Origin of the sequence: Flavobacterium sp. SH_e, assembly GCF_025717045.1 — a bacterium.
GTDB lineage: Bacteria > Bacteroidota > Bacteroidia > Flavobacteriales > Flavobacteriaceae > Flavobacterium.
This window is the reverse complement of the sequence record NZ_JAOVZN010000005.1, coordinates 115,344-230,686: the sequence shown is the minus strand read 5'-3', so window position 1 is coordinate 230,686 and position 115,343 is coordinate 115,344. Positions and strand designations below refer to the sequence as shown.

At 32.2% G+C, this 115,343-nt stretch carries 108 protein-coding genes (1 of these 108 only partly in view); 74 read left to right on the top strand and 34 right to left on the bottom strand.

Annotated elements, in window-relative coordinates:
- The 3 genes from OD917_RS08910 to OD917_RS08900 all read right to left on the bottom strand — a co-directional run.
- On the bottom strand, nt 1-198 hold the 5' portion of the coding sequence (locus tag OD917_RS08910; protein WP_263523190.1) for a TolC family protein. It extends 1,113 nt beyond the left edge of the window; only the first 198 of its 1,311 coding nucleotides appear in the window; it begins with the start codon at nt 196-198; its stop codon lies beyond the left edge, outside the window.
- Nucleotides 199-237: 39 nt separating this feature from the next.
- Nucleotides 238-3,336, bottom strand: a complete 3,099-nt coding sequence (locus tag OD917_RS08905) for an efflux RND transporter permease subunit (RefSeq protein WP_263523189.1) — start codon at nt 3,334-3,336, stop codon at nt 238-240.
- Nucleotides 3,337-3,410: 74 nt separating this feature from the next.
- Nucleotides 3,411-4,475 (bottom strand): efflux RND transporter periplasmic adaptor subunit, encoded by a 1,065-nt coding sequence (locus OD917_RS08900; protein WP_263523188.1) that lies wholly within the window; start codon nt 4,473-4,475, stop codon nt 3,411-3,413.
- Between the two features lie 489 nt (nt 4,476-4,964).
- On the opposite strand from OD917_RS08900, the gene OD917_RS08895 reads away from it, so the two are divergent.
- The 3 genes from OD917_RS08895 to OD917_RS08885 all read left to right on the top strand — a co-directional run bounded on the left by OD917_RS08895 (nt 4,965) and on the right by OD917_RS08885 (nt 7,160).
- The gene (locus OD917_RS08895) at nt 4,965-5,564 is read left to right on the top strand and encodes an AhpC/TSA family protein (RefSeq protein WP_263523187.1); all 600 of its coding nucleotides are present in this window, start codon (nt 4,965-4,967) and stop codon (nt 5,562-5,564) included.
- Nucleotides 5,565-5,594: 30 nt separating this feature from the next.
- Complete coding sequence (locus OD917_RS08890) at nt 5,595-6,449, top strand: hypothetical protein (RefSeq protein ID WP_263523186.1); 855 nt, start codon at nt 5,595-5,597, stop codon at nt 6,447-6,449.
- A 108-nt stretch (nt 6,450-6,557) separates the two neighbouring features.
- Nucleotides 6,558-7,160 carry a PAS domain-containing protein gene (locus tag OD917_RS08885; RefSeq protein ID WP_111290963.1) on the top strand — a complete coding sequence of 201 codons (603 nt, stop codon included), beginning with the start codon at nt 6,558-6,560 and terminating at the stop codon, nt 7,158-7,160.
- A gap of 107 nt (nt 7,161-7,267) precedes the next feature.
- Here the strand turns inward: OD917_RS08885 and OD917_RS08880 are convergent, their stop codons facing one another.
- From OD917_RS08880 to recG, 3 genes are all read right to left on the bottom strand, one after another.
- Nucleotides 7,268-8,194 carry a type IX secretion system membrane protein PorP/SprF gene (locus OD917_RS08880; RefSeq protein ID WP_263523185.1) on the bottom strand — a complete coding sequence of 309 codons (927 nt, stop codon included), beginning with the start codon at nt 8,192-8,194 and terminating at the stop codon, nt 7,268-7,270.
- On the bottom strand, nt 8,187-10,358 hold the full coding sequence (locus OD917_RS08875; RefSeq protein ID WP_263523184.1) for a gliding motility-associated C-terminal domain-containing protein: 2,172 nt from the start codon (nt 10,356-10,358) through the stop codon (nt 8,187-8,189). The genes OD917_RS08880 and OD917_RS08875 overlap by 8 nt, the downstream gene beginning before the upstream one ends.
- A 129-nt stretch (nt 10,359-10,487) precedes the next feature.
- The gene (gene recG / locus OD917_RS08870; RefSeq protein WP_263523183.1) at nt 10,488-12,596 is read right to left on the bottom strand and encodes an ATP-dependent DNA helicase RecG; all 2,109 of its coding nucleotides are present in this window, start codon (nt 12,594-12,596) and stop codon (nt 10,488-10,490) included.
- A gap of 243 nt (nt 12,597-12,839) precedes the next feature.
- Between recG and OD917_RS08865 the strand changes: the two genes are divergently transcribed.
- The 4 genes from OD917_RS08865 (at nt 12,840) to OD917_RS08850 (ending at nt 16,139) form a co-directional block, all read left to right on the top strand.
- Nucleotides 12,840-13,265: a hypothetical protein gene (locus OD917_RS08865; protein WP_263523182.1), complete on the top strand. Its 426-nt coding sequence runs from the start codon at nt 12,840-12,842 to the stop codon at nt 13,263-13,265.
- A gap of 136 nt (nt 13,266-13,401) precedes the next feature.
- Nucleotides 13,402-15,174 (top strand): hypothetical protein, encoded by a 1,773-nt coding sequence (locus OD917_RS08860; RefSeq protein ID WP_263523181.1) that lies wholly within the window; start codon nt 13,402-13,404, stop codon nt 15,172-15,174.
- Nucleotides 15,175-15,204: 30 nt separating this feature from the next.
- Nucleotides 15,205-15,744 (top strand): DUF1697 domain-containing protein, encoded by a 540-nt coding sequence (locus tag OD917_RS08855; RefSeq protein ID WP_263523180.1) that lies wholly within the window; start codon nt 15,205-15,207, stop codon nt 15,742-15,744.
- Nucleotides 15,744-16,139: a DUF4348 domain-containing protein gene (locus OD917_RS08850; RefSeq protein ID WP_263523179.1), complete on the top strand. Its 396-nt coding sequence runs from the start codon at nt 15,744-15,746 to the stop codon at nt 16,137-16,139. The genes OD917_RS08855 and OD917_RS08850 overlap by 1 nt, the downstream gene beginning before the upstream one ends.
- A 2-nt stretch (nt 16,140-16,141) precedes the next feature.
- Here the strand turns inward: OD917_RS08850 and OD917_RS08845 are convergent, their stop codons facing one another.
- Both OD917_RS08845 and OD917_RS08840 read right to left on the bottom strand, forming a co-directional pair.
- Complete coding sequence (locus tag OD917_RS08845) at nt 16,142-16,645, bottom strand: hypothetical protein (protein WP_263523178.1); 504 nt, start codon at nt 16,643-16,645, stop codon at nt 16,142-16,144.
- 50 nt (nt 16,646-16,695) lie between these two features.
- Nucleotides 16,696-17,439 carry a diphthine--ammonia ligase gene (locus OD917_RS08840; protein ID WP_263523177.1) on the bottom strand — a complete coding sequence of 248 codons (744 nt, stop codon included), beginning with the start codon at nt 17,437-17,439 and terminating at the stop codon, nt 16,696-16,698.
- A gap of 94 nt (nt 17,440-17,533) precedes the next feature.
- On the opposite strand from OD917_RS08840, the gene OD917_RS08835 reads away from it, so the two are divergent.
- The 3 genes from OD917_RS08835 to OD917_RS08825 all read left to right on the top strand — a co-directional run bounded on the left by OD917_RS08835 (nt 17,534) and on the right by OD917_RS08825 (nt 21,094).
- Nucleotides 17,534-19,594: a M1 family metallopeptidase gene (locus OD917_RS08835; RefSeq protein WP_263523176.1), complete on the top strand. Its 2,061-nt coding sequence runs from the start codon at nt 17,534-17,536 to the stop codon at nt 19,592-19,594.
- A gap of 141 nt (nt 19,595-19,735) precedes the next feature.
- Nucleotides 19,736-20,644, top strand: a complete 909-nt coding sequence (locus OD917_RS08830; RefSeq protein WP_263523175.1) for a patatin family protein — start codon at nt 19,736-19,738, stop codon at nt 20,642-20,644.
- A 6-nt stretch (nt 20,645-20,650) separates the two neighbouring features.
- The gene (locus tag OD917_RS08825) at nt 20,651-21,094 is read left to right on the top strand and encodes a hypothetical protein (RefSeq protein WP_263523174.1); all 444 of its coding nucleotides are present in this window, start codon (nt 20,651-20,653) and stop codon (nt 21,092-21,094) included.
- Here OD917_RS08825 and OD917_RS08820 read toward each other — a convergent pair.
- On the bottom strand, nt 21,091-21,615 hold the full coding sequence (locus OD917_RS08820) for a hypothetical protein (protein ID WP_263523173.1): 525 nt from the start codon (nt 21,613-21,615) through the stop codon (nt 21,091-21,093). The genes OD917_RS08825 and OD917_RS08820 overlap by 4 nt on opposite strands.
- 124 nt (nt 21,616-21,739) lie before the next feature.
- On the opposite strand from OD917_RS08820, the gene OD917_RS08815 reads away from it, so the two are divergent.
- The 4 genes from OD917_RS08815 (at nt 21,740) to OD917_RS08800 (ending at nt 26,952) form a co-directional block, all read left to right on the top strand.
- On the top strand, nt 21,740-22,507 hold the full coding sequence (locus tag OD917_RS08815; protein ID WP_263523172.1) for a sulfite exporter TauE/SafE family protein: 768 nt from the start codon (nt 21,740-21,742) through the stop codon (nt 22,505-22,507).
- Nucleotides 22,508-22,808: 301 nt separating this feature from the next.
- Nucleotides 22,809-25,145, top strand: a complete 2,337-nt coding sequence (locus OD917_RS08810) for an ATP-dependent helicase (protein ID WP_263523171.1) — start codon at nt 22,809-22,811, stop codon at nt 25,143-25,145.
- Nucleotides 25,146-25,235: 90 nt separating this feature from the next.
- Entirely contained in the window at nt 25,236-25,856 is a 621-nt protein-coding gene (locus OD917_RS08805; RefSeq protein ID WP_072970810.1) for an L-threonylcarbamoyladenylate synthase, read from the top strand.
- A 70-nt stretch (nt 25,857-25,926) separates the two neighbouring features.
- A complete protein-coding gene (locus OD917_RS08800; protein ID WP_263523170.1) occupies nt 25,927-26,952 on the top strand; it encodes a carboxypeptidase-like regulatory domain-containing protein in 1,026 nt (341 codons plus the stop codon).
- 276 nt (nt 26,953-27,228) lie between these two features.
- On the opposite strand, the gene OD917_RS08795 is transcribed toward OD917_RS08800, so the two are convergent.
- Genes OD917_RS08795 through OD917_RS08785 form a run of 3 tightly spaced genes read right to left on the bottom strand, consistent with a single transcriptional unit; the run spans nt 27,229 to nt 29,588 of the window.
- A complete protein-coding gene (locus OD917_RS08795) occupies nt 27,229-28,062 on the bottom strand; it encodes a flagellar motor protein MotB (protein ID WP_111290995.1) in 834 nt (277 codons plus the stop codon).
- A gap of 32 nt (nt 28,063-28,094) precedes the next feature.
- Nucleotides 28,095-29,114, bottom strand: a complete 1,020-nt coding sequence (locus OD917_RS08790; protein ID WP_263523169.1) for a glycosyltransferase family 2 protein — start codon at nt 29,112-29,114, stop codon at nt 28,095-28,097.
- Nucleotides 29,115-29,135: 21 nt separating this feature from the next.
- Entirely contained in the window at nt 29,136-29,588 is a 453-nt protein-coding gene (locus OD917_RS08785; RefSeq protein ID WP_263523168.1) for a type I restriction enzyme HsdR N-terminal domain-containing protein, read from the bottom strand.
- A 93-nt stretch (nt 29,589-29,681) separates the two neighbouring features.
- Here OD917_RS08785 and holA point away from each other — a divergent pair, with 93 nt between their 5' ends.
- The 3 genes from holA to ettA all read left to right on the top strand — a co-directional run bounded on the left by holA (nt 29,682) and on the right by ettA (nt 32,681).
- Nucleotides 29,682-30,686 carry a DNA polymerase III subunit delta gene (gene holA / locus OD917_RS08780; RefSeq protein ID WP_263523167.1) on the top strand — a complete coding sequence of 335 codons (1,005 nt, stop codon included), beginning with the start codon at nt 29,682-29,684 and terminating at the stop codon, nt 30,684-30,686.
- A gap of 63 nt (nt 30,687-30,749) precedes the next feature.
- The gene (locus tag OD917_RS08775) at nt 30,750-30,932 is read left to right on the top strand and encodes a CAL67264 family membrane protein (protein WP_111291003.1); all 183 of its coding nucleotides are present in this window, start codon (nt 30,750-30,752) and stop codon (nt 30,930-30,932) included.
- Nucleotides 30,933-30,989: 57 nt separating this feature from the next.
- The gene (gene ettA / locus OD917_RS08770) at nt 30,990-32,681 is read left to right on the top strand and encodes an energy-dependent translational throttle protein EttA (protein ID WP_132991059.1); all 1,692 of its coding nucleotides are present in this window, start codon (nt 30,990-30,992) and stop codon (nt 32,679-32,681) included.
- A 221-nt stretch (nt 32,682-32,902) separates the two neighbouring features.
- Here the strand turns inward: ettA and OD917_RS08765 are convergent, their stop codons facing one another.
- On the bottom strand, nt 32,903-33,316 hold the full coding sequence (locus OD917_RS08765) for a thiol-disulfide oxidoreductase DCC family protein (protein ID WP_263523166.1): 414 nt from the start codon (nt 33,314-33,316) through the stop codon (nt 32,903-32,905).
- 271 nt (nt 33,317-33,587) lie between these two features.
- A complete protein-coding gene (locus OD917_RS08760; protein WP_263523165.1) occupies nt 33,588-35,753 on the bottom strand; it encodes an endonuclease MutS2 in 2,166 nt (721 codons plus the stop codon).
- 174 nt (nt 35,754-35,927) lie between these two features.
- On the opposite strand from OD917_RS08760, the gene OD917_RS08755 reads away from it, so the two are divergent.
- The gene (locus OD917_RS08755) at nt 35,928-36,593 is read left to right on the top strand and encodes a uracil-DNA glycosylase (protein WP_263523164.1); all 666 of its coding nucleotides are present in this window, start codon (nt 35,928-35,930) and stop codon (nt 36,591-36,593) included.
- Between the two features lie 128 nt (nt 36,594-36,721).
- On the opposite strand, the gene OD917_RS08750 is transcribed toward OD917_RS08755, so the two are convergent.
- The 4 genes from OD917_RS08750 to OD917_RS08735 all read right to left on the bottom strand — a co-directional run bounded on the left by OD917_RS08750 (nt 36,722) and on the right by OD917_RS08735 (nt 40,546).
- Nucleotides 36,722-37,096 carry a DUF4258 domain-containing protein gene (locus OD917_RS08750; protein ID WP_263523163.1) on the bottom strand — a complete coding sequence of 125 codons (375 nt, stop codon included), beginning with the start codon at nt 37,094-37,096 and terminating at the stop codon, nt 36,722-36,724.
- Between the two features lie 36 nt (nt 37,097-37,132).
- Entirely contained in the window at nt 37,133-38,332 is a 1,200-nt protein-coding gene (locus OD917_RS08745; protein ID WP_263523162.1) for an alanine dehydrogenase, read from the bottom strand.
- A gap of 147 nt (nt 38,333-38,479) precedes the next feature.
- Nucleotides 38,480-38,887 (bottom strand): tRNA (adenosine(37)-N6)-threonylcarbamoyltransferase complex ATPase subunit type 1 TsaE, encoded by a 408-nt coding sequence (gene tsaE / locus OD917_RS08740; protein ID WP_263523161.1) that lies wholly within the window; start codon nt 38,885-38,887, stop codon nt 38,480-38,482.
- A 105-nt stretch (nt 38,888-38,992) separates the two neighbouring features.
- Nucleotides 38,993-40,546, bottom strand: a complete 1,554-nt coding sequence (locus OD917_RS08735) for a bifunctional response regulator/alkaline phosphatase family protein (protein WP_263523160.1) — start codon at nt 40,544-40,546, stop codon at nt 38,993-38,995.
- A 224-nt stretch (nt 40,547-40,770) separates the two neighbouring features.
- Here OD917_RS08735 and OD917_RS08730 point away from each other — a divergent pair, with 224 nt between their 5' ends.
- The 14 genes from OD917_RS08730 (at nt 40,771) to OD917_RS08665 (ending at nt 55,060) form a co-directional block, all read left to right on the top strand.
- Nucleotides 40,771-42,000 (top strand): HD domain-containing protein, encoded by a 1,230-nt coding sequence (locus OD917_RS08730; protein WP_111291020.1) that lies wholly within the window; start codon nt 40,771-40,773, stop codon nt 41,998-42,000.
- Nucleotides 42,001-42,039: 39 nt separating this feature from the next.
- Entirely contained in the window at nt 42,040-43,056 is a 1,017-nt protein-coding gene (lpxD, locus tag OD917_RS08725) for a UDP-3-O-(3-hydroxymyristoyl)glucosamine N-acyltransferase (protein ID WP_263523159.1), read from the top strand.
- A gap of 21 nt (nt 43,057-43,077) precedes the next feature.
- Entirely contained in the window at nt 43,078-44,466 is a 1,389-nt protein-coding gene (locus tag OD917_RS08720) for a bifunctional UDP-3-O-[3-hydroxymyristoyl] N-acetylglucosamine deacetylase/3-hydroxyacyl-ACP dehydratase (RefSeq protein WP_263523158.1), read from the top strand.
- Nucleotides 44,467-44,541: 75 nt separating this feature from the next.
- The gene (gene lpxA, locus OD917_RS08715; RefSeq protein ID WP_091497682.1) at nt 44,542-45,327 is read left to right on the top strand and encodes an acyl-ACP--UDP-N-acetylglucosamine O-acyltransferase; all 786 of its coding nucleotides are present in this window, start codon (nt 44,542-44,544) and stop codon (nt 45,325-45,327) included.
- 129 nt (nt 45,328-45,456) lie between these two features.
- Nucleotides 45,457-46,023 (top strand): elongation factor P, encoded by a 567-nt coding sequence (efp, locus tag OD917_RS08710; RefSeq protein ID WP_223705876.1) that lies wholly within the window; start codon nt 45,457-45,459, stop codon nt 46,021-46,023.
- Between the two features lie 121 nt (nt 46,024-46,144).
- The gene (locus tag OD917_RS08705; protein ID WP_263523157.1) at nt 46,145-47,074 is read left to right on the top strand and encodes a UDP-3-O-(3-hydroxymyristoyl)glucosamine N-acyltransferase; all 930 of its coding nucleotides are present in this window, start codon (nt 46,145-46,147) and stop codon (nt 47,072-47,074) included.
- A 1-nt stretch (nt 47,075) separates the two neighbouring features.
- Nucleotides 47,076-47,438 (top strand): nuclear transport factor 2 family protein, encoded by a 363-nt coding sequence (locus tag OD917_RS08700; protein ID WP_111291026.1) that lies wholly within the window; start codon nt 47,076-47,078, stop codon nt 47,436-47,438.
- Between the two features lie 86 nt (nt 47,439-47,524).
- Nucleotides 47,525-48,397 (top strand): succinate--CoA ligase subunit alpha, encoded by an 873-nt coding sequence (sucD, locus tag OD917_RS08695; protein WP_057118027.1) that lies wholly within the window; start codon nt 47,525-47,527, stop codon nt 48,395-48,397.
- A 139-nt stretch (nt 48,398-48,536) separates the two neighbouring features.
- Entirely contained in the window at nt 48,537-48,965 is a 429-nt protein-coding gene (locus tag OD917_RS08690) for a hypothetical protein (RefSeq protein WP_263523156.1), read from the top strand.
- Between the two features lie 219 nt (nt 48,966-49,184).
- Nucleotides 49,185-49,931 (top strand): 3-oxoacyl-[acyl-carrier-protein] reductase, encoded by a 747-nt coding sequence (gene fabG, locus OD917_RS08685; RefSeq protein WP_071637930.1) that lies wholly within the window; start codon nt 49,185-49,187, stop codon nt 49,929-49,931.
- A 79-nt stretch (nt 49,932-50,010) separates the two neighbouring features.
- The gene (locus tag OD917_RS08680) at nt 50,011-52,038 is read left to right on the top strand and encodes a hypothetical protein (RefSeq protein ID WP_263523155.1); all 2,028 of its coding nucleotides are present in this window, start codon (nt 50,011-50,013) and stop codon (nt 52,036-52,038) included.
- Nucleotides 52,039-52,063: 25 nt separating this feature from the next.
- Nucleotides 52,064-53,095 (top strand): hypothetical protein, encoded by a 1,032-nt coding sequence (locus OD917_RS08675; RefSeq protein ID WP_263523154.1) that lies wholly within the window; start codon nt 52,064-52,066, stop codon nt 53,093-53,095.
- A 15-nt stretch (nt 53,096-53,110) separates the two neighbouring features.
- A complete protein-coding gene (locus OD917_RS08670; protein WP_263523153.1) occupies nt 53,111-54,007 on the top strand; it encodes a LysR family transcriptional regulator in 897 nt (298 codons plus the stop codon).
- 75 nt (nt 54,008-54,082) lie between these two features.
- Nucleotides 54,083-55,060 carry a YeiH family protein gene (locus tag OD917_RS08665; RefSeq protein ID WP_263523152.1) on the top strand — a complete coding sequence of 326 codons (978 nt, stop codon included), beginning with the start codon at nt 54,083-54,085 and terminating at the stop codon, nt 55,058-55,060.
- A 2-nt stretch (nt 55,061-55,062) separates the two neighbouring features.
- Here OD917_RS08665 and OD917_RS08660 read toward each other — a convergent pair whose 3' ends face one another.
- Entirely contained in the window at nt 55,063-56,013 is a 951-nt protein-coding gene (locus OD917_RS08660; protein WP_263523151.1) for a hypothetical protein, read from the bottom strand.
- A 170-nt stretch (nt 56,014-56,183) separates the two neighbouring features.
- Between OD917_RS08660 and OD917_RS08655 the strand changes: the two genes are divergently transcribed.
- On the top strand, nt 56,184-57,182 hold the full coding sequence (locus OD917_RS08655) for a zinc dependent phospholipase C family protein (RefSeq protein WP_263523150.1): 999 nt from the start codon (nt 56,184-56,186) through the stop codon (nt 57,180-57,182).
- Nucleotides 57,183-57,290: 108 nt separating this feature from the next.
- Here OD917_RS08655 and OD917_RS08650 read toward each other — a convergent pair whose 3' ends face one another.
- On the bottom strand, nt 57,291-59,429 hold the full coding sequence (locus OD917_RS08650; protein ID WP_263523149.1) for an LTA synthase family protein: 2,139 nt from the start codon (nt 59,427-59,429) through the stop codon (nt 57,291-57,293).
- 199 nt (nt 59,430-59,628) lie between these two features.
- On the opposite strand from OD917_RS08650, the gene OD917_RS08645 reads away from it, so the two are divergent.
- The 11 genes from OD917_RS08645 to OD917_RS08595 all read left to right on the top strand — a co-directional run bounded on the left by OD917_RS08645 (nt 59,629) and on the right by OD917_RS08595 (nt 70,423).
- Complete coding sequence (locus OD917_RS08645; protein ID WP_263523148.1) at nt 59,629-60,291, top strand: response regulator transcription factor; 663 nt, start codon at nt 59,629-59,631, stop codon at nt 60,289-60,291.
- A gap of 4 nt (nt 60,292-60,295) precedes the next feature.
- Nucleotides 60,296-61,702, top strand: a complete 1,407-nt coding sequence (locus tag OD917_RS08640; protein ID WP_263523147.1) for a sensor histidine kinase — start codon at nt 60,296-60,298, stop codon at nt 61,700-61,702.
- 306 nt (nt 61,703-62,008) lie between these two features.
- Nucleotides 62,009-62,866: an ATP phosphoribosyltransferase gene (gene hisG, locus OD917_RS08635; protein WP_263523146.1), complete on the top strand. Its 858-nt coding sequence runs from the start codon at nt 62,009-62,011 to the stop codon at nt 62,864-62,866.
- 104 nt (nt 62,867-62,970) lie between these two features.
- The gene (gene hisD, locus OD917_RS08630; RefSeq protein WP_263523145.1) at nt 62,971-64,254 is read left to right on the top strand and encodes a histidinol dehydrogenase; all 1,284 of its coding nucleotides are present in this window, start codon (nt 62,971-62,973) and stop codon (nt 64,252-64,254) included.
- Nucleotides 64,255-64,358: 104 nt separating this feature from the next.
- Nucleotides 64,359-65,405: a histidinol-phosphate transaminase gene (gene hisC / locus OD917_RS08625; protein ID WP_263523144.1), complete on the top strand. Its 1,047-nt coding sequence runs from the start codon at nt 64,359-64,361 to the stop codon at nt 65,403-65,405.
- 54 nt (nt 65,406-65,459) lie between these two features.
- Complete coding sequence (hisB, locus tag OD917_RS08620) at nt 65,460-66,596, top strand: bifunctional histidinol-phosphatase/imidazoleglycerol-phosphate dehydratase HisB (RefSeq protein WP_263523143.1); 1,137 nt, start codon at nt 65,460-65,462, stop codon at nt 66,594-66,596.
- Nucleotides 66,597-66,683: 87 nt separating this feature from the next.
- Nucleotides 66,684-67,274, top strand: a complete 591-nt coding sequence (gene hisH / locus OD917_RS08615; protein WP_263523142.1) for an imidazole glycerol phosphate synthase subunit HisH — start codon at nt 66,684-66,686, stop codon at nt 67,272-67,274.
- Nucleotides 67,275-67,377: 103 nt separating this feature from the next.
- Nucleotides 67,378-68,103, top strand: coding sequence for a 1-(5-phosphoribosyl)-5-[(5-phosphoribosylamino)methylideneamino]imidazole-4-carboxamide isomerase (gene hisA / locus OD917_RS08610; RefSeq protein ID WP_263523141.1), 726 nt, complete (start codon nt 67,378-67,380; stop codon nt 68,101-68,103).
- Between the two features lie 82 nt (nt 68,104-68,185).
- Nucleotides 68,186-68,941 carry an imidazole glycerol phosphate synthase subunit HisF gene (gene hisF, locus OD917_RS08605; protein ID WP_263523140.1) on the top strand — a complete coding sequence of 252 codons (756 nt, stop codon included), beginning with the start codon at nt 68,186-68,188 and terminating at the stop codon, nt 68,939-68,941.
- 98 nt (nt 68,942-69,039) lie between these two features.
- Nucleotides 69,040-69,636 carry a bifunctional phosphoribosyl-AMP cyclohydrolase/phosphoribosyl-ATP diphosphatase HisIE gene (gene hisIE, locus OD917_RS08600; RefSeq protein WP_263523139.1) on the top strand — a complete coding sequence of 199 codons (597 nt, stop codon included), beginning with the start codon at nt 69,040-69,042 and terminating at the stop codon, nt 69,634-69,636.
- Nucleotides 69,637-69,781: 145 nt separating this feature from the next.
- Entirely contained in the window at nt 69,782-70,423 is a 642-nt protein-coding gene (locus OD917_RS08595) for a hypothetical protein (RefSeq protein WP_263523138.1), read from the top strand.
- Here OD917_RS08595 and OD917_RS08590 read toward each other — a convergent pair.
- Nucleotides 70,384-71,082, bottom strand: a complete 699-nt coding sequence (locus OD917_RS08590; protein ID WP_263523137.1) for a carbohydrate-binding family 9-like protein — start codon at nt 71,080-71,082, stop codon at nt 70,384-70,386. The two genes, OD917_RS08595 and OD917_RS08590, sit on opposite strands and share 40 nt — an antisense overlap.
- Nucleotides 71,083-71,249: 167 nt before the next feature.
- Here OD917_RS08590 and OD917_RS08585 point away from each other — a divergent pair, with 167 nt between their 5' ends.
- The gene (locus tag OD917_RS08585) at nt 71,250-72,905 is read left to right on the top strand and encodes a M1 family metallopeptidase (RefSeq protein WP_263523136.1); all 1,656 of its coding nucleotides are present in this window, start codon (nt 71,250-71,252) and stop codon (nt 72,903-72,905) included.
- Nucleotides 72,906-73,152: 247 nt separating this feature from the next.
- Here the strand turns inward: OD917_RS08585 and OD917_RS08580 are convergent, their stop codons facing one another.
- Nucleotides 73,153-74,697, bottom strand: a complete 1,545-nt coding sequence (locus tag OD917_RS08580; protein WP_263523135.1) for a hypothetical protein — start codon at nt 74,695-74,697, stop codon at nt 73,153-73,155.
- A 155-nt stretch (nt 74,698-74,852) separates the two neighbouring features.
- On the opposite strand from OD917_RS08580, the gene OD917_RS08575 reads away from it, so the two are divergent.
- The 7 genes from OD917_RS08575 to acs all read left to right on the top strand — a co-directional run bounded on the left by OD917_RS08575 (nt 74,853) and on the right by acs (nt 85,432).
- Nucleotides 74,853-76,019 (top strand): 2-isopropylmalate synthase, encoded by a 1,167-nt coding sequence (locus OD917_RS08575; protein WP_111378209.1) that lies wholly within the window; start codon nt 74,853-74,855, stop codon nt 76,017-76,019.
- Nucleotides 76,020-76,070: 51 nt separating this feature from the next.
- Nucleotides 76,071-77,189: a 3-isopropylmalate dehydrogenase gene (leuB, locus tag OD917_RS08570; protein ID WP_263523134.1), complete on the top strand. Its 1,119-nt coding sequence runs from the start codon at nt 76,071-76,073 to the stop codon at nt 77,187-77,189.
- A 271-nt stretch (nt 77,190-77,460) separates the two neighbouring features.
- A complete protein-coding gene (ilvD, locus tag OD917_RS08565; protein WP_263523133.1) occupies nt 77,461-79,134 on the top strand; it encodes a dihydroxy-acid dehydratase in 1,674 nt (557 codons plus the stop codon).
- A gap of 58 nt (nt 79,135-79,192) precedes the next feature.
- On the top strand, nt 79,193-80,881 hold the full coding sequence (gene ilvB / locus OD917_RS08560) for a biosynthetic-type acetolactate synthase large subunit (protein WP_263523132.1): 1,689 nt from the start codon (nt 79,193-79,195) through the stop codon (nt 80,879-80,881).
- A gap of 89 nt (nt 80,882-80,970) precedes the next feature.
- Nucleotides 80,971-81,492, top strand: coding sequence for an acetolactate synthase small subunit (ilvN, locus tag OD917_RS08555; protein WP_111291077.1), 522 nt, complete (start codon nt 80,971-80,973; stop codon nt 81,490-81,492).
- Between the two features lie 60 nt (nt 81,493-81,552).
- The gene (ilvC, locus tag OD917_RS08550; RefSeq protein ID WP_111369156.1) at nt 81,553-83,022 is read left to right on the top strand and encodes a ketol-acid reductoisomerase; all 1,470 of its coding nucleotides are present in this window, start codon (nt 81,553-81,555) and stop codon (nt 83,020-83,022) included.
- 499 nt (nt 83,023-83,521) lie between these two features.
- Nucleotides 83,522-85,432, top strand: a complete 1,911-nt coding sequence (gene acs / locus OD917_RS08545) for an acetate--CoA ligase (protein ID WP_263523131.1) — start codon at nt 83,522-83,524, stop codon at nt 85,430-85,432.
- 66 nt (nt 85,433-85,498) lie between these two features.
- Here acs and OD917_RS08540 read toward each other — a convergent pair whose 3' ends face one another.
- From OD917_RS08540 to OD917_RS08520, 5 genes are all read right to left on the bottom strand, one after another.
- Nucleotides 85,499-85,891, bottom strand: coding sequence for a hypothetical protein (locus OD917_RS08540; RefSeq protein WP_263523130.1), 393 nt, complete (start codon nt 85,889-85,891; stop codon nt 85,499-85,501).
- Nucleotides 85,892-86,047: 156 nt separating this feature from the next.
- Nucleotides 86,048-86,644 carry a 3'-5' exonuclease gene (locus OD917_RS08535; protein WP_111291085.1) on the bottom strand — a complete coding sequence of 199 codons (597 nt, stop codon included), beginning with the start codon at nt 86,642-86,644 and terminating at the stop codon, nt 86,048-86,050.
- 2 nt (nt 86,645-86,646) lie between these two features.
- Nucleotides 86,647-88,560 carry a DUF294 nucleotidyltransferase-like domain-containing protein gene (locus tag OD917_RS08530; protein WP_263523129.1) on the bottom strand — a complete coding sequence of 638 codons (1,914 nt, stop codon included), beginning with the start codon at nt 88,558-88,560 and terminating at the stop codon, nt 86,647-86,649.
- A gap of 654 nt (nt 88,561-89,214) precedes the next feature.
- Nucleotides 89,215-89,598 carry a hypothetical protein gene (locus OD917_RS08525; RefSeq protein WP_263523128.1) on the bottom strand — a complete coding sequence of 128 codons (384 nt, stop codon included), beginning with the start codon at nt 89,596-89,598 and terminating at the stop codon, nt 89,215-89,217.
- 85 nt (nt 89,599-89,683) lie between these two features.
- The gene (locus tag OD917_RS08520) at nt 89,684-90,100 is read right to left on the bottom strand and encodes a hypothetical protein (RefSeq protein WP_263523127.1); all 417 of its coding nucleotides are present in this window, start codon (nt 90,098-90,100) and stop codon (nt 89,684-89,686) included.
- A 145-nt stretch (nt 90,101-90,245) separates the two neighbouring features.
- Between OD917_RS08520 and OD917_RS08515 the strand changes: the two genes are divergently transcribed.
- Both OD917_RS08515 and OD917_RS08510 read left to right on the top strand, forming a co-directional pair.
- Nucleotides 90,246-91,475 carry a multidrug effflux MFS transporter gene (locus OD917_RS08515; RefSeq protein WP_263523126.1) on the top strand — a complete coding sequence of 410 codons (1,230 nt, stop codon included), beginning with the start codon at nt 90,246-90,248 and terminating at the stop codon, nt 91,473-91,475.
- A gap of 155 nt (nt 91,476-91,630) precedes the next feature.
- Complete coding sequence (locus OD917_RS08510; protein WP_129747121.1) at nt 91,631-91,903, top strand: DUF4242 domain-containing protein; 273 nt, start codon at nt 91,631-91,633, stop codon at nt 91,901-91,903.
- A gap of 121 nt (nt 91,904-92,024) precedes the next feature.
- On the opposite strand, the gene OD917_RS08505 is transcribed toward OD917_RS08510, so the two are convergent.
- The 4 genes from OD917_RS08505 to OD917_RS08490 form a co-directional block, all read right to left on the bottom strand.
- Nucleotides 92,025-93,290, bottom strand: coding sequence for an NAD(P)/FAD-dependent oxidoreductase (locus OD917_RS08505; RefSeq protein WP_263523125.1), 1,266 nt, complete (start codon nt 93,288-93,290; stop codon nt 92,025-92,027).
- An 80-nt stretch (nt 93,291-93,370) separates the two neighbouring features.
- The gene (locus OD917_RS08500) at nt 93,371-94,705 is read right to left on the bottom strand and encodes a DEAD/DEAH box helicase (RefSeq protein WP_263523124.1); all 1,335 of its coding nucleotides are present in this window, start codon (nt 94,703-94,705) and stop codon (nt 93,371-93,373) included.
- Nucleotides 94,706-94,912: 207 nt separating this feature from the next.
- A complete protein-coding gene (locus OD917_RS08495; protein ID WP_263523123.1) occupies nt 94,913-96,451 on the bottom strand; it encodes a DEAD/DEAH box helicase in 1,539 nt (512 codons plus the stop codon).
- Nucleotides 96,452-96,560: 109 nt separating this feature from the next.
- Nucleotides 96,561-97,094 (bottom strand): DUF6155 family protein, encoded by a 534-nt coding sequence (locus OD917_RS08490; protein WP_263523122.1) that lies wholly within the window; start codon nt 97,092-97,094, stop codon nt 96,561-96,563.
- 103 nt (nt 97,095-97,197) lie between these two features.
- Between OD917_RS08490 and OD917_RS08485 the strand changes: the two genes are divergently transcribed.
- Both OD917_RS08485 and OD917_RS08480 read left to right on the top strand, forming a co-directional pair.
- Entirely contained in the window at nt 97,198-97,491 is a 294-nt protein-coding gene (locus OD917_RS08485; protein ID WP_263523121.1) for a DUF3817 domain-containing protein, read from the top strand.
- Nucleotides 97,484-98,731 (top strand): mechanosensitive ion channel family protein, encoded by a 1,248-nt coding sequence (locus tag OD917_RS08480; RefSeq protein ID WP_263523120.1) that lies wholly within the window; start codon nt 97,484-97,486, stop codon nt 98,729-98,731. Before OD917_RS08485 ends, OD917_RS08480 begins: the two co-directional genes overlap by 8 nt.
- A gap of 219 nt (nt 98,732-98,950) precedes the next feature.
- Here OD917_RS08480 and OD917_RS08475 read toward each other — a convergent pair whose 3' ends face one another.
- Complete coding sequence (locus OD917_RS08475) at nt 98,951-99,373, bottom strand: hypothetical protein (RefSeq protein WP_263523119.1); 423 nt, start codon at nt 99,371-99,373, stop codon at nt 98,951-98,953.
- Between the two features lie 83 nt (nt 99,374-99,456).
- Between OD917_RS08475 and OD917_RS08470 the strand changes: the two genes are divergently transcribed.
- From OD917_RS08470 to OD917_RS08460, 3 genes are all read left to right on the top strand, one after another.
- Nucleotides 99,457-99,858, top strand: coding sequence for a glyoxalase (locus tag OD917_RS08470; protein WP_263523118.1), 402 nt, complete (start codon nt 99,457-99,459; stop codon nt 99,856-99,858).
- A 9-nt stretch (nt 99,859-99,867) separates the two neighbouring features.
- Nucleotides 99,868-100,461, top strand: a complete 594-nt coding sequence (locus OD917_RS08465; protein WP_263523117.1) for a Crp/Fnr family transcriptional regulator — start codon at nt 99,868-99,870, stop codon at nt 100,459-100,461.
- Between the two features lie 102 nt (nt 100,462-100,563).
- Nucleotides 100,564-101,535: a zinc-binding alcohol dehydrogenase family protein gene (locus OD917_RS08460; protein WP_263523116.1), complete on the top strand. Its 972-nt coding sequence runs from the start codon at nt 100,564-100,566 to the stop codon at nt 101,533-101,535.
- Nucleotides 101,536-101,700: 165 nt separating this feature from the next.
- Here OD917_RS08460 and OD917_RS08455 read toward each other — a convergent pair whose 3' ends face one another.
- Entirely contained in the window at nt 101,701-103,677 is a 1,977-nt protein-coding gene (locus OD917_RS08455) for a dehydrogenase E1 component subunit alpha/beta (RefSeq protein ID WP_263523115.1), read from the bottom strand.
- Nucleotides 103,678-103,867: 190 nt separating this feature from the next.
- Between OD917_RS08455 and OD917_RS08450 the strand changes: the two genes are divergently transcribed.
- From OD917_RS08450 to OD917_RS08380, 15 genes are all read left to right on the top strand, one after another.
- Nucleotides 103,868-104,818, top strand: a complete 951-nt coding sequence (locus OD917_RS08450; RefSeq protein ID WP_263523114.1) for an isopenicillin N synthase family dioxygenase — start codon at nt 103,868-103,870, stop codon at nt 104,816-104,818.
- A gap of 107 nt (nt 104,819-104,925) precedes the next feature.
- On the top strand, nt 104,926-105,258 hold the full coding sequence (locus OD917_RS08445) for a translation initiation factor (RefSeq protein ID WP_263523113.1): 333 nt from the start codon (nt 104,926-104,928) through the stop codon (nt 105,256-105,258).
- A 99-nt stretch (nt 105,259-105,357) separates the two neighbouring features.
- A complete protein-coding gene (locus OD917_RS08440) occupies nt 105,358-106,227 on the top strand; it encodes a nucleoside phosphorylase (RefSeq protein WP_263523112.1) in 870 nt (289 codons plus the stop codon).
- Between the two features lie 11 nt (nt 106,228-106,238).
- Nucleotides 106,239-106,679: a DinB family protein gene (locus OD917_RS08435; protein WP_263523111.1), complete on the top strand. Its 441-nt coding sequence runs from the start codon at nt 106,239-106,241 to the stop codon at nt 106,677-106,679.
- 3 nt (nt 106,680-106,682) lie between these two features.
- Nucleotides 106,683-107,075, top strand: coding sequence for a VOC family protein (locus tag OD917_RS08430; protein ID WP_263523110.1), 393 nt, complete (start codon nt 106,683-106,685; stop codon nt 107,073-107,075).
- Nucleotides 107,075-107,551, top strand: coding sequence for a DUF4265 domain-containing protein (locus OD917_RS08425; protein ID WP_111291127.1), 477 nt, complete (start codon nt 107,075-107,077; stop codon nt 107,549-107,551). Before OD917_RS08430 ends, OD917_RS08425 begins: the two co-directional genes overlap by 1 nt.
- A gap of 66 nt (nt 107,552-107,617) precedes the next feature.
- A complete protein-coding gene (locus OD917_RS08420) occupies nt 107,618-108,469 on the top strand; it encodes a substrate-binding domain-containing protein (RefSeq protein WP_111291129.1) in 852 nt (283 codons plus the stop codon).
- 19 nt (nt 108,470-108,488) lie between these two features.
- The gene (locus OD917_RS08415; protein ID WP_263523109.1) at nt 108,489-109,421 is read left to right on the top strand and encodes a transglutaminase; all 933 of its coding nucleotides are present in this window, start codon (nt 108,489-108,491) and stop codon (nt 109,419-109,421) included.
- A 216-nt stretch (nt 109,422-109,637) separates the two neighbouring features.
- Nucleotides 109,638-110,003 carry a hypothetical protein gene (locus OD917_RS08410; RefSeq protein WP_263523108.1) on the top strand — a complete coding sequence of 122 codons (366 nt, stop codon included), beginning with the start codon at nt 109,638-109,640 and terminating at the stop codon, nt 110,001-110,003.
- A gap of 207 nt (nt 110,004-110,210) precedes the next feature.
- Entirely contained in the window at nt 110,211-111,797 is a 1,587-nt protein-coding gene (gene abc-f / locus OD917_RS08405) for a ribosomal protection-like ABC-F family protein (protein ID WP_263523107.1), read from the top strand.
- A 175-nt stretch (nt 111,798-111,972) separates the two neighbouring features.
- Nucleotides 111,973-113,025, top strand: a complete 1,053-nt coding sequence (locus tag OD917_RS08400) for a linear amide C-N hydrolase (protein ID WP_263523106.1) — start codon at nt 111,973-111,975, stop codon at nt 113,023-113,025.
- Nucleotides 113,026-113,152: 127 nt separating this feature from the next.
- Entirely contained in the window at nt 113,153-113,470 is a 318-nt protein-coding gene (locus tag OD917_RS08395) for an ArsR/SmtB family transcription factor (RefSeq protein ID WP_263523105.1), read from the top strand.
- A gap of 3 nt (nt 113,471-113,473) precedes the next feature.
- Complete coding sequence (locus OD917_RS08390; RefSeq protein ID WP_263523104.1) at nt 113,474-113,941, top strand: SRPBCC domain-containing protein; 468 nt, start codon at nt 113,474-113,476, stop codon at nt 113,939-113,941.
- Nucleotides 113,942-113,947: 6 nt separating this feature from the next.
- On the top strand, nt 113,948-114,325 hold the full coding sequence (locus OD917_RS08385; RefSeq protein WP_263523103.1) for a DoxX family protein: 378 nt from the start codon (nt 113,948-113,950) through the stop codon (nt 114,323-114,325).
- A gap of 13 nt (nt 114,326-114,338) precedes the next feature.
- A complete protein-coding gene (locus tag OD917_RS08380; protein WP_263523102.1) occupies nt 114,339-114,896 on the top strand; it encodes a DUF4256 domain-containing protein in 558 nt (185 codons plus the stop codon).
- Between the two features lie 35 nt (nt 114,897-114,931).
- Here the strand turns inward: OD917_RS08380 and OD917_RS08375 are convergent, their stop codons facing one another.
- Complete coding sequence (locus OD917_RS08375; protein WP_263523101.1) at nt 114,932-115,282, bottom strand: DUF2200 domain-containing protein; 351 nt, start codon at nt 115,280-115,282, stop codon at nt 114,932-114,934.
- Between the last annotated feature and the right edge of the window lie 61 nt (nt 115,283-115,343).

Genomic DNA, 115,343 nt, shown 5'->3' with positions numbered 1-115,343 from the left:
TGTCGGTAACATTCCTGCATTTCCGATTGTAACATTTGTTTCGTTTATTTTGGAGTTGTTTTTTGCAATTTTAATTTCAAAATTATTCTCCAAAGCTATCGTCATAGCTTGCTCAATAGTAAGGACTTCCTGTGCTTTGGCCTGAAAAATGCAGCAAAGCAGAATTAGTACTGTACCATATATTTTTTTAATATTCATATTCTTTTTCTTTAACCAAAAAACATCATTTTTTGATTTCTATTTAATGCTTTCTTTTTCGTATTCGTCGATGTGGTCAAATTCTGGATAGTGTTTTCTAGCTCGAGACCACATTAAATAAATTGCAGGAATAACAAAAAGTGTCAAAGCCAATGAAAAAATAGTTCCTCCTACAATTACAACTCCCATACCAATTCTACTAGTTGATGCAGCTCCAAGCGACATTGCAATTGGAAGCGCTCCTAATGCAATAGCTAAACTCGTCATTAAAATTGGACGTAAACGTGCTTCTGAAGCTTCTAAAATAGCTTCTAATTTAGGTTTTCCCTGTTCCCGTAATTGATTGGCAAATTCGACTATCAAAATACCATTTTTGGTTACCAGACCAATCAACATTACGGTACCAATCTGGCTAAAGATATTCCAAGTTTGATTGAATAACCAAAGCGAGAATAAAGCTCCTGCAACCGCCATTGGAACTGTTAAGATGATAATAAACGGATCGATAAAACTTTCGAATTGAGCTGCAAGAATTAAGAAAATTAACAATAAAGCTAATCCAAAAGCGAAAGAAGTATTAGAACTGCTTTCTACGAAATCTCGAGACTCTCCAGCTAAATCAGTTGTAAAGCTTTCGTCTAAGACTTTTGCTTTAATTCTGTCCATTTCCTGAATTCCGTCGCCCATACTTTTTCCAGGAGCTAAACCTGCGGCAACAGTAGCTGACATATAACGGTTGTTGTGATACAACTGCGGTGGGTTACTTTGTTCGTATACATTTACAACGTTGTCCATTTGTATCAATTCTCCGTTTTTGTTTTTTACAAACATAGAAGTCAAATCCAAAGGTTTAGATCTGTCTTTTTGGTCAAATTGCCCAATTACTTGATATTGTTTTCCGTTTTTAATGAAATATCCAAAACGTTGCCCACTTAAAGAAAGTTGTAAAGTTTGTGCGATATCCAAAATAGAAATCCCTAAACTTTCTGCTTTTGCACGGTCAATAGTTACGTTGATTTCAGGCTTGTTAAATTTCAAATTTACATCAGTTGTAGAAAAAACATCGCTTTTTCCAACTTCAGCCATAAACAACGGAATCTTTTCTCTTAATTTATCAAAATTTGGAGCTTGAATAATGTATTGAATTGGTAAACCTCCACGTCTGTTTACAGCAATTGTTGGTTGCTGCGTAACTGAGGTTTTTGCATTTGGATATTGCTTCGTCCATTTCGTTAATTTGTCGGCAATGTCTTTTTGAGATTTCTCTCTTTCGTCAACATCTTTTAAAGTCAAACGAACCAATCCGCTGTTTACCGAATTTGAGCTAAATCCAGGAGATGTAATAACTAAAGCTACTTTTTTCTCTGGAATTGAGTCGTCAATCAGCTTAGAAATTTCTTGCATAAAACGATCTGTATATTCGTACGAAGAACCCTCAGGAGTTGTCATACGCATGGTTACAGAACTTCTATCGTCATAAGGAGCGGTTTCTTTTGGAAGAATCGTAAAAAACAGATAAATCAATCCGAAACAAACAATCAAAATTGGAAAACTAATCCATTTTCTGCCCATAAATTTCGTTAATGCTTCTGCATAACTGCTATTCATTTTTTCGAAAAATGGTTCTGTTTTAATATAGAATTTAGATTTTTTCTGTTCTCCGCCTTTCATTAAATAAGCATTCAACATTGGAGTCAAAGTCAGAGATACAAAAGCAGAAATTAATACGGCAGAACCAATTACAACACCAAATTCCCTAAATAATCTTCCAACGAATCCTTCTAAGAAAATTACAGGCAAAAACACTGCGGCCAAAGTAACTGAAATCGAAATTACGGCGTAGAAAATCTCATTTGAACCTTTAATTGCAGCCTCAATTGGCGACATTCCTTCTTCTACTTTTTTGAAGATATTTTCCGTAACTACAATTCCGTCGTCTACAACCAAACCTGTAGCCAAAACAATTGCCAATAAAGTTAACACGTTAATCGAAAAACCAAACATCCACATGATAAAGAATGTGGCAATCAAAGAAACTGGAATGTCTATTAAAGGTCTAAACGCAATTGCCCAATCTCTAAAGAATAGATAAATAATAATGATTACCAATATGATTGAAATTCCTAAAGTTTCAGCAACCTCAAGTACTGATTTCTTTACGAAAATGGTATTATCAAGTGCAATATTAAGTTTGATATCTTTCGGAAGATCTTTCTTTAAAGCTTCATATTTTTTATAAAACTCTTTCGAAATATCTAAATAATTTGCTCCAGGCATTGGTACAATTGCCAAACCAATTAAAGGAAGTCCAGATTGGCTCAATTTAGTTTCTAAATTTTCTGGTCCCAATTCAGCACCTCCAATATCGCTCAAACGAATAATTTTATCACCATCTGTGCGAATGATAATATTGTTGAATTCTTCTGGCTTAGAAAGGTTTCCGACTGTTTTTACTGTTAATTCAGTACTGTTTCCAGTTAATTTTCCTGATGGCAATTCAACGTTTTGTGCATTTAATGCTGTACGAACTTCTGCAACTGTACAGCCATAAGCGGCTAATTTTGCAGGATCAATCCATAAACGCATTGCGTAACGTTTTTGTCCCCAAATTTGAACAGCACTAACTCCTGGAATTGTTTCTAGTCTTTGCGAAATAACGTTCTCAGCATAATCGCTTAATTCTAAAGAACTTCTGGTATCACTTTGAACGGTCATCGAAATGATAGCTTCACTATCGGCATCTGCTTTAGATACAACTGGCGGAGCATCAATATCTTGTGGTAAACTTCTAATTGCTTGTGAAACTTTGTCACGAACATCATTAGCAGCTTCTTCTAAATCTTTATCAAGATTAAACTCAATGGTAATATTGCTGCTTCCTTGGTTACTAGAAGAAGTAATATTTCTAATTCCATCGATCGCATTTACTGCTTTTTCAAGAGGTTCTGTAATTTGTGACTCAATAATGTCAGAATTGGCACCCGTGTAATTGGTACGAATGGAAACCTGCGCAGGATCAATCGAAGGAAATTCTCGAACACCCAAAAAAGTATAACCAATAAAACCGAAAAGTATAATTAATAAATTCAGTACAATGGTTAAAACAGGCCTTTTTATACTTGTAGTTGATAAACTCATGTGAGATTTTAGATTTTAGAGTTCGGATTTTAGATTTAGCTTTTAACTCATAATCCAAAACTCATAACTCATAATTATTTTACTTTTACTTTTACTTTAATTGGCGATTCATTTTTTAATGACATAACACCGCTTGTAATTAAAGTGTCTCCCGCTTTTAATCCTGATAAAATCAAAATTGAAGAATCGGTTCTTGTTGTGGCATCAACCATTACTTCTTTTGCTTTTCCGTGATCGGCAACAAATACTTTTTTACCGTCTTGAATAGGAATGATAGCCTGAGAAGGTACAACGATAGCATCCTTAATAATATTTAAAGGCAATTTGATATCTGCAAAAGTTCCAGGGAAAAGCTTACCGTCTGTATTATCAGCAATCGCACGAATTTGAAGCGTACGAGTCGCAACAGCAACTTCTGGTTCTATTGCATAAATCTTAGCATTATAAGTCTTGTCTGAACCAGAAACGGTAAAATCTATAATAGATCCGTTTTTTACTTGAGAAGCGTATTTTTCTGGAATTGAGAATGTAATTTTCAATTTGCCAGTATTTACCAATTTAGCTACTAAAACTGTTGGCGTAATATAAGTTCCAGGAGAAATAGAACGTAATCCAATTTTTCCTGAAAAAGGAGCACGTACAGATGTTTTAGAAATTTGTGCTCTAATTAATTGGCTTTGTGCTTGAGCTGAAGCATGATCTGCTCTTGCAACGTCAGCTTCTTCTTGGCTAATAGCTTCTTTTTGAAGCAATAGTTTTGCTCTTCTTTCGTTTTCTGCTGCCAAACCTTCTTTAGTTACAGCTTGTCTTAATTGAGCTCTTAATTCAATATCGTTAACTTTAAAAAGCACTTGGCCTTTTGTCACATAACTTCCTTCATTAAAAAATATCCCCTCTACAATTCCAGAAACCTCACTATGTATTTCTACTTGTTCATTTGCTTCAATAGAACCAGTAAGTGACAAATTATTGTCAAAAGTGGCAGTTTTTATTACAGTTCCATTAACAGTTGTTGGAGAATCTTTGTCGTTAAATTTTTTAGAGTCTTCGTTTTTACCTTTATTAGATATAATTCTGTAGGTGATAAAACCTCCAATTGTTATAATTAAAAGAGTGTAAATGAGGTGTTTTACTTTCATAAAAATGAGGTGAATATAGATTTTAGTTTTGTGTTTTTAGTAACCTTACAAATTTAACTTTTTGTTGTGAAATCGGAGGCTGTTAGCTTTTATTTAACATTTGTATGTACAAAGGTTTGCAGTTAGACTAAAAAAAGATCAAAAGGTTTAATAAAAGATTAATTTTTTTTCAATGAAGAATAAAACTTAAACCCAATAAACAAAAAGGCTGGAAGATATTTTATAACTATCTGAAGTTAGACCAGTTCTTAATTTGAATTTTTTTAATGCATTTTGTCTGATTTTTTTTGCAGTTTATCGATTTTATTTGTAACATTGGTACGTTAAACAAAATGATTGATTTATGCGATAATGCAATCTTTATTCGAAAGTATTATTGTTAAAATGTGCGAATAGGAGTAGTTTTTTAGTTTTTTAAAGAATATAAGGAAATAATTATATTAACAAGTGTTTATTTTTTGTTGTTTAAAACTATTAAAAAAATGATCTATGAAGAAAAAATTACTTCTAAGCTTATGGTTTACATTTTTACTTCTTGCAATTGGTTATTTATTTTGGCAGAATGAGTTTAAATACAGTCTTCCAACACCAATTCCAAAAAATTATCACGCTATTGCGATGGGTTCCCAAATCGAATTAGGACCATGCTGTGCATTTGATAATAAACCAATTTTTATACATTTTTTTAATCCAGATTGTCCCTGTTCAAGATTCAATGTTCCGCATGTAAGTGGGTTGATAAAAAAATATGGCGACAGAATCAATTTTAAAATTGTGGTTTTAAACAAACAAAGGAATTTTACTATTGATGAAATTCAGCAAAAGTTCGACGCCAAAATCCCTGTTTATTTTGATGAATCTATAGCTGAAAAATGTGGTGTTTTCTCGACGCCTCAAGCTGTTTTGCTAGATCCATCACATAATTTATATTATCGAGGCAATTATAATAAAACAAGATATTGCACCGACGCAAAAAGTAATTATGCCCAAATGGCTATCGATTCTTTACTCAGCAGAAAAGATAATCCTTCTTTTACCGCTTTAGCCCTCAAGGCTTACGGATGTTCATTACCAAAATGTACTAAATAACTATTTCCAAAACCTAAATCTTAACAAACCATGAAAACAAAAGCTAGTTTAAACGAGCAAGACTACTTGCACAGTTTTATGTCTACAATGACACAAAAATCGGATACGATTATTAATTATGTTCTTGCAGTTTATTTCCTTCTCGGTATTGCTTTATCCTTTAAGTATGACACTTTCGAAATTGGCGTAGGTGTTGGAACGTTGAATCTTTTAGCTTACTACTCCGCTAAATTTTTTATGAAAAATTCTAAATTTTACCAATACGTTTTGTCAATTGTTCTAGCTATTTTTATGGCGCAGTATATTTATCAAATGCATGGAATGTTTGAAATGCATTTTACAGTATTTATTGCAAGTACAATCTTGATTATTTACCAAAATTGGAGACTTCAAATTCCACTGACTTTATTGGTAGTTCTTCATCACGCAGGATTAGCATATCTTCAAAACTATATTTATAATGATGCAAATGGACTTCAGGTTTATTTTTCTCAAGTAAATTTTGATCTAGAAACTTTAATTATTCATACCGTTCTGGCTGCTGTAGTATTCCTTATGAATGGTTATTGGGCTTATTATTTTAAAGAGCATAGCGAAAACCATATCTCTAAAATTTCTGATGAATATGAATTGGAAAACATGAAATTAGCTTCTGCTAAATATAGCTCAATGTCTGCTACAAAAGACTACAATGATTTTATTCATCGAACAACTTTAGACTTAAAACTTCCTGTAAATTCAGTTTTAAAACTAATTGATGTTTCAAAAGGGCATACCGATAATGATAAATTGCTTACTTATCTGGAAATGATGAGAGAAAGTGCCAAGAAAATCGACGATTTGGTTAATGATATTCATGTTAAATCAACAAATAGCAGAAATTAAAAGTATAATCCCGATGAAAATCGGGATTAGTATTCAAAAACAAGATGAATTTTAGACCTGTTGTATTTTTTCATAATTGAACTGTAGTTTAATTTAAATGTAAAATTTATGGATGCCAAACTAAACCGTCCAACACCTTCTGATAGAGAAGTAGATTGGAATAAAAATAAAGTATTGCTTAGTAAAACAGATAAAAAAGGAACCATTTTATATGCCAATGAAGACTTTATAGATGTTTCTGGTTATGACGAATTTGAACTTGTTGGACAGCCTCATAACATTGTGAGACATCCGGATATGCCAAAAGTCATTTTTAAATTTTTATGGGACAGTATTAAGTCAAGTGAAAATATTCATGTGATTATAAAAAACATGGCTAAAACAGGCCGTTATTACTGGGTTGTAACCGATTTTAAAATTGTAGCAGATACAGATGGTGAAATCGTGGGCTTTTTTGGAACGCGAAAATCTGTTCCAAATGACATTATTGTCAAATTTATTGAGCCTTTGTATAAAAAACTTCTTCAGATTGAAGAAACCAGCGGAATGCACGCTTCTGAAGAATATTTAGTTGGCTTTCTTGAAGAAAGAAAGAAAACATACATGGAATACATCGATCATCTGATTGCCACAGGAAAGGATGATAAAAACAAGGTAAGCAAAGGCTTATTCAACGGACTTTTTGAAAAGAAAAAAGACCTGAAAAAATAATTTCCATATACTTCATTGTGTCTATAAATTATTCAAACTTTAAATTTGACCCCCAACAAATCTAAATCACCAGAATCTATTAGAATGCAATGAAGTATATGTTTTTTTTAGTATAGATGACAAGTGCATTTTTCGCTATTCTCATTAAGAAGAGTATAACTTAAGAAGAAAGTATGTGAGCCATTATTGTAGTTGCTGAATTTAGTTGTAGAAATATCATAAGCATATCCCACTTTTAAATCATCAATAAGCTGAATTCCTAAAAAGACACCAGCGCTGGCGTTATAATCAAAATTGACAGAAGCTAAGTATTTGTTTAAATAATTATAATTTAGAGAAGTTAAAACACTTACAGGAGCTCCAGGAGTTATACGTGCTAAAAGGGCAGGAGTTAAAGTAATATCTCTTCTAATTTCAAATTGATATCCGAAATTGGTATAATAATAATTTTTTCTGCTGGAAAGTGTTGTACCATCAGGATTGCTATAACTAGCTTGCAGTAAATTTGGACTTGAAACTCCGATAAAAAATTTATCAGAATAAAAATTTGCACCAGCTCCAAAAATAGGTGACGTTCTGCTTTCTTGATTGAAATTGCTTATTTCTTCTCCAGGTTCCTGAATGTCTAAGTTGTTTTTGTTGACATTAAAAGAGTTAATCCCCGATTTAATACCAAGAACTAACTTGTATTTTCTATCCAATTTAATGTAATATGCAAAATTTCCTTCCAGATTATATTCTCGTGTAGGCCCTATTGCATCGTGATATAGGCTAATACCGTATCCAATTTTTTGTAATGATTTAGTATCTACAGACAAATATTGTGTTTTTGGTGCACCTTCAAAACCAACCCATTGGCTTGAGTACATTCCGACAATATTAAGTCCATCTGCTGAACCTGCAAAAGCTGGATTGTAAAACAAAGGATTATAATTAAAAATAGATAATTTAGCGTCGTTTTGAGCTTGAATATTATGTATTGAAAATATAATAATTGCAATAAAAAATATATTTTTTGTAAAAGTTCTACCCATTATTGTGTATATATAAAAAGCCTTTTTTTGTTGCATCGGTTAGATCTCTTTTTTTGTAATTCAGTATATAAAAATAAGATCCGGTAGGCAGTTTTTCATCTTTTCTAAAAACTTCTCCAGCATTGGCTCGGCCGTAAAAATAATTTTGATCAATTCCATACCCAGACATTTTATAAACCAGTTGCCCAAATCGGTTGAAAATTTGAATTGAGTTGTTTGGAAAATATTCAATGTCTTGAATTTCTAAATGATCGTTTGAAGTGTTATTGTCAATCGTAATCAAATTATATATAGTTACTTCGCAAGGAAGAATCTTTACATTTATTACGGTACGCGTGTCACTTTCACATTTAGTTTCCCCATCTCGAATGGCAGCATAATAGGTTGTTTCGTTTTCTAAAACTGTTGTGTGCGCCAATGGAGTTTTATCATTTATACTGCTATAATATCTTACTGCAGCATTGTAATAATTTAAATCACGAATAGTAAATTCTTGCTTAGAACAAAACTCTTGAGTAAAGTCTGGTGCAAGTACTGACGAATTCTGATTTAGTACAGCTTTAATTCCCCATCTAGGACTTCCGCAGTTAATATTTGGATCAAAATTGGAAGCGTAATAAGTGACATTATTTTTTAGCGGGGTAGAAGTGTTTAGCTGAGTTCCACCTTCTTCTGCATTATACCACATGATTTGAGTTCCTTGAACTTTAAGATCAGCAATTGTAGGTTCTTCGCTTAAACAAAATGATTGGACTTTATCACCTATAACTGGAGCTGCAGAATTAAGGACAATCGTAACTTTGGTTCTTGGACCAATACAGCCATCTTTCAAAATAGCACAATATATGTCTCTATTTTTTGGAATTTTAGTAGTTTCAGGAAGTTCTTCTGTAGATAAATCAGTATCAAACCATTTTAATTCTTGTCCATTTGTATCAAGTGTCGCAATTGTTATTACAGGATAAGTGCAATAGGTTTGAACTTCAGGTACGTCAGGTTTTAGAATTGGATTGTTTTCAATATGAATTGGTTTAGATATAAAAGCAGAACATCCTGTATCTGAATAAACGGTTAGTGAAACGATATAATCGCCAGAGTTTTCAAAAATATGGCTCGGATTTGCCAATCCAGATTTTTTTCCATCGCCAAAATCCCATTCCCATTTATTAATTATTCCGCTTACAATTTTAGTTTTATCTTGAAAAGCAATTGGCGATAAAGTATTGTAGTCAACTTTACAAGGTTTTGAAATTGCAAAATCGGGAGTTATAACAGTAGGGCTTGAAAGTGTCGCTTGAATTGTAGATTGACAGGTATTTCCGTTGTTGAAAGAAGTTAAAAGACATTCAAAAGTTGAACCTGCCGGATAATCTGCTAAAGGCAAATCAATAGTTTGAGAAGGAGTGCCTACAACTTGACCTTTATAGGTCCACAAATAAGAAACAAATCCTGTAGGAGCCGTTAAAGTGAAATTATTTCCATCAGAACAAACACCAACATTGATTTTTAATTTACTACACTTTGCAGATATATAAGCATAACCAAAGTGTACCTGAAAACCACAATCCTTGGTTGTAAACTCAATAGATACTTTTTTACCTACATAATTGGCAAGGTTAATTCCAACTGTGTTCCATTGTGTCCAATATATTTCACCGCAAACATTCGCATTCTGATTAGGCTCACCAGAACTTACACGATAAACCCCGCATAAAGGATCAATTTCAAAACCTTTTTCATCCACAATTTTTACTTCGAAATTGGGTTGTGCATCTTTTTCATGTCCACCATCTTCTAGTACAACGGCGTATTTGTAGATAAAAAGATTATTGTCTTCCGTTACATTTATGTCATATACAAGTCTTTCTGCTTCATTTCCACCTTTATCGTTACCTAATCTTGCAGAATAAGTTTCACCTGGCGGAACAGTAAAAAGTTCGCCCCCGCAAACAGCAACATGTTCATCTGTAACACCAACATCCATAATCATGTGGTGGTCAATATTTTGTCCTTTATTTGCACTAGGATTTTCTCTGGAACCATAAAAAGGTCTCCATCCATCAAAGTTGGCTTCTGAGAAATCAACATTGAAACATCCAGACTGCGCGTTAATTAAATTAACAATAAAGAATAAAAATAAAAAATAGTAATTTTTTATCATCATTGGAATTGATTAGGAAATTTGCTTTTGGGGTTTGGCAAATGTAAGATTTTGGAATAAAAAAACTATATTTTTAAGAAAAAAGTTAAAAAAATATAAAAAAATGTTCTTTTTTTATTTCAAAAAATCTAATTAACTAATATAATTCCAAATGTTTTTCTTTTTAGTCAATTCGATGAAAATCGCTCGTAATACTGCGTGTTCAGGCTTTTGAAGAGCAGAATCTTCTTTTAAAATTTTCATCGCATAATTTCTAGCCAAAGAAAGAATTTCTCTGTCTTTTACAATATCTGCAATTTGAAGATTTAGAACACCACTTTGCTGTGTTCCCATTAAATCACCAGGACCACGAAGTTTAAGGTCAACTTCGGCAATTTCAAAACCATCATTGGTTTGAACCATGGTTTCCATTCTGGTTTTACTATCAGAACTCAATTTATGCCCAGTCATTAAGATGCAATAGCTTTGTTCAGCACCACGTCCCACACGTCCGCGCAACTGATGCAATTGCGAAAGCCCAAATCTTTCTGCGCTTTCTATAATCATAACACTGGCATTTGGTACGTTTACACCAACTTCAATTACTGTTGTAGCAACCATTATATTAGTTTTTCCTTCAGAGAAACGCTTCATTTCAGCATCTTTATCAGCTGGTTTCATTTTTCCATGAAGAATGGAAATAGAGTATTGAGGAAGTGGAAAATCACGAGAAATACTTTCGTAGCCGTCCATCAAATCCTTATAATCCATTTTTTCCGATTCCTGAATTAACGGGTAAACAATATAAATCTGTCTTCCTTTTGCGATTTCATCACGAAGAAACTTCCATACTTTCAAACGATTAGTATCATAACGATGTACAGTTTGAATCGGTTTTCTTCCTGGTGGCAGTTCGTCAATAACAGAAATGTCTAAATCGCCATATAAACTCATTGCCAGCGTTCTCGGAATAGGAGTGGCAGTCATTACTAAAACGTGTGGCGGAATATCATTTTTCTTCCACAGTTTAGATCTTTGCTCTACGCCAAAACGGTGCTGTTCATCAATTACCGAAAGGCCTAAATTTTGGAATTTTACTTTATCTTCTAATAAAGCATGAGTTCCAATTAAAATTTTAAGTTCTCCGTTTTCTAATTCTTCATGAATAATTTTTCTTTCAGAAGTTTTAGTAGAACCAGTTAATATTCGAATATTGATATTTAAAGTCTTAGCGAATTCAGATAAACCAAGAAAATGCTGATTGGCCAAGATTTCAGTAGGCGCCATCAAACAAGCCTGAAAACCATTATCTATCGCCAAAAGCATACTCATAAAAGCAACAATCGTTTTTCCAGAACCCACATCACCTTGAAGCAAACGATTCATTTGGGCATTGCTTCCCATATCAGTTCTGATTTCTTTGATTACTCTTTTTTGAGCATTTGTTAAATCAAAAGGAAGATGATTTTTATAAAATTCATTAAAAAGTTCGCCCACTTTGTCAAATGGATGTCCTTTTATTTTATGTTTTCGAATGAGATTTTTTGTAATTAATTGCAGCTGAATAAAGAACAATTCTTCAAACTTTAGTCGGAATTGCGCTTTCGCTAAAATTTCAGCACTTTTTGGAAAATGGATATTGAATAATGCGGCACGTTTTGGAATTAGCTTTAATTCTTCAATTAAAAAAGGAGGGAAAGTTTCGGTAAACAATGCCTGTGTTTCCAGAAAAAGCTGTTCCATCAATTTATTAATAGTGCGATTTGAAATTCCTTTATTAGCCAAAGCTTCTGTCGAAGGATAAACAGGCTGCATAGCCGAACGTAAACTTCTTTCGTGTTCGCTTAACAATTCAATTTCGGGATGCGCCATACTAAATTGGCTTCCGTAAAGAGAACATTTTCCAAAAATCACTAAAGGCTCATTTAGTTTTAAACTTTCACGAATCCACTTGTGTCCTTGAAACCAGTTTAAATCAATTTGCCCTGTTTCATCAACAAAACTAGCAACAAGACGCTTTTTGTTTTTGGCAAATTCAACCGTTTTAATGTTGATGATTTTACCAATAATCTGAACTTCAGAACCTGTATTCTGTAATTCGTTAATCTTATAATAACGCGTTCTGTCAATATATCGATTCGGAAAAAGATTAACTAAATCTCCATATTTATGAATACCCAATTCCTTACGAAGAAGCTGACCACGGCTCGGACCAACACCTTTTAAGTATTCAATTGGAGTTTCTAGAAGATTATTAGACATTTCGAAGATTTAGATTTTTTTTAGAAACAAGAAGCAAGAAAAAAGACCAATTACAATCTCATTATCTTTCTTCTTGTTTCTTTTTTCTTTAGAAAAGCGAAGATAAATCTTAATTAGGAAATTTGAAAATGAATTATAGTTTTCAAGTCTTTGAATATTAATTTATCGTTAAATTGAAATTGCAGACGCAACTATTTTAAGAAAGGAAAGTCTTATAAATACATAACCTTAAAAAACTAAAAAATGAAAAAAATTGGACTTTTAATTGTATTGTTTCTTTCTCTCGCTTCTTGTTCTGATAACGACGACAAACCATCTGAAAGTTACGTTGGAAAATGGACATTAACAAAAATGGGCAGTGGTAATCCAGCAGTAAATTCGATTGATGTTTTAGAATGGGAGGAATCGTATACTTTTAATTCTAATAATACATTTTCTAAAACAAGAAAAAAAGACGGAAAAACTACAACTATTTCAGGAACTTATTCTGTAGTAAAAACGGCAGATCAAACACAGTTCGAATTGAATTATACGGCAGAGAGTGATATAATTGCATCTTGCACTTCTAATGTAAAAGAAAATTTATACATCATTCATAGTATTGGCAACTTGTATGGAACGTGGAGTATATGCGACGGTCCAACACTAGTGTATGAGAAAAAGAAATAATTTTTGAATGCTTACTAATTCAATTTTTTTAAGCTCCGTTTTTGACGGAGTTTTTTATTTTTATCGTCAGTATAATTTTAATAAAAAAAGATAATTGCTAGATTTGTTTAAGCATTAAAACTATAAGCCTCAAATTATGATTAAAGAAGAAAAAGTTCCTTTTGAAACCATTGTGTTTTCTGGCATTACATTCAAAGTAATCAACCGACACGAAGCTCACAACATTATTGGAGATCTTACCGATTTCAATAATCAAAAAATCTACAATGTTTTTGAAGATACCTGGCGTTTTCCTGATTACGAAGAAAATCCAATATTTTTATTAGCAGAGGAAGATGTAGAAATGGATTTATTTGAGATGGATTTCAGCACAGAAGAATATCCTGATATTTTCATTTTAGGATTTATTTTTAAAGGAAATCTAACGGTTGCAAAGCTTATTAGTTCTTACGATACCGATAATTCTCCGGCTTTAATTGTCTTAGGAAAAACAACGACAGTGAATATTAACTTGTTCGGAAGTGTCCATTATTTGGGCGGAGGATTGCAATGCGATATACTTGCTGGAGAATACAATCATGGAGAGCTTTTTGTAAAAGGAGACCTTACAGCTTGGCTAATTTATACTGATGATATGCTGTTTCATTTTGAACGTTTTACAGACGTTCAGGCAATTATAAGCGCTGGTAGACCTGATGTTTTAATTTGCAGTAATGTTCAAGATACTGACGGATCTGTTATAACTGTCGAAAATTATTTGCCTTCGACTCATAAACTGTCTGATATTGTAGATGATGCTTTTTTAGAACTTTCTAGCTACGGCAGTGAAATATTAGGCAATAACTATTTAGATATTTTTAAAGAAGGACTTTCAATTTTAGATTACGATAAAAAAGAGAAATACTCTTATGCTGATTTCCGTAGTCAGTTTATAAATATGGTTGAAGTTTTGTCTGAAAAGGAGGAATTGAAAGAAAACGGAAAAATAGTTAGACATATTTCTGGAACGACTTATTTATTTATTCCTTTTGATTATGAAGGAAAGAAATATAGCCAGATTTCTGAAGAAATTTCGAATGGTTTTAACATCAGAATGCGTGCTTTATGGTGTCATGAAGACGAAGAAATTATGCTTATTCTAGAGTATCTTGACGAAAACGGAGATCCAAAATACCAATGGATAAATGACGAAAATGCTCCGGGAATTGAGCTTTTCTGCGTAAAAAATGCGGCGATAGCAACTTTTGAAATGTTGACAGCCGAAGTTATTGAAGAAGAGGAAGAAGAAAGTGAAACAGAATATTCAGATTATGATAGCCGTTTTTCTTTAGAAGAATTTGCTGATCAATTTGGCAATTACAAACTGCCAGAAGATTTAGTAAAATTATACGAATTTGAGCAGGAATATGGAGTTGAAACTTATTCAGAATGTTTTGGACTTACGATTAACGACGATAAAACTGGAATAAAAACTTGGTCTGAAGAAGAAGAGTTTTACAATAGTTTTATCGAATTTGCAGGTGCAAATGGTTCAGGAAGTTCGTATGCATATTGGCTTATTGATAAGGATTTGAATAATTGCCCAATTGTTGTTTTTGGAGACGAAGGAGGAGTCCATGTTGTGGCAGAAAACACTCGAAAACTGATTCAGCTTCTGACTTTAGACACCGAAATTTCTGTTGATTTTGATTATGCTTATTTTTATAAAGATGAAGAATATTACGAAGAAAGCGAAAACAAAGAAGAATTTCAGGATTGGGCTAAAGAACAGTTTGGCTTTAATGCAATAGAATCAAATGAAGAAGCGGATGAAATTGTAGAACAAGCTAAAAGAAAATACAAGCAAAAATTTAATGATTTCTTAGTGAAATTTGATATTGAAATCAGTGAGGAAGATGATGCCGAATAGTTTTTTATCTTTGAATTTAAATTAGAAAAAATGAAAACACATTTAGCGCTTTTACGCGGAATCAATGTTTCTGGACATAATATGATGAAAATGGAAGCTTTGAAAGCAATGCTGGAGAATCTTGGTTTTCAGAATGTTCGAACATATCTGCAATCTGGAAATGTCTTTGTTGATAGCGAAGAAGAAGCCTCAAAAGTTGGTTTTATCATCAAACAGGAAATCTTTAAAGTTTTTGGACACGAAGTTCCAGTTGTTATGATTACCAAAGAAAACCTAGAATCTTGTTTTGCAAATAATCCCTTTTTAAAAGAAAAAGATATTGACATGAAAAAGTTATATGTGGCTTTCGTTTCAACAACTTTAAAAAAGGAAAGTATAAACGATCTGAAAATCAGTCAGTTTAAGCCAGATGAAGCAAGTATTGATGAAAATAGAATTTTTATAAAATATGCCGTTGGCGCTGGAAAAACCCGTTTTGATCAAAAATATATTGAAAAAAAATTAAATGTAACAGCAACGATTCGCAACTGGAATACAGTTACCAATTTGCTTAAAATGTATTCTGAATAATGAGAAAGTACTTTTTTATAGTTTTTATAATAAGCTTAAATGCAGCTATTTATGCTCAAAATACAAAAACAGCTCCTGAAGATTTTAATACTTTTTTTAAGAAATTTAATGCTGACAAGAAATTTCAAATTAGCAGAGTGGTTTTTCCTTTAAAATATAAAATGAACAATGACGATTTTGAATTAACGGATTATACTATGACAAAAGAAAAGTATAAAACCCTTAATCTGAATAACAAAGGGGATGAGAAATATTTAAAAAGAACAATTTCTGTAAAGAAAAATAAAGCAACTCTGCAACAGCGCGGACTTGATAATGGAATTTATATCGATTATATTTTCGAACTAAAAGATAATAAATGGTTTCTGAAAACTTGGGTTGACGAATCTACTTAAGATTAATCGCGTAGCCATTTTTGCATAGCCGGAAAAGGAGATTTATTTTCTTTTTCGGCTTTTTCATTTCCAAGGCACAATCCCATCCATTCCAAAAGAGGCAATCCCATATAATTTTTGGATTCGAAATTTGAAATAAACCACTCAGAACTATTTCTATATCCATTTGGATGAAAAACAAACTCAGCAGGAAATTCTAAATGATGCAATGCAGCGTATGACCATAAAATTGCAGCAATTTCGTCGCCTTGAGTAGGCCAATCTTTTGAAATTTCTGTTGTGCCAACCAGTTTTCTTTCTGCAGGAACTGTTACTGCAAGATGTCCTGCTTCATGTAAAATATCCCCTGGATAAAGTAATTTATTATAATCGATATAAATGCAATCAGGACCTAATTCTAAACCAGGTAAAAAGGTTTCACCAAGTTCTTTTTCAATAACTTCAATACCAATTTCTTTCAAAAAGAATACTACTTTTTTTACTTCATCTTTTTCTTTTAAAGTCATATCAGTTAGTTTTTAAAATATTAGTTTTTCAAATATAAATGGACTCCAAATTATTTTTTAATTAAATCACAATACCAAAATCCAAAATCAAAAGCAGTTTCATCATTAGTATCACACGCTGTGTTTGACGAATCTTCTTTTTCTGGTCTTTCATATTTTCGATAGACAATTTCACCAATTTCAAAATCAATTGGTTTTGAGAATATTGGCCCATCGAAAGTAAAAGTATGAAATTCACCATTTTCACCGCAAACATCCACGTTTTGAGGTAAATCATTTATAAAATTCTGATCGATAATTCTGCCAACAAAACTTTTGTCTAAATATTTTTCGTTTACACAAACCACAATTGTTTTGAATCCTAAGGAAATAAACTCCTGAATTAAATTTTGAGTTGGAATTTTCCAAATTGGAAAAACGCCTTTCAAACCAATTTTAGCTAATTGATTTTCACGGTATTGACGTAAATCTTCTAGAAATATATCTCCAAAAATAGAATGCGTTATTCCATTTTCTTTTAATTCTATTAAAACTTCCGTCATCACTTTTTCATAAACTTCCATAGTTGGCATTTCTGGAACTTCTAGAATCTTTAAAGGAATTCCGATTCTTTGCGCTTGCTCGCGTAATAATTCAACCCGAATTCCATGCATTGAAATCCGCTGATATTGCTGGTTTACGCTTGTCAGTAAACATTCTATTTGAAAATCAGTACTTTGAAGTGTTTTATATAAAGCAAGTGCAGAATCTTTTCCGCTGCTCCAGTTAAATAAGGCTTTTTGAGGTGTAGACACGATTTGGCGGTTTTATATTGTAAACTTACAAATTTCATTCTATTTGTAAAGGAAACCTTTGTAACTTTGGATTTTCGCCTTCAAATTTGTTTCAATGAAATACATTTTTTTATTATTCACCAGTTTTCTTTTTGCACAGCAAACTCAATACGTCGATTTTAAATCTGTTTCAGGAAAATTGTCTTTAAATTCAAAAGAAAAAACAGTTTCAGGTGCTGTCGATTTTCAATTTGAGGTTCTAAAGGATTGTGATACTATTTCGCTTGACGCTAAAAACATGGAATTTTCTAATGTGAAAATAAATGAAAAAGAAATCATTTTCATCAATACGACTAAACAGTTGAAATTGGTTTTTCCTTTTAAAAAAGGACAAAATCATTTGACATTTAATTATTCTACAAAACCAAAACAAGCGCTGTATTTTGTTGAAATGGAAAATGACGAAGTGCAGATTTGGACACAAGGGCAGGGAAGATACACGAGTAACTGGTTCCCGAGTTTTGACGATGTGAATGAAAAATTGATTTTTAATCTAGAGATTTCTTATGATAAAGATTATCAGGTAGTTTCAAATGGAGTTTTAAAGGAAAAAACAACAAACGGAAATCTAAATCGTTGGCAATATCAAATGGAAAAACCAATGAGTTCATATTTATTAATGCTGACAATTGGGAAATATGATAAAAAAGAATTTAAATCCAAAAGCAAAATTCCATTAGAATATTATTACGAACCCAAAGACGCAGATCGTTTTGAACCAACTTATCGTTATTCGAAACGCATTTTTGATTTTCTGGAAAAAGAAATTGGCGTAAAATATCCTTGGAAAATCAACAGACAGATTCCAGTAAGAGACTTTTTATATGCTGGAATGGAAAATACTACTTCAACTCTTTTCGCAACACGTTATGTAGTAGATTCAATAGGTTTTTGTGATCGAAATTATACTAATGTAGATGCGCATGAATTGGCACATCATTGGTTTGGAGATTTGATTACAGCTGAAAGTAGCACGCATCACTGGCTTCAAGAAGGATTTGCGACATATTTTGCCTTGCTTGCTGAAAAAGATATTTATGGCGAAGATTATTTCTATTCTAAGTTATACGATACGGCGCAGCAGATAAAATTTGCTTCTCGAACAGATACTATTCCAGTTTTGAACGCTAAAGCAAGTTCGCTAACTTTTTATGAAAAAGGTGCGTGGGCATTGTTTGTTTTGCATGAATCAATTGGAGATAAAGCTTTCAAAAAAGCGATTAAAAGTTATCTGAATAAATATGCTTATCAAACGGTAAACACTAAGAATTTCTTCGATGAAATTAAAAAAGTCTCTGATTTTGATTTGGATAAATTTCAAAAAACTTGGCTAGAATCAACTGCTTTTGATACGCCAACTGCAAATGCTTTATTAAGCAAAAGCAAAGCAATCCAAAAAAGATTGGAAATCGATAAATTGAAAAAAACGCCTTTAGCTGAAAAAGCAGATATTTTAAAAAGCACTTTAGAATCTGATGTTTACCAATCTGTAAAAGAAGCTGTTGTCGATCAATTAGAAAATGAGAAATACGAAGACAAAAAGTCGCTTTTGCTTTTAGCATTGCAAACTAATAATATAAATGTTCGTCAAAATTTAGCTGGATCATTAACCACAATTCCAGAAGATTTTAGAGCAAATTATGAAACGCTTTTAGATGACAAATCATATCAGACACAAGAAATTGCACTTTATTGGTTATGGAGAAATTTCCCGAACCAGAGAACCGTTTATTTGGATAAATCTAAAAACTGGATTGGTTTTAACGATTATAATCTTAGAACGTTATGGCTTTCTTTAGCTTTATCTACACCAAACTACAGCAATGACCAAGATTCTTTGGTTAATGAATTAATTGCATTTTCATCAACAAAATATGAAGCTACAACAAGACAAAATGCTTTAGAAAAACTAATTGCTTTTAAAATTATTAACGATCAGGTTTTGAGTAATTTAGTTGGCGCTACAACGCATCATATGTGGCAATTTTCAAAGTTCGGACGAGATACTATTCGACTTTTGTTAAAAAATCCCGAAATGCGTGCTTCATTTAATAGAATTTTACCTAATTTGACACCCGATGAGCAATTCCAATTGAATCGTTTGTTGAAAGAGTGAATTAGAGTGGAAAGATAAAAGAAGCAAGATAATAAAAACAAGATGCGAGTTTGCAGAGAAGAAGTTAAAAGATCTTTCTTCTTGCTTCTTTCCTCTAAGTCTAAAAAAAATATCCCAAAAACAAAACCTACATTACAATTTATGAGAGCATTGGTTATTTCAGGTGGTGGTAGTAAAGGCGCTTTTGCCGGCGGTGTTGCCCAGTATTTAATAGAAGAAAAAAAACATGAATACGATTTGTTTATAGGAACCTCTACCGGAAGTTTATTGATTCCGCATTTAGCTCTCGGTCATATTAAAAAAATCCATTCAGTTTATACCAATGTTACCATGTCGAGTATATTTAATATTTGTCCGTTTGTGGTAAAAAATAAAGATGGAGTCGATATTGTGACAATTAATCACTTTAATGTACTTCGTCAGTTTTTTAAGGGAAAACGTACCTTTGGAGAAAGCAAAGGTCTGAAAAAGTATATTCAGAATAATTTTTCTCTTTCAGATTTTAATAAACTCAAAAAACTAAAAACAGATGTTATTGTTACGGTAACCAATTTTACCAAAAACGAATCGGAGTATAAATCAGTAAAAGATTGTACTTATGAAGAGTTTTGCGAGTGGTCTTGGATATCTAGTAATTATGTTCCCTTTATGAGTTTGGTTGAAAAAAACAACTGTGAATACGGTGATGGAGGATTTTCAAGTTTGGTTCCAATACGCGAAGCAATCAATCGTGGTGCTACAGAAATTGATGTTATTATTTTAGAAACAGAGGTTAATACTTCTAAAATGGTTATTGGCAAAAATCCTTTTTCGTTAATGATCGATTTGTTCCGAATTGCTTTAGATCAGGTAGAAAAACATGATATTGCTATAGGAAAACTTATGGCAAACAATAAGAATGTGAAATTAAATTTATATTACACTCCCATAAAATTAACAGATAACGCTTTGATTTTTAATAAAGAGGTTATGAAAGAATGGTGGGAGCAAGGGTATGAATATGCTCAGAACAAGTCTGAGGTTATGAGTGACAATAAGATATTGATTTAAGATTTTATGATTATTTCCTTCGATCTTGACGACACTTTAATAGCAAATAACAAATTTGATTTAGAGAAAATGAATTTGTTTCAGAAGCTATTTAGAATTGAAAGAATAAGAAAAGGAACACTAGCGTTGTTTAAAGAATTAAAAAGAAGAAAGTATAAAATCTATATTTATACGACTTCTCATAGAAGTGCCTCAAGAATAAAATGGACATTTTATAGTTATGGTGTCTCAATTGATTATGTTATAAATCAACAAAAACACCATAAAAATATATTAAAGAGAAAGTTTGTTTGCTCAAAATTTCCTCCAATGTTCAATATCGATATTCACGTAGATGATTCAATTGGAGTTGAAATTGAAGGCAATAAATATGGTTTTAAAACTATTATAATTTCTGAAACAGATAAAGATTGGACACAAACAGTTCTAAAATCTATTAAGACTATTTAATACCAAAGTTCAGCAACTTCACTTTTTATGAATCCTAAAGCGGCATTACTTGGAGATTGTTTTTCTAATAAATCATTCAAGATAACTTCACGAAGTTTATCTGCATTTTCAACTTTATCGCTCATTGCAGCTTTACGAATCATTTGAATTGTTGCATTTTTTGCAGTTGTAATGATAGTCCAGCATTCTTCAGACATATAAATTTGTTGTGTTAAGTTGTGCTCAAATTCCTGTTCAATTTGATCAATTACGTAGTTTTCGTAATCGTGTTTATTTTGAGAAATAGGAGAAATTCTAATTAACAGTTTTGTCAAATTAATACGCTCCAAAAACAAAGTCATACGTTCGTAGGCTTGTAAACGTATAGGAAGAGATTCTTTATGTGCTTGTTTGTTTAACAAAAACGCACGTTTTTTATCGTTGTTTTTAATATGCAGTTCAAAAAAACTGTAAGCTACAAATCCAGTAACAATTGCAGGTAAAGTGTAACTGGCTAATTCAATAATTCTTGTAAAATCCATTGGGTTAATTTTTTAGCAAAAATATACTTTTTGATGAGAAATCCACTTTAAATTTATGGTAATAAACAAAAAGGAAGATGTACTTTTGCAACTTGTTTTTTACTGAGACTAAAATATATTTTTAATGGATGCATATATAATATTTTTTCTTTGTTTAGCGGCTTTTGCTGCAGGTTTTATTGATGCAATTGTAGGTGGTGGCGGATTAATTCAAACACCAATGGGATTGATTTTACTGCCAAATCTTCCTGTTTCGACGGTTGTTGGAACTTTGAAAATTCCAGCTTTTAGCGGAACAGCTTTTGCCGCTTTTCAGTATCTAAAGAAAGTTATTATTCAATGGAAACTGCTTATTATAATGATGTGTCTAGCAGTTCCTTCTGCTTTTTTGGGCTCAACTATTTTAACAATGGTGAGCAATGATTTTATGAAACCGCTTTTATTGGTGGTTTTGTCTTTATTGTTTGTTTATACTTATGCCAAGAAAAATTTCGGACAGCATGTTGCTAAAGATCATTCGGCTGTAACTCAATTAATCTATGCAGTTGTGATCAGTGTAATTGTTGGATTTTATGATGGTTTTATTGGTCCAGGAACAGGAAGTTTCTTTGTAGTGGCTTTTATCGCGCTTCTAGGTTTTGATTTTCTTCACGCTTCTGCGAATGCTAAAATGGTAAATCTCGCCACAAACTTTGGTTCTATTTGCTTGTTTATGATTAAAGGAAAAATCATTTGGGCAATTGCAATTCCGATGGCAATAAGCAATGGACTTGGTGGATGGCTTGGCGCAAAACTCGCAATTAATAAAGGAAACGGATTTATTAGAATTTTCTTTTTGATTGTGGTTGTCGGCACTTTGATCCGATTTGCTTATGATGTGTTTTTTAAATAAGATTCTAAGTTGTTAAGGCTCTAAGATTCTGAGTTTGCTCTCTTTTGTCTAAAGAAAAAGCTTAGAATTTTAGAGCCTTAGTAGCTTAGCATCTCAAAAAAAATGTTTGAATCATAGCCCCGATTGAGGCGATATCCTCGTAGCGCAGCGAAGAGATAAAGCCGAAAGCGGGAAACCATGTCTAATAAAATGCCTATTCTTTGGCTTCAAAAAAGAAAAAAACTTAGCAACTTAGAACCTCAGAATCTTAGTAGCTTTTTAAATCTTTAATTCTTATTTTTGCATAAAAGGAGAAAATTACATGCAGAAATATATTGACCAGCTCAACGAAGCGCAGAGGGCACCTGTTTTAAAGAAAGACGGGCCGATGATTATTATTGCTGGTGCAGGTTCGGGGAAGACCCGTGTTTTAACAATTAGAATTGCGTATTTGATGGCTCAAGGTGTTGATGCTTTCAATATTTTATCATTGACTTTTACCAATAAGGCAGCCCGCGAGATGAAACACAGGATTTCGGATATCGTAGGGGCGAGTGAAGCAAAAAATCTTTGGATGGGAACTTTTCACTCGATTTTTGCGCGTATTCTTCGTGCAGAATCAGATCATTTGGGTTATCCTTCTAATTTTACTATTTATGATTCTCAGGATTCAGCTAGATTAATTTCTTCTATTATTAAAGAAATGCAGCTTGATCGCGATATTTACAAACCAAAGCAAATTTTAGGACGTATATCTAGTTATAAGAACAGCTTGATTACAGTTAAAGCATATTTTAATAATCCAGAATTGGTTGAAGCTGATGCAATGGCTAAAAGACCAAGATTGGGAGAAATTTATCAGCAGTACGTTGATCGCTGTTTTAAGGCTGGCGCAATGGATTTTGATGATTTATTGCTTAAAACCAATGAATTGTTGACACGTTTTCCAGAAGTTTTAGCTAAATATCAAGATCGTTTCCGTTATATTTTGGTTGATGAGTACCAAGATACAAATCACTCTCAGTATTTGATTGTTAGGGCTTTGTCAGATAGATTTCAGAATATTTGTGTTGTTGGAGATGATGCGCAGAGTATTTATGCTTTCCGTGGTGCGAATATTAATAATATTTTGAATTTCCAGAAGGATTATGAAGGGGTTGTAATGTTTCGTTTAGAGCAGAATTATCGTTCGACACGAAATATTGTTGAAGCTGCAAATACCGTTATGGAGCATAACAAAACGAAACTAGATAAAGTGGTTTGGACAGCAAATGAATTTGGACCTAAGATTAAAGTCCACAGAAGTTTGACAGATGCAGAAGAAGGCCGTTTTGTAGCGAGTACGATTTTTGAGCAGAAAATGCAAAATCAGTTACATAATGGAGCTTTTGCTATTTTGTATCGTACCAATGCACAGTCGCGTGCGATGGAAGATGCACTGAGAAAACGCGATATTCCGTATAGAATTTATGGTGGTTTATCTTTCTACCAACGTAAGGAGATTAAAGATGTTTTGTGTTATTTACGTTTGGTTTTGAATCCAAAAGATGAAGAAGCTTTGATTCGTGTAATCAATTATCCGGCACGTGGAATTGGAGATACGACTGTAGAAAAACTTACTATTGCCGCAAACCATTACAAACGCTCGATTTGGGAAGTAATGGTGAATATTGATAAAATCGACTTGAAACTAAATGCTGGCACAAAAAACAAATTGAAGGATTTTGTAACAATGATTCAGAGTTTTCAAGTTATCGATCAGAATCAAGATGCATTTTATATAACAGATCACGTTGCGAAAAAAACTGGTTTGGTTCAGGAATTAAAGAAAGACGCTACTCCAGAAGGAATGGCCAAAATTCAGAATATCGAAGAACTTTTAAACGGTATTAAAGATTTTACCGAAGGGCAAAGAGAAATTGATGGAGCAAGAGGCGCACTTTCTGAATTTATGGAAGATGTGGCTTTAGCAACGGATCTAGATAAAGATACTAATGACGAAGACCGAGTAGCTTTGATGACGATTCACTTAGCAAAAGGACTTGAATTTCCACACGTTTTTGTAGTAGGAATGGAAGAAGATTTGTTTCCAAGTGCTATGAGTATGAGTACTAGAAGTGAATTGGAAGAAGAACGTCGTTTGTTTTATGTGGCATTGACACGTGCAGAACACCAAGCGTATTTGACTTATGCTCAATCTCGTTACCGTTGGGGGAAATTAACTGACAGTGAACCGTCTCGTTTTATCGAAGAAATTGACGGGCAGTTTCTAGAATATTTAACTCCTTCTGAAACTAGTTATCGTTATAAATCACCAATTGATGGTGATATTTTTGGCGATGTTGATAAATCGAAATTGAGATTAGCAAAACCAGTAGGAGGAACTCCGCCAAAACATGTTACAGATAATAATCCGAAACCAGATCTGAATATTAGAAAATTAAAACCTGTTTCGGGAAATGCTCCAAGCACTGGAAATTCGAATTTATTTGACAGTAAATTGACGGTTGGAAATGTTGTCATGCACGAACGTTTTGGAAAAGGAGAAGTGATTAATCTTGAAGGAGTTGGAGCAGATAGAAAAGCAGAAATTAAATTTGAAGTAGGCGGAATTAAGAAATTGTTGCTAAGATTTGCTAAATTAGATGTGGTAGGATAAATAAAGTTTCAAGTTTCATATTTTAAGATGTAAAATGGAAGCATAAAAACTTGAAACCTGAAACAATTTTAAACTTGAAACAAAAACAAAATGGCTGAATTTATAAAAATATATCCCGATAAACCTAGTGAAGCTGCAATTGCAAAAGTCGTTAAAGTGCTTCAGAATGGAGGTTTGGTAATTTATCCAACAGACACTGTTTATGGTTTAGGTTGTGATATTACCAATTCGCGTGCATTAGAGAAAATTGCTAAAATAAAAGGAGTGAAACTAGAGAAAGCTAATTTCTCATTTATCTGTCATGATTTGAGTAATTTATCAGATTACGTTCGTCAAATTGATACTTCAACATTTAAAATATTAAAGCGAGCACTTCCAGGACCTTATACTTTTATTTTACCAGGAAATAATAATTTGCCAAAAGAGTTCAAAAAGAAAACTACAGTCGGTATTCGTGTTCCTGATAATAATATCATTCTTGAAATTGTTCGTCAATTAGGAAATCCTGTTGTTTCAACTTCGATTCGTGATGAAGATGATGTGATTGAGTATACGACAGATCCAGAATTAATTTTCGAGAAATGGCAGAACCTTGTGGACATGGTTATCGATGGTGGCTACGGAGATAATGTTGGATCAACAATTATCGATCTTTCTGAACATGAACCTGTTATTGTAAGAGAAGGAAAAGGCGATATTGATATTTTGTAAAAAAAGACATCGATTTTTCTGTAAATTAATAATATATTGTTAATTAGTATTAAATATTAACAGTATAATTATGAAAAATTTATTCTTCTTTCTTGTTCTACTTTTTTCTATATCTTGTTTCAGCCAAAGGATTGCAGGTAAAGTATTTAGTAATGATAAAGTACCGTTATCCGGGGCAAATATTTTTTTAGATGGAACAACAATTTCTACTAGTACCGATGAAAATGGAAATTTTGTTATAGAATACGACCCTGATGCAAAGAATACCTTAGTGTTTAGTTATATAGGGTTTGATAATCAATATGTTACAGATATTGATCTAAAAAAAGATATTGTTATATATATGGAAATTGCCAAAAATACACTTAAAGAAATAGTTGTAGGAAATAAAAAAGATATATTTACTAGGGAGCAAAGACTAAAAATATTTAGGGAGTATTTTATTGGAGAAACCAGAAATAATGCTAAAATTATTATTGAAAATGAAGATGATATTCACTTTAAATATGATAGACAAAACCATGTTTTACAAGCTTATTCGGATAAACCGTTAGTGATTATTAATTCTTACTTAGGTTATAAAATAAGCTATGACTTGCAAAAATTTGAAGTTACATTCGGTAGTTTAAGCATATACTCCAGAGATGTAATTAAAAGTTATTATGCAGGTTTCAGTCATTTTGAAGAAATCAATAATTCAGACTTAATTTTAAAACGAAGGGAAGAAGCTTATAAAGGTTCACAAATTAATTTTTTTAGAAATTTAGCCAATGGTACTTGGGGACAAGATCAGTTTTTTATATCTAAAAATAACAGCGACGTTATTCCCGAGAATTGTTTTAAAGTTTCTAAACAAGGTAATTTTACAAAAGTTGAAGTGATAAGTCAAAGAAAAGAAAACGGCGACAAAAAGTTTGTTGCCTCATATGATCTTTTATTTGCTAATCGAGAAGAATCAAGGGTTATTTTTGATGTGAAAACTTTCTACATATATAAGTATGGAAACAATTCTAATATTGAAGATATTATTTTTACAGGAAAAATTGCAGAAGAAAAAATAGGAGAAATGGTATCTTTAAATTATGGTATAAATTGAAAAAGTATTTATAAATCGACAAACAGATTTGATTTCAAAATACTAGTATGTCTAGTCAGAAGATTGTGTAATATTGATATTTTGTAAAAAAATACTTTAATCACGTAATAATTTAAAATTTATGCCTAACTTTATTATAGTTAAATTTAGTTAGTTAATAAAGATAATGTTATTCTTGATTTTCTCCTTTAATTACTTATTAAATAGTAAATTAAGAATACATAAAAGCAGGTCGATTGACCTGCTTTTTCTGTTTTTATAGTATGTCAAACAAGATTATTTAGCTTGTTTTTTCATTTCTTTTTCAATCATATCATAGAATTGATCGATTTTTGGCATAACTACGATACGAGTTCTTCTGTTACGAGCTTTGTTCTCAGCAGAATCGTTTGCAACTAATGGTACATAAGAACTTCTACCTGCAGCGATTAATTTAGCTGGGTTAACACCAAGATCGTTTGTTAATACACGAACGATTGAAGTAGAACGTTTAACACTTAAATCCCAGTTGTCTAAGATAATTCCGTTGCTTTTGTAAGGAACGTCATCTGTGTGTCCTTCAACCATACATTCGAAATCAGGTTTGTCATTTACAACTTTAGCAACTTTAGCTAAAACAGATTTAGCTTTGTCACTTACGTCATAACTTCCGCTTTTAAATAATAATTTATCAGCGATAGAGATAAATACAACTCCTTTTTCAACATTAACTTCGATATCTGGATCGTTAATTCCAACTGCACCTTTCAAGCTTGTAACTAATGCTAAAGTAACACTGTCTTTTTTAGTTAAAGCGTCTTGAAGTCTAGAGATTTTCAAATCTTTTTCTTTTAAACTTTCAAGAGATTTTTCAAGGTTTTCAGCACCTTTAGTAGTTAAGATAGTTAAATCTTTAGAACTGTTGATTAAATCTTGATTATGTTGTTTGTAGCTTTCAGCTGTTGCTGCTAATCCAGCTTTCTCTTCTAAGCACGTATTTAATTTTACAGTACATGAGTTTAACAAATCTTGAGTCTCTTTGTTTTTAGCTTCTAACTCAGCATATTTCTTTTTAGAAACACATGAAGTTAGGGCCATTAATACTGATAGTGCGATAACTATTTTTCTCATAAATTTAATTTTAATTAGACTTGATTACAAATTTAGTTTTTAATATTTTGAATACTGTTAAAGATTTCTTTAAATAAGGTCAATTTCCTTATATAATAAAGGAAAACGATGCTTTTTACAGTATAGTATTGCTGTATTTGAAAATCTTTACGTTTTTTAAGATATTTTAAAGATAAGCAATAAAATGAAAAATGTGCCTTTAGAATGGCAAAAGTATGGCCAAATTTTCCCTGTGTAAGAAAACGAATGCCAGCAATTCCGTCTAAAACCATGCGGAAGAAAATCACAAAAAATAATCCTCTTTTCGGCAGATTTTTGACCATCATTAATAACGAATTTCTAAAATTCAAATAGGTCTTCTTAGGATTTCCTTGCTGTAATGTTGCGCCTCCAACGTGGTATACGACAGATTGAGAATTATACTTTATTATATGTCCTTCATTGGCAGCACGCCAACATAAATCTATTTCTTCTTGATGAGCAAAGAAGCTTTCATCAAAACCTTTTAATTCATCAAAAACTTTCTTTCTGATAAAAAAGCATGCGCCTGACGCCCAGAACAATTCAATGTTATCATTGTACTGCCCGTTGTCTTTTTCGACAGTTTCAAATATTCTTCCTCTACAAAAAGGAAATCCGTATTTATCAATAAAACCGCCTGCGGCACCAGCATATTCAAAATATTCCTTGTTTTTAAAGTCAAGAATTTTAGGTTGAATAATTGCGGTTTGCTTTTCGTTTTCAAAAGTATCAAGAATTGGTTTTAGCCAATTTTCAGTTACTTCAATATCTGAATTGACTAAAGCATAGATTTCTGCATCAATATGCTGTAAAGCATCATTATAGCCTTTTGCAAAACCATGATTTCCTGAATTTTTTACGATCTTAATGCTTGGGAAATTTTTTGTAACGAATTCAACAGAATTGTCTGTAGAATCATTGTCAGCAACATAAATCGTTGCGCCTTCGGAAAACTGAATAACAGATGGTAAAAACTGCTCGAGCAATTTTACTCCGTTCCAATTTAAAATGACAACAGCTATTTTATCCAAAAGTACTGAATTATTTATTTGTTAATGGTTTTCTTTATAATCAGGCAGGTTTCTCAAAAACTCGTATTTTTCGTTTTCAAAATCCATTTGACAATAAAAATGGTTTAGTCCGTTTGTGACATTCAAAAACCGTGCCTGCATTGTCATATTATAACGGGCAATTTGGTCAAAAGTTGCCTGAGAAATTTTTACTTCAGGTGCTTTACACTCTACTAATATATGTATAGAACCGTCAGGATTGAATACAACAACATCGTATCGTTTTCTTAATCCGTTGATAGTTAAAACTTTCTCTACGTTAATGAGTGATTTGGGGTATTTTTTTTCGTGCATTAAAAAATGAACAACGTGCTGACGAACCCATTCTTCTGGCGTAAGAATTATAAATTTTTTCCTGATTTCATCAAAAATAGACACTTTATTTTCGCTATTTTTGAATCGGAAAGTGTAAGCTGGGAAATTAAGTTTAAGCATAAAGCAAAAATATAAAATAGTTTTTTGTTTCAAGTTTAAAGTTTCAAGTTATTGAAATTTGAACTGAAACGCTAAACTTGAAACAAAGATTAAATGGACGAAGTAATAAAAATTGTTAACGATATTAAAGCCGGAGATATTAAGCCGATTTATTTTCTAATGGGAGAAGAACCTTATTATATAGATAAATTATCAGAATATATTGAGATGAATGTTTTAGCTGAAGAGGAAAAAGGTTTTAATCAGACAGTTTTGTATGGAAGAGATGTTTCTGTTGAGGATATTGTTTCAACGGCCAAGCGCTATCCAATGATGGCTGAACGTCAGGTAGTTATTGTAAAAGAAGCTCAAGATTTATCTCGAACAATTGATAAGATTGAATCTTATGTTGATAATCCAATGCAAACTACAGTTTTAGTTTTTTGTTATAAATATAAAACACTCGATAAACGTAAAAAAGTTACCAAGTTACTAGGTCAGAAAGGTGTTGTTTTCGAAAGTAAAAAATTATACGAAAATCAAGTAGGAGATTGGATTAAAAGAGTTTTGGCTGGTAAAAAATATACTATTGATCCAAAAGCAAATGCTATGTTAGTGGAATTTTTGGGTACAGATTTAAGCAAGATCAACAATGAGCTAGAAAAATTACAGATTATATTGCCTCAAGGAACTATGATCACGCCACAGCATATTGAAGAAAATATTGGTTTTAGTAAAGATTATAATGTTTTTGAGCTTAGAAAAGCAATTGGTGAACGTAATCAGTTGAAAGCTTATAAGATAGCAGATAATTTTGCTCATAATCCGAAAGAATATCCTTTGGTTATGACAACCGGATTAGTTTTTGGATTTTTTGTTCAGCTTTTAAAATACCACGGGTTAAAAGATAAAAGTGCTAAAAATGTAGCATCAGCACTTGGCGTGAATCCATTTTTCTTGAAAGAATATGATTTGGCTGTAAAAAATTATCCAATGCGAAAAGTAAGTCAAATTGTTGGGGCTTTACGTGATATCGATGTTAAAAGTAAAGGTGTGGGAGCCAATGCTTTACCTCAATCAGATTTGCTGAAAGAAATGCTGTATAAAATATTTAATTAAGCCATTAAAATTCACGATATTTGCCTTTCTGAAAATTTTACTACTTAAAATAATTGCACAATTATGGGAATGAATAAAAATACCATTTTAGGATGGGCAACTTTAATAATGGTACTTATGGGATTGTTGCTTATAGGTCTTGGAATCTTTAGATATAGCGATGTTTCAGGATGGGGATTTGGAGCTGTTGGAGTTGGTTTTTTAGCTAATGCTTGGGTTTTCAATGCTTTAAAAGGTAGAGTTTAGAAGGTTTTAATCTCAAAATTCATTAAAAAAAATAAATAATTATAATAAAAATAAAAAATGTCAGACGATAAGAAAGTAATTTTCTCAATGCAGAAATTGAGTAAAACCTATCAGGGAGCAGACAAACCTGTACTTAAAAATATTTACTTAAGTTTCTTTTATGGAGCTAAGATTGGTATTTTAGGACTTAACGGTTCTGGAAAATCTTCTCTTTTAAAGATTATTGCTGGAGTTGACAAAAACTACCAAGGTGATGTAGTTTTTCAACCTGGATATACGGTAGGATATTTAGAGCAAGAGCCAATTCTTGATGATTCTAAGACAGTTATCGAGATTGTTCGTGAAGGAGCTGCCGAAACTATGGCGGTTTTAGAAGAATACAATCAAATTAATGACTTATTTGGTCTTCCAGAATATTACGAAGATCAAGATAAAATGGATAAGTTGATGGACCGTCAAGCTGCATTACAAGACAAAATTGATGCGCTTGGTGCTTGGGAAATCGATACAAAACTAGAAATCGCAATGGATGCATTGCGTACTCCAGAAGGAGATACACCTATTAAAAACCTTTCAGGAGGTGAGCGTCGTCGTGTAGCTTTATGTCGTTTGTTATTGCAGCAACCAGATGTATTGTTATTAGATGAGCCAACCAACCACCTTGATGCCGAGTCAGTTCTATGGTTGGAGCAGCATTTGGCGCAATATTCAGGAACTGTAATTGCAGTAACGCACGACCGTTATTTCTTAGATAATGTTGCTGGATGGATTTTAGAGTTGGATAGAGGAGAAGGTATTCCTTGGAAAGGAAATTATTCTTCTTGGTTGGATCAAAAATCAAATCGTTTGGCTCAAGAAGAAAAAGTGGCTTCTAAACGTAGAAAAACTTTAGAGCGTGAGTTGGAGTGGGTTCGTCAAGGTGCAAAAGGTCGTCAGACAAAACAAAAAGCGCGTTTACAGAACTACGACAAATTATTAAACGAAGATCAAAAACAACTAGACGAAAAATTAGAGATCTACATTCCTAATGGTCCTCGTTTAGGAACAAATGTTATTGAAGCTAAAAATGTTGCAAAAGCGTTTGGAGATAAATTATTGTATGATAATTTGAATTTTACTTTGCCACAGGCGGGTATTGTTGGAATTATTGGGCCTAACGGTGCTGGTAAATCGACTATTTTCAAAATGATTATGGGTGAACAAGCTACAGATAGCGGAGAATTTTCAGTTGGAGATACTGTAAAAATTGCTTATGTAGATCAGTCTCACGCTAATATTGACCCAAATAAATCAATCTGGGAAAATTTTGCTGATGGTCAGGAATTAATTATGATGGGAGGAAAGCAAGTGAACTCAAGAGCTTACTTATCACGTTTCAACTTTGGTGGTGGAGAGCAAAACAAAAAAGTTTCAATGCTTTCTGGTGGAGAACGTAACCGTTTACACTTGGCAATGACTTTGAAAGAAGAAGGAAACGTACTTTTACTGGACGAGCCTACGAACGACCTTGACGTCAATACACTTCGTGCACTTGAAGAAGGTTTAGAGAATTTTGCTGGTTGTGCCGTAATTATTTCTCACGACAGATGGTTCTTAGATAGAATTTGTACACACATCTTAGCTTTCGAAGGAGATTCTGAAGTCTATTTCTTTGAAGGAAGTTTTACTGAATATGAAGAAAATAAAAAGAAACGTCTTGGAAATGATTTAACTCCAAAACGTATCAAATACAGAAAATTGATTAGATAATAAAATCTGAATTTTCAATAAAAAAAATCCCAAATTCCAAAATTATTGGAGTTTGGGATTTTTATTTTGTGAGGTTTTCCCGTTTTGTTTGTCATTTCGACGAAGGAGAAATCACACTAGAAATTCAGTAAAGTATGTAGCCAATCTTTGTAGAGTCACGAGTGTGATTTCTCGTTCCTCGAAATGACAATATTGTGTTAAATTGGAATTTGGAATTTCTCTTAAAGAAACTTAGATTTCAACTCCGGAGTAGGAATCATACAGCTTTCTTTTTTGCCATACCAATTGTATCTATTTTTAGCAATATAATCATAAATCCTGTCACTGATAAAAATGGGTACAATTCTAAAAATTGGCGTTAACTTCCAAAAACCTCCAAAATTTTTAGCTATTTCGATAACCGCTGAAGATTTATAAAAATATGCAGTTCCTGGATCATACATGATAATGCTATCCATTTTAGAAAAACTGATTCCTAAATGTTTACAAATAGAAATTCCTAAGTCCGATTGCAATGCTACAAATCTAAAAATATCCATTTTATCATGATTTATAATAAACTGCACAGCAGAACTGCAGAGATTGCAAACTCCGTCAAAAAGAACTATTTTTTTATTTTTTGGAAGGCTTTCCATTTTATAGTTTTAAAGTAAAAACTTTGTCAAAGTTTCGAACTTTGACAAAGCTCTATAGATTTAAAGAATTAATTTTATCTATTGATTTATTAATTTCTATAAAATTAATAAATCAAAAATAACTTTCATAAATTGATTGTAATCGAATTTTAGAAAAAGACAATCTTATTTTGCTTTAAATATAAAAACGTCCATTAAAACGCTTTATTTTAATTTAAGTGTTTTTTATGTCAATTTTTGAGATTGAAAACGGCGACTGCGACTGAAAACTTTACTTTTTTACAGCTTCTACCAATTCCAATTCATCCAAACTTACTTTCGAAGTAAAAATTCCATAATTTACAGTTGCCTTATTTTTTTCTATAGAATCGATACTTCCAACAGATCTTCCGTCAAGCATTCTTACTCGATCACCAATTTTTAAAATTGGTTTTGGCTTTTCAATAACAGGCTTTAATTTTTTCTCTTTTTTCTCTTTTCGAATTTCTTCAACTTTTACTTGAACTTCAGCAATAATTTCTTTTTGTTTTTCAACTTTTGCTTTTACCTCTTTCGGAGTTGCTTTTTTACGTTTTGAGTTTTCGATCTCAACAATTTTCAAAAATTCGCCAATAAGCTCCTTTTTATTTTTGTTGTTGAAATACTTCTCAGCAATATCATCAATTTTTTGTCCTATATATATAATCTTCTGATTGCTATCATATAATTCTTGATAGCTTTCTAATTTTTGTTGGATTTTAGTATTAATGTTTTCCATCTTTTTGCTTTCCTCACGCGCACGAGTTTCTTCCTCTTTTAAATTCAAAGAAGTTTTTTCTAGCTTCGATCTTTCTTTCTGAAGAGTAGCAATTGTTTTGTCAAAACGAACTTTTCCAACTTCAATTTTCTTTTTTGCACGATTGATCAATCCAAACGGAATTCCATTTTTCTGAGCAACTTCAAAAGTAAACGAACTTCCTGCCTGACCCAAAGCTAATTTGTACATTGGTTCTAAAGATTTTTCGTCGAACATCATATTCGCATTCGTTGCGTATGGCAATTCGTTTGCAAGAATTTTTAAATTAGAATAATGTGTGGTAATAATTCCGAAAGCTTCGCGATGGTAGAATTCTTCCAAGAAAATTTCAGCCAAAGCTCCTCCAAGTTCGGGATCAGAACCTGTACCGAATTCGTCAATTAAAAACATGGTTTTCTTGTTGCACTTCTTCAAGAAATAATTCATGTTTTTTAATCGGTAACTGTATGTGCTTAAGTGATTTTCAATAGATTGGTTGTCTCCGATGTCGGTTAAAATTCTATCGAACAAGAAAGTTTCACTTCTTTCATGAACTGGAATCAAAATTCCAGATTGCAACATCAATTGTAGCAATCCAACTGTTTTTAAGGAAATAGTTTTTCCTCCCGCATTTGGCCCAGAAATTACAATAATTCTGTTTTCTTGTTTTAACTCAATGGTTTGTGGATGCGTAACTTCTTTTTTCTGTTTGTTGTTCAAATACAAAATTGGATGATAAGCTTCTCTAAAGAATAGTCTTCTTTCTTCTGTAATTGTTGGCAAAATTCCATTAATACGATTTGCATATTTTGCTTTTCCAGAAACTACATCTATGTCACTTAAAAAATCTTGATATTCAATTAATAAAGGAAGATACGGGCGAATGACATTTGATAAATTCTTTAGGATCCTCGTAATTTCCTCTTTTTCTTCGTACTCTAAATTGGCTAATTCTCTAGAATATTTTAAAGTTGCTTCAGGCTCGATATATGCGATACTTCCAGTTTTAGAACTTCCTAAAATAGAACCTTTTACTTTACGGCGATACATGGCTAAAACCGCTAAAACTCTACGATTTTGCACAAAACTCTCTTTAATATCGTCCAAATAACCTAAACCGTTGTACTGCGTTAAGGCTGAACCAAAACTTTGATTCACTTTTCCACGAACCAAATTCATATTTTGGCGAATTCCAGAAAGAGCAGGAGAAGCATTGTCTTTTATTTCTCCATATTTATCTACAATTGCATCAATTGCAGATATAATATCTTTGGTCAATTCTACACGAGATGCCCTGGCATTTAAATTTGGGTAATAGTCGTCGAATTTTTTTAAGAAATTCAATAAGACATTTGTCGTTGTCGAAAGATTAGCGATTTTTCTAAAACTTCCTACTTCAAGAAAACTGTCTTCAATTGCTAAGAATCTAATTTCGTGCGAGATAGCGTCAAATCCGTGATTTGGAATGGCGTTATTATTTTGAAAAGAAGACACGTACTCTGATGTTTGCATCAAAGATTGAATTAATTCTTCTTTATCTCTAATGGGTTTTATTTGTAAAGCCTTTTCTTTTCCAATATCGGTGTTGCATCCATCTGAAATGGTTTCTAGAACGGTTGGAAATTGTAAGTCTTGTAACGTTTTTTCTGTAATACTGATCATTTAATTTCTTTATGAAAGCAATCACAAAAGTACGAAAACAATAATGAATTATGAGTTATGAATTATGAGTTTTTAGTTTGCTTAACTTTTGACTTTTGACTTTTGACTTTCAACTTTCGGCTTTCGGCTTTTTTGATTTTAAGTTTTAATTTCTGAAATTCGCATAAAAAAATTATGGACGTAAAAATGCATTCTTCTTGGAAACCAGTTTTGAATGAAGAATTCGAAAAACCATATTTCAACGATTTAATTGAATTTGTAAAAGCAGAATACGCAACAAAAGTTTGTTATCCAAAAGGTAGTCAAATTTTTTCAGCTTTTGATCATTGTCATTTCGACGAAGTAAAAGTGGTGATAATTGGACAAGATCCTTATCATGGTCCAAATCAGGCAAATGGTTTGTGTTTTTCTGTAAATGATGGAATTCCTTTTCCGCCATCACTTCAAAATATATTTAAAGAAATTCAAGACGATTTTAATATTCCTATGCCAAATACCGGTAATTTAGAACGTTGGGCAGATCAAGGTGTTTTTCTTTTAAATGCAACTTTAACAGTTAGACAATCTGAAGCTGGAAGCCATCAAGGAAAAGGTTGGGAAAAATTTACTGACGCTGTGATCAAACAAATTTCTGCTGAAAAAGAAAATGTTGTTTTCTTGCTTTGGGGCGGTTTTGCTCAAAAGAAAGCAGCTTTGATTGATGCTTCAAAACATCATATTCTAAAATCGGGTCACCCTTCGCCATTGAGCGCGAATAGAGGATTTTGGTTTGGAAATAAACATTTTAGCCAAACAAATGATTTCTTAAAATCTAAAGGATTGAAAGAAATTGAATGGTGATTTTTTTAAGTGACAAAGGTTCAGAGTTGCAAAGTTACAAAGGAAAAAACTTTGTGTCTTTGTGATTTTAGATTAAATATTCTTTACAAAAGAAAACCCAATAGCTTGTTATGTTATTGGGTTTCTTTTTATTTTTTTGCGATTTCTTCTAAAACAGCTTTGTTTTCGTAATTAACCACTTTTAGAATTATCTCTTGATTTTTTACTGTTTTTCCTTCAATGATATAAAGTTTTCCTTTTTTGAACGGAACATTACTTTGATCAAAATCTACATCTCCATAAGTTAATGTATTTTTGACGTCTGCAGTGTCAACCCATTTTTCGTTTAAAGTCTGAATGGCTTTTGGTGAATATTGAAATGGTTTTGTTCTAAGATTATTTAAAACTCTCGCATTTGGGAAATAATTACAACGAGTGTCTTTTCCAATAAAAAATCCTGATACAATAAAACATCCCATTACGAGACCAATCAGGTAATATGCAAAACGGTGTACGAACTTCATGAAATAAAATTTTTGCAAAGGTACATTAAAGTTCCCTTAAAATACAAGTAAATTAATATCGTTGTCTGGTAAATCGAACCAATCGCCAATTGCTTTATTTGTTAGAATTCCATGATAAAGATAAATTCCATTTTTGAGGCCTTTATTGCATCGAATAGCACTTTCAATACCACCATCTTCGGCTATCTGATGTAGATATGGTGTTAATATGTTGCTAATTGATAATGAAGCAGTTTTGGAATAACGTGAAGGAATATTTGGTACACAATAGTGTAAAACATTGTTTTTTATGAATGTTGGTTTTTCGTGAGTCGTTACTTCCGAAGTTTCAAAGCAACCTCCAGTGTCGATGCTGACATCTACAATTACAGCACCTTTTTTCATGTGCTCAACCATTGTTTCATTAACAACAATTGGGCAACGTTCTTTTCCACGCATGGCACCAATTGCTACATCACAACGCCTTAAGGCTTTTAGTAAACCTTTTTGTTGTATGGTTGAAGTAAAAATTCTTTGATTTAAATTGTTTTGCAGACGACGAAGTTTAGTAATCGAATTATCAAAAACTTTAACATTTGCGCCAAGTCCAATAGCCGTTTTTGCAGCAAATTCACCTACTGTTCCTGCTCCTAGAATCACTACTTCAGTAGGTGGAACTCCTGTAATATTTCCAAATAAAAGTCCTTTTCCAAATTCGTCGGTAATCATTAATTCAGCAGCAATAAGGATTGAAGCAGTTCCAGCAATTTCACTTAAAGATTTTACTGCAGGATAAGATCCGTCTTCGTCTTTAATATATTCAAAAGCTAAGGCAGTGATTTTCTTTTTTGCTAAAGCTTCGAAGTATTCTTTCTTTTTGGTTTTAAGCTGGATAGCCGAAATTATAACCGTTTCTGGATTAATCATTTCGATCTCTGATAGAGTTGGCGGTTCTACTTTTAATAGAAAGGGACATCCAAAAACTCTTTTTGTGTCTTTTGTGATTTCTGCACCAGCATCTGCATATTCTTTATCAGTATAACTCGAACTTTCTCCCGCTCCAGATTCGATCATAACGCGGTGGCCTTCATAAGTTAAGGAATTGACCGCATCAGGCGTAAGACAGATACGACGTTCCTGATAACTTGTTTCCTTAGGAATTCCTATAAAAAGTTCTCTTTTAAAACGACCAACCTCAAGTTTTTCTTCCTGTGGTATTAATTGTTGTTTTGTAAATGGAGTTAACGTGATTGACATGGGTAGTGCAAAAAATTAAGAGTACAAATTACGTAAAAAGTTTTAAAATTAATGCAAAAATTCTGCTAATACTACAAGCTGAATGTTAAGATATTTTTTATTGTAAATAAATGTTTTACTTGATTTACTTTAAAAATCTTAAAATTTCTAGATTAATTTCAATTGTCTTTTTCCGTCTGAAAGTAGTTCAATATTAATTGTAGAATGTTCTTCAGGAATCAAATTTTCAATTTTTTCAGACCACTCAATAAAACACCAATTCCCAGAATATAAATAATCATCAACTCCCATATCTAGAGCTTCAGTTTCTTTGTTTAAGCGATAAAAATCAAAATGATAAACGGTTTGATTGTTAGAACTTTGATATTCATTTACTAAAGAGAAAGTGGGACTGCTTGTTGCATCTTCAACTCCTAAAGTTTTGCATAATTGCTTAATTAAAGTTGTTTTTCCAACTCCCATTTCTCCATTAAAAAGAATGATTTTTTTAGGATTTGAAGCAATAATCTGCTCTGCAACTTCTTGAATTTGATCTAATGAAAAAATGATATTCATTGTTGTTTAAATTTTGCCACGAATTTCACCAATTTTCACGAATTAAATTTAATTTTTGTCTAAAATAATTAGTGGAAATTGGTGAAATTCGTGACGATATACTTTTTATTTTGGGTTAAAAACTAAAAATGGAATAATCATTTCTTCTAATGAAATTCCGCCATGCTGATAAGTGTTTTTGTAATAACTCACATAATGATTGTAGTTGTTTACATAAGCTAAAAAGAAATCATTTTTGGCAAAAATAAACGAACTACTCATGTTTATGGCAGGCAAACCAATTGTTTTTGGCTCTTTTACAACGTAAACGTCTTTTTGCTCGTAAGTTAAACTACGTCCAGTTTTATAACGCAAATTTAAACTTGTATTTTTATCTCCCACAACTTTCGACGGATTTTTTACATTAATTGTTCCGTGGTCTGTGGTTAAAATCAATTTGAAACCTAAAAGCTGTGCTTGTTGGATAATCTCTAATAAAGGAGAATTTTTAAACCAGCTTAAAGTTAGAGAACGATACGCTTTATCATCTGACGCTAATTCTTTTACAACTTCCATTTCAGTTTTAGCATGCGAGAGCATATCAACGAAATTATAAACTACAGTTACTAAATCATTCCCTTTTAAAGCTTTAAAGTTTTCTGCTAGCTTTTTACCTCCCGAGTAATTTGTAATTTTGAAATAATCTTCCTTAATATTTAAACCCAAACGCTTTAATTGAGCCGATAAAAATTCTGCTTCGTAAAGGTTTTTTCCTCCATCTTCAACATCATTTTTCCAATATTCAGGAAATTGTTTTTCCATTTCTACAGGCATCAAACCTGAAAAGATAGAGTTTCTGGCATATTGCGTAGCGGTTGGAAGAATAGAGTAGTACGGAACTTCTTTTTCTAATTTATAATAATTTGCAATTACACTTTCAAAAGATTTCCATTGATCGTAACGTAGATTATCAATTACTACAAAAAGAATTGGTTTGTCTTTCTTTTTAATTTCTGGAACAACTAATTCTTTGAATAATGTATTAGATTGGATCGGTTTATCTGCTTTTGGTGCAAACCAATCTTCATAGTTTCTTTCAATGAATTTTCCGAATTGTGAGTTCGCTTCAACTTTCTGAGATTCTAAGATTTCGATCATCGCAGTATCGTTAATATCTTCTAATTTTAATTCCCAGAAAAGTAATTTTTTATACAATTCAATCCAATCTTCGTAAGAATTAACCATTGCTAATTCCATTGAAATCTTTCTGAATTCTTTCTGATAGTCCAAAGTTGTTTTTTCGGTAATTAACCTCGAATCATCCAAATTTTTCTTCAAACTCAATAAAATCTGATTAGGATTTACCGGTTTTATAAGGTAATCAGCAATTTTAGAACCAATGGCTTCTTCCATAATATATTCTTCCTCGCTTTTGGTAATCATAATCATCGGAATAGCTGATTTTTTCTCTTTCATTTCTGAAAGCGTCTCTAATCCGCTCATTCCAGGCATGTTTTCATCCAAAAAAACAATATCAAAGTTATCTTCTTCAAATAAAGCAATCGCATCAAGGCCATTATTGCAAGTTGTAACTTCGTAATTCTTTTTTTCTAGAAATAATATATGGGGCTTTAAAAGATCGATTTCATCATCGACCCAAAGTATTTTTATCTTATCCATAAAACAATTTAATTTTTACTGCAATTTAGAGTTATAGAACTTAAAAAGTATTAAAAATAGTATAAATTTACCAAAGTTACTTCAAGATTTTATTTTGAATTTTAACATTTTTTAATGTATTTTATTGATTATCATATTGATTTCAACTGTGATTTTTAAATAAAAAACACCAGACTCTTTATACTTATTTACTTATATTTGTTGACCAAAAAAATAATTCAGTAGTGACTCAGATCAACAAATTAAAAATATTCAACGATCCTATCTATGGTTTCATTACGATACCAAACGAACTGGTTTACGACTTAATTCAGCACCCTTATTTTCAGCGTCTGCGTCGTATATCACAAATGGGATTGTCCTATTTGGTGTATCCAGGAGCTAATCATACCCGTTTTCATCACGCTTTAGGATGCATGCATTTGATGAAAAAAGCAATTGATACACTACGTTTTAAAGATGTTGTCATTTCTGAAGAAGAAGAAAATGCGTTATTAATAGCGATTTTGCTTCATGATATTGGACATGGGCCATTTTCTCATGCAATGGAAAGAAGTATTGTTGAAGATGTGCATCATGAAGCTATTTCATTATTGTTTATGAATCAGCTGAATGAAGAATTTGGCGGTAGACTAAGTTTAGCAATTCAGGTTTTTAAAGGAGAATATCATAGAAAATTCATGTTACAATTAATTTCAAGTCAATTGGATATGGATAGAATGGATTATTTGAAACGTGATAGTTTTTATACCGGTGTTGCAGAAGGAAATGTGAATTCTGAACGATTGATTCAGATGATGAATGTGGAAGACGATGTTTTGGTAATTGAAGAAAAAGGAATTTATTCTGTTGAAAAATTCCTGCTTTCGCGAAGATTAATGTATTGGCAGGCTTATTTACACAAAACCAGTTTAGTAGCTGAATTAATTTTGATGAAAGTTCTTAAAAGAGCAAAAGAGTTAGTGTTAAAAGGAGTGGATCTTCCTTGCAGTGAGCCACTTTCGTATTTTATGCATAATAAGATTACACTTGAGGATTTTGATGCCGAAAAATTGGATTTGTTTTCGCAATTAGACGATTTCGATATTATTAGTGCTTTGAAAGCTTGGCAAAGACAAGATGATTTTGTTTTAAGTACTTTGAGCAAAATGATTATCAATAGAGATTTGCTTAAAATAAAAATGAGTGCAGAGAAGGTTTCAATGGAAGAATCTCAGTCTCTAAAAGAGCAGTTTGCTAACAAACATCATATTAGCCAATTAGAGGCTGGATATTTTATTTTTAGAGGAAAAATCAAAAATCAAGCTTACAGCAAAGAAGCAGAACCTATCCGAATTTTGAAAAAAGATAGAACAATTGAAGATGTTGTTGAAGCTTCTGATCAGCTGAATTTGAAATCGTTATCTAAATTGGTGACAAAATATTATATCTGTTTTCCAAAACAACTTATCTAAAATTAACATTTAAAACCTATTTTTTATATTTTTGTCGCGATGAAATTTACAGCAGAACAAATAGCAGGAATTTTAGAAGGAGAAGTTGTTGGTAATCCCAATGCAGAAGTTTCTAAACTTTCAAAAATCGAAGAAGGAGACGAAGGATCGCTTACTTTTTTGGCTAATCCAAAGTATATTAACTATATATATACGACTAAAGCGACAGTAACAATTGTTAATGATAGCTTTATTCCTGAACAGGATATTACTACTACACTAATTAAAGTAGAAGATGCTTACGCAGCATTTTCTAAACTTTTGCATTTTTATAATCAAGTAAAATTAAACAAAACTGGTATCGAGCCTCAGTCTTTTATGTCTGAAGGAACTAAACATGGAGAAAATCTATATTTAGGAAGCTTTAGTTATATTGGGCAAAATGTAGTTTTAGGTAATAATGTAAAAATATACCCAAATAGTTTTATTGGAGATAATGTTGTGATCGGTGATAATGTTTTCATTTTCGCAGGAGCAAAAATTTACTCAGAAACTGTAATTGGAAATAATTGTACGATTCATTCAGGTGTAATTATAGGTGCTGATGGTTTTGGTTTCGCACCTAATGAAGATGGAGAATATAGTAAAGTGCCACAAATTGGTAACGTTATTATCGAAGATAACGTAGATATTGGTGCTAATACTACAATAGACAGAGCAACTTTAGGTTCTACTATAATAAGAAGAGGAGTTAAGCTAGACAATCAAATTATGATTGCTCACAATGTTGAAATTGGTAAAAATACTGTAATTGCTGCTCAAAGCGGTGTTGCTGGTTCTACTAAAATTGGTGAAAACTGTATGATTGGAGGACAAGTTGGAATTGCAGGCCACTTAATTATAGGGAATAATGTTAGACTTCAGGCGCAGTCAGGAGTTGCAAGAAACATTAAAGACGATGAAGTATTACAAGGCTCTCCAGCACTTGGATACAGCGATTACAATAAATCATATGTACACTTCAAAAATCTGCCTAAGATTGTTGCAGAAGTTGATGAATTAAAGAAACACAAATAATAAACCCAAAAAATGGAAATAATGGTTAAACAGAAGACCATCAAGAATGAAATTTCACTAACAGGAGTTGGATTACATACTGGAAAAGAAGTTACAATGACTTTTAAACCTGCTCCCGTTAATAATGGTTTCACTTTTGTAAGAGTAGATTTGCAAGGCCAACCAGTCATTGAGGCTGATGCTAATTATGTTGTTAATACTCAAAGAGGAACAAATCTTGAGAAATTAGGTGTAAAAATTCAAACACCAGAGCACGTTTTAGCTGCAGTAGTTGGCTGCGATTTGGATAACATTATTATTGAATTGAATGCCTCTGAACTTCCAATTATGGATGGTTCATCAAAATATTTTGTTGAAGCGATTGAAAAGGCAGGAATTGAAGAACAAGACGCGCAACGTAATGTTTACGTAGTAAAAGAAGTAATCTCTTTTACAGACGAAGCTACAGGAAGCGAAATTCTTGTTATGCCAAGCGATGAATATCAAGTAACAACTATGGTAGATTTTGGTACAAAAGTATTAGGTACTCAAAATGCTACGCTTAAAAGCTTATCTGATTTTAAACAAGAAATTGCAAGTTCTAGAACTTTTAGTTTCTTACATGAATTAGAGTCATTGTTAGAGCACGGACTTATTAAAGGAGGAGATTTAAATAATGCAATTGTTTATGTAGATAAAGAAATCTCTGAATCTACAATGGCTAATTTAAAGAAGGCATTTGGTAAAGAAGAAATTTCTGTAAAACCAAATGGAGTTTTAGATAACTTAACTTTACATTATCCAAACGAAGCTGCAAGACACAAATTGCTTGATGTTATTGGAGATTTATCTCTTATTGGAGTTCGCATTCAAGGAAAAATTATTGCTAATAAACCAGGGCACTTTGTAAATACTCAATTTGCAAAGAAATTGGCAAAAATTATCAAAATAGAGCAGAGAAATCATGTTCCTACTTATGATTTGCATCAAGAACCATTGATGGATATTCATAAAATTATGTCAATGCTTCCTCACAGACCTCCATTCTTGTTGATCGACAGAATTATCGAAATGTCTGATCGTCACGTAGTAGGATTGAAAAATGTTACTATGAATGAGAATTTCTTTGTAGGTCACTTTCCAGAAGCTCCAGTTATGCCAGGTGTATTAATTGTAGAAGCAATGGCACAAACAGGTGGGATTTTAGTGTTAAGCACTGTTCCAGATCCTGAAAATTATTTGACATATTTCATGAAAATTGATAATGTTAAATTTAAACACAAAGTATTGCCAGGTGATACTTTAATCTTTAAATGTGAGTTAATTTCTCCTATCAGAAGAGGAATTTGTCATATGCAAGCAAACGCCTACGCAAATGGTAAATTAGTTACTGAAGCAGAATTAATGGCACAAATAGCAAGAAAACAATAATAAATTATCAAATTTATTGTTTAGGTTTGTTGCTTCAAACTTAGAATATTTTAATTAAAAATATAAAACATACAGATGAATCAACCATTAGCATATGTTCATCCAGGCGCAAAAATCGCTAAAAATGTTGTAATAGAGCCATTTACAACAATTCACAATAATGTTGTTATTGGTGATGGTACTTGGATTGGTTCAAACGTGACCATTATGGAAGGTGCTCGAATTGGAAAAAATTGCAACATTTTTCCAGGAGCTGTAATTTCTGCGGTGCCACAAGATTTAAAATTCGGAGGTGAAGATTCTCTTGCCATTATCGGTGATAATTGTACAATTAGAGAATGTGTAACTATAAATAGAGGAACAATTGCTTCTGGTCAAACTGTAATTGGTAACAATTGCTTAGTAATGGCATACGCGCACATTGCACACGACTGTGAGATTGGAAATAATGCAATCATTGTAAATGGTGTTGCTTTAGCAGGTCACGTAGTTGTTGGTAATCACGCTGTAATTGGTGGTTTAGCGGCAATTCATCAATTTATCCATATTGGCGATCATGCAATGATTTCTGGAGGTTCGTTGGTTAGAAAAGACGTTCCGCCATTTACGAAAGCTGCAAAAGAGCCTTTATCTTATGTTGGAATTAACTCGGTTGGTTTAAGAAGAAGAGGATTTACTACTGAAAAAATTAGAGAAATTCAGGAAATATACCGAATTTTATATCAAAAGAATTACAATACAACTCAAGCCTTAAGCATTATTGAGGCTGAAATGGAAGCAACTCCTGAAAGAGATGAAATTCTAGATTTTATTAGGAATTCTTCTCGAGGAATTATGAAAGGTTACTCAGGAAACTATTAAGTATTTTAGTCCCGATAGCTATCGGGATAGATTTCCGAGTTTTGAACTAAATATATTAAATAAAATGAAGATTAATTCTTTTCTAAGAATCTAAAGTCTACATTCTAAAAATCTAAAATAAAAAAACAAATGGCATCTACATCAGATATTAGAAACGGATTGTGCATTAAATTTAATCACGACATCTATAAAATTATTGAATTTCTTCACGTAAAACCTGGAAAAGGTCCAGCTTTCGTAAGAACAAAACTAAAAAGTTTAACTTCAGGTAAAGTATTAGATAATACTTTTTCTGCAGGACACAAAATTGACGTTATTCGTGTTGAAACACATACATTCCAATTTTTATATCCAGAAGGTGATGAATTTCACTTTATGAATGCTGAAACTTTCGAGCAAATCTCATTGAATAAAAACATCTTAGATGCTCCAGATTTGTTAAAGGAAGGAACAAATGTAATGGTTCAAATCAATACAGAAACAGATTTGCCATTATCTGTAGATATGCCAGCATCTGTAATTCTTGAAGTTACTTACGCTGAGCCAGGAGTTAAAGGAAACACTGCTACAAACGCAACAAAAAATGCTACAGTAGAAACAGGTGCTAATATTAACGTGCCGTTGTTCATCAACGAAGGTGATAAAATTAAAATTGATACAGCTTCAGGTTCTTACATGGAGCGTGTTAAAGAATAGTTTTTTAATTAAGATAAATTTGACAATGAGTCAATTAGATAATTTGTGAATCGACATAATTTTGTATATTCACATTCTAATTGACTCATTTTCTAATTGACAAATTTTCTAATTATAATATATGAAATTTCCAAAGAGTCATTCTTTACAAGAAATTGCAAATTTGCTTAACTGCAAATTTATTGGAGACAAAGACTTTCAAGTTTTAGGTATGAACGAGATACATGTCGTTGAACCTGGTGATATAGTCTTTGTTGACCATCCAAAATACTACGACAAAGCTTTGCAATCGGCTGCTACTATAGTTTTGATAAACAAAGAAGTAGAATGCCCAGAAGGGAAAGCCCTTTTAATTTCTGATGATCCATTTAGAGATTTCAATATTCTTACCAAACATTTTAAACCTTTTCAATTTGCTAATGTTGCCATTGCGCCTTCAGCAGAGATAGGTGAAGGAACAGTAATTCAGCCAAATAGTTTCGTTGGTAACAATGTTAAAATTGGTAAAAACTGTTTAATCCATTCTAATGTTTCAATTTACGATCATACTGTAATCGGCGACAATGTAATTATACATGCAGGAACTATTTTAGGAGCAGATGCTTTTTATTATAAAAAACGCCCTGAAGGTTTTGATCAGTTGATTTCTGGTGGAAGAGTAGTTATTGAAGATAATGTTGGTATTGGTGCACTTTGTACAATAGACAAAGGAGTTACGGGAGATACAACTATTGGTGCAGGTACAAAATTAGATAACCAAGTGCATGTTGGACACGATACTGTTATTGGAAAAAAATGCTTAATTGCGTCTCAAACTGGTATTGCAGGTTGTGTGATTATTGAAGATGAAGTAACATTGTGGGGACAAGTTGGCACAACAAGCGGAATTACAATTGGAGCAAAAGCGGTAGTTATGGGACAAACGGGTGTGACGAAGTCAGTTGAAGGAGGGAAATCTTATTTTGGTACTCCAATCGAAGAGTCAAGAGAAAAATTAAAGCAATTAGCTAATATCAAGAAGATTCCTGAAATATTAAGTAAATTGAAGTAATATGTCTATTAAAGAATTTGTTCAGAAATTTTACAAGTCAGATGCCTTAATTGATAGCGAAATTTTAAAAACATATCTGCATCCTGATGTTACGCTTGAATGGAACAGCAGTAAAGGTTTTATTCAGATGGATTATGATTCTATTGTTGAAATGGCTAATGAACTTAGTCGAGCTTACGTTCGTTCTAAGGTGAGAATTAGTCACATTCTTGCGGAAGATGATTTAGTATCAGTACGTTACTCTCATTTCGTAAAAACAATAGAGAATCCAAGGGAAGAGATGTTGTTGGCACATTTTGCAACAATTTGGCAGATTAAAGATGATAAACTTTACAGAGGTTATCAGATGAGTCAATTTTCTTAATATTTTTTTGACAATAAAAGAGGCAAAATACATTACAAAACCTTATTTTTGCAACACAAATTTAAAAACTACATAAAATATATATCATGAGTGTTTTAGTTAATAAAGATTCCAAAATAATTGTTCAGGGATTTACAGGAAGCGAAGGAACTTTCCACGCTTCTCAAATGATTGAGTACGGTACTAATGTTGTTGGAGGTGTTACTCCAGGAAAAGGTGGTACTAGCCATTTAGATCGTCCAGTTTTTAATACAGTAAAAGATGCTGTAGATCAAGCTGGCGCTGATACTTCTATCATTTTTGTTCCGCCAGCTTTTGCAGCTGATGCAATTATGGAAGCTGCTGATGCTGGAATTAAAGTAATTATTGCTATTACAGAAGGAATTCCTGTAGCAGATATGATTAAAGCAAATAATTATGTTAAAGAAAGAAATTCTAGATTAATTGGACCAAACTGCCCAGGTGTAATTACTCCAGGTGAAGCTAAAGTTGGTATTATGCCAGGTTTCGTTTTCAAAAAAGGAACAGTTGGTATCGTTTCTAAATCTGGAACTTTAACTTACGAAGCTGCTGACCAAGTTGTAAAACAAGGTTTAGGTATCACTACTGCAATTGGTATTGGTGGAGATCCAATTATTGGAACTACAACTAAAGAAGCTGTTGAATTATTAATGAATGATCCAGAAACTGAAGCTATCATTATGATTGGTGAAATTGGTGGTCAATTAGAAGCTGATGCTGCAAGATGGGTAAAAGCTGATGGTAACCGTAAACCAGTTATTGGATTTATCGCTGGAGAAACTGCTCCTGCTGGTAGAACGATGGGGCACGCAGGTGCTATTGTTGGAGGTTCTGACGATACTGCTGCAGCTAAAAAACAAATCATGAGAGACAACGGAATTCACGTTGTTGATTCACCAGCTGAAATTGGTAAAAAAGTAAAAGAAGTACTTGGATAATCTTCAAGTCTCGAAATAATAAATTCCAAAAAAGTCTCAATTATTAGTTGAGACTTTTTTACATTTTAAAGGCTGAGGCGTAAATGAAAAAAACTTAGCATCTCAGAACCTCAGTATCTTAGAAGCTAAAAATAGAAAGATGAGTAAAGATTTAGAAAAATTTAAAGTAAGCAATAGTTTTACTTTTACAGTTGAAGATAGTTTAGAACAAGTTTGTAATGCGCCAGAAGGAAGCGCAGGTATCTTTGTTGTATATGCTGTTGAAGGTGACGTAAAAGAATTGATCATGGTAGGTTCTACTGGAACTGTTCAAAATGATGGAACGCTAAAAAGTAAAAATGGTGGACTTTATGATAAAATCGTAAACGGACATCAGTTTGCAAAAACAGGTAGAAAATATTCTTGGCCAGCACAAATGAAATTAGAAAATATTTCTGAGCTTGAAGTTGTTTGGTATGAAACTTTTACAGCAGATGTAAAAGCAATTCCAACAGCTGTTGAAGGACAAGTTTTACAGAGTTTCTTAGATGAAAATGCAAAATTGCCTAGATGGAATGTAGCATTCTAAAACTTAGAATAGCCAATAAAAGAAAGCCTTGCTAGAGATAGTAAGGCTTTTTTTGTTGAATTTTCTTCATGAAAATTTTCTATTGTCTAGAACTATAAAATTATAAGTCATTGCATATTTAAAATAAACAATTTTATAAGGTATTTTTTGATTACAAATTTTATTAAACGCCCAAATACTCTATATTTGTAACTCAAAAAATAAAACGAATACCTTAATATGAAATTACTAGAAGGAAAAGTTGCAATTATTACTGGTGCAAGCCGTGGAATTGGAAAAGGAATTGCTGAAGTTTTTGCTAAACATGGAGCAAACGTTGCTTTTACATACAGTTCATCTGCAGCTTCTGCAGAAGCTTTAGAAGCAGAATTGAATAGTTTAGGAGTAAAAGCTAAAGGATACCAATCTAACGCAGCAGATTTTAACGAAGCTCAAACTTTTGTTGATGCTGTTTTAGCTGATTTTGGAACTGTTGATATCTTAATCAATAATGCTGGAATTACAAAAGACAATTTGTTAATGCGTATGTCTGAGGCAGATTTTGACCAAGTAATTGATGTGAATTTGAAATCGGTTTTTAATATGACTAAAGCGATTCAGAAAACTTTCTTGAAACAAAGAGCAGGTTCAATTATTAATATTAGTTCAGTAGTTGGAGTTTCTGGAAACGCAGGTCAAACAAATTATGCAGCTTCTAAAGCTGGCGCAATCGGATTTACAAAATCTGTAGCTCTTGAATTAGGTTCTCGTAACATTCGTTGCAACGCGATCGCGCCAGGTTTTATTGAAACTGAAATGACTGCAAAATTAAGCGAAGATGTAGTAAAAGGATGGAGAGAAGGTATTCCGTTGAAACGCGGAGGAACTACAGAAGATGTAGCAAATGCTTGTTTATTCTTAGCTTCAGATATGAGTGCTTACATTACAGGACAAGTTCTTAATGTTTGCGGAGGAATGCTAACCTAAGGTACTGGGGTACTAAGTTGCAAAGGTTCAAAGGTTTTGAAATCTTTGAATTATTAATCTTCCAATTACTAAATAAATTATGACGACAAACACGATTCTTTTATTATTGCTTTCTTTAGTAATTGCTGGTGGTTTATCGTACTTTCAATATTTTTTCAAAGCCAAAAGTAAATCCAATGTGATTATACTTTTGGCTTTTTTACGTTTTATGGCCATTTTCGGATTATTGGTTTTATTGATTAATCCTATAATTTCTAAAAATTCTTTGGAAATTACCAAAACGCCTTTGGCAATTGTTGTTGATAATTCCAGCTCAATAACGGCTTTAAAATCAGACCAAAAAGCCGTTGAATTATATCAGAAACTGGTTTCGCATCCTGCTTTAAAAGAAAAATTTGATATTCAATCGTATCAATTTGACAATGATTTTAAAACTTCAGATAAATTTGATTTTAGCGGCAACCAGACCAATTTAGACGAAGTTGCTAAAAATCTAAAAAGCATCAATAAAAACCTAATTTTCCCGACGGTTATAATTACCGACGGAAATCAAACTACAGGAAACGATTATGTATATCGTTTTGATCCTGTCAATAAAGTTTATCCTTTGGTTGTGGGAGATACAACCACTTTTTTCGATTTAAAAATCAATCAGCTAAACGTAAATAAATACGCTTTTCATAAAAATAAATTCCCTGTTGAAGTTTTTCTGCAATATGCTGGTGATAAAACTACCAATGCAGAATTTACTATTTCGCAAGGAAATAAAATAGTGGCAAAAGAAAAACTTTCGTTTTCTCCATCTAAAAAAACAGCTTCTATAAACCTGCTTCTTCCAGCAGATAAAGTAGGATTGCAGATTTACAAAGCTAGTATTCAATCTTCAGCAAAAGAAAAGAACAGCTACAATAATATTAAAAATTTCGCAGTAGAAATTATCGATCAAAAGTCTACAATTGCCATTGTTTCGGCTATAAATCATCCAGATATTGCGGCTTTAAAACGTTCAATAGAGGTTAATGCGCAGCGTAAAGTAATCTTGGTTAAGCCAAACCAAATTAATGACTTACAAGATATCTCTGTTTTGGTTTTATATCAACCAACAACTGCTTTCAAGGCTATTTTTGACAACGGTAAATTAAAAGGAACAAATACCTTTATAATAACAGGAAATAATACCGATTTCAATTTTTTAAACCAGCAACAAAATAATCTGATTTTTAAAATGAGCAATCAGCGAGAAGATTTTCTTAGCGAATTCCATTCCGATTTTAATCTTTTTGCTATTGATGATATCGGTTTTGAAAATTTCCCGCCTTTACAAAATCCATTCGGAAATATCAGCACAAATGGGAATGTTTCTATTTTACTTTCGTCAAAAATCAGAAACGTTTCTACGAATGCGCCTTTATTGGCATTCGCCGAAAATCAAGGAAAAAGAACCGCTTTTCTTTTAGGAGAAAATAGTTGGAAATGGCGTCTGCAAAGCCACGTTGACAATCAGTCGTTTGAAAAGTATGATGTTTTTATTGATAAAATCATTCAATATTTAGCATCATCAGCTTCAAAGAAATCTTTAGTAGTAACTCACGAAAGTTTCTATAATTCTGGAGAAGAAATTATCATCAATGCACAATATTTCAATAAAAATTATGAGTTTGATGAAAAGGCTAGACTTACAATTAGTGTTGTAAATGCTGCGACCAAACAAACTAAAAATTACGATTTGCTAAAAGGAAGTAATTCTTTTTCGGCTAATTTGGAAGGACTTCCTGCTGGGAAATATAACTTTACAGTAAAAGAATTAAATTCAAATACCTCATACGCAAGTCATTTTGAAATTTTAGATTTTGATGTCGAAAAGCAATTTGTAAATCCAGATGTAGTTAAATTACAGCAATTGGCTCAGCAAACGGGAGGAAAAGCTTTCTTCGAAAATCAATCCGATCAATTGATTAATACACTTTTGGAGAACAAAGAATACAAATCAATCGAGAAAAATGTTTCAAGTAAAACTCCAATTATTGATTGGGTTTGGCTTTTAATTCTGATTGCAACCTTATTGACTGCCGAATGGTTTGTTAGAAAATACAACGGATTGTTGTAATTATAATTTTGATTTCTTACTGTTTATGAAAAAAATATTTATATTCCTATTTATTGGTTTTATACTGCAATCTTACTCACAAAATGCAATCGAATTAAAATTTGATGAAAAGTGCGAGTCTACAATTATAGGAGCCTATTTAAAAGAGAATAATTTATATGTGTTAAATTTTGAAAAGTTAAATCTGGATAATACTTTTTATGCTCTTTATAAAATTGATTTAGACAGTAAAAAAGTATTGAATAGAATAAAAATAGAAGAAGGAAAAATCTATAATAATCCTTATTTTAAAGAAGATAACGATTCAATTTATATATTAAACAAATCTACTTTTGATGATTTCGCAACTTATTATGCTTTTGATTTGGCTTTAAAAACACACAAAAAAATCATAAAGACAAAAGTTGCAGAATATGTTAAAGTTGAAAAACTTTTGTTTTTTAAAGACTTTAAAAATAATATCATTTATATAGATGGAGAACCTATAAAACAAGAAATGGATTTTTCTTATTTTTGTCCAGAAAATAAAAGCGTTTACTTTTTTGAGTCTTCATACAAAACAAAAAATATCTCTTTTTCTAAAGTAGATTCTCAAAATACTTTAAAAAATACTTATACATTTAAAGAACTGCCAGATTATGAAAACGATTTTGCGCAGTACAGTAAATTTAGAAACAATACCAATTTCTTTTCGTCAGCAAATTATATTTTTATTACACCTGAGGTGGGAAAAAATCCAATAAATATAGAGTCTTTTTATTATTTAAAGTTCAATAAAACAAATGCAAGTCTTGTAAAAAGTGGAATTCCTAAAATAGAAAATCTTATTGATTGTAATAAAATTAAAGTTTTATCTAAATCTCAATATATTATTTCGACTAAAGGAAAAACAACTACAGTACAATTTGGAGTTGATAAAGATCAAAATTTTTGTATTTGTAAATCTAATATAATTGAAGAAAACTTTTATTATCAAGATATTCAGCAATACAAACAAGAAAATCTTTATATTGGGAGTAATTACAAAACAAAAACGGCAAAAATATACTTTGAATAATTTTCAGTAATAAATATGGATTTCAGGCTAAAAGTTTTTTACACCGTTGCACTCCGCCTTAATTTTACTAAAGCGGCAACAGAATTGTATATTACTCAGCCTGCAGTTTCTAAACACATTCAAGAGTTAGAAGAAACCTATAAGAACAAGCTCTTTGAACGTAACGGTTCTAAAATTGCTTTAACCCCAGCAGGAAAAATTCTTCTTAAATATACTAAAAGTATTTTTGATATTTACCGAGAAATAGACTTTGAAATGAGTTCGTTTAATAATGAACGTCAAGGTTTGCTTAGGTTAGGAGCAAGTACAACTATTTCGCAATATATTATTTCTCCAGTTTTGGCTAGTTTTCATCAGAAGCAAAAAGACATAAAAGTCAATTTGCTGAATGGAAACACAGAACAAATCGAAAATGCGTTAATCAATAAAGAAATCGAAATCGGGATTGTTGAAGGACAATCTAAAAATCAATCTATAAAATACATTCCGTTTTTAAAAGATGAATTGGTTTTGGTTTGCAACAGTAACAATCCTTTCGTAAAACAAAATGAAATTTCATTAAATGATTTAAAATCAATGAAATTCATAACGCGTGAACGCGGATCTGGAACACTTGAAGTTATAGAATTTGCTTTGAAAAAAGCGGGTTTAAAATTTAACGATCTACAAATCGAAATGCAGTTAGGAAGTACTGAAAGTATAAAATCATATTTGCTGAACTCAGATTGCTTTGCTTTTATGTCTATTCATGCGGTAAATAAAGAATTGAAAAACAATGAATTGATTGTTTTAGATGTAGAGAAGTTATCTATAGAAAGATATTTTTACATTATAACCTTACAAGGAAAATCAGATTCTTTATCTGAGTTATTCATTCAAAATCTAGGTAATCATTATAACTTGAAGTTATAGTCGATTGCAATTTACGATTGGCAATTTAGATAGAAACAATAGAACTTTGCAAAGTAAATATCAATTGTCATAATTTTGAAAACAAAACAAGAAACAACAGCACAATTATTTGAAATCAATCAATCCTTACAGCAAGTACTTTTTCTTGCAGTGATTCTTTTGTGCTTATTTTCGATTATTTCTCCACCAATTGCGCTTTTATTAGGAGTTTTAATTGTGAATCTTTTCGGAAATCCATTTTTGGAATTCAATCATAAAGCCATTACATTTTTATTGCAGTTTTCGGTTGTTGGTTTAGGATTCGGAATGAACGCTACTAGTGCAGTTTCAGCAGGGAAAGAAGGTTTTTTGCTAACTGTTTTTTCAATATTCACTACTTTAATTTTCGGATTTTTGTTGGGGAAATGGCTTAAAACAGAAAGAAAAACGTCTCATCTAATTTCTTGTGGAACAGCTATTTGCGGAGGAAGTGCGATCGCAGCTATTTCGCCAGTTATCAAGTCAAATGAAAATCAGACTTCAATTGCTTTAGGGGTTATTTTTATATTAAATTCAATTGCCTTATTTGTTTTTCCGTTTATCGGACATCAATTGGATTTATCTCAAAAAGATTTTGGCCTTTGGTGTGCAATCGCGATTCATGACACAAGTTCAGTTGTTGGCGCAGCAAACAAATATGGTGCAGAAGCACTACAAGTTGCTACAACTGTAAAATTAGCAAGAGCTTTATGGATTATTCCTATTTCGATCTTGACTGCTTTTTTCTTTAAAAGACAATCCCGAAGCGTCGGGACAAAGATTAAAATTCCTTATTTTATTGGTTTGTTTATTGTTGCAATGCTTATAAATACTTATTTTTCATCAACAGCAATTTTTACAGCGCACATTGTTGGAATTGCAAAAATCGGTTTAACCATCACTTTGTTTTTAATTGGGGCAACGTTAAATTTTGCGACTTTAAAAACGGTAGGAGTAAAGCCTTTGTTTCAGGGAATTTTTCTTTGGATTTTTATCGCAGTTTTGGCTTTAGTATCAATCCTTTATTTAAGTTAAATCTATTTTACGTTTGAAAATTTCACCATTGGTTTATCAATCATTTTATACAATTTTCCTTTGAATGAATAGCGTCTTTCAATCTCAAAATTAAATGATTTTTTTGTTTTGGCCATTGTCGCAATTTCTTCCGGAACATTGGTTTCAAATTCATCTTGCGCCTTTAATGCTTTATTAAAAGATCCCGTTGTTTTAACGATAATATCTCTAAAATGCTTTTTAATGTTATCATTCACAACTGTATAAGAACCAGTCCATTTAATGCTTTGAACATTTGTAAGCTGATAATTGTCAACTTCAAGAATAGGTTGATATTTGCCACCAAAACCAGCTACTAAATAAAGCCAGCCTTCGAAAGGACCTCCCGCACCACCATTGACATGAAGCAGTGTAAAAGCAAACTGATCTTCTCCAATTTCGACCAATTTAGGAGTTGGGCATTGTGCAAAAGCTCCAAATGCAGCAACAGCAGGTTGAAATGATCGCATTTCCCAAACATTATTATTTTTTGCAAATTTTGCCAAACCTAATAAACCGCCAGAAAAACGTCCTGTCTGCAATCCGTCTTCATCATGAACAGAATGGTTGAAAGCCAGTATTTTAAATTGATTTCCTTTTGAATCTGAATAATCAATATTGGCAAGAAGTCTTGTTGCAACGCCTTCGGTGTAGGGAAATAATTGATCGCCTTCGACACCGTTTACATCGGTATATCCAGTTGGAGTACAGGTTTTACAAATCCAGCTTATAAAACCACTGCCATCACGTTTTCCATATTCTGTACCAGGAAATAGCTCCCACATCACTTTTTTTGCTTTAAAAGGATCAGTTATTTTTAAAGTTCTTTTTTGATTTAAAACTGTGTCGTTTACATTACTTGGTTTTAATTCGGTTTCTTGTGCAAAACAAATGCTTGATAAAAAAGTGGCTACAATAAGAAAACTCTGGCGCATATTTAAGATTTAATACCAAACAAACATACAAAGAAAATTATTGTTAATATGTAATTCTGTCGCTTTTAGGGCAATAAATCTAAAAAAGTTAAAATAGTATAATCTTACTCGAGTATTTTTTGCGTATTCTTTAATTAAAGCTAAATTTGCTCCCTCTAATAAAAAAACAAATGAAAAAAATCCAAATGAGACCAAAATTAATCGCTTTCGGTGCATTAATTATTGGCTTTATTATGCTATCATGGGGAAATGTAGGCCATGAACGTATTAACAAAGCTGCTGTGATGGCTTTACCAAAACAATTACAGGTATTTTTTTATAATCACATTGATTTTATTACCCAAGAAGCTTCGGTTCCAGATATCCGTAAGTATGCTTTAAATTATAAAGAAGAAGGCCCTAGACATTATTTTGATATGGAAAACTTTGGAGCAGCTGATACTTATCCCAAAACTTTAGAAGAGGCAAAACAAAAATACGATGCTAAATTCTTAAGTGATAATGGAATTTTGCCTTGGTACCTTGAAGAAATGATGGCAAAATTGACTAAAGCTTTTAAAGAAAAAAATAAAGCCGAAATCTTATTTCTTTCTGCAGATTTAGGACATTATGTTGGTGATGCACACATGCCATTGCACACTTCTGCAAATCATGATGGACAATTGACTGATCAAAAAGGAATTCACTCTCTTTGGGAAAGCAGATTACCTGAATTATTTGTTAAAAATTACAAATTAAACGTTCCTGAGGCGCAGTATTATCCGGACGTTCATAAAGCAATTTGGGACTTGATCAATGATACTCACAGTTTAGCGCAACCCTTATTGGATATTGATAAAAAATTGAGAACTGCAACTCCGCAAGACAAAGTATTTAAAATGGATGCAGAAGGGAATGTATTGAAAACTAGATACAACACAGCTGTTTTCTCTGAGGAATATGCTAAAAAACTGCACGAACAATTAAACGGAATGGTTGAAAGCCAAATGAGAAAGGCGATTGCAGCTACTGCAAGTTTTTGGTATACTGCCTGGATAAACGCTGGAAAGCCAGACTTGAGCGATTTAGATGCGCCGGCAGTAACTCAAAGAAACTATCAATTTTTACAAGACGATTTAAAATTGTTTCAAAGAGGAGATTTATTTGGAATGAAAAATCAAAACGACTAAAAATTCGTTTCAAGTTTGCATAAGTTTAATGTTTCAAATTAGTTTTTGAAATCTTAGAAAAAGCCTCAAATCGTAAAGATTTGAGGCTTTTTTAATGATTGTAATCAATTAATTATGAACATTGGCATATAGTTTTTTATTCTTAGCTGCTAAATCTTTAAACTGATATTCTTTTTCTTTCAATACATAAGAAGCTGACTGATAGTATGAAATGGTTTCATTGGCTAAATTTTTGTTTTCAGCTTTCAGCGGAATTTCATCATAATGTATTTGAAATTCAGGAGAAATTCCAGCTTTCTCATTAAGTTTTAATTGAAACTGCTTGATTTGCTGTTTTGGAGAAAGAATCGTTAAAACATTATCTTTTATTAAACCTAAATCCTGATAAGTTGCAATAAAAGCTCTAGGCTGGTAATCTGGTTTGAAAACATCACGGCCAAAGAATTTACTTTCGTAATCAAAATTAAGTAATCCAAATAATGTTGGCATAACGTCAATTTGAGACATCAATTTATTAAATTTTTCAGGCTTCGCATTTGGAATATAAATTAGAGCTGGAATTCTATATTTATCTACAGGAAGCTCAGTTTTTCCCGCGCTCGAAGCGCAATGATCCGCAATAATTACAAAAACTGTATTCTTGAACCAAGGCTGTTTTTTAGCTTGCTTAAAGAATTGGCTTAAAGCGTAATCGGTATATTTTACACCTCCGTCGCGAGATTTGATATTTCCAGGAATATCAATTTTATTATTCGGATATGTAAAAGGTCTGTGATTACTCACGGTCATAATATGGTTGAAGAAAGGCTTGTTTTGATTTGCCTCAAGATTCATGATTTTGATCGCTTTATTGTACATATCTTCGTCACACACTCCCCATACATTAGAAAAAGTCACTTCGTTTTCAGCAAAGCTTGATTTATCAATAATTTGATATCCATTTCCAGAATAAAAATCTTGCATGTTATCAAAAAAAGCATCACCCCCATACATGAATTTTACATTGTAACCTTTTTGAAGAAAAACAGATCCAGTCGAAAATTTATTTTTGTTATCTTCTCTTTTTACAACACTTTCTCCAGCAGTTGGGGGAAGGCACAAAGTAACTGCTTCTAGACCACGCACAGTTCTGTTTCCAGCCGCATATACATTTGTAAAGAGTAAGCTTTTTTGTGCAAGACTATCTAAAAAAGGTGTAATATTTTGTTCGTTTCCGTACATTTTCATGAAATCAGCACTTAAGCTTTCAATTGTAATTAAAACCACATTTTTGTGTTGTTCCAGCGAATCTTCTTTTATTTCACGCAAAGTGCTTTTTCCTGAAATAGTAGGTATTTCTTGTTTTAATATTGCAAAGGCTTTTTCGTTTGGAATGGTTTTGTAGAATTTAAAATAATCTAATTTGTTATTCTGAAAAGCCAAATAGAACTTGTAAATACCATTAGACTGTAATTCATTTACAAATACATTTTTAGAGTTTTCCGTTTTTGCTAAACTCGGAACAGCCAATAAAGAAAAAACAAATAAAACGGTGTAAATAGCTGTAATTTTTAATTTTTCATTGAAACTAGGAATCTCGTCAATATAGTTTCTTGATTTTTTTATAATGAGAAACGTAATAATTCCAGTTATAATAAACAAGGCAGAGAAAATAGGGACTACCGGATAAGACTGCATAATATTTCCAATTACTTCGTTAGTGTAAATCAAATAGTTGACAGCAATAAAATTGTATTTTACACCAAATTCATTCCAGAAGAAAAATTCACTTATTCCATTTTGAAGAATTAATAAAACGTATAAAAAAATCACAAAGGCAAAAAGCCAAAATCTGATTTTATCTCGATGCCTTGGCAAGAAAAGAAAAAGGGAAAATAAAAGTGTTTTTATAGCAACAAAAATCATAACAATTCTTGGTAAAGCGCCACCATATTCATCAAAAACACTTTTTCCAGAAGCTGTATAAATTAAAAGCGCGACGAAACCTCCCAAAATAATGTATCCGTAAGGTTTGTTGTATTTAGAATTTGAAATAAAAATAAGATAAAGCCACAAAAAAACTGAAGCTAAAACAAAGACAAAAAAGTCAGATGCTAAACCTAATGAAAAGATTTTCAAGCTTTCAGCAAATGTAAACGAACTTTGTGTAATTGGATGAAACAGTAAAACTATTCTAAGTATGAAACTCACAATAAAATAGAATATTGTAAGAGTGTAAAAAGGTGAAAGTTTTTTATAAAAATCCATAAGTTTTATTTTTATACAAAATTACTTTCGAATGATTAACGCCAGATTAAGTTCAACTTTTACCTTACTTAACGTTAACTTAAAGTTTGCTTAAGATGCTGGTTCTCTTCATTTCTTGATAATTAGGCTTATTTCTGAGAGTGAAATTCTCTATCTTTGAATTGTAAAATCGAATGCGAATCTTAATTAAATACGATAAATGCATATTTTAATAGTAGAAGACGAAATAGGAATTGTCCAATTTCTAAAACAAGGTTTACAGGAAGAAGGTTATCAAATAACAACTGCAGCTGATGGTTCTAAAGGCTTTGAGTTGGTTCAAGAGCAGAAATTCGACTTGATTCTTTTAGATTGGATGCTGCCAAAAATCAACGGACTTGATTTGTGTAAAGCCATTAGAATTAAAGATCAAGATACTCCCATCATTTTTTTGACAGCAAAAGATACCGTTCAAGAAACTATAGAAGGTCTGAAAGCTGGCGCAAACGATTATATCAAAAAGCCTTTCAGTTTTGAAGAATTGGTTGAGCGTATTAAGGTGCACTTTAGAAATAAGAAGCAAACAGAGAGTTTGACGCTTGGAAACATAACAATGGATTTGTCTAAGCATATTGTTTTAAAAGGTATGGAGGAAATTTCGTTAACGCAGCGAGAGTTTGAGTTATTAGCTTATTTGATTCAGAATAAAGGAAAAGTTTGTACTAGAAATCAGATTTTGAGAGATGTCTGGGAAATCAATTTTGAATATGATACAGGTGTTATAGATGTTTTTATGAATGCAATTCGTAAAAAACTAAACCTAAAAATTGAAGAAGATTACATAAAAACCATCCGCGGCATTGGATATATCGCCAATGATTAATAAAATGACATCATTATCTTTTAGAAATAGAATAGCATTAAATTATATTGTAGGAACTGGGCTGTTGGTTTTAGCAGTCTTTTCAGCTATTTATTTTATTGTAAAACTGACAGTTTACAATCATATCGATGAAAATCTAAACATCGAAGTTCAGGATCATTTTAAAGAATTAAGAATAGAAAAAGGCGCTATAGTTTTTATGGATGCTGAAGAGTGGGAGGAAAGAGAACACAATTCAGTCGATGTAAACCCTATTTTTGTTCAGTTTTTGGATTTGAACAAAAAAATTATTGAAAAATCGCCGAATTTAAAAAATGAAAAACTTGTTTTTCATGAAAGCAAAGTGCTTTTTCATCCTTTTGATAGTAAATTATTGGGTAGTAAAATTCGTCAGATTCAAGTTCCACTTCAAATAAAATCAAAAAAAGTGGGTTATTTGATTATTGCCATGTCATTGTCTGATTCTTCAAAGGTTTTGGATAATCTGATGGATACTTTACTGATTACTTTTCCAATCATTCTATTGATTCTTTTTTTTCTTGCGAGATTTTATGCGGGACGAAGTATTAAACCGATAAATAATATTATTCAAACCTCTAAGATCATTACAAAAGACAATCTTAAAGCAAGAATTCCTTTGCCAAAAACAAGAGACGAATTGTTCACACTTTCTAAAACAATCAACAATTTATTGAACCGAATTGAAGACGCAATTGAACGTGAAAAACAGTTTACTTCTGATGCTTCGCATGAGTTAAGGACGCCACTTACAGTTATTAAAGGAACACTTGAAGTACTTGTCCGTAAACCTAGAGATAGTAAGGAATACGAAGAAAAAATAAACTATTGTATTAATGAAGTAGACCACCTAAATTCTCTCGTAGATCAACTGCTTATGATGGCTAGATTTGAGAATCAGAAACAGAATATTCTTAAAGAAAATGTTTATCTAAATGCAGTAATTTTAGATGTTCTCAAATTAAATGCAGAGAAAATTAAAGCAGAAAAAATAAACGTAATTTTAAATTCTCCGGAAGAGTTTTATATTTATTCTGATAATTATTTGGCGGTAACGATTCTTCGAAATATAATTTCAAATGCCATAAAATATTCAAAGCCTGATAGTGAAGTTAAAATCTCATTATCGAGAGAAAATGATAAAATCATATGCAATATTTCAGATCAAGGAATTGGAATTGCAAAGAAAGATTTAGAGTCTATTTTGAATCCGTTTTTTAGATCAGATTCGTTAAATCATTCTGAAATTAAAGGAACTGGACTTGGTCTATTTATTGTAAAAAGAATGACAGATCTGCTTCAAATTAAATTTAAAATTGAAAGTGAAATCGGAAAAGGAACCAAAGTATTACTGGTTTTTGAAGAATATAATAATTCGTTAAAGCAATTTTAAAATCATTAACTAAAATGCTGTCTAAAACATTTTTTAACAATAAACTACCGTTAAGTTAAAATAAAAATTGCTTTTTAATTATTTTATCTAGTATATTTGCAACCGAATCAAAGAAGTAAAAAACAAAACAAATCATGATTTCAATTCAATTACATCATCATCATTTACATTATTGCTCTCAAGCGATGTGTTAATGGTATGCATGTAAATCATCATATTTTAAAACCCGTTTGAGTACATCAAACGGGTTTTTTAATTCTAACTCTCTTTGTACTCAAACTATTAATCCAAACAAACAACTAAAAAATGAGTACTTTAAAAATTGCAATTCAAAAATCTGGTCGTTTAAACGAAGACAGCATTCAAATTCTAAAAGACTGCGGTATTTCAATCAACAATGGAATCGACCAATTAAAAGCTGAAGCTTCAAATTTTCCTCTTGAAGTTTTATACTTGAGAAATTCTGATATTCCGCAATATCTAATTGATGGAGTTGTAGACTTAGCAATCGTTGGCGACAATCTTTTGGTAGAAAAAGGAAAAGGAATTGAAGTAGTTCAAAAATTGGGATTCTCAAAATGTAAAGTTTCTGTAGCTGTCCCTAAAACATTCGAATACAATTCAGTTCAAGATTTAGCCAATCTTCGTGTTGCAACTTCATATCCAAACACTGTTAACGAATATTTCAGTAAATTTGGTTTAACTGTCGACATTCACCAAATTTCTGGTTCTGTTGAAATTGCTCCAAATATTGGTCTTGCAGATGCGATTGTAGATATTGTTTCAAGCGGAAGCACCTTATTCAAAAACAACTTAAAAGAGGTTGAAGTTATTTTGAAAAGTGAAGCTGTTTTAGCAGTTTCTCCAAAAGTTTCTCCAGAAATCCAAAAACACATTGATACTTTAAAATTCAGAATTCAAGCAGTTTTAAGAGCTAGAAATTCAAAATATATTCTAATGAACGTTCCAAATGATAAAATCGAAGCTGTTGGAAAAATTCTTCCAGTTTTGAGAAGTTTAACGGTTCTTCCGTTGGCACAAGAAGGTTGGAGCAGTGTTCACTCTGTGATTGATAAAGATACTTTTTGGGACGTAATCGATCAATTGAAAGAAGTAGGAGCAGAGGGAATTCTTGTTTGCCCAATTGAAAAAATGGTTCTTTAGGACTTCGCCTGCTTTAGGCAGTAAGCCTTAAGCTTTATGCCTAAAAAAAATACAAAGTTAATTAGCTTATAGCCTAGAGCTTAAAGCTTAAAGCGAAAAAAATAATGAATAAAATAGACAATCCAAAACCAGAAACCTGGTCAGAAATATTAAAAAGACCGACTCAAACTGTTGACGATATTGAAGTTACGGTAAAAGAAATCTTCAAAGAAGTTCAAAGAAAAGGAGATGAAGCTGTAGCTAAATATACTTCTATTTTTGACGGAATTTCATTAGGTAATTATCAAGTTTCTCAAGAGGAGATCAATGAAGCGATTAGTTTGATTCCAAGTGAATTAAAAGAAGCTATTGAATTAGCAAAAAACAATATTTATAAGTTCCACAACGCTCAAAAAACAGACAGAGTTGAAGTTGAAACAATTGAAGGAGTGAATTGCTGGCAGGAAAAAAGACCAATTCAGAAAATTGGATTATACATTCCGGGAGGAACAGCTCCTTTATTTTCTACTGTTTTAATGTTGGCAGTTCCAGCTGAAATTGCGGGCAGTAAAGAAGTTGTATTATGTTCTCCTCCAGATAAAAAAGGAAAAATTAATCCCGCAATTTTATATGCAGCAAATTTATGTGGTGTAACTAAAATTCTAAAAGTAGGCGGAATTCAAGCGATTGCTGGAATGACTTTCGGAACGCAATCAATTCCTAAAGTATATAAAATTTTCGGACCTGGAAATCAGTTTGTAACAGTAGCAAAACAATTGGCAACACAATTTGGAGTTGCAATAGATATGCCTGCAGGACCTTCAGAATTATTAATTGTGGCTGATGATACAGCAGTTCCAGCTTTTGTTGCTTCAGATTTATTATCTCAAGCAGAACACGGAACAGATAGTCAGGTGATTTTGGTTTCGACTTCAAAAAAACTAATTGATGAAGTTGAAAAAGAAGTTCAGTCACAATTAGAAGTGCTTCCAAGAAAAGCAATCGCAGAGAAAGCAATCGAAAATTCAAAATTAATTTATGTTGAAAACGATCAGATTGCTTTGGATTTAATCAATGAATATGGGCCAGAGCACTTTATAATCTGTTCAGAATATGATGATTTCTACTGTAACGGAATCGTAAACGCGGGTTCTGTTTTTATTGGAAATTATACACCAGAAAGTGCTGGAGATTACGCTTCAGGAACCAATCATACATTACCAACAAATGGTTATGCTAAAAATTACAGTGGTGTAAATTTGGATAGTTTTATGAAATCTATGACATTTCAAAAAATCACAAAAACTGGAATTTTGAACATAGGATGCGCCATTGAAAAAATGGCTGAAGCTGAAGGTTTGCAGGCGCATAAAAATGCTGTGACTTTGAGATTGAAGAGTTTAGAATAAATTTAAGAGAAAAGAATATAGAACAAAGAATATAGAAATTTTATTTGTTAGAATGACAAATCTATTCTCTTTACTCTATTTTCTATATTGTAAAAAATAAGACAATGAATACTTTCGATATAAATACTATAACACGTGAAAACGTGAAATCTTTAAAGCCATATTCTTCTGCAAGAGATGAGTTTGAAGATTTTGATACAGCAGATATGATTTTTTTGGATGCCAATGAAAATCCGTTTCAAAATGGAGTGAATCGTTATCCAGATCCGCAACAGAATTCGGTTAAAGCTATTTTGGCTAAGAATAATTTAGTAAAACAAAATCAGATTTTGCTAGGAAACGGAAGTGATGAAGTTTTAGATTTACTTTTCAGAGCTTTCTGCGAACCTAATAAAGACAATATTATTTCGCTTCCACCAACATACGGAATGTACGGTGTTTTAGCGAATATTAATGCGGTACAAAATAGGGAAATCCTCCTATCGATAGATTTTCAGCCACAAGTTGAAAAGATTCTAGAAGCGGTTGACGAGAATACAAAAATCATCTTTTTATGTTCGCCAAATAATCCAACTGGAAATTCATTTTCAGATGAAAGCGTGGTAAAATTACTTCAGAATTTTAAAGGTTTAGTTGTAATTGATGAAGCTTATATTGATTTTTCAGATAAAGAAAGTTGGCTGGCAGAAATTGATGGGTATCCAAATTTAGTTATTACACAAACACTTTCTAAAGCTTATGGTTTGGCTGGAATTCGTTTAGGAGTTTGTTATGCATCTGAAGCTGTAATTTCAATTTTAAATAAAATCAAACCGCCTTATAACGTAAACGAATTAACACAGCAAAGAGCAATTGAGCGACTAAAAGATTCTGATAAAATAAAACAAGAAATAGCTTCTATTATTGAACAAAGAGAAGAATTACTTAAAGTATTGCTTGAAGTGAGTTTTGTCGAAAAAGTTTATCCAACAGAAGCCAATTTTATTTTAGCAAAAGTGGATGACGCGAATAAAAGATACGATCAGTTAATCGAAAAAGGAATCGTTATTCGTAATAGAACTACACAACCTTTATGCGAAAACTGTCTTCGTTTTACAATTGGAACAAAAGAAGAAAACGCGGTTGTAATTAGAGAATTGAAATTGTTATAAACTATGACAGACCTAACAGGTTTTTAAAACCTGTTAGGTCTCAAACTATAAAACATGAAAAAAGTACTTTTTATCGATCGTGACGGAACGATTGTTTTAGAACCAGAAAATTACCAATTAGACAGTTTGGAGAAGCTGGAATTTTATCCGAAAGCCTTTCAATATTTGGCTAAAATTGCCAACGAATTGGATTACGAATTAGCAATGGTAACTAATCAGGACGGACTGGGAACAGACAGTTTTCCTGAAAATACGTTTTGGCCAACGCAGAATTTTATTCTAAAAGCCTTTGAAAACGAAGGAGTTGTTTTTGACGAAATTTTTATAGATAGAACTTTTCCAGAAGAAAATGCGCCAACACGCAAACCAAGAACTGGAATGCTGACTAAATATTTGAATAATCCAGAATATGATTTAGAAAATTCTTTTGTTTTAGGCGATCGTTTAACAGATGTAGAATTGGCTAAAAACTTAGGAGCTAAAGCCATTTTTATGAACGATACAGACGGAGCAGGAAACAATGAAATTTCGGCAAAACGTGAAGAATTGAGCGAAACAATCGTTTTACAAACAATGGATTGGAAGAAAATCTATGAGTTTTTAAAACTAGAAGCGCGTTCAGCATCAATCACAAGAAAAACAAACGAAACAGATATTTACATCAATCTAAATCTTGACGGAACAGGAAAAAGCAAAATCGACACCGGAATTGCTTTTTTTGATCACATGTTAGACCAAATCTCACGTCACGGTCAGATGGACTTAGAAATACTTGTAAAAGGTGATTTAGAAGTTGATGAGCATCATACAATTGAAGATACGGCTATTGCTTTAGGAGAAGTTTTCGCGAAAGCGTTAGGAAATAAACTAGGAATCGAGCGCTACGGATTCTGCCTTCCCATGGATGATTGTTTAGCGCAAGCTGCAATTGATTTTGGTGGAAGAAACTGGCTGATTTGGGAAACTGAATTCAAACGTGAAATGGTTGGAAAAATGCCAACAGAAATGTTTTATCATTTCTTCAAATCATTTACGGACGGCGCAAAAGCCAACTTAAATATAAAAGCAGAAGGAATTAACGAGCATCACAAAATTGAAGCAATCTTCAAAGCTTTCGCGAAAGCAATAAAAGTAGCCGTAAAAAGAGATACTGAAAAAATGATTTTGCCTTCGACGAAAGGAATGCTTTAAAAATTTGTTTCAGTTTCAAGTTTCAGGTTTCACGTTTTGTTGAGTAACTTGAAACTTGAAACCTGAAACAAAACAAACAAAAAACAAATGAAAATAGTAATTATAAATTACGGAGCAGGAAATATTCAGAGCATTATGTTTGCTATTGAAAGATTGGGTTTTAAGGCTGTTTTGAGTAATAATCCAGAGGAAATTAAATCGGCTGATAAAGTTATTTTTCCTGGCGTGGGCGAGGCGAGTTCGGCTATGAGTAAACTTCGTGAAAGTGGTTTAGACAGCTTGATTCCTGAATTGAAGCAACCCGTTTTAGGAATTTGTCTAGGAATGCAATTGATGTGCAACAAAACAGAAGAAGGAAATACAAAAGGTTTAGGGATTTTTGATGTTGATGTTTTGAAATTTTCAAACAATGTAAAAGTGCCACAAATGGGATGGAATCAGATTTATGATTTAAAGACCGATTTGTTCAAGGGTATTTCTGAAAATGAATTCATGTATCTGGTTCATAGTTTTTACGCGCCAGATTGCGAATATGCTGTTGCTACAACAAATTATGATGTAGAATATGCATCGGCTTTACAAAAGGATAATTTTTACGGAACTCAGTTTCACCCAGAAAAAAGTGGGGATGTTGGAGAAAAAATACTTGGAAACTTTTTAAAGTTAAATTCCAATTAATAAAATCCCAAATTCCAATTTGAAATATCAAAAATCAATAACAATCAAAATATCAATTTCAATTTTTAGAATCTAAAATCGTTAATCTACAATCTAAAATCAAATGAGAATAATACCAGCCATAGATATCATTGAAGGAAAATGCGTTCGTTTATCCAAAGGTGATTATGATACCAAAATAATTTATAATGAGAACCCGCTTGAAGTGGCGAAATCATTTGAAGCACACGGAATTGAATATCTGCATTTAGTGGATCTTGATGGAGCAAAATCAAGTAAAATTGTCAATTATAAGATACTAGAACAAATTGCAACACAAACAAGCTTAAAAATTGATTTTGGAGGAGGATTAAAATCGGATGATGATTTGAGGATTGCTTTTGAAAGCGGTGCAAACCAAATTACAGGCGGAAGTATTGCGGTCAAAAACAGAGCCATTTTCGAAAAATGGATTTCAGAATATGGTTCAGAAAAAATCATTTTAGGCGCTGATGCAAAAGATGAAAAAATTGCGGTTTCTGGATGGTTAGAAGAATCAAATGAAGATTTAGTTCCGTTTATACAAGATTATCAATCAAAAGGAATTGATTATGTTATTTGCACGGATATTGCAAAAGACGGAATGCTTCAAGGCCCGAGTTTTGATTTGTATGCCAAAATTTTAGCGGAAGCAAAAGGAATCAAATTAATCGCTTCAGGAGGAATTTCAACTTTCGATGAATTACCAAAATTAGCTGAATTAGGTTGTGAAGGAACAATCATCGGAAAAGCGATTTACGAGGGAAGAATTACTTTGAAACAACTTGAGGATTTTATAATTAGAAAATGAGAAAATTTGATAATTAGATAATTTACAAAGTATGTGAAGTAATTATCTAATTGACTAATTCTCTAATTAATACATTAGATAAATGTTAGCAAAAAGAATAATACCTTGCTTAGATATAAAAAACGGAAGAACTGTAAAAGGTGTTAATTTCGTTGATTTGCGCGATGCGGGAGATCCTGTAGAATTGGCTGAGATTTACTCGGCTGAAGGCGCAGACGAATTGGTTTTTCTGGACATTTCTGCAACTGAAGAAAGACGTAAAACGCTTGTAAATATGGTACGTAGCGTGGCAGAAAAAATTAATATTCCGTTTACAGTTGGAGGTGGAATTTCATCTGTTGAAGATGTTGATATTCTGCTAAATAATGGAGCTGATAAAGTTTCGATTAATTCGTCGGCAGTAAAAAATCCGCAATTGATTAATGATTTGGCTCAGAAATTCGGAAGTCAATGTGTTGTTGTTGCAATCGATGCGAAACAAATTGACGGACAGTGGATTGTGCATTTAGTTGGTGGAAAAGTGCCAACTGAATTAAATCTATTCGATTGGGCTGTTGAAGTGGCAGAACGCGGGGCAGGCGAAATTTTATTCACTTCGATGGACAATGACGGAACCAAAAACGGTTTTGCAAACGAAGCTTTGGCTAAACTTTCAGAATTGGTAAATATTCCGATTATTGCTTCGGGAGGAGCTGGAAACATACAGCATTTTGTAGATTCGTTTAAAGAAGGAAAAGCAGACGCGGCTTTGGCAGCAAGTGTTTTTCACTTTAAAGAAATCGAAATCAAAGCTTTGAAACAAGAACTAAGAAATAATAATATAGAAGTTAGACTTTAGGAAATAGAGTCAAGAAGAAAGAAGCAAGATTTAATCTAAAAATAAAAGAATTCAGAATTAAACAATCTAATATCTAAATTCTAAAATCTAAAATAATTATGACGGTAGATATAAAAAGCGCACACGGATTAATTCCGGCTATAATTCAAGATTCAGAAACAAAAAATGTTCTGATGCTGGGTTATATGAACGAAGAATCGCTTCAAAAAACAATAGAAACGCAAAAGGTGACTTTCTTTAGTCGTTCCAAACAAAGACTTTGGACAAAAGGCGAGGAGAGTGGCAACTTTTTGAATCTGGTAAGCATTAAAAATGACTGTGATGGCGATACGCTTTTAATTCAGGCAAAACCTGTCGGGCCAACATGTCATACAGGAGCAGATACCTGTTGGCAAGAACCAAATGATGCGAATTATGGTTTTATTTCACAATTAGAAAATACAATTAAAACCCGTAGAGAAAATGCTGATTCTGAACAGAGTTATGTGGCTTCTTTATTCGAAAAAGGAATCAATAAAATAGCTCAAAAAGTAGGAGAAGAAGCTGTAGAAGTAGTTATAGAAGCAAAAGATGATAATGATGATTTATTTCTTAGCGAAAGCGCTGATTTACTTTTTCATTATTTGATTTTATTACAAGCTAAAGGTTTTCAATTGAATGATGTTATTGAAGTTTTGAAGAAACGCCAGAAATAACACAAACTTGTCATTTCGAGGAACGAGAAATCGCACTAGAAATTCACAAAGAATATCTTCAGTCTTTGTCGATTTACGAGTGCGATTTCTCCCTTCGGTCGAAATGACAAAAAGATATATTATTTTAGTACTAAATAATATTGCTATGCGATTAGTTGTATACATGCTTTTATTCTTAGTTCCGACTTTAAACTATGGCTTTAAGAAGAATGTCATGCCTTATTCTATTGTCATTTCTAAAGCTGTTTTGATAGTTGACGGAAAAATCTCTAAAGTGTCCGAAAATGAATATCAATTTACGATAAACGAATTCGTAAAGGGAAAATCAAGCTCAAAAATTAATGTAGCTATTTGGAAGGAGTGGATTTGTGATCCTAGAATAAAAGAGTTAAAAACAGGGCAGAGATTAATTTTGTTTTTAGAAAAACTGCCAAATGGCAATTATTATCCAATTAATGACAGTACAGGAGAACTTTATGTAGATAATAATTCTTTTATAGATATATTTCTTCCGAAAGATTTTTCAAACCCAACAGCTTTAAAGAAGGGGATTTGTATGTTTTTAGAGACGTACAAATGTTGTGGAGATTTTAATAACAGGTTTTATGCAAATATCTATTTTGTTAGAAATAAATCCATTTTTGAAATTTATGAGATGAAAATTACTAATTCATCATTTGGTTATTTAGTTGATAATGCTGAGTATTTTAAAGTTATTGAATTTCTACAATTTCAGTTCTTTAAAAACTATTCTGCAAACTCAAAAACAGCAAATTCTGCTGGTTGATGAAAACCAAATTTTAAACTCTTATATGGTTGTAAGGCAGTGTATTCAATTGTGTTACCGTAATCAATTCTAAAAGTGTTTCCTCTCCATTTTGTTCCAATTTTTGGCTTTTTAAATCCGCCATTTTCAATTTTTTTGAGGCTAGAAAAAGGGATTTTGATTTCTACTGTATAGCCATCAGAATTTATTTTGCTTACAGATTCCATACCTTTAATATCAAAATCCATCGAAGTATTCCATCCTCCGCATTCTGGCGAAATACATTTTAAAAGCAAATCATAATTTGTAGAAAATGCGTTTACTCCAACTTCAATATAATTATGGCTGTCTCCATCTGGATCCAGAAAAATTTCAACCAAATCATCGGTGTAAAAAATTTGAGAATCTTTGTCTTGTGTCTTTCCAATAATATTAGAATCTGTGCATTTATAAGCTAAGTAGAGATTTTTTTTATCCCACAAAAGTGAAACAAAAGTATTTTGTGTCGCTTTTTTTTCTGAATCATGAATTACAAAAGGCCCTAAAAATGGAGTTTTCCAATCAGATAAATCGCCATCAATGATTATTTTGCTCTTTGTTTTTGGAATGGGAATATTTTGCGAATTAACAGCTGCTGTTATTATTACGACCAAAGACGAAAGTATGGTGTCAAATCTCATATTTAAATTCTAATATTTTGAAACCACTAAAATAGAGAAGATTAATCAAAACTAAGGGTGTTTTTTTATCATCAAGATCATAAATTTTTAAATTTCTTGATCTGAATGTTTACATTTGTTAAAAATAAACTGATTTAATTCCTTTATTTCATACAAATTTTTAAATAATGAAAAAATACTTTAGTGGCGTTTTTATTGCCTTTTTGGTTGGTTTCACTGCAAATGCACAAGGACTTTTAAACAAGTCAGAAACTGTTTTTACGCATCAGGATACATTGCGAGGCAGTATTACAAAAGAAAGAGCTTGGTGGGATTTAAAATACTATCATTTGGATGTGAAAGTAAAGCCATCTGATAAATTTATTTCGGGTACTAACACAGTTCGTTATACTGTTTTAACAGAAAACAACAGGATGCAGATTGATTTGCAACAACCGATGAACATCACTAAAGTAACTCAAAACGGGAAAGAGTTGAAGTTTGAAAGAGATGGAAATGCTTTTTTTATCACTTTAAATGAAAAACAAAAAGTAGGAGATACGAAAGAAATCGTAATTTTTTATGAAGGAAAACCGAAAGAAGCGGTTAGAGCACCATGGGACGGTGGTTTTTCTTGGAAAAAAGATAAAAACGGAAAAGATTTTATTGCTACATCTTGTCAGGGTTTAGGTGCAAGTGTTTGGTGGCCGTGTAAAGATCATATGTATGATGAAGTAGAGAATATGCTAATCAGCGTGAATGTTCCTGGCGATTTGACAGAAGTTTCTAATGGAAGATTGAAAAGCGTAAAAAAGGAAAAAGACGGCACAAAAACATTTAATTGGTATGTTTCAAACCCCATCAATAATTATGGTGTAAATATTAATATTGGTGATTATGTAAACTTTACTGAGGTTTTTAAAGGAGAAAAAGGAAACTTAGATTGCAGTTATTATGTTTTAAAAGACAATCTGGATTTGGCCAAAGAACATTTTAAAGATGCTCCAAAGATGCTGAAAGCTTTTGAAAACTGGTTTGGACCTTATCCTTTTTACGAAGACAGTTACAAGTTGGTTGAAGTGCCTTATTTAGGAATGGAGCACCAAAGTTCTGTGACTTATGGGAATCAGTATAAGCAAGGTTATTTAGGAAAAGATCTTAGTGGAACTGGATGGGGATTAAAATTTGATTTTATCATTATCCATGAATCAGGGCACGAATGGTTTGCTAATAACATCACATACAAAGACATCGCTGATATGTGGATTCATGAGAGTTTCACTAATTATTCTGAAAGCCTTTTTATTGAGTATTATTATGGTAAAGAAGCGGCGGCTGAATATGTAATTGGATGCAGAAATAATATTGAAAACGATAAACCGATTATTGGGCATTATGACGTGAACAATGAAGGTTCTGGAGATATGTATCCGAAAGGAGCTAATATGTTGCATACAATTCGCCAGATTGTGAATGACGATGCGAAATGGAAATCGATTTTGAGAGGTTTAAATAAGACTTTTTATCATCAAACAGTTACTTCGAAACAAATTGAAGATTATATCAATGAACAGTCAGGAGTTAACTTTAACAGAGTATATGCGCAATATTTAACAACAACAAAAGTTCCGGTTTTTGAGTATATGTTTAAAAATGGAACTTTAGGATATCATTGGACCAATTGTGTTTCTAAGTTTGATATGCCTATAAAAGTGAAAATTAACGGAATAGAAACTTGGTTAAAACCAACAACAGATTGGCAATCGGTTAAAACTGAGAACGAAGATAGAAAATTGGAAGTTGATAAAAATTTCTATGTTACAACTTCAAATATTGTGGAATAAGTTTTTAAAATTCTAAAACAAAACCCGACAGATTTTTAAAATCTGTCGGGTTTGTTGTTTAGGTAAAGTTTTTGTCATTTCGACTGAAAGGAGAAATCACACCAGTATTTCCGCACAGAAAGCCTCCAATCTTTATCGAGTTTCGAGTGTGATTTCTCCTCCGTCGAAATGACAAAAAAAGCTGAAAACTATTGTTTTCAGCTTTTTTTATTAGAATTTGGAATTTCTTTATTGGAATTTAAAAAAACTATCGATTATTCAATTTCGCTTTCTCCCTAATAATATCAGCAATTTTTCTATTTTCAATTTTGCTTTCAAGCCACGAAATGATATCTAAATATAAGAAAGCTCTTTTTTCGTAAGTGTTCTTTTCAAGTTCAACAAAACGTGTATGCATTTTTTTGAATTCTTTCTTGATGTCAGCAGGATAAAAATTATTTAAGTTTCTTAAGAATTTAATGATTTCCTTTTGAACTTCATGCAAGTCATTCATTTTCAATAAAAACTTATACGTGCTTTTTAGATGGTTTTCTAAGTAATAATCTTTCCCAAGTTCATAATGTGCAATTAAAGACAATAATCTCGCAAAACACATTAAATCTTCGCGCATTGTTAAATTCTTATTGTTAATGATTTTATCTAAATAATTAATGCATTCATTATATTTTTCATTTCCAAAATAAATAGAAGCAAACTTATAGAAGAATAACATTTCGTGATGTTCATCTAAATGTTCGCTATGCAGTTTTAATTTTTCTAAAATCTCAGGAATTAAGTATTCGCTTTCCGCAAAAGTGCCTTCTAAAATATGTAGGTTTAATTTATTATTATAAACGTACAGAAATGATAAAGACGCAATATTATCGTTTACAGGGAATTTTGGATCAGCAATAGTTTCTTCTAAAAGATTCAAATATTTCTTGAAGTTCGATGTATATTTAAGCATATAAAGCGATTCTAAGAAATAATGATTTCCTTTTAAGAAAAACACTGGATTTAGATAAATCATGTTTGGATTATCATAAAAAAGCTGAACCCATTTATAGGCATATTTATAGCTTGCTAAGAAATCCTGAACTAAAAAGCTTCGCCACAAATTAGCGTTGTAGAACCAATATTTTTCGCGAAAGCCAAATTTGCTTTCGTCTAGTTTTGAAATATGTCTATTAAAGTAATCGTCTATATATTTATATTCCTGATCATTCTTTACGTAACCTGTTTTCAACATGATTCCGTATAGTTGAAGCGATAAATTGGATAATTTGCTTGAAATCGTATTTCGGTAGTTTAATTCTTTAGCTTGAATTACCAATTCGTCAGCACGACCTTGAATACTTCGTGTAATATATTGAGATTCGATTAGTTTTTCGAATTCAACAATTTCATACGCCATATATTTTTCGTCATTCTCTAAAGCTTGCTGTTTTGTCTTATCTAAAATTTTTAAACTCTGCTTATAAAGTCCTTTATTATAAAGAATAACGGCAAAATCCATTTGTTCGCGAAGCTGGTAACGAATATTCTGGCTAGGAATATTTAGCCTTATACTGACTAGAATTTGCTTGTATAAGTATGATTTTAAGTTAGATAACTGTACTTTTTGGATAACACCGCTCTTTAGAATGAGTTTTTCATCGTAAACTTCTGATTTATCTAGAATATTGAATAACTCGATAAATTTTGTGTTTGAACTCGTTTCTAATCGGCTTGCAAAAATTTTAAACTGTCTTTTTTCTGATTTCGAAAGTGATTTTATTAGAACAAATAAGAAATCTTTTTGATGGTTAGCCATTGTAAAAAATAATAATGTAACTTATTGATAATAAATTAGTTAATAGGGTATAAAACGTTTTATGAACAGTATAATTTCATTAAAATGAATTTCGTACTGCGATAGTACAATATATATTTGTTATCAAGATGTGAAATTACATTAAATTAATGAATATGAATAGAGAGAAAGTTCAAATTTTTGACACCACTTTGCGAGATGGTGAACAAGTCCCAGGATGTAAGTTAGATACTAAGCAAAAATTAGTTATCGCAGAACGACTAGACAAAATGGGAGTTGACATTATCGAAGCAGGCTTTCCTGTGTCAAGTCCAGGCGATTTTTTATCGGTCTCTGAGATTTGTAAAATTGTAGAAAATGCAACCGTCTGCGGACTAACAAGAGCCGTAAAAAACGATATTGATGTTGCAGCAGCTGCTTTAAAGCATGCTAAGAAACCTAGAATCCATACTGGAATCGGAACTTCGGAATCTCATATACTCCACAAATTACAAACTACGCCTGAAGATATTATTGCAAGGGCAAAATTTGCAGTATCACACGCTAAATCTTATGTAGAAGATGTTGAATTCTACGCAGAAGATGCTGGTAGAACAGACAATGCTTTCCTTGCAAAAGTTTGTGAAGAGGTTATCAAATCTGGAGCTACGGTATTGAATATTCCTGACACTACTGGATATTGTCTTCCAGAAGAATACGGAGCAAAAATTAAATACTTAAAAGAAAACGTAAAAGGAATCGAAAACGTAATCCTTTCATGCCACTGTCATAACGATTTAGGAATGGCAACTGCAAACTCAATAGCAGGAGCTATAAATGGTGCAAGACAAATTGAATGTACAATTAATGGTATTGGGGAAAGAGCCGGAAATACTGCCCTTGAAGAAGTGGTAATGATTTTCAAACAGCACCCTTACTTAAACTTAGACACAAACATTAATACAAGAGAATTAAACGAAATGAGCCGTTTAGTTTCTGAAAGTATGGGAATGATTGTGCAGCCAAATAAGGCAATCGTAGGAGCAAATGCTTTTGCACACAGTTCTGGAATTCACCAAGATGGTGTAATTAAAAACAGAGCAACTTATGAGATCATGGATCCGTTAGATGTTGGAGTAAATGAATCTTCAATCATTTTAACAGCAAGAAGCGGAAGAGCTGCTTTGGCTTACCGTGCTAAAAAAGTAGGTTACGAATTAACGAAAGTACAATTGGATATCGTTTACATCGAATTCTTGAAATTCGCTGACATTAAAAAAGAAGTTGTAGACGCAGATATTCACCAAATTATAGAAGCTTCTAAAATAGAAGTTAATATTTAAAAAATAAAAATAGGAACAATAAGGATTTAAAGACATAAAGAGCGAGAGATTATGAATTTAAAAATTGCAGTTTTACCAGGAGATGGAATTGGACCTGAAGTAATATTACAGGCTAAAAAGGCTTTGTACGCCATTGGCGAAGTGTATAATCATGAATTTGTTTTTGAAGAAGCGCTGATGGGAGCGGTTGCTATCGATAAAACAGGAAACCCTTTACCAGAGCAAACTTTAAATCTGTGTTTGAATACAGATGCAGTTTTGCTTGGTGCAATTGGAGATCCTAAATACGATAATAACCCAAGTGCAAAAGTTCGTCCAGAGCAAGGATTGCTGAAATTGCGAAAAGAATTAGGATTATTTGCTAATATCCGTCCTATAAAACCTTATAAAGCCTTAATAGAATCTTCTCCTTTAAAAAGAGAAATTATTGAAGGAGCTGATTTTACCATTTTTAGAGAATTAACTGGTGGAGCTTATTTTGGAACCAAAACACTTAATGAAGAAGGAACACATGCTTCAGATTTATGTGAATATTCAGAAGAAGAAATCACTAGAATTGCACATTTAGCTTTTCAATCGGCACAAAAAAGACGTAAAAAACTAACATTAGTAGATAAAGCTAATGTTTTGGAAACTTCTAGACTGTGGAGAAAAGTAGTTCAGAAAGTGAGCGAAGAGTATTCAGATGTTAAGCTTGATTTCTTATTTGTAGATAACGCGGCCATGCAGTTAATCTTAAATCCGAAACAATTTGATGTGATTTTAACAGAGAACTTGTTTGGAGATATTTTATCTGATGAAGCTAGTGTAATTACGGGTTCTATTGGTTTGTTGCCATCGGTATCTTTAGGAGAAAAAAGCGCCTTGTTTGAACCAATTCACGGATCATATCCGCAGGCAAAAGGAAAAAACATTGCCAATCCGATTGCTTCAATTTTAGCTGCTGCACTTTTATTAGAGCATTTTGGATTAACAAAAGAAGCTCATGTAATTTATAAAGCGGTAGAAAAAGCAATTGAATACAAAGTAGTTACTGTTGATTTGAAACCAGATTCAAAATTCGGAACAAACGAAGTAGGAGAGTTCGTTTCTAATTTTATTTTCAGCAAAGATGATTTGCTGTATTTTAATAATGACAATGTAAGTATTGGACAATCAACAATTGTTTAATCTTTTTTGTTAAAATGTGAAGATAATAACAAGAAGTCTTTGAAATGTTGAGATTTTATTTTTTTAGTTCCTTAAGTTTATTTACTTTTGTAACACTAAAAAACAAAGGATGCAAATCTCAATTATTATTACTTCTGTCGTTGTTATCAATGTGATTCACACATCTGCATCGGGAATGTTATAAATATAATTGAAAGACTATATTACAAACCTTCCAAATATTTGGAAGGTTTTTTTTTGAACAAAAAATTAAAAAAAAAATAAAACTATAATGGAATTAAATAAGTACAGCAAGACCATCACACAAGATCAAACACAGCCTGCGGCGCAAGCGATGTTGTATGGAATTGGTTTAACTGAGGAAGATTTAAAAAAAGCACAAGTTGGTATTGTGAGCATGGGTTACGATGGTAACACTTGCAACATGCACCTGAATGATTTAGCACAAGATGTTAAAAAAGGTGTCTGGGATGCAGATCTTGTCGGACTTATTTTTAATACCATTGGTGTCAGTGACGGTATTTCTAACGGAACTGAAGGTATGCGTTACTCACTGGTTTCTCGTGATGTAATTGCAGATTCTATTGAAACTGTTGCAGGAGCACAATGGTACGATAGTATTATTGCAATTCCTGGTTGTGATAAAAATATGCCTGGTGCATTAATCGCAATGGGAAGATTGAACCGTCCATCAATGATGATTTACGGTGGTTCTATTCACTCTGGAAAATGGAAAGGTGAATCTTTAAATATCGTTTCTGCTTTTGAAGCTTTAGGGAAAAAAGTAAAAGGAGAAATTACTCCAGAAGATTTTAAAGGGGTTATTCAAAACGCTTGCCCAGGAGCAGGTGCTTGTGGTGGTATGTACACTGCAAATACAATGTCTTCTGCTATTGAAGCATTAGGAATGAGTTTGCCTTATAGTTCTTCTAACCCTGCTTTAAGCCAAGAAAAAAGAGACGAATGTTTGGAAGCTGGAAAAGCAATCAAAATATTATTAGAAAAAGATATTAAGCCAAGAGACATTATGACTCGTAAGGCTTTCGAAAATGCTATCACAATTGTAGCTGTTTTAGGTGGTTCTACAAATGCTGTTATGCACTTAATTGCAATGGCTCACTCAGTTGGAATCACAATTACTTTAGATGATTTCCAAGCAATTAACGATAGAACACCAGTATTGGCAGACATGAAGCCAAGTGGTAAGTACATGATGGAAGATATTCACGAAGTTGGAGGTATTCCTGCAGTTATGAAATACTTATTGAAAGTTGGACTGATTCACGGAGACTGTTTAACAGTAACTGGAAAAACAGTGGCTGAAAATTTAGCTTCAACTCCAGATTTACAAGACGGACAAGAAGTAATTCATGAAATTCAAAAAGCATTAAAACCAACAGGAAATATCCAAGTTTTATACGGAAATCTTGCTTCTGAAGGTGCTGTAGCAAAAATCAGCGGTAAAGAGGGAGAATATTTCGAAGGGCCAGCTGTTGTATTTGAAGGTGAATTTGAAGTAATTCCAGGTCTTCAAGCCGGAAAAATTAAACCAGGCAATGTAGTCGTCATTAGGGGTTGTGGGCCAAAAGGTGGTCCGGGGATGCCTGAAATGCTGAAGCCTACATCTGCTATTATTGGAGCTGGATTAGGAAGCAGTTGTGCACTAATCACAGACGGTAGATTCTCGGGCGGTTCGCACGGTTTCGTGGTAGGTCACGTTACACCAGAGGCATATGACGGTGGTGGTATTGCACTAGTAAAAGATGGAGATTTAATTGCTATCGATGCTGTGAAAAATACAATCGACCTGAAGATATCTGACGAAGAATTTGCAGCAAGAAAAGCGGCTTGGGTTCAGCCAGCTTTAAAAGTTGACAGAGGGGTTTTACTTAAATACGCTAAATCGGTTTCGAGTGCATCAACAGGATGTGTTACCGATAATTAATTATAAAAAAATCAAAAATCAATTTCAGCAACATTGAAATTGATAAAAACAATATACTATGAAAATATCAGGGGCAGAAGCCGTTATAAGATGTTTATTAGCAGAGGGAGTAGATTTAATTTATGGTTATCCAGGTGGAGCTATAATGCCAGTTTATGACGAATTATATAAATTTCAAGATCAGTTACACCACGTTTTAGTACGTCACGAACAAGGTGCAACGCATGCAGCTCAAGGTTATGCGAGAGCTACAGGAAAAGTAGGTGTAGCAATTGCTACTTCTGGACCAGGTGCTACAAATTTAGTAACTGGTATTGCAGATGCTCAAATCGATTCAACTCCATTAGTATGTATTACTGGGCAAGTTGGAAGACATTTATTAGGATCTGATGCATTTCAGGAAACTGATATTATCGGAATTTCAACTCCGGTAACAAAATGGAACTTTCAGGTAACTGAAGCTTCTCAAATTCCTGAAATTATAGCAAAAGCATTTTACATTGCTCGTTCTGGTCGTCCGGGGCCTGTATTGGTTGATATTACTAAAAATGCTCAATTTGACGAGTTCGAATTTAGTTATGAAAAATGCACAGGAATTAGAAGTTATGTTCCAGTTCCAAAATTAAATTTAGATAAAGTTGCCGAAGCTGCAGCTTTAATCAATAGTGCAAAAAAACCGCTTATTGTTTTCGGTCAGGGAATTATCTTAGGTCAGGCAGAAGCTGAGTTTAAAGCAGTAGTAGAAAAAGCTGGAATTCCTGCAGCTTGGACGATTCTAGGATTATCAGCTTTACCAACAGATCATCCTTTGAACGTTGGTATGCTTGGAATGCACGGAAATTATGCGCCAAATTTACTAACAAACGAATGTGATGTTTTAATTGCTTTCGGAATGCGTTTTGACGACCGTGTTACGGGCAAATTAAGCACTTATGCAAAACAGGCAAAAGTAGTTCACTTCGAAATTGATCCTGCTGAGATTGATAAAAACGTTAAAACAGAAATTGCTGTTTTAGGAGATGTAAAAGAATCTTTAGCTGCTTTATTGCCATTATTAGATGCAAAATCTCACGATGCTTGGCATAATGAATTTAAAGAGTTAAGCAAAGTTGAATACGATTCAGTAATTAAAGAAGAATTAAACCCAACAAACGGCAAAGGAATTTCGATGGGAGAAACTATTGAAATGATTAACAAACATTCAAAAGGAGATGCAATTATCGTTTCAGATGTTGGTCAGCACCAAATGTTTGCTTGCCGTTATGCTAAATTCAATTCGACAAAAAGTAACATTACTTCAGGAGGTTTAGGAACCATGGGATTTGCATTGCCTGCTGCAATTGGAGCAAAAATGGGAAAACCAGAACGTGAAGTAGTGGCGATTATTGGTGATGGAGGCTTCCAAATGACAATTCAGGAACTTGGAACTATTTTCCAAACTCAGGTTCCAGTGAAGATTGTCATTTTAAACAACGAATTCTTAGGAATGGTTCGTCAATGGCAAGAATTATTCTTTGATAACAGATATGCTTCAACAAAAATGATTAATCCAAATTTCATTGCAATTGCAGAAGGATACCATATCAAATCTAAAAAAGTTACACAACGTGAAGATTTAGATGCAGCGGTCGCTGAGATGCTGGCTTCAAAAGATTCATACTTCTTGGAAGTTGTAGTCGAAAAAGAAAACAACGTTTTCCCAATGATTCCAACGGGAGCTTGTGTGTCAGAAATTAGATTAAGTTAAGAAAAAGTTTCAGGTTTCAAGTTTCAAGTTTCACGTTCTCAACAGAACTTGAAACCTGAAACTTGAAACAAAATAAACTAAAAAACAACATGGAAGATAAAACATTTACCATATCGGTATATTCAGAAAATAATGTAGGATTGTTGAATAGAATATCGGGGATATTCTTAAAGCGCCACATTAATATATTAAGTCTAAATGTTTCAGAATCAGAAATAGAGAATGTTTCAAGATTTATCATTGTAGTAAATACTACGGAAAAATGGGTTCAGAATATTGTAGGCCAGATTGAAAAACAAATTGAAGTTATAAAAGCATTTTATCACACAGATGAAGAGACTATTTTCTTAGAAAATGCTTTGTTTAAAATCGCTTCAAGTTTGTTGTTTGACGAGAAACAAATTCAGAATATTATCAAAGAAAGCCAGTCTACAATTGTAACGGTTTCTCGTGATTTCTTTGTGATTTCAAAATCAGGAAGACGTTCTGAAATTGAAGAATTATACCAAAAGTTCAAACCATACGGAATTATGCAGTTTGTACGTTCTGGAAGAATATCAGTTTCTAAACAAAAAATGGAGATTTCTGCATTATTAGAAACCTTTAAATAATAAATCTTAGTTATATAAAATCAATATTAAAATTTCATTTCATTAAATATTAAAACAAAAATGGCAAATTATTTCAATACATTACCACTTAGATTACAATTAGAACAATTAGGAGTTTGCGAATTTATGGAGCAATCAGAATTTGCAGACGGAATTGCAGCATTGGCTGGAAAAAAAGTTGTAATTGTTGGTTGTGGAGCACAAGGTTTGAATCAAGGTTTAAACATGAGAGATTCTGGTTTAGACATTTCTTATGCATTGCGTGCAGATGCAATTGCAGAAAAAAGAGCTTCTTATAAAAATGCAACTGAAAATGGTTTCAAAGTAGGAACTTACGAAGAATTGATTCCAACTGCAGACTTAGTTTGTAACCTTACACCAGACAAACAGCACACTGCTGTGGTAACTGCTATTATGCCATTAATGAAACAAGGTTCTACTTTGTCTTATTCTCACGGATTCAACATCGTAGAAGAAGGAATGCAGATTCGTAAAGATATCACTGTTATTATGTGTGCTCCTAAATGTCCAGGTTCTGAGGTGCGTGAAGAGTACAAAAGAGGATTTGGAGTTCCAACTCTTATTGCAGTTCACCCAGAAAATGATCCAAACGGATTTGGTTTAGATCAAGCAAAAGCTTACGCTGTAGCAACTGGTGGACACAGAGCGGGAGTTTTAAGATCATCTTTCGTAGCTGAAGTAAAATCAGATTTAATGGGTGAGCAAACTATTCTTTGTGGATTATTGCAAACAGGATCAATTTTATGTTTCGATAAAATGGTTGAAAAAGGAATCGATGCTGCTTACGCTTCTAAATTAATCCAATACGGATGGGAAACTATCACTGAGGCTTTAAAACACGGTGGTATTACAAATATGATGGATCGTTTAAACAATCCTTCAAAAATTGAAGCTTACGAATTGGCTGAAGAATTAAAAGACATTATGCGTCCATTATTCCAAAAACACCAAGACGATATCATTTCTGGAGAATTTTCTAGAACTATGATGATCGACTGGGCTAATGATGATGTTAACTTATTGAAATGGAGAGCTGCAACAGGAGAAACTAACTTCGAAAAAACAGCTCCACAAGAAGCTCCAATCTCAGAGCAAGAATATTTTGATAATGGAGTATTAATGATTGCAATGGTAAAAGCTGGTGTTGAGTTAGCTTTTGAAACAATGACTGAAGCTGGAATCATCGAAGAATCAGCTTACTACGAGTCATTACACGAATTGCCATTAATTGCAAACACAATCGCAAGAAAGAAATTATTCGAAATGAACCGTGTAATTTCTGATACTGCTGAGTACGGATGTTACTTATTTGATCATGCTTGTAAGCCATTATTGACTGAATTCATGAAAAAAGTTGAAACTAACATAATTGGTAAACCATTTTCAACTTCAAACGGAGTAGACAATGCAGTACTTATCGCTGTAAACAGAGAAATTCGTCAACATCCTATTGAAGAAGTAGGAGCTTGGTTGAGAGAGTCTATGACAGCAATGAAAAAAATTGGATAATTAAAAAAATTGGGAATTCCCGCAGAATTCGATTTTGCGGGATTTGCACTGTATCAATGATTTGTAATATTTTGAATTAGTAAGCACTTATTAAGATAATAGATATAGATGCATATTGCATTCACTTAACTTCCAGTGAGAGTAAGTTAAGTGAGGCTAATCCCTAAAATTGGGGTATATTTTTACTTAAAAAATATACTTGTTGAAATTTCTATGTTAATTAATAATGATGCTGCTATTTTCAAAATAGAGAAAAACTCGCAGTGCAGTTGACAAAATTAATTGTTATTGAAATTTGTTAAATTAAAAAAGGCATAATATCTATTTATTATGCCTTTTTTGCCCTTTCTAAATTGCTTTAAAAATTAAAATTTTAAAACAAACACAAATAATTATCATATTTTATTAAATAAATGTTTTTATTTGGTAAAATTTATGAATTAAATTATTTCACGAATACGTTCAGATTTAATACATTTATAAAAAAATTCAACAAACGATGAGCTATTACAAAATTGAAAATTTAGAACAATATTTTAAACATTATAATAAGTCAATAAGAGAGCCAAGAAAATTTTGGGGAAAAATAGCTGAAGAAAATTTTACATGGTACCAACAATGGGAAAAAGTAGTTGATTTTAATATGGCTGAAGCTGAAGTAAAATGGTTTACAGATGCTAAAGTTAACATTACCAAAAATTGTATTGATAGACATTTAAGCAAAAGAGGAGAAAAAACGGCGATTATTTTTGAGCCGAATGATCCTTCTGAAGAAGCTTTACATATTACGTATAATGAATTATACGAGAGAGTTTCAAAAATGGCAAACGTTCTTCGCGAGCAAGGTGTTCGTAAAGGAGATAGAGTTTGTATTTACTTACCAATGATTCCAGAATTAGCAGTTTCTGTTTTAGCTTGTGCTAGAATTGGAGCGATTCACTCTGTTGTTTTTGCTGGATTTTCTGCTTCTGCAGTTTCTGCCAGAATCAATGATTGCGAATGTAAAATGGTAATTACATCTGATGGAGGTTATAGAGGCAATAAAACAATTGATTTAAAAGGAATTGTAGATGAAGCTCTAGATACTTGCCCTTCTGTAACTAAAGTTTTAGTTGCAAAAAGAACTAATACAGATGTTAAAATGAAAGAAGGCCGTGATATTTGGTTACAGCCATTATTAGATGCAGCTTTAGATAATAGCGTTGCCGAAATTATGGATGCCGAAGATCCTTTGTTTATTTTATATACTTCAGGATCAACAGGAAAGCCAAAAGGAATGGTTCATACGACGGCAGGTTACATGGTTTATACTGCTTATACTTTTAAAAATGTTTTCAATTACGAAGACAATGATATTTTCTGGTGTACTGCAGACATTGGTTGGATCACAGGTCACTCTTATATATTATACGGGCCATTATTGAATGGTGCTACAACCGTAATTTTCGAAGGAGTTCCTTCTTATCCAGATTTTAGCCGTTTTTGGGATATTATCGAAAAACATAAAATCACACAATTCTATACTGCGCCAACAGCAATCCGTTCGTTAGCAAAAGAAAGTTTAGATTATATTCAAAAATATCCTCTTAAATCACTTAAAGTTATTGGATCTGTTGGAGAACCAATTAACGAAGAAGCTTGGCACTGGTTTAATGACCACGTGGGAGATAAGAGATGTCCAGTTGTGGATACTTGGTGGCAAACTGAAACTGGTGGAATCATGATTTCTCCAATTGCTTTTGTTACGCCAACAAAACCAACTTATGCAACATTACCATTACCAGGAATTCAGCCAGTTTTAATGGATGAAAAACGTAATGAAATTGAAGGAAATCAAGTAGTTGGAAGTTTATGTGTTAAATTTCCTTGGCCTGGAATTGCTAGAACTATTTGGGGTAATCACGATCGTTACAAAGAAACTTATTTCTCTGCTTTCCCAGGAAAATATTTTACAGGTGATGGAGCTTTAAGAGACGAAGTTGGATACTACAGAATTACAGGTAGAGTTGATGATGTTGTAATTGTTTCTGGACATAATTTAGGAACAGCACCAATTGAAGACGCAATCAACGAGCACCCTGCTGTAGCAGAATCTGCGATTGTTGGATTCCCACATGATATTAAAGGAAATGCATTATATGGTTTTGTTATTCTAAAAGAAACAGGTGAAGTTAGAAATAAAGAGAACTTAACTAAAGAGATCAATCAATATATTGCAGATCACATTGGACCAATCGCGAAATTAGATAAAATCCAATTCGTTTCTGGTTTGCCAAAAACTCGTTCAGGAAAAATTATGCGTAGAATTTTACGTAAAATTGCAGAAGGAGATTTCTCTAATTTTGGAGATACAACAACTTTATTGAATCCAGAAGTTGTAGAGCAAATTATGAAAGACAGAATAGCTTAATTTTAAACATAAATAGAAAATGCCTCTTAATAAAAGAGGCATTTTTTTATTTAATACTAATTGGAATTATTGAGCAATTTTTGATTTTTCCTCGTTCACAAAAACAAGAGGCTGCATGTTACTTAAATTAGTAAGTGATAAAATTCCATTTTTGTTTTCATTAATTCCATTTATTTTAAAACAAAACTCATTACCATCTTTATCACGTAAAGTTACAAATTCAGCAGTATCATCTGAGTAATTTTGACAGCTGTGTGAAACGGTATATTTATACATTACTTTCATTTGGTTATTGTTGTAATTGTAAACTTTTCCGTCTTGAGTAAAAACCCATTTTGTATTTCGGTTTGTATTGGAATACCAATTTCCCAGAATACGTTTAGACGAAAGATCTTGATTTTGTGCAAAAATTGCTGGTGCTGAAAACAGAAACAGCAATAGAAATAATAAATTTTTCATGGTTCGCATCTTATAAATATTTGACCATAAAATTACAATTTTACTTAATTTGAAAGATAATTGAGTTTGTAAATTTCCATTAAAAAAAAATACCTCTTAAATCAATAGGAGGTATTTTTTTATCTCAAAAATTGGAATTTTTACATTTCAAAATTTTTACTTGATTCCTAATCTAGATTTTAATTTTAAAAATAAAAGTCCGATTTTGTATGCATCTTCAGAAGAAGAGTTTCGATCACTTTTCGGAATTTTATAAATTTCGCACAAATCATCTAGAGAAAACTGCTTGTCATTTATGTCTGTAAGTTTTCTATACATTACATCAACATCTAAAGCTTCATTTTTTAGTCGTCCACAATCTAAGCGTTCCAAGGCTGCGTTCAGCATTTCAATATCAAAATTGATGTGATGTCCAACTAAAATTGAGTTTCCAATAAAATTAACAAAAGCTTCAAGTGCGTCAGGTTCAGGCATTTTCATCATTTTACTCTCAATGATAAATTCATTTGAAAGTCCGTTATCTTGAAGGTATTTATATTGTAGTAAAACGGTTTCAAAATTTTCTTTTATTACAATACTGTCATCAATTACAGAAAATGCACCCAAAGATAATATAACATCTTTATCCGGATTAAGCCCAGAAGTTTCTGCTGATAAAACAACAAACTTATTAGGTTTAGTTTCGAATTTAGTTAAATAGTCTTTCCAAAAATCTGGATAGTCTTTGTTGATATTTTTTAGCCAGTCTAGCATATTTATGAGAATTGTGTCAATTGAAATTTACTCTTAATCAGTTCCTCCAGGTCTTTCATTGGGGCTAACGCATTTTTTAATTTCTCTTTGTCAGATTTTGACATTTCTCTTAAGTTAATATATTGGCCAGAGTCGTCATTTTTTAATCCTTCAACAGTTCTAAATTTTGAAAGTGTTAAAAAAGCCTCTGCACAGCTTAAATAAATTTCAGCATTTTTAGAATCTGTTATAGCTAATTGCTTGAATCTTAAGTATGTATTTTGAATTCCTTTTATATTTGCATTTAATATCAATAAACGAGCGCCATCAATTAATGGCATCAATGCACGAGTTTTGATGTCAAATTTCTCTTTGTGCGGACCGTCTTCTTCTGTTATAAATTTCTTGAAGAAACTTAATGGAGAATTTTTCTTTAAAGCATCATTTCCTAAAAAGTCAAAGAATAAAGTATTGTTGACAGCATTCTTGAAAATCACATTTTCTATAGCTTCTTCAATTTTAGCTTCGCCAAATACAATTTCATAATCAAAGAAAATACTGCTCAAATCATTACTATTTTCACCTGGAGTATTCATCCAGCTATTGTATTGTTTTGTCCAGTCACTCAATGATTTGCACCAAAGCATATTGCTTCCCATATGTCCGTTTGGGCAATAGTCATAACCAACTTTTTCTAAAATAGAAGTTGTTCTTTTTGCCAATCTTAAGAAATAATCTTTTACTTCTCTATATTTTTCAGGAGTAACATCTTCAAAAATCAAAATACTGTCTTGATCAGTAAGCAAAAGTTGCTCCTTACGCCCTTGACTTCCAATGCTTAACCAAGCAAAACGTGCAGGAGGGGAGCCTAAATCTAAAATTGATAATTCAACTGCCCTTTTTATAATTGCTAAGTTAATTTCACTCGCAATATTACTAACGTGAGAAATTGGAATATTTTTTTGAATCGAATTCTGGATCAAATCAGAAAGACGATCACGAATTTGTTTTAAGTCTTTTGGTAACTGCGAACGCTTAATCTCTTTAATTAAGACGCCAGGGTTACTAGCTTGAGCAACAATAAGATCGTGCTCAGAAATAATACCTTTTACAACAGATTTGCTTGTGCCGTCTTTTGTAACACATAAATGTGTAACATTGTGTTTAAGCATTAACAATTGAGCTTCTGCCAAAGAAACATTTTCAAGAACAGTAACAACTGGAGACGACATGATTTTGTCAATTGTTTCTGTAATAGGATAGCGGCCAGTGGCAATTTTAGACGATAAATCGGCATTGGTAACAATACCAATTGGATGATTTTTTTCGCAGATTATAATATTGTCAAGCATAGAATCTGTCATCAAAATTGCGACATCTTTTATGATAGAACCAGCCTGAGTTGTTAATGGAGAATTATTATAGTTAAGTGACTGAATGTATTGCATTTCTGTCTGCTGATCAAGATAATCGGCATCAGAAATCAATTTCCCATTAGAATTCATGCTGTCTTTTGTATGGCGCGAATTCACTGCAAAACTTTCTAATAAAAAGTTTAAAACATCTGAATTATTGGCAACAAAAGGTCTAAAAACAGCAATTGGAATAGCATAAATAATGCTTTCTTCACGTGCTTTAGCAGTCATCATATAGTTATTTTTGGCAAAAAACGGACGTAAGCCAAAAATATCTCCTTCATGACATTTATTTATAATGGTTTCTTCAGCGTCTGCAATGGTTGTAAGATTGATAACACCAGAAGCTACAACATAAAAGCTTTCGTGAAGCGGATCGTTATTTTGAAATAATACCGCATGTTTTTCTAAATTGATTACACGAATATTCGTAGCAATATCCGATAATTCCTGGAAAGTTAAATTATCAAATGGTTTGTATTCTTTTAAAAAATCTGCAATATGCTCAGCGACTGTATTCATATATGTGATAATTTATTTTTTAAAGTATCGAATGTAAAAATAGTAAAATAAAGTCTTACAATGAAAGTATCTTTAGCAGAAACTAATTATTTTAAAGAAATGTTAAAAGATAATGGTAATAAGACTTGAAAAAGCTTTAATGTTTTCAAAATGATTGGCAAACCAGATCGATACTATTGCAATATTTGAAAATATTTTAATACCAAAATCATATAGCGCATTTATGAATATTTGAATTTAAGAAAAATGTTTTAATTATAAAATAAACTCTCTAGAAATCCAGCACGCTAAATTTTCAATATTTGAGATTTCTAAAAAATAAAAATCATACAGCGCATGTATATAAGCGATTTGAATTTGAAGAAAATAACTTGATTAAGAAACAAACTGCATAATCCAGCAAGCTAAAATTTTAATATTTGAGAATTTTAAAAAATAAAAATTATATAGCGTATTTATAAGAGGTTTCAGTTTTAAGAAATAAAACAAATTGTAAGTAAAAATATATCTTTAGAGGCAGGAAGGTAAATTTGCCGTAAATGAAAATTTTATAAACAAAAGTCTGTATAGCACAATTATAGTGCATTTTCTAAAATATTCTATTTTACATAATATAAATTATAGGTCAAAAATGAGATAACTCTAAAAACGGAGTTATTCGTATAATTTTTTCAAAATCATCTCTTTTGGTACAACATCGCCTCCTCCGTTTTTTGTAAACTGAATTACCCCATCGTTTACAAATAAAACTGCGCTAGATTTTGTTCCGTCTTTATCTTTCAATTTAATTTGAGCTTTATCTCCAAGCGGATAAACATCTCCGGTAACTTCTAAAATTCCTGAATTTAGTTCTTTATGATCGCTTGTAACTTCAGCAGTTCCAAAAATCTTAGAATTTGACTGCGCTATTGTTATCGTGAAAATAAATTCTTTTTTACAGTCTTTGCATTTTTCATTTCCCCAAGTTCCAGAAAATCTATTTTGCTGTGAATATGATTTCAAAGTAATCAAAAATGCGATAAAAAGAAATTTTTTCATTGTGAATCGTTTCATTAAAAATTTGAATCAAATATAAATTAAAAAAGCATCATAAATCTATGATGCCTTTTTAATCTCTAAAAAATTATAGCTTTTTCAAATAAACTGATTTTCCGTTCAACGATACATCAATTTGATTTGTTTTTTCATTAAAAGTTGTTCGCAAAGCATTTCCGTTAAAAATCGTAACGTCACCATAAACGTGACCAGCTTCATTAGAAGTATAATCAAATTTTACTTTTTTGTTTCCTGGTTCGATTCCTAGTTTATAGCTTGAAAATTTGGTTCCTCTTAAATCAAAATCTTGCTGAGAATCAATAATTTTACCGTCTGCGTAAAAATTAGTAACCGATTTGCTTAATGAAATGTCTGGATAATATTGATTTACTTTTTTTAAAAGCTCATATTGCTCAACACTAGCTTCTTCTTGTTTTGATGTAATGGTTTGAGCAAATGAAATTGATGTGCATAAAACTGCTAATAACAAAAGGTACTTTTTCATAGTTTCTTAATTTAAAGATTAATAGATAGTTGCGATAAATAATTTTCGCGATTACTTTAATTTATTGTTATAAACTTCTTCAAGTTCTATAACAAGGTATGAAATCTTTACCTTTGCAAAAAATTATAAGCCTTTTTTTAAGAAAATGACAACAAAAAAATATATTCAGCTTATCCTAATTTTGGGTTCTTTAACCGCTCTCGGTCCTTTCTCAATAGATATGTATCTGCCTGGTTTCTCAGGAATTGCAAAAGATTTAAATACGTCTGTTGCTAAAGTTTCTATGAGTTTATCCAGTTATTTCATAGGAATTTCTGCTGGACAGTTGCTTTATGGGCCTTTATTAGACCGTTTCGGGCGTAAAAAACCATTATTTATGGGACTTCTAGTTTATATTTTAGCTTCGTTAGGATGTGTTTATGTCTCTGATATTGATGCTTTTATACTGCTTCGTTTTATTCAAGCCATAGGAAGTTGTGCTGCTACAGTTGCTTCTGTGGCCATGGTTCGTGATTTATTTCCGGTAAAAGACATTCCGAAAGTATTTTCTCTTCTGATGCTTGTGCTTGGGCTTTCGCCAATGCTGGCGCCTACAATTGGCGGTTATGTTACAGAAGATTATGGTTGGCACACGGTATTTCTTATTTTAATGTGCATGGGAATTGCTGTTTTATTGGCTTCTCAAATTGGTTTACCAAACAGTTATAAACCTGATACTTCTATATCTTTAAAGCCAAAACCTATTATTTCTAACTTTTTGAAAGTTCTTAAAGAACCGCAATTTTATACTTATGCCTTCACAGGAGCAATTGCATTTTCTGGATTATTTACTTATGTAGCGGCCTCACCTATAATTTTTATGGATATTTACCATGTTGATGCTAAAACGTATGGTTGGATTTTTGCTTTTATGTCTGTTAGTTTTATTGGTTCGAGTCAGTTAAATTCGGTTTTATTGAAGAGATTTTCGAGTGAACAGATGATTTTTGCTGCATTAATTTTGCAATCTGTTGTTAGCATTGTCTTTCTTGTACTTTCTTTAAACAACCTTTTAGGATTGTATGAAACTATAGCAATTCTTTTTGTGTTTTTAGGCTGTTTAGGAATTTCAAATCCAAATACAGCTGGACTTACGATGGCTCCATTTGCAAAAAATGCAGGAAGCGCTTCAGCTTTAATGGGCGCTATTCAATTAGGTTTAGGATCTTTGGCTTCCTTTGCTGTTGGAATTTTTGTAAAGGATTCTGTAGCTCCAATGGTTTTCATTATGACAGTTACTACAATTATTGCCTTTATAGTTTTAAATATTGGTAAGCGTTTTATCAAGCAAAAGGTAGAATTATCTTCAGAAGATAATTTCACATCTGGGCATTAATAGTTTGTAAGTATTTAAAAATCAATTTACTGATTGCTTTTGCAATTTTATTTCATTAATTTTATATAGCATGAAATGGAATGGAATCCAGATACCATTTGAAAAACGGGGCGAAACCGAAAAGCCACATGAGTAGGAATAAATTTCGAAATATTATGCCGAAGTATGTTATTGAAAGAGAAATCCCAAATGCTGGTAAACTTACATCTGATCAATTAAAAAGTATTTCACAGGCTTCCTGTGGTGTACTCAGTCAACTAGGAACACAAATTCAGTGGGTAAATAGCTATATTACAAACGATAAACTTTATTGCATTTATATAGCGCCAAATGAGGAAATGGTTTATGAACACGCTAAATTAGGAGGTTTTCCAGCTAATTCAGTTAATCAAGTAACAGGAATAATTGACCCAACTACTGCTGAATAAATAGTTAAATTTCAATTGATTAAAATTCCAATATTGAATCCCAAATTAAAAAAAGAAAGCCGAAATCTAAATGATTTCGGCTTTTTATGTATAAATTTCAAGAAATTGGAATTTTTAAATTTTAATTCTGAGTTTTCTTATCTGGTCTAATAATCATTCTAAGTGACTGATCTTTTGCGAAATAAGCTACCATCCAGTTCCAAAATGTATTTAATCTGTTTCTATATGTAATCAAAGAAATCAAGTGGATAAACAACCAGATGATCCATGCAAAAAAACCTTTAAAATGCCATTTTGGACTTGGTAAATCTACAACGGCTTTTGCTTTCCCAATAATTGCCATAGAACCTTTATCATTGTAAGCGAAAGGTTTAAGCGGTTTATTTGCTATCATTGCTTTAAAGTTCTTAGCGAGGTTTAATCCTTGCTGAATTGCAACTTGTGCAACCTGAGGATGTCCGTCAGGGAAATTTTTATCTCCGGCTGTAATTGCAGTATCTCCAATTGCATAAATATGATCTACACCGTTTACTTTGTTGAATTCGTCTGTTGCCATACGTCGGCCACGACCGTAACTTTCTTTTGGAATTCCATCGAAAATTTTAGCTGAAACTCCAGCTGCCCAAATTAAATTTCTTGTTTTGATAGTTTCACCGTTTTCAAACATTACTGTATCATCAACGTAATCTACAACTTTGGTATTTAGTTTTACAACAACACCTAGTTTAGTCAAAGCTTCTAAAGTATCTTTTTGCGATTCTTTACTCATTGGTGCTAATAAGGCATCACCACCATCAACTAAATAGACATTACTTGCAGATGTATCTAATTCAGGGTATTCTTTTAAAAGTATATTTTTGCGCATTTCAGCAAACATACCAGAAACCTCTACTCCTGTTGGCCCCCCTCCTGCTACTACGATTGTAAGTAATTTACGTCTTTTTCGCATATCCTTACAAATGGCAGCTTTTTCTAAGTTTTTAAGCAATGTATTACGCATTACGATGGCATCATTTAAGGTTTTCATCGGAATTGCATTTTTCATTACGTTCTCCATGCCAAAATAACTCGTCTCTGCTCCGGTAGCAAAAACTAAGTAGTCGTATTCTAACTCTCCGTTGCTTAGTGTAATCTTTTTTTCTGCAGGAGAAACAGATAATAATTCGCCTAAACGAAAACTAAGATTCTTTTTACCTGCGAAAAATTTTCTAAAAGGATAACTAATGCTCGAAGGTTCTAAAAATGCCGTAGCAACTTGATATATAAGTGGTGGGAAAAAGTTATAATTATTTTTGTCTACAAGAGTTACTTGTATTTGAGGCTGATTTACGAGCTCTTTTGCTAGATTGATTCCCGCAAATCCACCTCCAATAATGACTATTTTCATATATGTTGTAATTAATAGGATTATAGAATATTTCCTTATAAAAGTACAACTTTAATATACAATGACAAAAGTCATATTATTTACTTTTTGATTTTTTTAACTGTTTTATCAACTATATCGATTTTGTTCTGTAGGACATAACTTGCCATTAATTTCTCGATTAGTTCCTCTTTGGTTAAATGATGAAAAACAGTTTTTACTCTCGTTTTTAAATCGCTAGAAAGCTCGTAGTTAGGTTTTGTTTTGAAGATCTGTTTTGCCCATAAAAGCATATTATTTTCTTCAAGACTTGCCGCTGATGGTTTTTTGAATTCAGAAAATTTAATTCCTAATTCTCTTTCGAAATCAGCAATTTCAAAAACTTCTTCTTGCTGTAAAACAGTTAAAGAAAGTCCTTTTGCTCCTGCCCTTGCCGTTCTTCCGCTTCTGTGAACGTAGTTTTCGTATGTATCAGGTAAGTGATAATTAATGACATACGAGATTTCTTTTACATCAATTCCTCTAGCAGCCAAATCGGTTGCCACTAAAATATTGATATGTCCTTCACGAAACTGTTCCATAATTCGATCACGAATTCCTTGTGTTAAACTTCCGTGAAGCGCTCCAGAAGAAAATTTATTGATAGCCAGATTTTTAGCCAATTTATTAACCGCAGCTTTTGTTTTACAGAAAATAATTCCTCTTTCGCCTTCTCTTGAATTTAAGAAATGCATTAAAACTTCCAATTTTTCAATCGGATCTACAACAATATATTCGTGATCAATTCCTTCGTTACCAACCGTTTCCATGTTAGCACTTATTTGAACGACATTTTTATTCAAATAGTTCTGAATTAACTGTTTGATTGCGCCTGGAAGTGTTGCTGAAAATAATAATGTGCGTCGTTTTTTAGGAAGTTCTGCAACAATTTCGTCTAAACCTTCTTTTAAAATAGCAATCATTTCGTCTGCTTCATCTAAAACTAGATATTCTGTAGTTTTTAAATCAATTGCTTTACGCTGAATCAAATCGATTAAACGTCCTGGTGTAGCTACAACAATCTGAGCGCCTTCTTTTAATCTTTCAATTTGAGGTTTTATTGGAGTTCCCCCACAAATTGAAGCAATTGATATACTAGGAATATATTTTGCAAAAGCCTCTAGATTTCTAACAATCTGTTGTCCCAACTCTCTTGTGGGAACTAAAATTACAGCTTGCACAGCAGTTGCTTCTGAATTAACTAATTGTAATAATGGCAATCCGAAAGCAGCGGTTTTTCCTGTTCCAGTTTTGGCTAAACCAACAATATCGTGAGTTTCGCTCAAAAATAACGGAATTGTTTTTTGCTGAATTTCTGTTGGTTCAACAATATTTAATTCGCTTAAAGCTTTTAAAATTGGAGCCGAAATTCCTAATGTTGAGAATGGTTTAGACATGTTCTTTAATTTTGTTTGCTTCGCCCGTTCGGCATTCTGCCTCGGGTTAAGTTTCAGGTTTCAAGTTACACCAAAAACTTAATAAGTTGAAAGGAGAAATCACATTTGCTTTGAAATGCTATTTCTCCTTTTGTAAATTGATAATATTTTAGATTCCAACAACTTGAAATATGAAACCTGAAACTTTAAACTTTTTTAACTCACAAATCAATCGGGTTCGTTCATGATTTTCTCACGATACTTTTTACCAATTAATAAAGTCAATCTTTGTTTGTAATCGTCAACCAGCCATTCACGGTAGTTTTTACTGCATTGACTCAAACATTTAGAATAACGTTTGATACGATCTTCAATATCATCTTCTAATTCTTTAGCAAGCATTTTTGCTTCCTGAAGTGTTTCTGTATTATCTACGCACATTCCCGCATGCTGATCTAGAGATTTATCTAAAACTACTTTAGAACGAAGATTTTGTTTAATGATTAATTTGTGCTCTTCATCAACGTCAAAACTTACATCGGCCGTTTTACTGAATTTCGCGCGTAATTCCGGCGGCATGCTGTATTTAAAGAACATCTCAATTTCATGATCATCACGTAAATTCTCCAAATAAAATTCAGGTGATTTAAAAATGTGCTGCCAGTTTACAGGATCGCTCCATAAACCAAAACGAGCGGCATTATTTCCTAAATCGATAACTGTAAATTCATCTTTTCCAGGTAATTTACGAGAACCACGGCCAATCATTTGGAAATATAAAGTCAACGATTTTGTTGCTCTGTTCAAAATAATAGTTTCTACAGTTGGCTCATCAAAACCAGTTGTCAAGATTCCGACAGAAGTCAAAATTGCGTCTGGAGTCTTTTTAAACCATTGTAAAATGTCTTTACGCTCTTCAGAACTACTTGTATTGTCTAAGTGTCTGATATCGTAACCTGCTTCTCTAAAAGTTTCATATACATATAAAGAAGTATGGATACCGTTATTGAAAATCAAAGTTTTCTTTCCTAGCGAACGTTCTGTATACGCATGAAGCAACTTTTCCTGCATCAAAGTATTGGTATACAAATCATCAGATGATTTTACCGTATAATCTCCATTGATACCCACTTTTAATGAAGTTAAACCAACATCGTAGCTATAAGTTGTTGCTCTAGCCAAAAATCCTTTATCGATTAATGAACCAATAGTATCTCCCACAATAAGTTCATGGTAGCTTTGGTGCATTGGTAATTTTATATTAGAACTCAAAGGCGTTGCTGTTACCCCAAGAATAAAAGCATTTTTAAATGAGTTTAATAGTTTTCTAAATGAGTTGTAATGTGCCTCATCAATAATAACCAAACCAATATTATCTAAATGAAGTTTTTCATCATTAATACGGTTTTTTAAAGTTTCAACCATTGCCACAAAACATGAAAAATCATTTTGATCTGGCAATTCTTTTACTTTACTATTGATTATTTTGTTTGTAACGCCAAAACCAGTTAACATTTTTGAAGTTTGTTTACAAAGTTCGATACGGTGCGTTAAAACAACCACTTTTTTATCATTATGAGATAAATAGCGGCGAACGATTTCAGAAAATATTACTGTTTTTCCTCCTCCAGTTGGAAGCTGATACAATAAGTGGTGTTTAGGAGGAGCATTGTCTAAACGGTCAAAAATAGCGTCAATATCGCCTTTTTGGTATGCATACAGTTCTTTCTTCTCTTCTCTTTGTATTTCTAAAGTGTTTTGAGACATTGTTTATTTTTGGATTTTTGCAAAAATACATCTAAAAAACAGTTATTCATCTTATTTTAACCTAAAATAAATGTTTTTTTTAAATAAAGATTTTTTATGAGAAAGCCTTTTAGTAGTCAATTTTGTCCAAAATCACCTCAAAATCGTACTTATTTTTCCATTTTTGCTGTAAAATTTCCTCGTAAATTGCGTTAATACGTAATTTAAAATCATTAAAAATGCCATTTGCAATGATAAAATTAACAGCTTGTTCGAAAGAATTAAAGATACTTTTATAGAATAAATCCTGTTTAATAAAATTTTGAGAAGAATAAGTTTGAGCGATCTCAATATTATAAAGCATAATATCTGCCACTATATAAGGATCTACTCCCAGCATCATAAAATGCTTTATAAGTTTTTGCGCAACCGATCTTCGCATTTTGGCTTTTGGGCGCCATTTTGCTCCAGGTTTTTTAATAGGGAAATATTCATGTGAGATTTTGACTTTTGCATCCTGAAGTAATTTGTCTTCTTTTGGGTTAAAAACAAAGTCATAATAGACTTTTACGGGAGCAAATTTCTCGTACAATTCTATCAATTGTTCTTCTAATTGCTCTTTGGTTAATTCGCCTAAATATTTTTTTAAATCTCTTTTACTCATTCTCAAAACTTAAGGTTACAAAAGTAAATTACTTTCTTTATAAATATCCGAAAAACCAACGATATTACTTAATTTTGCCGCATAAAACTTAAAAAGTACCAATATGCTCAAGATTTTCAAAGTTACTGCCATTTTAGAAGGAATCTCTTATTTAGTATTATTTGCTAATATGTTGATTATCAAAAACAATAATCCTGAACTTTACCATACCTTATTACGTCCGTTAGGAATGACACACGGTGTTTTATTTATCGGATATATTCTTTTAGCGTTTTTATTGAAAAAATCTATGAATTGGGATTTAAAAACATTCGGAATCATTTTGGTTGCTTCACTTATTCCGTTTGGTACTTTTTATATAGAGAAAAAATATTTAGAAACTAAAGCAAATGCATAAGCTTTTGGAGAAAATATTTAATTTTTTATATCCTATTTTTAGAGATTGGGGAATGAGCCGTAATGTTGCGTCTTATACCAGTTTAATCTTTAATATTGCTATTTTAATAGCATTGGCTTACGTTATTTATTACGCAGCCAAATTCGTTTTAGTTACTCTGACAGCTATTTTTGCTCAGCGTACCAAAACAAAATTTGATGATTATTTAATTCAGAATAAAACCACTAGATATACAGCTTATCTAATTCCGTTTTTCTTTATTTATAAAGCAGTTCCCGTTATTTTAGATCGGTATGAATATTGGGAATCAATCTTCGGAAAAATTGTAGGCATTTATATAGTATTGCTTGGATTATGGATCGTTAGAACGGTTTTTAATTCGTTACGCGATTATTTAAAGCAAAAGCCAGAATACAGCGACAAACCAATTGACAGTTTTGTTCAGGTTATTATGATTGTCCTTTGGATTTTCGGAGTTGCTATGATTATTTCGACTTTATTCGGAATTAAAAAAGGCGAATTGTTAACCATTTTAGGAACACTTTCAGCGATAATTATCTTGATTTTTAGGGATACAATTCTTGGATTTGTTTCGAGTGTTCAGGTTGCGATAAACGACATGGTTCGCATTGGCGACTGGATTACAATGGACAAATTTGGTGCTGATGGAGATGTAATTGAAATTAATTTGACAACCGTAAAAGTTCGAAATTTCGACAATACGATTACTACAATTCCAACTTACGCTTTAAGTTCAGATTCTTTTCAGAACTGGCGTGGTATGCAAAAATCGGAAGGACGCCGCATTAAAAGACACATTTTAATAAAAAGCAGCACAATTCGTTTTTTGAATGATGAAGATTTGCATCAACTGAAAAAAGTACAGCTGATAACATCTTATATTGATAGCCGTCAAGCGGAAATTGATAAATACAACGATCTTAGAGGAATCGACAAAACGCTTTCGCTAAATGGCCGAAACATGACAAATTTAGGTTTATTTAGAAAATACATTATTCAATATTTAACCGATCATCCTGGATTAAACAAAAATATGCATATCATTTGCAGACAATTACAATCTACAGCACATGGAGTTCCGTTGGAAATTTATGTTTTTTCGAGCGATAAACGTTGGGCAAACTATGAATATATCATGGCCGATATTTTCGATCATGTGATGGCATCAGTAAGATATTTTGATCTTGAAATTTTTGAATTGCCTTCTACGTTGAGTTAATTTTTGTTTCAAGTTTCAGGTTTCAAGTTGAAATAGATTGCGTGTATTTTTACCGCAAAGTTCGCAAAGGTTTTACGCAAAGTTCGCAAAGTTTTTTAGACAAAGCTTTGCGAACTTTGCGTTTTTAGTAAGTCTAACTTATAAAAAAACCTTGCGTGCTTTGCGGTAAAATACACAAGCCATTTCAATTTGGAATTTGGAATTTAAATTTTGGAATTTTTATTGCCTCTCCTCTATTTTCTCAAAAAGAAACTCAGGATTTTGATATTCAATAGGAACTTCTGGAACATAACACGGAAGATTAAAATAAGTTCCAATTACTCCTTTTCCTAAATAAAGTTTATTGTCTTTCTTTAAAAGTGCTAAAGGAACTCTTTTCCACGCGCCGCCAAAAGAAATATAGTGGTAATCTCCGCGAAGCGTGTCGCCTCTTAAATTCCCTCTTACATCGCCAGAATCTTTTCCAGTTCCATAATGCGAAATTTCATAGCGCCCGTAAAAGCGCTTGTCGTTTATGTGTATATCTAAAACAGCTGTATCTTTATTATTTACAGCACGATACAAAGCACGGTTGTATTTTTCTTTGTCTTCTTTAGAATTACAAGAAACCAATAATAAGCAGAGAAATAGAAAAAAGCGCATAATTTATTTTTTATAAAAACAAAAATAGGTTTTTACTGTTGGAATATTTAGTTAACTTTAAAGAAAACTAAAAACAAAACCCCATGGAAGATAGAGACACTTTTTTAAAAGAATTCAGAGGCGAAACTTTAGGAACAGTAAGTGCTCAATCTTCAGCAGATGAGTTGTTTCAAAACCAAACAATCAGGCCAATTTTAAAACTTCAAAACGATTTATTTATTGCAGTTTTTATTAATTATGTAAATAAAAACAAGCGTGATTTTTATTCTTATTCGGTTGAGAAGAAACTGCAAACTATTGAAAATTCAATTCAGAAAGATATTAAGTTCCGAAATTCCCTAAAAGGAATCGTAATGGGACTTTTTACGCTTGACGAATATGATACTTATATTCAAAATTCATCTAATTTAAATAAACGTATGATGAATTTATTAATTGAAAGATTGAAAAGTCAAGTGCAACTTTTTGAATTTGAGTCTAATTAGGTCAGAAAAATGTTTGATCAATTTAGAGATAGATTTCCTATAACAGAAGAAAAATGGAACGAATACGTCGGTTATTTTAATCGAATTGAAGTTCCTACTAAAACTATTCTTTTGGAAGAAGGTGAAATTTCAAAAAAGCTTTTTATAATTGAAAAAGGCTGTATAAGGGTTTGGTTTAATAACAACGGAAAAGATCTCACTACGCAATTCTTTTTTGAAAATCAGAGCGTTGCTTCTATCGAAAGTTTTATGAAGAAACTTCCGAGCCCGACAAATATAGAAACAATTGAGCCTTCAGTTTTGTGGTGGATTCATAAAAATGATCTAGATAAAATTCTCGAAGAAATCAAAGAAATTCCAGAATTGAGGGATAGTCTCATTAATAAGCTTTTTGAGCGTACTTTCGATTATATGAAATATTTTGTTTCGTTCATAAAAGATTCCCCAGTAGAGCGTTATACTAACTTAATTAAAGAAAGGCCTCAAATCATAATGCGTGTTCCTCAACATTATATTGCTTCTTATTTAGGAATAACTACTGTACATTTAAGCAGAATAAAAAGCAAATTAGTAAATAAAAAAATAGTTGACAAGCCAAATTAAATTAGCTTATATAACTTATATGGTTTAATAAAAATTTGATAACAAATGTTATCGTCTGCCTGTAAACGGCTTTATAATTTTGCTTCATAAAATTTAATAATTATGAAAGCAGCAGTAGTTTACAAAAAAGGCGAATCGCCAAAATATGCAGAATTTCCAGAACCAATTGCATCCAATGAAAATGAAATTTTAGTTTCGGTAAAAGCCGTAGCCATTACAAATCTGGATAAAGGAATTGCAAGCGGAGAACATTATTCTTCAGAAAAAGAAAATCAAAACGGTTTTGTCGTAGGAAGCGACGGAATTGGTGTTTTAGAAGATGGAACAAGAGTTTATGCGCGCGGAATCTCGGGAACAATCGCCGAGAAAGCTTTAGTGGAGAAAAACAGAATGGTGGTTTTGCCAGACGGAATTGATGATGCAACAGCTGCTGCAATGCCAAACGCTGTCGCAGGTTCGGCAATGGCACTTCGTTTTAGAGCTGGCATAAAACCAAGCGAAACGGTTTTAATCAATGGAGCGACTGGTTTTACGGGCCAATTGGCAGTTCAAATCGCTAAGTATTATGGAGCTAAGAAAATAATCGTTACAGGAAGAAATGAAAAAACTCTTGAAAGCCTATTAGAATTAGGTGCTGACGAAATTATTTCTCTAAAGCAAAGTGATGAATTATTTTTTTCTCAATTAAAAGAAAATCATCTAAAGACTCCAATTGATATTGTAATTGATTATTTATGGGGACATTCTGCAGAAATTATTCTTTCAGTTTTAAAAGGAAATGGAAATTTTACTCCCAAAACACGTTTTGTAAATATTGGTTCCATGTCTGGAGATACTATTCAGTTATCAGCTCAGATTTTACGAAGCGTTGATCTTCAGTTGTCTGGGTCAGGATTAGGAAGCTGGACAAAAGAAGAAGTGAAATTGTTGTTTTCTGAAATACTTCCTGAAATGTTTCTTTTGGCTTCTAAAAATATATTAAAAGTAAATATTGAAACAGTGAAAATTTCAAATATTGAAAAAATGTGGAACGCAGAAGTTCCAAATGGGAAACGTTTAGTTGTGGTAATCTAAAATATTTTAACACATAGAAACATAGGATTGCTGTTTTTTAAAAGAGAATTAGAAAGAAACTGGTTTCTCACACATAAGTCCCGAAGCTTCGAGATGTGTTTAAATAAGTGAAACGCCTTTTTAGATTCTAAATTCTATGTTTCTATGTGTTTAAGTTCTTATGTTTTAATATTCTAATAACTCCTTTAAAACTTCCTCAAATCTATCTCTAGGTAAAAACTGATCTTCAAGCGCTTTTGTAAAAGGAATTGGAGAATCTAAACTTGCTACACGTTTTACTGGAGCATCAAGATATTTGAAACAATTTTCCATAATTAAAGCAGAAATATCACTTGCAATTCCACCAAACATTGTGTCTTCCTGATAGATTATTGCTTTTCCTGTTTTCTTAACCGAAGCGAAGATAGTTTCAGTATCTAAAGGTTGCAACGTTCTTAAATCTATTAAATCAGCATCGATTTCTGGGTGTTTTGCTAAAGTGTCTAAAGCCCAGTGAACTGGTGCGCCAAAAGCAATAATTGTTACTTTAGAACCTTCTTTTAGCAAAGCCGCTTTTCCAAACGGAATTGTGTAGTAATCAGTTGGAACATCTTGATAAATACTTCTGTATAATAATTTATGCTCGAAAAACAAAACCGGATTTGGATCATTTACAGCAGTATTCAATAATCCTTTTGCATCATAAGGAAATGCTGGATAAACTACTTTTAAACCTGGTGTTTTAGTGAACCAAGCTTCATTTGTCTGAGAATGAAATGGTCCAGCCTGAGTTCCTCCGCCGCAAGGCATACGAACAACAACATCGGCATTTTCGCCCCAACGGTAATGAGATTTAGCCAATAAATTTACAATTGGGTTAAAACCTGTTGAAACGAAATCAGCAAATTGCATTTCTACAATTGCTTTATAGCCATTGATTGATAATCCCATTCCAGTCGAAATAACAGCACTTTCGCAAATTGGCGTATTACGTATTCTGTCTTTTCCAAAAGCATCAACAAAACCATCCGTAATTTTAAAGGCTCCGCCATATTCAGCGATATCTTGCCCCATAATTACTAAATTTCTATGACGCCACATAGATTGCTCTAATCCGTTACGAATAGCATCTATAAATCGAATATTTTTTGTGTCAGAATTATGTGTATATTCTTCATATTGAAATGGTTTATAAACATCATCTAATTCTCCACTGTAAGTTGGTTCGATCTCAGGTTCTGCATTTGCCATTGCCCAATTTTCATCAATTTCTTGTTTTATTTCAGCATGAAATTGCTCGTCTTGTTCCGTGGTTAGAATTCCGTTTTCAACCAAATATTTTCTATAATTTGTAACAGGATCTCTTAGTTCCCATTGATCCATTAAATACTGAGGAACATATTTTGTGCCACTTGCTTCTTCATGTCCGCGCATTCTGAAAGTCTTAAATTCTAACAAAATAGGACGCGGATTCTCCTGCATTTCTTTCTTTAGCTGAGATAATTTATTGTAAACTTCAACAATATTATTTCCGTCAATAATCCAGCTTTCAATTCCGTAACCAATTCCTTTATCTGCAAGGTTTTCGCAAGCATATTGTTCGTTAGTTGGCGTCGAAAGTCCGTAGCCATTATTTTCAATGACAAACATTACAGGCAATTTCCAAACCGCTGCAATATTCAAAGCTTCGTGAAAATCTCCTTCACTTGTTGCGCCTTCTCCAGTAAAAACTGCTGTGATTTTTTTATTGTCTTGAAGTTTATTCGCAAGAGCAATTCCGTCAGCAATTCCTAATTGCGGACCCAAATGCGAAATCATTCCTATAATATTATATTCTTGTGTTCCAAAGTGGAAACTTCTGTCACGACCTTTTGTAAAACCATTTGCTTTTCCTTGCCATTGCGAGAACAAACGATGAAGCGGAATTTCTCTTGTTGTAAAAACACCAAGATTTCGGTGCATTGGAAGAATATATTCTGACTGGTCTAAAACAGCTGTAACTCCAACAGCGATTGCTTCTTGACCTATTCCAGAAAACCATTTAGAAACTTTTCCTTGTCGAATTAAGATCAGCATCTTTTCTTCGATCAATCTAGGTTTTAATATTTTTTTATATAAATCTAATAACTCAGTATTTGTAAGGTTTTGTCGGTAAAAAATCATGTATTTTTTTCTTTTTTTGGTGTTTCAAATATAACAATTTACAGCAATTTTATTGGATTCTGAATTAAAATTTTAATCAGAAATCTGCTTTTAAGGGTTGCGCTTGAGATTATTTTCTAAAATATTATCTACCTTTGTTAGCGAAAAGGTGCTTATGACACCTTTGTTCTTTAAATAAAAAATGTAAAGTATGCAAAACATTCCTAGTGTAGACTTACGTGATTTCCTTTCGGACGACCCGAAACGTAAACAAAAATTTGTAAATGAAATCGGCAGTGCATTTGAAAACATTGGCTTCGTAGCTTTAAAAGGTCATTTTCTTGATGATCAATTGGTTGACGAACTTTATGGAGAAATTAGAAAATTCTTCTCCTTGCCAATAGAAACTAAGCATAAATATGAAATTCCTGGAATTGGCGGACAAAGAGGTTATGTTTCTTTTGGAAAAGAACATGCTAAAGGACGTAAAGAAGGAGATTTAAAAGAATTTTGGCATTTTGGTCAATACGTTGACGCAGATTCAAGATGGGCTTCAGAATACCCAGAAAATGTTGAAGTTACCGAATTACCTCGTTTTAATGCTGTTGGTAAAGATGCGTATCAAAAACTAGAAAAAACGGGAGTTTATGTTTTAAGAGCTTTAGCTTTACATTTAGGATTAGATGAGTTTTATTTTGACAATTATGCAAAAGAAGGAAACTCAATTTTAAGACCAATCCACTACCCTCCAATTACTTCTGAGCCAGAAAACGCAATACGTGCAGCAGCTCACGGTGATATCAATTTAATCACTTTATTAATGGGAGCTCAAGGTAAAGGATTGCAAGTTCAGAATCATAATGGCGAATGGATTGATGCGATTGCTGAAGATGATGAATTAGTAATTAATGTTGGTGATATGTTATCTAGACATACTAACAATAAATTAAAATCTACAATTCATCAAGTGGTAAATCCACCAAGAGAATTATGGGGAACTTCTCGTTATTCAATTCCTTTTTTCATGCATCCAGTAAGCGATATGCGCTTGGATTGTTTAGAAAATTGTATTGACGAAGAAAATCCTAAAAAATACGAAGATATTTCTGCTGGCGAGTTTTTATATGAGCGTTTGGTAGAACTTGGTTTAATCAAAAAATAACCTTTTCAATCTTCAATAATTTAAAATTCCAAATTCCAAAACTATTTTTTTGGGATTTGGAATTTAATTTTTAAAAACTCACTATATTTAGAATTTAAAATAGTTTTATGGACTTAAAAGATCAATTAAAGAATTTATTTCCGGAGCATGTTGAATCAAATGAGCCAGAACAAGTTGAAGAACAAGAACATGTCCTTTACGTTCAAAAAGAGCCTATGATCTGTAAATTTGAAAAACGAAAAGGAAAAGCAACCACAATTATTGAAGGTTATGAAGGTTCTGACGAAGATTTTAAAATCTTAGCCAAAGAAATCAAAACCAAATTAAGTGTTGGCGGAACTTTTAAAGATGATTCAATTATAATTCAAGGCGATTATCGAGATAAAATTATGGCAATCTTAAAAGAAAAAGGATTTAAAACCAAACGTGTGGGAGGCTAAATAGTTTCAGGTTTAAAGTTTCAAGTTGCCCAATAACTTGAAACATGAAACAAAAAAACGTAGAACCTTAGCATCTCAGAACCTTAGAAACTTAAAAAAATGATTCAATCATCAGAATTAATACTTAACCCAGATGGAAGTGTTTACCACTTAAACCTTCGTCCTGAACATATAGCACACGACATTATTTTTGTTGGTGACCAAAACAGAGTAGAAAAAATCACTCAATTTTTCGATTCTATCGAATATTCTACTCAAAAAAGAGAATTTAAAACCCAAACAGGTATTTACAAAGGCAAAAGGATTTCTGTCGTTTCTACAGGAATTGGACCTGATAATATTGATATTGTCCTTAATGAATTAGATGCTTTAGTAAATATCGATTTAAAAACGCGTCAGCCAAAAAAAGAATTAACTTCTTTGAATATTATCAGAATTGGAACTTCGGGTTCTTTACAAGCAGATATTCCTGTTGATAGTTTTGTGATGTCAAAATTTGGTTTAGGATTAGATAATATGCTTCGCTCCTATCTAATTGATGATGTTTCTATCACAGAAATTGAAGATGCGTTTGTAAAACATACCAATTGGGATCCCAAAAAAGGGAAACCTTATGTAACGCAATGTTCTGATAAATTAGAAAAAATAATTGAATCAGATAGAATTTTCAAAGGAATCACTGCAACTGCGGGCGGATTCTATGGCCCTCAAGGAAGAGTTTTGCGTTTGAATATTCAAGATGAAGAATTGAATAATAAAATGGATAATTTTAGCTTTAATGAAACTAAAATTACTAATTTAGAAATGGAAACAGCAGCGATTTATGGACTATCGGCTCTTTTAGGTCATAATGCATTATCATTAAATGCTATTATTGCCAATCGTGCAAGCGGAACTTTCAGTGAAGATCCATATAAAGCTGTTGATGAATTAATTGCTTATACATTGAATAAATTAGCAGGTAATTAATTAGATACTTTATGCAAACGGCTATTCTTAAATTTGAAGAGTTATTGGACGAAAATGTCAATTATATTCCAACAATACAGAATGAAGTTTTGGAAGAAAAAAAATTTGGAAAATGGTCTAAAAAAGAGATTTTAGGGCATTTGGTAGATTCTGCAATTCATAATCTTGTTCGTTTTACAGAGATTAACTATTCAGAAAAACCATATCGTCACAGACCGTATAATCAAATAGATTTAGTAAATATAAATCAATATCAGAAAATAGACATTAAGGAACTGACTCAGCTTTGGTATACAATAAATAAACAAATAGTTAGATTAATGAAATCTGTGGATGAAAAAGCTTTAAATTATAAAATCATTTTGACCGACGAATCTGAAATAGATTTAAGGTTTTTAATGACTGATTATGTTGAACATTTAGAACATCATATTAATCAAATAAGAGCATAAGTTATGTTTTTGAGAGTGGCTAGACATACAAATGATTTAGAAAAAATTGAAAGTTTTTATGTAGATGTACTCGGTTTTGAAAGATTAGGCGGATTCGAACATCATAATAATTACGATGGAGCTTTTATTGGAAAACCAGGTTTAGACTGGCATTTTGAATTTACTCAATCACAAGTTTCGGCAAAACATATTTTTGATGAAGACGATGTTATGGTCTTATATCCTAAAACTATTGCAGATTACGATAAATTAGTAAACAAATTGAAACAGCAGAATATTGCAATTATACCGTCATTGAATCCATTTTGGAATGAAAATGGAAAAATGATTCAAGATCCTGATGGTTATAGAATTGTTATATCGCCACTAAAAGCTGTTATAAGTGAAATTGAATAATGGAACAAGAAACACATAAAAAAATATTATTTAAATACTATAGTGATTATCTAGACGAAGTAGTATCTGAAACGATGTGGGCAGAAATTATTGATCTAGAAAAAGGTCTTTTCAAATTGGATAACATTCCTTTTTTTGGACCTTTAATCGCAACAGACGACATTTTTTACGCAGAATATGATGAGACAGAAGAGCGTTTCATGCATAGAAAAACGATTCAGAATTCTGGAAATTCGATTGTTCAAATTGCTATTCTGGAAAAAGGTTTTGATAAAGAAATTATCCGAGAAAAATTAAAGGCAATAAATTGTTTGTCGGAGGGTTTAAACGAAACTTTTTTTGCTGCAGAAATAGCAAAAGATGTAGATTATTCTTTAGTAAGAAGTCTTCTTAACGAATATGAAAGTCAAGATATCATTGAATTTGCAGAACCTTGTCTTTCAGAAAAACACAGAACAGATTTATTAAAAAACTAACCAAGCTTAACAATTAGATTACGCATACGCATACCAAGCAAGCAACTTAACTTAAACTTAAAATAAATGAAAACTGTCAAAATTGCGGGTGTTCCGGAACACTTCAATTTGCCATGGCATCTCTGTATTGAGAACGGCGAATTTGAAGAAGAGAACATCGACTTACAATGGACTAATGTTCCAGAAGGAACAGGGAAAATGTGTCAAATGCTTCGTGACGGAGAAACAGATTTAGCTGTTATTTTGACCGAAGGAATTCTTAAGGATATTTCAGCCGGAAATCCGAGCAAAATTGTTCAGATTTATGTGCAATCTCCTTTAATTTGGGGAATTCACGTTGACGCAAAATCTGATTTTCAAACTTTGAAAGATCTAAAAAACAAAAAAGCAGCTATTTCAAGACTTGGCTCTGGATCGCAATTAATGGCTTATGTTAATGCAAATGAACAAGGCTGGGAAATGGATGATCTTCAGTTTGAAATAGTAAATACAATTGACGGTGCTGTCGATGCTTTAACAAACAAAAAAGCAGATTATTTCATGTGGGAACGTTTTATGACAAAACCTCTTGTAGATAAAGGTATTTTTAGACGTATCGACGACTGCCCTACTCCTTGGCCTTCATTTATTATTGTTGGACGCGACGAGTTCTTAAAAAAGAATGCCAAAGTGGTAGAAACTATTCTTAAAATCATCAACAAAACAACTGTTGATTTTAAAGAAATTCCTGAGATAGACAAGAAATTGTCTAAACTGTTCAATCAGAAAGCTGAGGATATCAAAGAATGGCTGAAATTGACACAATGGTCACAGAAAAACCTAACCGAAAAGTCTTTTAATAAAATTCAAAATCAATTATTTGATCTGGGAATTATTGATAAAAAAAGTATTTTTGTAGAAACCGTAAAAGCACTGTAATACTGCTTTTTTGATTCGTATGATGAAATTCCCTAAAATTGACTTTCCGCAGTTAAAATCTAAACTACAGGTGAAATCACCGTGGGATAGGATTATTATTTCGCTGTTGAGTCTTTTAATTACTATTCCGATTTTCATCATACTGCATCAAAATCTGATCGATTTAGAATGGGCTTTCAATCTAGATCGTGTATTCATCTTTATATTTGTTTTTGCAGCAATATTTTTTCTTCTGATGTATCTCAGAACAATAATTATTTTATGTGTTGCAGTTTATTTACTAATTCTATTTTACGGATCTGTAATTGGAAATTATGGTTTCAGCGAAATCTCAGAAGATTATAATTCGATGATTTACACCATGTCTGACAATCCATATCCGCAAGATATAATTGTAGCAAAACTACTTCCATTTCCTAATAAAACAAAGATTATCAATGCTATAGAATATCAAAATCCTAAAGTGCGAAATTTTGCTATTATGGCAACAACGAAACATTTTAAAGGGATTAGGGGATATTCAGATTATCGAACTATAATTCAGTGTTTTGCTGTTTTTAAAGAAATCAACAGCAGATGGAATTATGTAAACGACCCTAAAGAAGGTGATTACATCGCAACTGCCAGTGAATCTTTAGATTATTTCTCAGGTGATTGCGATGATCATTCTATTTTAATGGCGGCGGCTGTTCGTTCTATTGGCGGAACTCCACGCCTTATTCATACTAAAGGGCATATTTATCCTGAAATTTTAATTGGTTCTATGATTGATCTTGAAAAAGTCAATTATTTGATTAAAAACGTGTTATTTGTAAAAGAGAGTTATGGTAAAAAACTTCATTATCATATAGACGAACGCGGACAAGTTTGGATGAATCTGGATTATACGGCAACTTACCCTGGAGGGCCGTTTATGTATGAAGAAATTTTAGGGGCTTTAACCCTTAATTAAGATACCTCTAAAAGCTAAATAATCTCATTCAGTTAACTTTTTTGCTGTAATTGTAATCTGCTGAATATCAGTTTAACTCCCAATAATAAAGGCTTTTTAGATTATAGGCAGTTTCAAATTAGAAGTAAAAAAAATCTTTGTAAATATTTGATTTCGAATATTTTAATTTCATTTTTTTTTGTAACTTTTTCCTGTTTAACTTTTAATCACAAAATCATGAAAAACTTTAAATTATTTACCCTCGTAATTGCAATTGCTGTCGTAATAGTTTCATGCCATCTTAAAAGAGACAAGCTTGTGAATTCATGGAAAGTTACTGCAGTAGAACCTAAAGAAACTGTTTCTGATTCTACAAAAAACGCGATTTTAGCTAACGGAATGCTTACTTTTACAGAAGATGGGCACGTTACTGGGTACTTGCTACGTGAAATCACGGACGGAACTTACGCGTTAACACAAAAAGGTAAAAAACTTGTTATTAAAGACGAAGTTGGTACACCTTATGTTTGTGAAAGTACAATCACAGACGATCAATTAATTCTAGACACCAAAGAAGCCAAACTGACATTTAGTAAAATATAAATATAGAATTACAACGTAATTCAATGCCAAAAAATCATTCTTTTCCATCGTTAAGAATGGTTTTTTGATTTTTAAAACTAAAATAAATATCTTTGCTCCTCTTAAAATAAGTATTACGGTATGTGAAAAGTAATTTCTTTCAGAAAATTTAGCAAGTAACCACAGTTTTGTGGCTGCTTAATTATTTATCTATAAAAGAAAGGAATTATGCTTATTCTTCAAAATATCTCATATCAGCATGAGAATAAAGACATGCTGTTTCAAAACATTAGTTTTAGCTTAAATAATCACGAAAAAACTGCACTAATTGGAAATAATGGTGTGGGAAAATCTACATTATTAAAAATCATTTCAGGCGAATTACAACCATTTTCAGGACAAATAAATCAAAGTTCAAAACCTTATTTTGTACCTCAATTATTTGGACAGTTTAATGATTTGACAATTGCTGAAGCCTTAAAAATAAGGGAAAAATTAACTTCACTTAAAGAAATACTTGAAGGCGTTGTAACCGAAGAAAATTTACAATTATTAAATGACGATTGGGCAATAGAAGAACGTTGCAATGAAGCTCTATCTTACTGGCAGCTTAACGACTTAGATCTGAATCAGAAAATGGAAACTTTAAGCGGCGGACAAAAAACAAAAGTATTTTTGGCTGGAATTATGATTCACGAGCCTGATGTAGTTTTATTGGACGAGCCTAGTAATCATTTGGATTTTGCAGGAAGAACGTTGCTTTATGATTTTGTTAAATCAACTTCTAGTTCTTTGCTTATTGTTAGTCACGACAGAGCACTTTTGAATATTTTGGAAAAGACTTTTGAAATGTCTAAAAACGGAATTTCGGTCTATGGCGGAAATTATGATTTTTATAGTGAACAGAAAAAAAACGAAAATAACGCTTTAGAACAAGATGTTCAGAGTAAAGAAAAGGCATTAAAAAAAGCCAAAGAAAAAGAACGTGAAACTATTGAACGCCAAAATAAATTAGATTCGAGAGGTAAAAAGAAGCAAGAGAAATCTGGTGTTGCCAGAATTATGATGAATACGCTTCGAAATAAAGCAGAAAACAGCAGTTCGAAACTAAAAGATGTTCACGCGGAAAAAATCAGCGGCATTTCCGAAGATTTGCGCCAATTACGTTCTTTGCTTCCTGCAATAGATCAAATGAAATTCGGATTTAATAATGCTTCTTTTCATAAAGGGAAAATCATTTTTAAAGCTTTAGAAATAAATTACAAATACAATGATCTTTTGCTTTGGAAAGAAAATCTAAGTTTTGAAATTCTTTCAGGAGATCGCATCGCTATAAAAGGACAAAACGGATCTGGAAAAACGACTTTAATCAAAATTATACTTGGCAAATTGGCTGTAGAGCAAGGAAATGTTGCTTCGTTAGCAAAAAAAACAATTTATATTGATCAGGATTATTCGTTACTAAATCAAGATCTTAAGATTTATGAACAAGCACAGATTTTTAACGATTGCGGTTTGGAAGAGCATGAAATCAAAATGAGATTGAATCGTTTTTTATTTTCTAGAAATGACTGGGACAAACCTTGCAATTCTTTAAGCGGAGGTGAAAGAATGCGGTTAATGTTGTGTTGTCTAACGATTAGCAATGAATTTCCTGAGGTGATAATTTTAGACGAACCTACAAATAACCTAGATATTCAAAATATTGAAATTTTAACAGCCGCAATCAATGAATATCAAGGAACTTTGCTTGTAATTTCACACGATCAATTGTTTTTAGAACAAATTAATATTGAAAAAAGCATTTTACTTTAGAAGATAAAAAGTAGCGCTGAGAATTATCTTGGCGCTTTTCTTTTTAGTATTAATTTGATATTCAGAAAATTAAAATTCCGTAAATTGCAGTAAAAAACTGATGAAATTCAGTCTATTATAAAAATAAAGCTTTTTATAAATTCAAATTGCAAGTTTAATTAAAATCTAAAATTTTATGAAACCAAAAAACAGAATTTTGCCCGTCTTTCTCGCTTTTACGTTATTAATAACTGAAACGATTTTTCCTTGTACAAGAGTTGTTTATGAAGGTTTAAATGGAACAATCATCACAGCGCGTTCTATGGATTGGCGTGGAGAAATTCCTGCTAACTTGTGGATTTTTCCTCGTGGTATAGAACGATTTGGTGAAGTTGGAACTAGTTCTATCAAATGGAAATCCAAATATGGCAGCGTAATTACAAGTTCTTGGGATATAGCTTCTTCTGACGGAATGAACGAAAAAGGACTTGTTGGCAATCTTTTATGGCTTGTAGAATCGCAATATCCAGCATTTGAAAAAAATGGAAAAGTAAAAGGTTTGGCAGTTTCTTTGTGGCTTCAGTATGTTTTAGACAATTTTTCTTCGGTTGCAGAGACTGTTTCTGCTTTAGAAAAAAATGATTTTGTTATTACTTCTTCTCATATTCCTGGTACGAATATTTTTGCAACGGTACATTTATCGGTTTCTGATTCTAGTGGAGATAACGCTATTTTTGAATATATTAATGGCAAACTGGTAATTCACCACGATCGAAAATATGTTACAATGACAAATTCTCCAATATTTGAAGAACAGCTGGCTATAAATACCTATTGGGAAAGTATTCCTGGAACTATTATGCTTCCAGGAACCAATAGAGCTGCAGATCGCTTTGTGCGCGCTTCTTATTATATAGATGCAATTCCGAAAACAGATGATACAAGACGAGCTCTGGCAAGTGTCTTTGGCGTTATTAGAAATTGCTCTGTTCCGCTGGGAATTGCTTCAGAAACAGAACCTAACATCTCCTCTACTCGTTGGCGAACAGTTGCAGATCAAAAAAATCTAGTTTATTATTTTGACAATGTTTTAAATCCGAATGTGATTTGGGTGGAATTCAGTAAGATTGATTTTAGCGAAAAAGCAAAAGTCAAAAAATTAAGTTTGGCTAATAACGAAAATTATTCTGGAAATTCATTGAGTTATTTCAAGGAAACTAAACCTTTTCAATTTGCTGGATTGGATTAAAAATAAAGAAAACCGAATTATAAAACCTTCAAATAGAAATATTTGGAGGTTTTCTTTTAAAAATAAATTGAAAAAAATATTGCGCAGTCAAATGACTTCATTATATTTGCAGTCAAATAACTGCACAATGGAAATTAGAAGAGATGTTTTTCAAGCAATAGCCGATCCAACCCGAAGAGCTATTTTGAGTTTAGTTGCCATTCAGTCTATGACTCCTGGGGCAATTGCCGAGAATTTTAATTCGTCAAGACAAACGATATCCAAGCATATCCAAATCCTTAGCGAATGCGAATTATTGCATCAGACACAGAACGGAAGAGAAATTTATTATCATTTAAATCCAGAAAAAATGAAGGAAATTGACAAATTTATCGAACCTTTTAGAAAAATGTGGGATGATCGTTTTAATAAATTAGAATCAATTATGAAAAACTATAAAAAATAAACCATGGAAAAGAAAACCAAAATTCACGCAGAAGATGACAGGCACGATCTTGTTATTACAAGAGAATTTGATTTGCCTTTAGAATTATTATTTAAGGCTCACACTGAACCTGAAATTGTAGCACAATGGATGGGAACAAAAGTCATAAAACTCGAAAATAAAAAACATGGCGGATGGGAGTTTGAAACCAGCGATCCTAATGGTAATGCAGTTTTTAAAGCAAATGGGGTTTTTCATGATTTCATTCCAAACCAAAAAATAGTACGCACTTTTGAAATGAATAACGCCAATTTTGCGCCTCAGTTAGAATTCTTAGAGTTCGAAAAGTTAACAGATGATACTAGTAAATTGACTATGCAAATTATTTACAAATCAATTGAACATAGAACAACGCAATTAAAACTGCCGTTTGCCCAAGGCTTAAATATGGCACATAATAGATTGGAAGAAATTGTAACAAAACTAAAATAACGAATTATGAGTAAAAGAAATAAAATTATCTATTGGATTGCTACGCTTTGGCTGGCTTTAGGAATGACTTCTACAGGAATTGTACAGCTTATACCATTAAAGGAAGAAGCAGAAATGATAAAACATTTAGGTTATCCGCTTTACTTTTTGAGCCTTTTAGGAGTTTGGAAACTTTTGGGAGTAATTGCAATTTTAATTCCGAAGTTTGGTTTGTTGAAAGAATGGGCTTATGCTGGTTTTTTCTTTGCAATGTCTGGAGCTGTAGTTTCTCATTTAGCTGTAGAAGATGAAGCTTCGGCACTTTTTGGACCAATTTTATTAATTGTTTTAACTGTAATTTCTTGGTATTTCAGACCTGAAAATAGAAAGTGCAGTTCTAATTAAAAAACGCAAAAACATGAAAAAACAACTGACAGCAAATGAGCAAGATGAACTTTTAAGTATTCTTGAAAAACGTTTTGAGAAAAATAGAAATCGTCATGAGAATCTGGATTGGTCAAAAATTGAAGCAAAACTAAAAGCAAATCCATCCAAATTATGGTCTCTTGACGAAATGGAAAGAACGGAAGGCGAACCAGATGTTATTGGTTATGACAAACAAACAGATGAATATCTTTTTGTGGATTGTTCTGCTGAAAGTCCGAAAGGGCGCAGAAGCATTTGTTACGATCATGAAGCGCTTGAAAAAAGAAAAGAGCACAAACCTGCTGACAGCGCTATAAATATGGCTCAGGAAATGGGAATTGAAATTTTGAATGAAGAGCAATACAAAGAACTTCAAAAGCTTGGAAAATTTGATGCGAAAACTTCTAGCTGGATTTTAACTCCACCAGAAATTAGAAAACTTGGAGGAGCAATATTCTCAGATTTTAGATATAATACCGTTTTTGTATATCATAACGGCGCCGATTCTTATTACGCAGCGAGAGGTTTTCGCGGTTTGTTAAGAGTTTAAAATTAAAGACCTTCAAAAATATTTGAAGGTCTTTTTTATTCTCTCAAAATCTTTTCCATTTTTTTGCCTTTGGCGATTTCATCAATTAATTTGTCTAGATATCGCATCTTTTGAATTAATGGATCTTCAATCTCTTCTACACGATAACCACAAATTACCCCTGTTATTTTAGAAGCATTCGGGTTTAGTTCCGGAGCTTCGGCAAAGAACGTCTGGAAATCTACTTTCTTTTCAATTTGCTCTTTAAGTTGTTCGTCAGTATATCCTGTTAACCATTTGATTACGACATCTAATTCTTCTTTCGTGCGGCCTTTTTTTTCTACTTTTTGAATATATAAAGGATATACGCTAGAAAATAATATTTTGTAAATTCTTTCCGTTTTCATTTTAGTATGATTTGCAAAAAAAGTGTTCATGTAAAGATAAATCAAAAGAATAAAAAAAGGG

What these genes read in the sequence shown, in the direction of transcription:
- OD917_RS08905 (WP_263523189.1), bottom strand. Translation starts at nt 3,336, where the DNA reads ATGAGTTTATCAACTACAAGTATAAAAAGGCCTGTTTTAACCATTGTA.
- OD917_RS08900 (WP_263523188.1), bottom strand. Translation starts at nt 4,475, where the DNA reads ATGAAAGTAAAACACCTCATTTACACTCTTTTAATTATAACAATTGGA.
- OD917_RS08895 (WP_263523187.1), top strand. Translation starts at nt 4,965, where the DNA reads ATGAAGAAAAAATTACTTCTAAGCTTATGGTTTACATTTTTACTTCTT.
- OD917_RS08890 (WP_263523186.1), top strand. Translation starts at nt 5,595, where the DNA reads ATGAAAACAAAAGCTAGTTTAAACGAGCAAGACTACTTGCACAGTTTT.
- OD917_RS08885 (WP_111290963.1), top strand. Translation starts at nt 6,558, where the DNA reads ATGGATGCCAAACTAAACCGTCCAACACCTTCTGATAGAGAAGTAGAT.
- OD917_RS08880 (WP_263523185.1), bottom strand. Translation starts at nt 8,194, where the DNA reads ATGGGTAGAACTTTTACAAAAAATATATTTTTTATTGCAATTATTATA.
- OD917_RS08875 (WP_263523184.1), bottom strand. Translation starts at nt 10,358, where the DNA reads ATGATGATAAAAAATTACTATTTTTTATTTTTATTCTTTATTGTTAAT.
- recG (WP_263523183.1), bottom strand. Translation starts at nt 12,596, where the DNA reads ATGTCTAATAATCTTCTAGAAACTCCAATTGAATACTTAAAAGGTGTT.
- OD917_RS08865 (WP_263523182.1), top strand. Translation starts at nt 12,840, where the DNA reads ATGAAAAAAATTGGACTTTTAATTGTATTGTTTCTTTCTCTCGCTTCT.
- OD917_RS08860 (WP_263523181.1), top strand. Translation starts at nt 13,402, where the DNA reads ATGATTAAAGAAGAAAAAGTTCCTTTTGAAACCATTGTGTTTTCTGGC.
- OD917_RS08855 (WP_263523180.1), top strand. Translation starts at nt 15,205, where the DNA reads ATGAAAACACATTTAGCGCTTTTACGCGGAATCAATGTTTCTGGACAT.
- OD917_RS08850 (WP_263523179.1), top strand. Translation starts at nt 15,744, where the DNA reads ATGAGAAAGTACTTTTTTATAGTTTTTATAATAAGCTTAAATGCAGCT.
- OD917_RS08845 (WP_263523178.1), bottom strand. Translation starts at nt 16,645, where the DNA reads ATGACTTTAAAAGAAAAAGATGAAGTAAAAAAAGTAGTATTCTTTTTG.
- OD917_RS08835 (WP_263523176.1), top strand. Translation starts at nt 17,534, where the DNA reads ATGAAATACATTTTTTTATTATTCACCAGTTTTCTTTTTGCACAGCAA.
- OD917_RS08830 (WP_263523175.1), top strand. Translation starts at nt 19,736, where the DNA reads ATGAGAGCATTGGTTATTTCAGGTGGTGGTAGTAAAGGCGCTTTTGCC.
- OD917_RS08825 (WP_263523174.1), top strand. Translation starts at nt 20,651, where the DNA reads ATGATTATTTCCTTCGATCTTGACGACACTTTAATAGCAAATAACAAA.
- OD917_RS08820 (WP_263523173.1), bottom strand. Translation starts at nt 21,615, where the DNA reads ATGGATTTTACAAGAATTATTGAATTAGCCAGTTACACTTTACCTGCA.
- OD917_RS08815 (WP_263523172.1), top strand. Translation starts at nt 21,740, where the DNA reads ATGGATGCATATATAATATTTTTTCTTTGTTTAGCGGCTTTTGCTGCA.
- OD917_RS08810 (WP_263523171.1), top strand. Translation starts at nt 22,809, where the DNA reads ATGCAGAAATATATTGACCAGCTCAACGAAGCGCAGAGGGCACCTGTT.
- OD917_RS08805 (WP_072970810.1), top strand. Translation starts at nt 25,236, where the DNA reads ATGGCTGAATTTATAAAAATATATCCCGATAAACCTAGTGAAGCTGCA.
- OD917_RS08800 (WP_263523170.1), top strand. Translation starts at nt 25,927, where the DNA reads ATGAAAAATTTATTCTTCTTTCTTGTTCTACTTTTTTCTATATCTTGT.
- OD917_RS08795 (WP_111290995.1), bottom strand. Translation starts at nt 28,062, where the DNA reads ATGAGAAAAATAGTTATCGCACTATCAGTATTAATGGCCCTAACTTCA.
- OD917_RS08785 (WP_263523168.1), bottom strand. Translation starts at nt 29,588, where the DNA reads ATGCTTAAACTTAATTTCCCAGCTTACACTTTCCGATTCAAAAATAGC.
- holA (WP_263523167.1), top strand. Translation starts at nt 29,682, where the DNA reads ATGGACGAAGTAATAAAAATTGTTAACGATATTAAAGCCGGAGATATT.
- OD917_RS08775 (WP_111291003.1), top strand. Translation starts at nt 30,750, where the DNA reads ATGGGAATGAATAAAAATACCATTTTAGGATGGGCAACTTTAATAATG.
- ettA (WP_132991059.1), top strand. Translation starts at nt 30,990, where the DNA reads ATGTCAGACGATAAGAAAGTAATTTTCTCAATGCAGAAATTGAGTAAA.
- OD917_RS08765 (WP_263523166.1), bottom strand. Translation starts at nt 33,316, where the DNA reads ATGGAAAGCCTTCCAAAAAATAAAAAAATAGTTCTTTTTGACGGAGTT.
- OD917_RS08760 (WP_263523165.1), bottom strand. Translation starts at nt 35,753, where the DNA reads ATGATCAGTATTACAGAAAAAACGTTACAAGACTTACAATTTCCAACC.
- OD917_RS08755 (WP_263523164.1), top strand. Translation starts at nt 35,928, where the DNA reads ATGGACGTAAAAATGCATTCTTCTTGGAAACCAGTTTTGAATGAAGAA.
- OD917_RS08750 (WP_263523163.1), bottom strand. Translation starts at nt 37,096, where the DNA reads ATGAAGTTCGTACACCGTTTTGCATATTACCTGATTGGTCTCGTAATG.
- OD917_RS08745 (WP_263523162.1), bottom strand. Translation starts at nt 38,332, where the DNA reads ATGTCAATCACGTTAACTCCATTTACAAAACAACAATTAATACCACAG.
- tsaE (WP_263523161.1), bottom strand. Translation starts at nt 38,887, where the DNA reads ATGAATATCATTTTTTCATTAGATCAAATTCAAGAAGTTGCAGAGCAG.
- OD917_RS08735 (WP_263523160.1), bottom strand. Translation starts at nt 40,546, where the DNA reads ATGGATAAGATAAAAATACTTTGGGTCGATGATGAAATCGATCTTTTA.
- lpxD (WP_263523159.1), top strand. Translation starts at nt 42,040, where the DNA reads ATGAAATTTACAGCAGAACAAATAGCAGGAATTTTAGAAGGAGAAGTT.
- OD917_RS08720 (WP_263523158.1), top strand. Translation starts at nt 43,078, where the DNA reads ATGGTTAAACAGAAGACCATCAAGAATGAAATTTCACTAACAGGAGTT.
- lpxA (WP_091497682.1), top strand. Translation starts at nt 44,542, where the DNA reads ATGAATCAACCATTAGCATATGTTCATCCAGGCGCAAAAATCGCTAAA.
- efp (WP_223705876.1), top strand. Translation starts at nt 45,457, where the DNA reads ATGGCATCTACATCAGATATTAGAAACGGATTGTGCATTAAATTTAAT.
- OD917_RS08705 (WP_263523157.1), top strand. Translation starts at nt 46,145, where the DNA reads ATGAAATTTCCAAAGAGTCATTCTTTACAAGAAATTGCAAATTTGCTT.
- OD917_RS08700 (WP_111291026.1), top strand. Translation starts at nt 47,076, where the DNA reads ATGTCTATTAAAGAATTTGTTCAGAAATTTTACAAGTCAGATGCCTTA.
- sucD (WP_057118027.1), top strand. Translation starts at nt 47,525, where the DNA reads ATGAGTGTTTTAGTTAATAAAGATTCCAAAATAATTGTTCAGGGATTT.
- OD917_RS08690 (WP_263523156.1), top strand. Translation starts at nt 48,537, where the DNA reads ATGAGTAAAGATTTAGAAAAATTTAAAGTAAGCAATAGTTTTACTTTT.
- fabG (WP_071637930.1), top strand. Translation starts at nt 49,185, where the DNA reads ATGAAATTACTAGAAGGAAAAGTTGCAATTATTACTGGTGCAAGCCGT.
- OD917_RS08680 (WP_263523155.1), top strand. Translation starts at nt 50,011, where the DNA reads ATGACGACAAACACGATTCTTTTATTATTGCTTTCTTTAGTAATTGCT.
- OD917_RS08675 (WP_263523154.1), top strand. Translation starts at nt 52,064, where the DNA reads ATGAAAAAAATATTTATATTCCTATTTATTGGTTTTATACTGCAATCT.
- OD917_RS08670 (WP_263523153.1), top strand. Translation starts at nt 53,111, where the DNA reads ATGGATTTCAGGCTAAAAGTTTTTTACACCGTTGCACTCCGCCTTAAT.
- OD917_RS08660 (WP_263523151.1), bottom strand. Translation starts at nt 56,013, where the DNA reads ATGCGCCAGAGTTTTCTTATTGTAGCCACTTTTTTATCAAGCATTTGT.
- OD917_RS08655 (WP_263523150.1), top strand. Translation starts at nt 56,184, where the DNA reads ATGAAAAAAATCCAAATGAGACCAAAATTAATCGCTTTCGGTGCATTA.
- OD917_RS08650 (WP_263523149.1), bottom strand. Translation starts at nt 59,429, where the DNA reads ATGGATTTTTATAAAAAACTTTCACCTTTTTACACTCTTACAATATTC.
- OD917_RS08645 (WP_263523148.1), top strand. Translation starts at nt 59,629, where the DNA reads ATGCATATTTTAATAGTAGAAGACGAAATAGGAATTGTCCAATTTCTA.
- OD917_RS08640 (WP_263523147.1), top strand. Translation starts at nt 60,296, where the DNA reads ATGACATCATTATCTTTTAGAAATAGAATAGCATTAAATTATATTGTA.
- hisG (WP_263523146.1), top strand. Translation starts at nt 62,009, where the DNA reads ATGAGTACTTTAAAAATTGCAATTCAAAAATCTGGTCGTTTAAACGAA.
- hisD (WP_263523145.1), top strand. Translation starts at nt 62,971, where the DNA reads ATGAATAAAATAGACAATCCAAAACCAGAAACCTGGTCAGAAATATTA.
- hisC (WP_263523144.1), top strand. Translation starts at nt 64,359, where the DNA reads ATGAATACTTTCGATATAAATACTATAACACGTGAAAACGTGAAATCT.
- hisB (WP_263523143.1), top strand. Translation starts at nt 65,460, where the DNA reads ATGAAAAAAGTACTTTTTATCGATCGTGACGGAACGATTGTTTTAGAA.
- hisH (WP_263523142.1), top strand. Translation starts at nt 66,684, where the DNA reads ATGAAAATAGTAATTATAAATTACGGAGCAGGAAATATTCAGAGCATT.
- hisA (WP_263523141.1), top strand. Translation starts at nt 67,378, where the DNA reads ATGAGAATAATACCAGCCATAGATATCATTGAAGGAAAATGCGTTCGT.
- hisF (WP_263523140.1), top strand. Translation starts at nt 68,186, where the DNA reads ATGTTAGCAAAAAGAATAATACCTTGCTTAGATATAAAAAACGGAAGA.
- hisIE (WP_263523139.1), top strand. Translation starts at nt 69,040, where the DNA reads ATGACGGTAGATATAAAAAGCGCACACGGATTAATTCCGGCTATAATT.
- OD917_RS08595 (WP_263523138.1), top strand. Translation starts at nt 69,782, where the DNA reads ATGCGATTAGTTGTATACATGCTTTTATTCTTAGTTCCGACTTTAAAC.
- OD917_RS08590 (WP_263523137.1), bottom strand. Translation starts at nt 71,082, where the DNA reads ATGAGATTTGACACCATACTTTCGTCTTTGGTCGTAATAATAACAGCA.
- OD917_RS08585 (WP_263523136.1), top strand. Translation starts at nt 71,250, where the DNA reads ATGAAAAAATACTTTAGTGGCGTTTTTATTGCCTTTTTGGTTGGTTTC.
- OD917_RS08580 (WP_263523135.1), bottom strand. Translation starts at nt 74,697, where the DNA reads ATGGCTAACCATCAAAAAGATTTCTTATTTGTTCTAATAAAATCACTT.
- OD917_RS08575 (WP_111378209.1), top strand. Translation starts at nt 74,853, where the DNA reads ATGAATAGAGAGAAAGTTCAAATTTTTGACACCACTTTGCGAGATGGT.
- leuB (WP_263523134.1), top strand. Translation starts at nt 76,071, where the DNA reads ATGAATTTAAAAATTGCAGTTTTACCAGGAGATGGAATTGGACCTGAA.
- ilvD (WP_263523133.1), top strand. Translation starts at nt 77,461, where the DNA reads ATGGAATTAAATAAGTACAGCAAGACCATCACACAAGATCAAACACAG.
- ilvB (WP_263523132.1), top strand. Translation starts at nt 79,193, where the DNA reads ATGAAAATATCAGGGGCAGAAGCCGTTATAAGATGTTTATTAGCAGAG.
- ilvN (WP_111291077.1), top strand. Translation starts at nt 80,971, where the DNA reads ATGGAAGATAAAACATTTACCATATCGGTATATTCAGAAAATAATGTA.
- ilvC (WP_111369156.1), top strand. Translation starts at nt 81,553, where the DNA reads ATGGCAAATTATTTCAATACATTACCACTTAGATTACAATTAGAACAA.
- acs (WP_263523131.1), top strand. Translation starts at nt 83,522, where the DNA reads ATGAGCTATTACAAAATTGAAAATTTAGAACAATATTTTAAACATTAT.
- OD917_RS08540 (WP_263523130.1), bottom strand. Translation starts at nt 85,891, where the DNA reads ATGAAAAATTTATTATTTCTATTGCTGTTTCTGTTTTCAGCACCAGCA.
- OD917_RS08535 (WP_111291085.1), bottom strand. Translation starts at nt 86,644, where the DNA reads ATGCTAGACTGGCTAAAAAATATCAACAAAGACTATCCAGATTTTTGG.
- OD917_RS08530 (WP_263523129.1), bottom strand. Translation starts at nt 88,560, where the DNA reads ATGAATACAGTCGCTGAGCATATTGCAGATTTTTTAAAAGAATACAAA.
- OD917_RS08525 (WP_263523128.1), bottom strand. Translation starts at nt 89,598, where the DNA reads ATGAAAAAATTTCTTTTTATCGCATTTTTGATTACTTTGAAATCATAT.
- OD917_RS08520 (WP_263523127.1), bottom strand. Translation starts at nt 90,100, where the DNA reads ATGAAAAAGTACCTTTTGTTATTAGCAGTTTTATGCACATCAATTTCA.
- OD917_RS08515 (WP_263523126.1), top strand. Translation starts at nt 90,246, where the DNA reads ATGACAACAAAAAAATATATTCAGCTTATCCTAATTTTGGGTTCTTTA.
- OD917_RS08510 (WP_129747121.1), top strand. Translation starts at nt 91,631, where the DNA reads ATGCCGAAGTATGTTATTGAAAGAGAAATCCCAAATGCTGGTAAACTT.
- OD917_RS08505 (WP_263523125.1), bottom strand. Translation starts at nt 93,290, where the DNA reads ATGAAAATAGTCATTATTGGAGGTGGATTTGCGGGAATCAATCTAGCA.
- OD917_RS08500 (WP_263523124.1), bottom strand. Translation starts at nt 94,705, where the DNA reads ATGTCTAAACCATTCTCAACATTAGGAATTTCGGCTCCAATTTTAAAA.
- OD917_RS08495 (WP_263523123.1), bottom strand. Translation starts at nt 96,451, where the DNA reads ATGTCTCAAAACACTTTAGAAATACAAAGAGAAGAGAAGAAAGAACTG.
- OD917_RS08490 (WP_263523122.1), bottom strand. Translation starts at nt 97,094, where the DNA reads ATGAGTAAAAGAGATTTAAAAAAATATTTAGGCGAATTAACCAAAGAG.
- OD917_RS08485 (WP_263523121.1), top strand. Translation starts at nt 97,198, where the DNA reads ATGCTCAAGATTTTCAAAGTTACTGCCATTTTAGAAGGAATCTCTTAT.
- OD917_RS08480 (WP_263523120.1), top strand. Translation starts at nt 97,484, where the DNA reads ATGCATAAGCTTTTGGAGAAAATATTTAATTTTTTATATCCTATTTTT.
- OD917_RS08475 (WP_263523119.1), bottom strand. Translation starts at nt 99,373, where the DNA reads ATGCGCTTTTTTCTATTTCTCTGCTTATTATTGGTTTCTTGTAATTCT.
- OD917_RS08470 (WP_263523118.1), top strand. Translation starts at nt 99,457, where the DNA reads ATGGAAGATAGAGACACTTTTTTAAAAGAATTCAGAGGCGAAACTTTA.
- OD917_RS08465 (WP_263523117.1), top strand. Translation starts at nt 99,868, where the DNA reads ATGTTTGATCAATTTAGAGATAGATTTCCTATAACAGAAGAAAAATGG.
- OD917_RS08460 (WP_263523116.1), top strand. Translation starts at nt 100,564, where the DNA reads ATGAAAGCAGCAGTAGTTTACAAAAAAGGCGAATCGCCAAAATATGCA.
- OD917_RS08455 (WP_263523115.1), bottom strand. Translation starts at nt 103,677, where the DNA reads ATGATTTTTTACCGACAAAACCTTACAAATACTGAGTTATTAGATTTA.
- OD917_RS08450 (WP_263523114.1), top strand. Translation starts at nt 103,868, where the DNA reads ATGCAAAACATTCCTAGTGTAGACTTACGTGATTTCCTTTCGGACGAC.
- OD917_RS08445 (WP_263523113.1), top strand. Translation starts at nt 104,926, where the DNA reads ATGGACTTAAAAGATCAATTAAAGAATTTATTTCCGGAGCATGTTGAA.
- OD917_RS08440 (WP_263523112.1), top strand. Translation starts at nt 105,358, where the DNA reads ATGATTCAATCATCAGAATTAATACTTAACCCAGATGGAAGTGTTTAC.
- OD917_RS08435 (WP_263523111.1), top strand. Translation starts at nt 106,239, where the DNA reads ATGCAAACGGCTATTCTTAAATTTGAAGAGTTATTGGACGAAAATGTC.
- OD917_RS08430 (WP_263523110.1), top strand. Translation starts at nt 106,683, where the DNA reads ATGTTTTTGAGAGTGGCTAGACATACAAATGATTTAGAAAAAATTGAA.
- OD917_RS08425 (WP_111291127.1), top strand. Translation starts at nt 107,075, where the DNA reads ATGGAACAAGAAACACATAAAAAAATATTATTTAAATACTATAGTGAT.
- OD917_RS08420 (WP_111291129.1), top strand. Translation starts at nt 107,618, where the DNA reads ATGAAAACTGTCAAAATTGCGGGTGTTCCGGAACACTTCAATTTGCCA.
- OD917_RS08415 (WP_263523109.1), top strand. Translation starts at nt 108,489, where the DNA reads ATGATGAAATTCCCTAAAATTGACTTTCCGCAGTTAAAATCTAAACTA.
- OD917_RS08410 (WP_263523108.1), top strand. Translation starts at nt 109,638, where the DNA reads ATGAAAAACTTTAAATTATTTACCCTCGTAATTGCAATTGCTGTCGTA.
- abc-f (WP_263523107.1), top strand. Translation starts at nt 110,211, where the DNA reads ATGCTTATTCTTCAAAATATCTCATATCAGCATGAGAATAAAGACATG.
- OD917_RS08400 (WP_263523106.1), top strand. Translation starts at nt 111,973, where the DNA reads ATGAAACCAAAAAACAGAATTTTGCCCGTCTTTCTCGCTTTTACGTTA.
- OD917_RS08395 (WP_263523105.1), top strand. Translation starts at nt 113,153, where the DNA reads ATGGAAATTAGAAGAGATGTTTTTCAAGCAATAGCCGATCCAACCCGA.
- OD917_RS08390 (WP_263523104.1), top strand. Translation starts at nt 113,474, where the DNA reads ATGGAAAAGAAAACCAAAATTCACGCAGAAGATGACAGGCACGATCTT.
- OD917_RS08385 (WP_263523103.1), top strand. Translation starts at nt 113,948, where the DNA reads ATGAGTAAAAGAAATAAAATTATCTATTGGATTGCTACGCTTTGGCTG.
- OD917_RS08380 (WP_263523102.1), top strand. Translation starts at nt 114,339, where the DNA reads ATGAAAAAACAACTGACAGCAAATGAGCAAGATGAACTTTTAAGTATT.
- OD917_RS08375 (WP_263523101.1), bottom strand. Translation starts at nt 115,282, where the DNA reads ATGAAAACGGAAAGAATTTACAAAATATTATTTTCTAGCGTATATCCT.